Source organism: Marilutibacter maris, assembly GCF_003233695.1.
GTDB classification, from domain to species: Bacteria; Pseudomonadota; Gammaproteobacteria; order Xanthomonadales; family Xanthomonadaceae; genus Marilutibacter; species Marilutibacter maris.
In genome coordinates this window covers 1,477,314-1,589,487 of the sequence record NZ_CP029843.1, presented here as the reverse complement: position 1 = coordinate 1,589,487, position 112,174 = coordinate 1,477,314, and the positions used below count along the sequence as shown (strand labels likewise).

105 protein-coding genes, 13 tRNA genes and 1 other RNA gene are annotated in these 112,174 nt (G+C 69.2%); 45 read left to right on the top strand and 74 right to left on the bottom strand.

Going from position 1 to position 112,174, the window contains the following annotated elements; genetic code table 11:
- Window positions 1-17: 17 nt before the first annotated feature.
- The 7 genes from rnc to rpoE all read right to left on the bottom strand — a co-directional run bounded on the left by rnc (window position 18) and on the right by rpoE (window position 7,346).
- Entirely contained in the window at window positions 18-677 is a 660-nt protein-coding gene (rnc, locus tag C9I47_RS07040; protein WP_407067507.1) for a ribonuclease III, read from the bottom strand.
- Between the two features lie 5 nt (window positions 678-682).
- Entirely contained in the window at window positions 683-1,072 is a 390-nt protein-coding gene (locus C9I47_RS07035) for a DUF4845 domain-containing protein (protein ID WP_111266108.1), read from the bottom strand.
- Between the two features lie 99 nt (window positions 1,073-1,171).
- On the bottom strand, window positions 1,172-1,963 hold the full coding sequence (gene lepB / locus C9I47_RS07030) for a signal peptidase I (protein ID WP_111266107.1): 792 nt from the start codon (window positions 1,961-1,963) through the stop codon (window positions 1,172-1,174).
- Between the two features lie 134 nt (window positions 1,964-2,097).
- Entirely contained in the window at window positions 2,098-3,891 is a 1,794-nt protein-coding gene (gene lepA / locus C9I47_RS07025) for a translation elongation factor 4 (RefSeq protein WP_111266106.1), read from the bottom strand.
- Window positions 3,892-4,093: 202 nt separating this feature from the next.
- Window positions 4,094-5,629: a Do family serine endopeptidase gene (locus C9I47_RS07020; RefSeq protein WP_111266105.1), complete on the bottom strand. Its 1,536-nt coding sequence runs from the start codon at window positions 5,627-5,629 to the stop codon at window positions 4,094-4,096.
- A gap of 159 nt (window positions 5,630-5,788) precedes the next feature.
- A complete protein-coding gene (locus C9I47_RS07015; RefSeq protein WP_190238625.1) occupies window positions 5,789-6,670 on the bottom strand; it encodes a sigma-E factor negative regulatory protein in 882 nt (293 codons plus the stop codon).
- Window positions 6,671-6,707: 37 nt separating this feature from the next.
- Window positions 6,708-7,346, bottom strand: a complete 639-nt coding sequence (gene rpoE, locus C9I47_RS07010) for an RNA polymerase sigma factor RpoE (RefSeq protein ID WP_111266103.1) — start codon at window positions 7,344-7,346, stop codon at window positions 6,708-6,710.
- Between the two features lie 261 nt (window positions 7,347-7,607).
- Here rpoE and C9I47_RS07005 point away from each other — a divergent pair, with 261 nt between their 5' ends.
- A complete protein-coding gene (locus C9I47_RS07005) occupies window positions 7,608-9,671 on the top strand; it encodes a 3-hydroxyacyl-CoA dehydrogenase NAD-binding domain-containing protein (protein ID WP_111268012.1) in 2,064 nt (687 codons plus the stop codon).
- A 625-nt stretch (window positions 9,672-10,296) separates the two neighbouring features.
- Here the strand turns inward: C9I47_RS07005 and C9I47_RS07000 are convergent.
- From C9I47_RS07000 to C9I47_RS06930, 15 genes are all read right to left on the bottom strand, one after another.
- Window positions 10,297-10,992 carry a hypothetical protein gene (locus tag C9I47_RS07000; protein ID WP_145985443.1) on the bottom strand — a complete coding sequence of 232 codons (696 nt, stop codon included), beginning with the start codon at window positions 10,990-10,992 and terminating at the stop codon, window positions 10,297-10,299.
- An 8-nt stretch (window positions 10,993-11,000) separates the two neighbouring features.
- Window positions 11,001-11,354, bottom strand: a complete 354-nt coding sequence (locus C9I47_RS06995) for a PilZ domain-containing protein (protein ID WP_111266101.1) — start codon at window positions 11,352-11,354, stop codon at window positions 11,001-11,003.
- 82 nt (window positions 11,355-11,436) lie between these two features.
- Window positions 11,437-12,423, bottom strand: a complete 987-nt coding sequence (locus C9I47_RS06990) for a DNA polymerase III subunit delta' (protein ID WP_111266100.1) — start codon at window positions 12,421-12,423, stop codon at window positions 11,437-11,439.
- Complete coding sequence (gene tmk, locus C9I47_RS06985) at window positions 12,420-13,058, bottom strand: dTMP kinase (RefSeq protein ID WP_111266099.1); 639 nt, start codon at window positions 13,056-13,058, stop codon at window positions 12,420-12,422. The genes C9I47_RS06990 and tmk overlap by 4 nt, the downstream gene beginning before the upstream one ends.
- Entirely contained in the window at window positions 13,055-14,152 is a 1,098-nt protein-coding gene (mltG, locus tag C9I47_RS06980; protein ID WP_111266098.1) for an endolytic transglycosylase MltG, read from the bottom strand. Before mltG ends, tmk begins: the two co-directional genes overlap by 4 nt.
- On the bottom strand, window positions 14,149-14,985 hold the full coding sequence (gene pabC, locus C9I47_RS06975) for an aminodeoxychorismate lyase (protein WP_111266097.1): 837 nt from the start codon (window positions 14,983-14,985) through the stop codon (window positions 14,149-14,151). Before pabC ends, mltG begins: the two co-directional genes overlap by 4 nt.
- A gap of 107 nt (window positions 14,986-15,092) precedes the next feature.
- A complete protein-coding gene (locus tag C9I47_RS06970) occupies window positions 15,093-16,439 on the bottom strand; it encodes an aminodeoxychorismate synthase component I (RefSeq protein ID WP_111266096.1) in 1,347 nt (448 codons plus the stop codon).
- 118 nt (window positions 16,440-16,557) lie between these two features.
- A complete protein-coding gene (gene fabF / locus C9I47_RS06965; protein WP_111266095.1) occupies window positions 16,558-17,796 on the bottom strand; it encodes a beta-ketoacyl-ACP synthase II in 1,239 nt (412 codons plus the stop codon).
- 298 nt (window positions 17,797-18,094) lie between these two features.
- Window positions 18,095-18,334 carry an acyl carrier protein gene (acpP, locus tag C9I47_RS06960; protein WP_036135371.1) on the bottom strand — a complete coding sequence of 80 codons (240 nt, stop codon included), beginning with the start codon at window positions 18,332-18,334 and terminating at the stop codon, window positions 18,095-18,097.
- Between the two features lie 116 nt (window positions 18,335-18,450).
- The gene (gene fabG / locus C9I47_RS06955) at window positions 18,451-19,197 is read right to left on the bottom strand and encodes a 3-oxoacyl-ACP reductase FabG (RefSeq protein WP_111266094.1); all 747 of its coding nucleotides are present in this window, start codon (window positions 19,195-19,197) and stop codon (window positions 18,451-18,453) included.
- A gap of 135 nt (window positions 19,198-19,332) precedes the next feature.
- Window positions 19,333-20,292, bottom strand: a complete 960-nt coding sequence (gene fabD, locus C9I47_RS06950; protein ID WP_111268011.1) for an ACP S-malonyltransferase — start codon at window positions 20,290-20,292, stop codon at window positions 19,333-19,335.
- A 281-nt stretch (window positions 20,293-20,573) separates the two neighbouring features.
- Complete coding sequence (locus tag C9I47_RS06945; protein ID WP_223250312.1) at window positions 20,574-22,445, bottom strand: S8 family serine peptidase; 1,872 nt, start codon at window positions 22,443-22,445, stop codon at window positions 20,574-20,576.
- A 752-nt stretch (window positions 22,446-23,197) separates the two neighbouring features.
- Complete coding sequence (locus tag C9I47_RS06940) at window positions 23,198-24,217, bottom strand: beta-ketoacyl-ACP synthase III (RefSeq protein ID WP_111266093.1); 1,020 nt, start codon at window positions 24,215-24,217, stop codon at window positions 23,198-23,200.
- A gap of 246 nt (window positions 24,218-24,463) precedes the next feature.
- Window positions 24,464-24,658: a 50S ribosomal protein L32 gene (gene rpmF / locus C9I47_RS06935; protein WP_111266092.1), complete on the bottom strand. Its 195-nt coding sequence runs from the start codon at window positions 24,656-24,658 to the stop codon at window positions 24,464-24,466.
- Window positions 24,659-24,746: 88 nt separating this feature from the next.
- Window positions 24,747-25,271, bottom strand: coding sequence for a YceD family protein (locus C9I47_RS06930; RefSeq protein WP_111266091.1), 525 nt, complete (start codon window positions 25,269-25,271; stop codon window positions 24,747-24,749).
- 143 nt (window positions 25,272-25,414) lie between these two features.
- Between C9I47_RS06930 and C9I47_RS06925 the strand changes: the two genes are divergently transcribed.
- Complete coding sequence (locus C9I47_RS06925; RefSeq protein ID WP_111266090.1) at window positions 25,415-25,774, top strand: hypothetical protein; 360 nt, start codon at window positions 25,415-25,417, stop codon at window positions 25,772-25,774.
- 8 nt (window positions 25,775-25,782) lie between these two features.
- Entirely contained in the window at window positions 25,783-26,361 is a 579-nt protein-coding gene (locus tag C9I47_RS06920) for a Maf family protein (RefSeq protein WP_111266089.1), read from the top strand.
- 12 nt (window positions 26,362-26,373) lie between these two features.
- On the opposite strand, the gene C9I47_RS06915 is transcribed toward C9I47_RS06920, so the two are convergent.
- The gene (locus C9I47_RS06915) at window positions 26,374-28,278 is read right to left on the bottom strand and encodes an ArnT family glycosyltransferase (protein WP_111266088.1); all 1,905 of its coding nucleotides are present in this window, start codon (window positions 28,276-28,278) and stop codon (window positions 26,374-26,376) included.
- Between the two features lie 98 nt (window positions 28,279-28,376).
- Between C9I47_RS06915 and C9I47_RS06910 the strand changes: the two genes are divergently transcribed.
- From C9I47_RS06910 to C9I47_RS06890, 5 genes are all read left to right on the top strand, one after another.
- Window positions 28,377-29,330 carry an AAA family ATPase gene (locus tag C9I47_RS06910; RefSeq protein ID WP_170288185.1) on the top strand — a complete coding sequence of 318 codons (954 nt, stop codon included), beginning with the start codon at window positions 28,377-28,379 and terminating at the stop codon, window positions 29,328-29,330.
- Between the two features lie 140 nt (window positions 29,331-29,470).
- Entirely contained in the window at window positions 29,471-30,364 is an 894-nt protein-coding gene (locus C9I47_RS06905) for a DUF58 domain-containing protein (protein WP_223250350.1), read from the top strand.
- Complete coding sequence (locus C9I47_RS06900; protein ID WP_111266087.1) at window positions 30,357-32,384, top strand: transglutaminase TgpA family protein; 2,028 nt, start codon at window positions 30,357-30,359, stop codon at window positions 32,382-32,384. The genes C9I47_RS06905 and C9I47_RS06900 overlap by 8 nt, the downstream gene beginning before the upstream one ends.
- Window positions 32,381-32,872 (top strand): Slp family lipoprotein, encoded by a 492-nt coding sequence (locus C9I47_RS06895; RefSeq protein ID WP_111266086.1) that lies wholly within the window; start codon window positions 32,381-32,383, stop codon window positions 32,870-32,872. The genes C9I47_RS06900 and C9I47_RS06895 overlap by 4 nt, the downstream gene beginning before the upstream one ends.
- Window positions 32,873-33,240: 368 nt before the next feature.
- Window positions 33,241-33,858, top strand: coding sequence for an HAD family hydrolase (locus tag C9I47_RS06890; protein WP_111266085.1), 618 nt, complete (start codon window positions 33,241-33,243; stop codon window positions 33,856-33,858).
- A 9-nt stretch (window positions 33,859-33,867) separates the two neighbouring features.
- On the opposite strand, the gene C9I47_RS06885 is transcribed toward C9I47_RS06890, so the two are convergent.
- The 4 genes from C9I47_RS06885 to dnaX all read right to left on the bottom strand — a co-directional run bounded on the left by C9I47_RS06885 (window position 33,868) and on the right by dnaX (window position 37,420).
- On the bottom strand, window positions 33,868-34,215 hold the full coding sequence (locus C9I47_RS06885) for a histidine triad nucleotide-binding protein (RefSeq protein WP_111266084.1): 348 nt from the start codon (window positions 34,213-34,215) through the stop codon (window positions 33,868-33,870).
- 255 nt (window positions 34,216-34,470) lie between these two features.
- Window positions 34,471-35,067: a recombination mediator RecR gene (gene recR, locus C9I47_RS06880; protein WP_111266083.1), complete on the bottom strand. Its 597-nt coding sequence runs from the start codon at window positions 35,065-35,067 to the stop codon at window positions 34,471-34,473.
- Between the two features lie 121 nt (window positions 35,068-35,188).
- The gene (locus C9I47_RS06875; RefSeq protein WP_111266082.1) at window positions 35,189-35,515 is read right to left on the bottom strand and encodes a YbaB/EbfC family nucleoid-associated protein; all 327 of its coding nucleotides are present in this window, start codon (window positions 35,513-35,515) and stop codon (window positions 35,189-35,191) included.
- A 78-nt stretch (window positions 35,516-35,593) separates the two neighbouring features.
- A complete protein-coding gene (gene dnaX, locus C9I47_RS06870; RefSeq protein ID WP_111266081.1) occupies window positions 35,594-37,420 on the bottom strand; it encodes a DNA polymerase III subunit gamma/tau in 1,827 nt (608 codons plus the stop codon).
- Between the two features lie 384 nt (window positions 37,421-37,804).
- On the opposite strand from dnaX, the gene C9I47_RS06865 reads away from it, so the two are divergent.
- Window positions 37,805-37,897 (top strand) — tRNA-Ser (locus C9I47_RS06865).
- Between the two features lie 73 nt (window positions 37,898-37,970).
- Window positions 37,971-38,067: signal recognition particle sRNA small type (ffs, locus tag C9I47_RS06860), an RNA gene on the top strand.
- Window positions 38,068-38,148: 81 nt separating this feature from the next.
- On the opposite strand, the gene C9I47_RS06855 is transcribed toward ffs, so the two are convergent.
- The 7 genes from C9I47_RS06855 to C9I47_RS06825 all read right to left on the bottom strand — a co-directional run bounded on the left by C9I47_RS06855 (window position 38,149) and on the right by C9I47_RS06825 (window position 43,213).
- Entirely contained in the window at window positions 38,149-39,189 is a 1,041-nt protein-coding gene (locus tag C9I47_RS06855; protein WP_111266080.1) for a YncE family protein, read from the bottom strand.
- Window positions 39,190-39,209: 20 nt separating this feature from the next.
- Window positions 39,210-39,626 (bottom strand): molybdenum cofactor biosynthesis protein MoaE, encoded by a 417-nt coding sequence (locus tag C9I47_RS06850; protein ID WP_111266079.1) that lies wholly within the window; start codon window positions 39,624-39,626, stop codon window positions 39,210-39,212.
- Between the two features lie 146 nt (window positions 39,627-39,772).
- A complete protein-coding gene (locus C9I47_RS06845) occupies window positions 39,773-40,021 on the bottom strand; it encodes a MoaD/ThiS family protein (RefSeq protein ID WP_111266078.1) in 249 nt (82 codons plus the stop codon).
- Complete coding sequence (gene moaC, locus C9I47_RS06840) at window positions 40,021-40,509, bottom strand: cyclic pyranopterin monophosphate synthase MoaC (protein ID WP_407067506.1); 489 nt, start codon at window positions 40,507-40,509, stop codon at window positions 40,021-40,023. Before moaC ends, C9I47_RS06845 begins: the two co-directional genes overlap by 1 nt.
- A gap of 94 nt (window positions 40,510-40,603) precedes the next feature.
- Complete coding sequence (gene moaA, locus C9I47_RS06835; protein WP_111266076.1) at window positions 40,604-41,680, bottom strand: GTP 3',8-cyclase MoaA; 1,077 nt, start codon at window positions 41,678-41,680, stop codon at window positions 40,604-40,606.
- Window positions 41,677-42,435, bottom strand: a complete 759-nt coding sequence (locus C9I47_RS06830; RefSeq protein WP_111268007.1) for an MBL fold metallo-hydrolase — start codon at window positions 42,433-42,435, stop codon at window positions 41,677-41,679. The genes moaA and C9I47_RS06830 overlap by 4 nt, the downstream gene beginning before the upstream one ends.
- A 28-nt stretch (window positions 42,436-42,463) precedes the next feature.
- Window positions 42,464-43,213 (bottom strand): 3-deoxy-D-manno-octulosonic acid kinase, encoded by a 750-nt coding sequence (locus tag C9I47_RS06825; protein ID WP_111266075.1) that lies wholly within the window; start codon window positions 43,211-43,213, stop codon window positions 42,464-42,466.
- A 40-nt stretch (window positions 43,214-43,253) separates the two neighbouring features.
- Here C9I47_RS06825 and C9I47_RS06820 point away from each other — a divergent pair, with 40 nt between their 5' ends.
- Window positions 43,254-44,351 (top strand): glycosyltransferase family 9 protein, encoded by a 1,098-nt coding sequence (locus C9I47_RS06820; protein ID WP_170288337.1) that lies wholly within the window; start codon window positions 43,254-43,256, stop codon window positions 44,349-44,351.
- The gene (locus C9I47_RS06815) at window positions 44,351-44,701 is read left to right on the top strand and encodes a hypothetical protein (protein ID WP_111266074.1); all 351 of its coding nucleotides are present in this window, start codon (window positions 44,351-44,353) and stop codon (window positions 44,699-44,701) included. Before C9I47_RS06820 ends, C9I47_RS06815 begins: the two co-directional genes overlap by 1 nt.
- Window positions 44,702-44,764: 63 nt before the next feature.
- Here the strand turns inward: C9I47_RS06815 and C9I47_RS06810 are convergent, their stop codons facing one another.
- Window positions 44,765-45,724 (bottom strand): S41 family peptidase, encoded by a 960-nt coding sequence (locus C9I47_RS06810; protein ID WP_145985442.1) that lies wholly within the window; start codon window positions 45,722-45,724, stop codon window positions 44,765-44,767.
- A gap of 220 nt (window positions 45,725-45,944) precedes the next feature.
- Between C9I47_RS06810 and C9I47_RS06805 the strand changes: the two genes are divergently transcribed.
- Window positions 45,945-46,445 carry a DUF1203 domain-containing protein gene (locus C9I47_RS06805; protein ID WP_111266072.1) on the top strand — a complete coding sequence of 167 codons (501 nt, stop codon included), beginning with the start codon at window positions 45,945-45,947 and terminating at the stop codon, window positions 46,443-46,445.
- Between the two features lie 33 nt (window positions 46,446-46,478).
- Here the strand turns inward: C9I47_RS06805 and C9I47_RS06800 are convergent, their stop codons facing one another.
- The gene (locus C9I47_RS06800) at window positions 46,479-46,886 is read right to left on the bottom strand and encodes a DUF6165 family protein (protein WP_111266071.1); all 408 of its coding nucleotides are present in this window, start codon (window positions 46,884-46,886) and stop codon (window positions 46,479-46,481) included.
- 218 nt (window positions 46,887-47,104) lie between these two features.
- Between C9I47_RS06800 and C9I47_RS06795 the strand changes: the two genes are divergently transcribed.
- Window positions 47,105-47,195 (top strand) — tRNA-Ser (locus tag C9I47_RS06795).
- A gap of 774 nt (window positions 47,196-47,969) precedes the next feature.
- Entirely contained in the window at window positions 47,970-48,674 is a 705-nt protein-coding gene (locus C9I47_RS06790; protein ID WP_111266070.1) for a PP2C family protein-serine/threonine phosphatase, read from the top strand.
- Between the two features lie 36 nt (window positions 48,675-48,710).
- Here the strand turns inward: C9I47_RS06790 and dnaQ are convergent, their stop codons facing one another.
- The 3 genes from dnaQ to C9I47_RS06775 all read right to left on the bottom strand — a co-directional run bounded on the left by dnaQ (window position 48,711) and on the right by C9I47_RS06775 (window position 50,743).
- Window positions 48,711-49,436 carry a DNA polymerase III subunit epsilon gene (dnaQ, locus tag C9I47_RS06785; RefSeq protein ID WP_111266069.1) on the bottom strand — a complete coding sequence of 242 codons (726 nt, stop codon included), beginning with the start codon at window positions 49,434-49,436 and terminating at the stop codon, window positions 48,711-48,713.
- A gap of 97 nt (window positions 49,437-49,533) precedes the next feature.
- On the bottom strand, window positions 49,534-49,992 hold the full coding sequence (gene rnhA, locus C9I47_RS06780) for a ribonuclease HI (RefSeq protein WP_111266068.1): 459 nt from the start codon (window positions 49,990-49,992) through the stop codon (window positions 49,534-49,536).
- A 7-nt stretch (window positions 49,993-49,999) separates the two neighbouring features.
- On the bottom strand, window positions 50,000-50,743 hold the full coding sequence (locus C9I47_RS06775; RefSeq protein ID WP_111266067.1) for a class I SAM-dependent methyltransferase: 744 nt from the start codon (window positions 50,741-50,743) through the stop codon (window positions 50,000-50,002).
- Between the two features lie 126 nt (window positions 50,744-50,869).
- On the opposite strand from C9I47_RS06775, the gene gloB reads away from it, so the two are divergent.
- The 3 genes from gloB to C9I47_RS06760 all read left to right on the top strand — a co-directional run bounded on the left by gloB (window position 50,870) and on the right by C9I47_RS06760 (window position 53,796).
- Window positions 50,870-51,646 carry a hydroxyacylglutathione hydrolase gene (gloB, locus tag C9I47_RS06770; RefSeq protein WP_111266066.1) on the top strand — a complete coding sequence of 259 codons (777 nt, stop codon included), beginning with the start codon at window positions 50,870-50,872 and terminating at the stop codon, window positions 51,644-51,646.
- Entirely contained in the window at window positions 51,643-52,872 is a 1,230-nt protein-coding gene (locus C9I47_RS06765) for a lytic transglycosylase domain-containing protein (RefSeq protein WP_111266065.1), read from the top strand. Before gloB ends, C9I47_RS06765 begins: the two co-directional genes overlap by 4 nt.
- 126 nt (window positions 52,873-52,998) lie before the next feature.
- Window positions 52,999-53,796 (top strand): enoyl-ACP reductase FabI, encoded by a 798-nt coding sequence (locus tag C9I47_RS06760; RefSeq protein ID WP_111266064.1) that lies wholly within the window; start codon window positions 52,999-53,001, stop codon window positions 53,794-53,796.
- A 153-nt stretch (window positions 53,797-53,949) separates the two neighbouring features.
- On the opposite strand, the gene C9I47_RS06755 is transcribed toward C9I47_RS06760, so the two are convergent.
- The 16 genes from C9I47_RS06755 to C9I47_RS06680 all read right to left on the bottom strand — a co-directional run bounded on the left by C9I47_RS06755 (window position 53,950) and on the right by C9I47_RS06680 (window position 64,743).
- Window positions 53,950-55,929, bottom strand: coding sequence for a peptidyl-prolyl cis-trans isomerase (locus C9I47_RS06755; protein ID WP_111266063.1), 1,980 nt, complete (start codon window positions 55,927-55,929; stop codon window positions 53,950-53,952).
- 170 nt (window positions 55,930-56,099) lie between these two features.
- Window positions 56,100-56,176: transfer RNA gene (locus C9I47_RS06750), tRNA-Asp, on the bottom strand.
- Between the two features lie 123 nt (window positions 56,177-56,299).
- Window positions 56,300-56,376 (bottom strand) — tRNA-Asp (locus C9I47_RS06745).
- Between the two features lie 123 nt (window positions 56,377-56,499).
- A tRNA-Asp gene (locus C9I47_RS06740) sits at window positions 56,500-56,576 on the bottom strand.
- A 64-nt stretch (window positions 56,577-56,640) separates the two neighbouring features.
- Window positions 56,641-56,715: transfer RNA gene (locus C9I47_RS06735), tRNA-Val, on the bottom strand.
- A gap of 70 nt (window positions 56,716-56,785) precedes the next feature.
- A complete protein-coding gene (locus C9I47_RS06730) occupies window positions 56,786-57,058 on the bottom strand; it encodes an HU family DNA-binding protein (protein ID WP_111266062.1) in 273 nt (90 codons plus the stop codon).
- A 248-nt stretch (window positions 57,059-57,306) separates the two neighbouring features.
- Window positions 57,307-59,757, bottom strand: a complete 2,451-nt coding sequence (gene lon / locus C9I47_RS06725; RefSeq protein WP_111266061.1) for an endopeptidase La — start codon at window positions 59,755-59,757, stop codon at window positions 57,307-57,309.
- A gap of 208 nt (window positions 59,758-59,965) precedes the next feature.
- The gene (locus C9I47_RS17885) at window positions 59,966-60,304 is read right to left on the bottom strand and encodes a S8 family serine peptidase (protein WP_223250311.1); all 339 of its coding nucleotides are present in this window, start codon (window positions 60,302-60,304) and stop codon (window positions 59,966-59,968) included.
- Window positions 60,301-61,596: an ATP-dependent Clp protease ATP-binding subunit ClpX gene (gene clpX, locus C9I47_RS06715; RefSeq protein WP_111266059.1), complete on the bottom strand. Its 1,296-nt coding sequence runs from the start codon at window positions 61,594-61,596 to the stop codon at window positions 60,301-60,303. Before clpX ends, C9I47_RS17885 begins: the two co-directional genes overlap by 4 nt.
- 164 nt (window positions 61,597-61,760) lie before the next feature.
- Complete coding sequence (gene clpP, locus C9I47_RS06710; RefSeq protein ID WP_111266058.1) at window positions 61,761-62,387, bottom strand: ATP-dependent Clp endopeptidase proteolytic subunit ClpP; 627 nt, start codon at window positions 62,385-62,387, stop codon at window positions 61,761-61,763.
- Between the two features lie 218 nt (window positions 62,388-62,605).
- Entirely contained in the window at window positions 62,606-63,904 is a 1,299-nt protein-coding gene (gene tig, locus C9I47_RS06705) for a trigger factor (RefSeq protein ID WP_111266057.1), read from the bottom strand.
- A gap of 181 nt (window positions 63,905-64,085) precedes the next feature.
- A tRNA-Leu gene (locus C9I47_RS06700) sits at window positions 64,086-64,170 on the bottom strand.
- Window positions 64,171-64,296: 126 nt separating this feature from the next.
- Window positions 64,297-64,372: transfer RNA gene (locus C9I47_RS06695), tRNA-Lys, on the bottom strand.
- 81 nt (window positions 64,373-64,453) lie between these two features.
- Window positions 64,454-64,530 (bottom strand) — tRNA-His (locus C9I47_RS06690).
- Window positions 64,531-64,554: 24 nt separating this feature from the next.
- Window positions 64,555-64,631: transfer RNA gene (locus C9I47_RS06685), tRNA-Arg, on the bottom strand.
- Window positions 64,632-64,666: 35 nt separating this feature from the next.
- Window positions 64,667-64,743, bottom strand: a tRNA-Pro gene (locus C9I47_RS06680).
- 382 nt (window positions 64,744-65,125) lie between these two features.
- Here C9I47_RS06680 and C9I47_RS06675 point away from each other — a divergent pair.
- Complete coding sequence (locus C9I47_RS06675; RefSeq protein WP_111266056.1) at window positions 65,126-65,884, top strand: Bax inhibitor-1/YccA family protein; 759 nt, start codon at window positions 65,126-65,128, stop codon at window positions 65,882-65,884.
- A 74-nt stretch (window positions 65,885-65,958) separates the two neighbouring features.
- Here C9I47_RS06675 and C9I47_RS06670 read toward each other — a convergent pair whose 3' ends face one another.
- The 4 genes from C9I47_RS06670 to grxC form a co-directional block, all read right to left on the bottom strand.
- Window positions 65,959-67,329: a Na+/H+ antiporter NhaC family protein gene (locus C9I47_RS06670; protein ID WP_111268005.1), complete on the bottom strand. Its 1,371-nt coding sequence runs from the start codon at window positions 67,327-67,329 to the stop codon at window positions 65,959-65,961.
- Window positions 67,330-67,834: 505 nt separating this feature from the next.
- Window positions 67,835-68,842 (bottom strand): isocitrate dehydrogenase, encoded by a 1,008-nt coding sequence (locus C9I47_RS06665; RefSeq protein ID WP_111266055.1) that lies wholly within the window; start codon window positions 68,840-68,842, stop codon window positions 67,835-67,837.
- 237 nt (window positions 68,843-69,079) lie between these two features.
- Entirely contained in the window at window positions 69,080-69,475 is a 396-nt protein-coding gene (locus C9I47_RS06660) for a carboxymuconolactone decarboxylase family protein (protein WP_111266054.1), read from the bottom strand.
- Window positions 69,476-69,602: 127 nt separating this feature from the next.
- Window positions 69,603-69,881, bottom strand: coding sequence for a glutaredoxin 3 (grxC, locus tag C9I47_RS06655; RefSeq protein WP_170288219.1), 279 nt, complete (start codon window positions 69,879-69,881; stop codon window positions 69,603-69,605).
- Window positions 69,882-70,140: 259 nt separating this feature from the next.
- On the opposite strand from grxC, the gene C9I47_RS06650 reads away from it, so the two are divergent.
- The 7 genes from C9I47_RS06650 (at window position 70,141) to C9I47_RS06620 (ending at window position 80,086) form a co-directional block, all read left to right on the top strand.
- Window positions 70,141-71,805: a M48 family metalloprotease gene (locus tag C9I47_RS06650; RefSeq protein WP_111266052.1), complete on the top strand. Its 1,665-nt coding sequence runs from the start codon at window positions 70,141-70,143 to the stop codon at window positions 71,803-71,805.
- 540 nt (window positions 71,806-72,345) lie between these two features.
- Window positions 72,346-73,041 carry a phosphate regulon transcriptional regulator PhoB gene (phoB, locus tag C9I47_RS06645; RefSeq protein ID WP_111266051.1) on the top strand — a complete coding sequence of 232 codons (696 nt, stop codon included), beginning with the start codon at window positions 72,346-72,348 and terminating at the stop codon, window positions 73,039-73,041.
- A 118-nt stretch (window positions 73,042-73,159) separates the two neighbouring features.
- A complete protein-coding gene (gene phoR / locus C9I47_RS06640; protein ID WP_111266050.1) occupies window positions 73,160-74,509 on the top strand; it encodes a phosphate regulon sensor histidine kinase PhoR in 1,350 nt (449 codons plus the stop codon).
- Between the two features lie 32 nt (window positions 74,510-74,541).
- Window positions 74,542-76,641 carry a polyphosphate kinase 1 gene (gene ppk1 / locus C9I47_RS06635; RefSeq protein ID WP_111266049.1) on the top strand — a complete coding sequence of 700 codons (2,100 nt, stop codon included), beginning with the start codon at window positions 74,542-74,544 and terminating at the stop codon, window positions 76,639-76,641.
- Window positions 76,642-76,694: 53 nt separating this feature from the next.
- A complete protein-coding gene (gene ppx, locus C9I47_RS06630; protein WP_111268004.1) occupies window positions 76,695-78,224 on the top strand; it encodes an exopolyphosphatase in 1,530 nt (509 codons plus the stop codon).
- A 175-nt stretch (window positions 78,225-78,399) separates the two neighbouring features.
- The gene (locus tag C9I47_RS06625) at window positions 78,400-79,545 is read left to right on the top strand and encodes a glycosyltransferase family 4 protein (RefSeq protein WP_111266048.1); all 1,146 of its coding nucleotides are present in this window, start codon (window positions 78,400-78,402) and stop codon (window positions 79,543-79,545) included.
- A gap of 19 nt (window positions 79,546-79,564) precedes the next feature.
- Entirely contained in the window at window positions 79,565-80,086 is a 522-nt protein-coding gene (locus tag C9I47_RS06620) for a phosphatase PAP2 family protein (protein WP_111266047.1), read from the top strand.
- A 328-nt stretch (window positions 80,087-80,414) separates the two neighbouring features.
- Here the strand turns inward: C9I47_RS06620 and C9I47_RS06615 are convergent, their stop codons facing one another.
- The 5 genes from C9I47_RS06615 to creB form a co-directional block, all read right to left on the bottom strand.
- A complete protein-coding gene (locus tag C9I47_RS06615) occupies window positions 80,415-81,326 on the bottom strand; it encodes a nitrilase-related carbon-nitrogen hydrolase (RefSeq protein ID WP_111268003.1) in 912 nt (303 codons plus the stop codon).
- Between the two features lie 32 nt (window positions 81,327-81,358).
- Window positions 81,359-81,970, bottom strand: coding sequence for a GNAT family N-acetyltransferase (locus C9I47_RS06610; RefSeq protein ID WP_111266046.1), 612 nt, complete (start codon window positions 81,968-81,970; stop codon window positions 81,359-81,361).
- A 151-nt stretch (window positions 81,971-82,121) separates the two neighbouring features.
- Entirely contained in the window at window positions 82,122-83,486 is a 1,365-nt protein-coding gene (gene creD / locus C9I47_RS06605; RefSeq protein WP_111266045.1) for a cell envelope integrity protein CreD, read from the bottom strand.
- Between the two features lie 96 nt (window positions 83,487-83,582).
- On the bottom strand, window positions 83,583-85,055 hold the full coding sequence (gene creC, locus C9I47_RS06600) for a two-component system sensor histidine kinase CreC (RefSeq protein ID WP_111266044.1): 1,473 nt from the start codon (window positions 85,053-85,055) through the stop codon (window positions 83,583-83,585).
- Window positions 85,056-85,072: 17 nt separating this feature from the next.
- The gene (creB, locus tag C9I47_RS06595; RefSeq protein ID WP_111266043.1) at window positions 85,073-85,765 is read right to left on the bottom strand and encodes a two-component system response regulator CreB; all 693 of its coding nucleotides are present in this window, start codon (window positions 85,763-85,765) and stop codon (window positions 85,073-85,075) included.
- 132 nt (window positions 85,766-85,897) lie between these two features.
- Between creB and C9I47_RS06590 the strand changes: the two genes are divergently transcribed.
- On the top strand, window positions 85,898-86,755 hold the full coding sequence (locus C9I47_RS06590; protein WP_111266042.1) for a 23S rRNA (adenine(2030)-N(6))-methyltransferase RlmJ: 858 nt from the start codon (window positions 85,898-85,900) through the stop codon (window positions 86,753-86,755).
- A 22-nt stretch (window positions 86,756-86,777) separates the two neighbouring features.
- Here C9I47_RS06590 and C9I47_RS06585 read toward each other — a convergent pair whose 3' ends face one another.
- Complete coding sequence (locus tag C9I47_RS06585; protein ID WP_111266041.1) at window positions 86,778-87,692, bottom strand: cation diffusion facilitator family transporter; 915 nt, start codon at window positions 87,690-87,692, stop codon at window positions 86,778-86,780.
- Window positions 87,693-88,068: 376 nt separating this feature from the next.
- On the opposite strand from C9I47_RS06585, the gene C9I47_RS06580 reads away from it, so the two are divergent.
- The 17 genes from C9I47_RS06580 to C9I47_RS06520 all read left to right on the top strand — a co-directional run bounded on the left by C9I47_RS06580 (window position 88,069) and on the right by C9I47_RS06520 (window position 101,331).
- Entirely contained in the window at window positions 88,069-88,632 is a 564-nt protein-coding gene (locus C9I47_RS06580; protein WP_111266040.1) for a GNAT family N-acetyltransferase, read from the top strand.
- 138 nt (window positions 88,633-88,770) lie between these two features.
- Complete coding sequence (locus C9I47_RS06575; RefSeq protein ID WP_111266039.1) at window positions 88,771-89,817, top strand: class I SAM-dependent methyltransferase; 1,047 nt, start codon at window positions 88,771-88,773, stop codon at window positions 89,815-89,817.
- Between the two features lie 118 nt (window positions 89,818-89,935).
- The gene (mfd, locus tag C9I47_RS06570) at window positions 89,936-93,484 is read left to right on the top strand and encodes a transcription-repair coupling factor (RefSeq protein WP_111266038.1); all 3,549 of its coding nucleotides are present in this window, start codon (window positions 89,936-89,938) and stop codon (window positions 93,482-93,484) included.
- Between the two features lie 111 nt (window positions 93,485-93,595).
- A tRNA-OTHER gene (locus C9I47_RS06565) sits at window positions 93,596-93,688 on the top strand.
- Window positions 93,689-94,012: 324 nt separating this feature from the next.
- Entirely contained in the window at window positions 94,013-94,312 is a 300-nt protein-coding gene (locus tag C9I47_RS17480) for a hypothetical protein (RefSeq protein WP_145985441.1), read from the top strand.
- Window positions 94,312-94,701 carry a hypothetical protein gene (locus C9I47_RS06560; protein ID WP_111266037.1) on the top strand — a complete coding sequence of 130 codons (390 nt, stop codon included), beginning with the start codon at window positions 94,312-94,314 and terminating at the stop codon, window positions 94,699-94,701. The genes C9I47_RS17480 and C9I47_RS06560 overlap by 1 nt, the downstream gene beginning before the upstream one ends.
- 29 nt (window positions 94,702-94,730) lie before the next feature.
- Window positions 94,731-95,117, top strand: coding sequence for a hypothetical protein (locus C9I47_RS17475; RefSeq protein ID WP_145985440.1), 387 nt, complete (start codon window positions 94,731-94,733; stop codon window positions 95,115-95,117).
- Window positions 95,118-96,835: 1,718 nt separating this feature from the next.
- A complete protein-coding gene (locus C9I47_RS17470) occupies window positions 96,836-97,171 on the top strand; it encodes a hypothetical protein (RefSeq protein ID WP_145985439.1) in 336 nt (111 codons plus the stop codon).
- 48 nt (window positions 97,172-97,219) lie between these two features.
- On the top strand, window positions 97,220-97,534 hold the full coding sequence (locus tag C9I47_RS17465) for a hypothetical protein (RefSeq protein ID WP_145985438.1): 315 nt from the start codon (window positions 97,220-97,222) through the stop codon (window positions 97,532-97,534).
- 82 nt (window positions 97,535-97,616) lie between these two features.
- Window positions 97,617-97,985: a GFA family protein gene (locus C9I47_RS06555; RefSeq protein WP_111268002.1), complete on the top strand. Its 369-nt coding sequence runs from the start codon at window positions 97,617-97,619 to the stop codon at window positions 97,983-97,985.
- Between the two features lie 66 nt (window positions 97,986-98,051).
- A complete protein-coding gene (locus tag C9I47_RS06550; RefSeq protein ID WP_111266036.1) occupies window positions 98,052-98,441 on the top strand; it encodes a hypothetical protein in 390 nt (129 codons plus the stop codon).
- A gap of 98 nt (window positions 98,442-98,539) precedes the next feature.
- Window positions 98,540-98,812, top strand: a complete 273-nt coding sequence (locus C9I47_RS06545) for a hypothetical protein (protein WP_111266035.1) — start codon at window positions 98,540-98,542, stop codon at window positions 98,810-98,812.
- A gap of 71 nt (window positions 98,813-98,883) precedes the next feature.
- The gene (locus C9I47_RS06540; RefSeq protein ID WP_111266034.1) at window positions 98,884-99,270 is read left to right on the top strand and encodes a hypothetical protein; all 387 of its coding nucleotides are present in this window, start codon (window positions 98,884-98,886) and stop codon (window positions 99,268-99,270) included.
- A gap of 53 nt (window positions 99,271-99,323) precedes the next feature.
- Window positions 99,324-99,926: a class I SAM-dependent methyltransferase gene (locus tag C9I47_RS06535; RefSeq protein ID WP_111266033.1), complete on the top strand. Its 603-nt coding sequence runs from the start codon at window positions 99,324-99,326 to the stop codon at window positions 99,924-99,926.
- A gap of 61 nt (window positions 99,927-99,987) precedes the next feature.
- Window positions 99,988-100,371 (top strand): hypothetical protein, encoded by a 384-nt coding sequence (locus C9I47_RS06530; RefSeq protein WP_111266032.1) that lies wholly within the window; start codon window positions 99,988-99,990, stop codon window positions 100,369-100,371.
- A 73-nt stretch (window positions 100,372-100,444) separates the two neighbouring features.
- The gene (locus C9I47_RS06525) at window positions 100,445-100,765 is read left to right on the top strand and encodes a hypothetical protein (RefSeq protein WP_111266031.1); all 321 of its coding nucleotides are present in this window, start codon (window positions 100,445-100,447) and stop codon (window positions 100,763-100,765) included.
- A 230-nt stretch (window positions 100,766-100,995) separates the two neighbouring features.
- Complete coding sequence (locus C9I47_RS06520; protein WP_111266030.1) at window positions 100,996-101,331, top strand: antibiotic biosynthesis monooxygenase family protein; 336 nt, start codon at window positions 100,996-100,998, stop codon at window positions 101,329-101,331.
- 105 nt (window positions 101,332-101,436) lie between these two features.
- Here the strand turns inward: C9I47_RS06520 and C9I47_RS06515 are convergent.
- The 6 genes from C9I47_RS06515 to murJ all read right to left on the bottom strand — a co-directional run bounded on the left by C9I47_RS06515 (window position 101,437) and on the right by murJ (window position 108,824).
- Window positions 101,437-101,512, bottom strand: a tRNA-Thr gene (locus tag C9I47_RS06515).
- 130 nt (window positions 101,513-101,642) lie between these two features.
- Entirely contained in the window at window positions 101,643-102,593 is a 951-nt protein-coding gene (gene ispH / locus C9I47_RS06510) for a 4-hydroxy-3-methylbut-2-enyl diphosphate reductase (protein ID WP_111266029.1), read from the bottom strand.
- Window positions 102,594-102,631: 38 nt separating this feature from the next.
- Complete coding sequence (gene lspA, locus C9I47_RS06505; protein WP_111266028.1) at window positions 102,632-103,144, bottom strand: signal peptidase II; 513 nt, start codon at window positions 103,142-103,144, stop codon at window positions 102,632-102,634.
- A 13-nt stretch (window positions 103,145-103,157) separates the two neighbouring features.
- Entirely contained in the window at window positions 103,158-105,992 is a 2,835-nt protein-coding gene (gene ileS, locus C9I47_RS06500) for an isoleucine--tRNA ligase (protein WP_111266027.1), read from the bottom strand.
- Window positions 105,993-105,998: 6 nt separating this feature from the next.
- Window positions 105,999-107,012, bottom strand: coding sequence for a bifunctional riboflavin kinase/FAD synthetase (locus tag C9I47_RS06495; RefSeq protein ID WP_111266026.1), 1,014 nt, complete (start codon window positions 107,010-107,012; stop codon window positions 105,999-106,001).
- A gap of 162 nt (window positions 107,013-107,174) precedes the next feature.
- Window positions 107,175-108,824 carry a murein biosynthesis integral membrane protein MurJ gene (gene murJ / locus C9I47_RS06490; RefSeq protein ID WP_223250310.1) on the bottom strand — a complete coding sequence of 550 codons (1,650 nt, stop codon included), beginning with the start codon at window positions 108,822-108,824 and terminating at the stop codon, window positions 107,175-107,177.
- Window positions 108,825-109,002: 178 nt separating this feature from the next.
- On the opposite strand from murJ, the gene rpsT reads away from it, so the two are divergent.
- Entirely contained in the window at window positions 109,003-109,272 is a 270-nt protein-coding gene (gene rpsT, locus C9I47_RS06485) for a 30S ribosomal protein S20 (protein ID WP_111266024.1), read from the top strand.
- 469 nt (window positions 109,273-109,741) lie between these two features.
- On the opposite strand, the gene cgtA is transcribed toward rpsT, so the two are convergent.
- From cgtA to rplU, 3 genes are all read right to left on the bottom strand, one after another.
- Window positions 109,742-110,818: an Obg family GTPase CgtA gene (gene cgtA / locus C9I47_RS06480; protein ID WP_111266023.1), complete on the bottom strand. Its 1,077-nt coding sequence runs from the start codon at window positions 110,816-110,818 to the stop codon at window positions 109,742-109,744.
- Window positions 110,819-110,977: 159 nt separating this feature from the next.
- Complete coding sequence (gene rpmA / locus C9I47_RS06475; RefSeq protein WP_111266022.1) at window positions 110,978-111,238, bottom strand: 50S ribosomal protein L27; 261 nt, start codon at window positions 111,236-111,238, stop codon at window positions 110,978-110,980.
- Window positions 111,239-111,250: 12 nt separating this feature from the next.
- The gene (rplU, locus tag C9I47_RS06470) at window positions 111,251-111,562 is read right to left on the bottom strand and encodes a 50S ribosomal protein L21 (protein WP_111266021.1); all 312 of its coding nucleotides are present in this window, start codon (window positions 111,560-111,562) and stop codon (window positions 111,251-111,253) included.
- Window positions 111,563-112,174 lie beyond the last annotated feature (612 nt).

The window sequence follows — 112,174 nt, the reverse complement described above, 5'->3', positions numbered from 1 at the left end:
GCGCCGGCCCTCGGTTCTCAGCCGGCCTTCAAGCCTGCCAACGCCGCATCGGCGGCGGCCTGCTCGGCGCCGCGTCGCGAACTGCCCTCGCCCTCGGTCCGCAGCGGCGGATCGGCCAGGGTGCAACTGACGTGGAAATGCTTGGCGTGCTCCTCGCCGCTCTCGGCCAGCAGGGCATAGACGGGGAGCGGCTTCTGCCGACCCTGCAGCCACTCCTGCAGCCGGGTCTTGGCGTCCTTGCCGACCTTGTGCGGCGGCGGCATCGCCGCCATCGCCGGCTCGAACCAGGGCAGCACCGTCTCCCGGCAGGTCTCGAAGCCAGCGTCGAGGTAGATCGCCGCGACCACCGCCTCGACCGCATCGGCCAGGATCGAATCGCGTCGGTGGCCACCCGACTTCATTTCGCCCGGGCCCAGGGTCAGCTGCGCTCCGAGGTCGAGCTCGCGGGCGATCGCCGCCAGCGAGGACTCGCGCACCAGTTCGGCGCGGGCCCGGGTCAGCGCACCCTCGTCGACCTGCGGCCAGCGCAGGAACAGCGCCTCGGCCACGAACAGATTGACCAGCGCATCGCCCAGGAACTCCAGGCGCTCGTAGTGCGGAGCGCCGGCACTACGATGGGTCAGGGCCTGCCGAAGCAGGCCCGGGTCGGAGAACCGATGGGAGATCCGCCCACTCAAACCGGTCAGTCGAGACCGCCGCCGCGGCGCATTTCCTGGCTCGCCTCGAAGCGGCCCACGACGTCCAGATTGCCGATCAACTGCTTGCGGACTTCGTAATCGACCGAAAGCACGTAGCCGGCGTCGCGGCGCTCGATCTTCAGGTCTTCCTTCTTCACGTTGTCGGAGTAGCTGACGTACAGGCGCCGGAAGAACAGGTCGCGGATCTTGGCCGGCTCGGCATTGGCGGCGGCCGGATCGGTCGACAGTTCCGACAGCGCGCGCTTGACCGCGTAATACTCCGAATACATCGGGATCAGCTTCATGCCCATGTAGACGAATACGCCCACCACCGCCAGGACGATGATGAAGCTGATCAGGGTCATGCCACCTTGGGTACGTTTCGTGCGGTTCATGCGGTTCTCCCCATTGCTCTTTGGACGCGATCAATCCGTTCAGCGCCGTTGCCCGGACCGGCCAATCGGTCGGCTTCCAGTCCCCGGCCCGGTCGGGCCTCAGTCGATCCGCGACCCGATCCGCGACCAGTCGACCCCACCGTCGATGTTCATCCAGATCAGGAACGCCTTGCCGCGGAGGTTCTCCTCCGGCAGAAAGTGCGTCTGCCAGAAGCGACTGTCCTCGCTATTATCACGATTGTCGCCCATTACGAAATAGTGCCCGGGCGGAACCACCCACTCGCCCTCGCCCTGATCGGCGTACGGCAGGCTGATGCGCTCCAGGATCCGGTGCTCGCGACCGCCCAGATTCTCGCTCAGTTCCTCCGATCCGGTCATCTCGCGGCCGTTGCCCTTGCCCTCGTAGATGCCGATCGCCTGGTACTGCATCGGCTGGCCGTTGAGGTACACGGTGTTGTCGCGGTAGGCGACGGTGTCGCCGGGCAGGCCGACGATCCGCTTGATCCAGTCCTGATCGGGGTGATGCGGCGGACGGAACACGACCACGTCGCCGCGCGCCGGTTCGCCCAGCGCCACGACCTTCTGGTTGCTGATCGGCAGGCGCAGCCCGTAGGTGAACTTGTTGACCAGGATGAAGTCGCCGGTCAGCAGGGTCGGCATCATCGAGTTGGACGGAATCCGGAACGGCTCGGCGACGAAGCTGCGCAGGATCAGCACCACCAGCAGCACCGGGAAGAACGCCTTGGAGTAGTCGACGTACCAGGGATCGCCCTCGTCATCGAGCAGGGTGGCCTGGGCGACCCGGCGCTTGGCCAGGAACAGCTTGTCCAGCAGCCAGATGAAACCCGAGACGAATGTCAGCGCCACCAGGGCGATTTCGAACCAACGCATGCCTGCTCCTCAGGTCATATTCCGGAATCGGACCCGGTGAAGTGAAGGACGGACGCCAGCCCGCCACCAGTGCCGGAAGATCGCCGCCCCATCGTGACCGACCCGCCCCTTCGACCGGCGGGCCAACCCCTCGTCTACTTGTTGTCGGTCTGCAGCACCGCGAGGAAGGCCTCCTGCGGAATCTCGACCCGTCCCACCTGCTTCATCCGCTTCTTGCCTTCCTTCTGCTTTTCGAGAAGCTTCTTCTTGCGGGTGATGTCGCCACCGTAGCACTTGGCCAGCACGTTCTTGCGCATTGCCTTGACCGTGGTGCGGGCGATGATCTGGGAACCGATCGCCGCCTGGATCGCGACATCGAACATCTGCCGCGGAATCAGATCCTTCATCCGCTCGCAAAGTTCCCGGCCGCGGCGGTCGGCGTGGCTGCGGTGGCAGATGATGCTGAGCGCGTCGACCTTGTCGCCGTTGATCAGGATGTCGACGCGCACGAACGGGCCGGCGTCGAAGCGCAGGAAGTGGTAATCCAGCGAGGCGTAGCCGCGGCTGACCGACTTCAGCCGGTCGAAGAAGTCGAGCACCACCTCGCCCATCGGCAGCTCGTAGCTGATCTGCACCTGGCTGCCCATGTAGGTGATGCCGATCTGGCTGCCGCGCTTCTCTTCGCACAGGGTGATGATTCCGCCGATGTAGTCCGGCGGGGTCAGGATGTTGGCGCGGATGACCGGCTCGCGGACCTCCTCGACCTGGTTCACCGGCGGCAGCTTGGCCGGATTGTCCATCGGCACCACGGTGCCGTCGGTCTTGAGCACCTCGTAGACCACGGTCGGCGCGGTGGTGATCAGGTTGAGGTCGTACTCGCGCTCCAGGCGCTCCTGCACGATCTCCATGTGCAGCATGCCGAGGAAGCCGCAGCGGAAGCCGAAGCCCATCGCCTCCGAGCTTTCCGGCTCGAACCGCAGCGCGGCGTCGTTCAGGCGCAGCTTCTCCAGCGCCTCGCGCAGGTCCGGATAGTCCTCGGCATCGACCGGGAACAGGCCGGCGAACACGCGCGGCTGCATTTCCTGGAAGCCCGGCAACGGCTTGGGCGCCGGGTCCGCGCTCAGGGTCAGGGTGTCGCCCACCGGCGCACCGTGCACGTCCTTGATGCTGGCATTGACCCAGCCCACCTCGCCGGCGCCGAGCCGGGTCAGCTCCTTGCGCTTGGGGGTGAACACGCCGACGTTGTCGACCTGGTGGCTGCGACCGGTCGACATCACGGTCAGCTTGTCGCCGGGCTTGATCTCGCCCTGCATCACCCGCACCAGCATCACCACGCCCAGGTAGTTGTCGAACCAGGAGTCGATGATCAGCGCCTGCAGCTTGTCGGTGTCGCGCGGCTTCGGCGGCGGAATGCGGTGGACGATCGCCTCCAGCACCTCCTCGACATTGAGGCCGGTCTTGGCGCTGACCGCGACCGCGTCGGAAGCGTCGATGCCGATCACCGCCTCGATCTCGGCCTTGGCCCGCTCCGGATCGGCGGTCGGCAGGTCGATCTTGTTGAGGACCGGCACCACTTCCAGGCCCTGTTCGACCGCGGTGTAGCAGTTGGCGACCGACTGCGCCTCCACGCCCTGGGCGGCGTCGACGACCAGCAGCGCGCCCTCGCAGGCGGCCAGCGAACGGCTGACCTCGTAGCTGAAGTCGACGTGGCCGGGGGTGTCGATGAAGTTGAGGTAGTAGGTCTGGCCGTCGCGGGCGGTGTACGGCAGCGACACCGACTGCGACTTGATGGTGATGCCGCGTTCGCGCTCGATCGGGTTGTTGTCGAGCACCTGGGCTTCCATCTCGCGCGCGGTCAGGCCTCCGCACAACTGGATGATGCGGTCGGCCAGGGTCGACTTGCCGTGGTCGACGTGGGCGATGATGGAGAAGTTTCTGATCTGCTGCATGCGGGCGATTCGGATCCGCCCGGAGCTGCGCGTCCGGGCCTGCATTGGGCTCGAGGGGTCGCGCGAGGGGCCGCGCGCCGGGTTAACGGGAGATTATCGCACAGCGGCGACGCCCCACGGGCACGGCGGTCCTGGCCGACCGCGCCGCATGGGGCCGCTATTCATCGAGCCCGCCGGCCCGCTGGAACGGGCCGGCGCCCGCTCAGCGCGCCTCGTCCAGGGTGATGGCGACGAATTGGGTGCCGCCGCCGCGGCGCACCAGCAGCATCACGGTATCGCCGGCGCCGACACCGGCCAGCTCCCGGTCCAGGGCCGCCGGCGAACCGACCGCCTTGCGCCCCACCGCCATCACCACGTCGCCCTGGCGCAGCCCCGCCTCGCGGGCGGCGCCGTCGCCGACGGCGGTGACCAGCACGCCCTCGCCGGCCTCCAGGCCGAGCTGGCGGCGCTGGGCGGCGCTGGGCGCCTGCACGGTCAGGCCCAGCGGGTTGCCGGAGGAGGCCTGCGCACCGCCGTCCTCGTCCGGGCCGGTCGGCGCGGCACTGGCGACCTCGCCTTCCAGCGCGCCGAGCACGACCTCGACATCGCGCTTGTTGCCATCCCGCACGACGCCCAGGCGCACCCGGGTGCCCGGGGCCTTGGCGCCGATCAGCGGCGGCAGGTCGGCCGAGGTATTGACCGGACGGCCATCGACGCTGCGGATCACGTCACCGACCTCCATGCCCGCCTTGTCGGCGGCGCTGCCGGGGCTGACCACCGACACCAGCGCGCCGCTGGTGTTCTGCAGCCCGAAGCCGCGCGCGGTCTCGGCATCGATCGCCTGCACCTGCACGCCGAGCAGGCCGCGCCGCACCGAGCCGGTCTCCTTCAGCTGTTCGGCCGCGTTCATCGCCAGGTCGATCGGGATCGCGAAGCTCACGCCCATGTAGCCGCCGGAATTGGAGAAGATCTGCGAATTGATGCCGATCACTTCGCCGCTGGTGTTCAGCAGCGGGCCGCCGGAGTTGCCGCGGTTGATCGCCACGTCGCTCTGGATGAACGGCACGTACTGCTGGCCGGAATACGGATTGCTGCGACCGACCGCGCTGACGATGCCGGCGGTGACCGAATGGTCGAGCCCGAACGGCGAACCGATCGCGACCACCCACTGGCCGGGCTTGGTCAGGCCGGCATTGGCCGCGCGCAGGAACGGCAGCCCCTTGGCATCGATCTTGAGCAGGGCGACGTCGTACTGCTCGTCGCTGCCGACCACCTCGGCCTCCATCTCGCGCCGGTCGGACAGCCGCACGGTGACCTTGTCGGCGCCATCGACGACGTGGTGGTTGGTCAGCAGATAACCGTCGTCCGAGATCAGGAAGCCGGTCCCCAGCGAGGTGCCGCCGCCGCGCGGGCCGCCCGGCCCCGGCTGGCCCGGACCACCGGGAGTCGGAAACTGGTCGCCGAAGAAGCGGCGGAAGAACTCGGGAATCTGGTCCTGGCCGGGCGCCTGCCCGCGGGCGACGCGGCGCGGGGCGATCTCGGCACTGACATTGACCACCGCCGGTCCGACCCGCTGCACCAGCGCGGTGAAGTCGGGCAGCCCGGTCACCAGCGGTTGCGCCGGCGCGCTCGCCGGCGGCGGCGCGATGGTCGAGGTCTGCGCCGAGCCGGTATCGGCCGGCGGCTGGGCGGTGCAGGCCACGGGCAGCGCCGCGGCGATCAGTCCGGACAAAGCGAGAGCACGAAGCGGTCGGCTCATGGAATCGGCCTCCTCAGGGGGATGGGTGTCGGGTTCGTGAATCGATGCTGCGGTCCGGACGCGGCGCCCGGGTGCGACCGCAAGGCGCTGGCCGGGAGACCACTCCGCCCCGCCGGGGCCGGAATCGTCGCAATCGCGGTCGCGGCGTGTCGCCGGCGCTCAGCCGCCGGGCGGCGACTCCACGCTCGGCGCTGCGTCCTGCTCCTCGGGCAGACGCGGTTCGAACGGATAGAACGATGGGGTGACCGGTATCGGCTCGCCGTATCCGACCGTATAGCCGCTCGGGGCGCCGTAGCCCGGAAGCACCGCGCGCGGCCAGGGCTTGGCGGCGCCATCGTCGGCGCCCCCCCCGGGCTGGAACGGGTCGCGCGCCGGCGCGCGACCGTCCAACTCGCCGGCCGCCGCGTAAGCGGGCGCGCTCATCGCGGTCGCGGTCTCGTTCGCCAGGGCGGTGGTGGCAGGCGCCTCGCGACGCGTCGCCCGTACAGCCGCCCGTTGGCTCTGGCCGCGCGAAGGACGCTCACCGCTGCGTCGCGGCACTTCGGCCACCGCCACCGCGGCGGCGGCCACAGCAGCGCCGGCCGCGGCGGAGCTCTCGACCCCGTCGCCGGTGTCGTCGACCGTCGCCGGCACCGCCGCGGCGACCTGCGACGGCGCCGCGGGTTGGGCGTCGGGCGCGTCGGGATTGCTCAATGGACGGGCGACGAACAGCGCGGCGACCGCGACCGATGCCGCCAGCGCGGCGCCCGGGACCCAGCGACGCCGGGAACGCCGCGACGCCGGGGCGGCGGACGAAGCCACCGCCTGGCCGGCAGCGGCCTCGTCGGCCAGCGCACGGGCGACGCGGTCGGCAAAACGGATCGGCGCCACCGCGTCGGCACGCCGACGCAGCACGTCGCCGGCAAGCTGCCAGCGCCCGCAGGCATCGCGCCACTGGCCGTCGTGGAGCAGCCGGCGCTGCGCGAAGCGGGCGGCATCGGACTCCAGTTCGCCGTCGAACAGGGCCGACAGGGCTTCCCGGTCTTCGCCACCGGGTGTCATCGGGGGATCGGTCGGAGCGTTGTGCATGCGGGCCATGTCAGTGGGTGGGTTCGCGTTCGGGGCGGTTGTCCAGCAGCGGACGCAACTGCGCGTCGATCGCTTCGCGGGCGCGGAAGATCCGCGAACGCACGGTGCCGATCGGACACTCCATCTGCCGGGCGATCTCCTCGTAGCTCAGCCCCTCGACCTCGCGCAGCGTGATCGCGGTCCTGAGCTCCTCGGGCAGGGCGTCGACCGTCTGCATCACGGTGCGTTCGATCTCCTGCCGCATCAGTTCGTGTTCGGGGGTGTCGGTGTCGCGCAGGCGGATACCGCCGTCGAACTGCTCGGCATCGGCCGCGTCGACGTCGTCGGTCGGCGGGCGGCGGTTCTGTGCGACGAGATGGTTCTTGGCAGTATTCACGGCGATCCGGTGCAACCAGGTATAGAACTGGGCGTCGCCCCGGAAATTCGGCAGCGCGCGATAGGCGCGCATGAACGCTTCCTGGGCCACGTCCTGGCACTCGCTCCAGTCGGGGATGTAGCGCCCGATCAGCCCGACGATCCGGTGCTGGTACTTGCGCACCAGGGCATCGAAGGCCGTGCTGTCGCCCTGCTGGACACGCCTGACCAGCTCCTGGTCGAGCACCGTGTCCTGCCCTTGGGCAGTGTCTTGAGCAAGTTTGTTTTCGGCCATGCCGCGCCGGCACTCCTGTCAGCTCGGCAACATGCATCGATACGCATCGGCCGAACAATGGGACACCCCTGTCGGGGAAAAGTTCAATCTTCCGATTAATGGGGACTGTGCCCACCGCCACAAGCGCCAGCGGTCACGGTTGCGGCAGGCCGGCCCGGCCCCAGGGGCCGGAAAACCGGGGGCAACCGGGATACATTTGACGGCGACGAAACATCCTCGGGATGATATCGGCCTCCCATACGTTAACGGATGGTGCAGCACATGATCGCTGGCCTCGACGGTCTACGCTTCCAGCACTGGCAGACCTCGCTCCGCGAGGACGGCGTCCTCGTGCTTTCCTTCGACCGCGCCGACGCGGCGGTCAACACCTTTTCCCAGGACGTCCTGATCGAACTCGACAGCCTGCTCGAACGGCTGGCGATGGACCCGCCCAAGGGCCTGGTGCTGGCCTCGGCCAAGCCCAGCGGCTTCATCGCCGGCGCCGACATCAAGGAATTCGCCGAGTTCGACGTCAAGGGCACGGTCGGCGACGCGATCCGCCGCGGCCAGCAGGTGTTCCAGCGGCTGGCCGAGCTGCCCTGCCCGACCGTCGCCGCGATCCACGGCTTCTGCATGGGCGGCGGCACCGAGATTTCGCTGGCCTGCGACTACCGGATCGCCAGCAAGAGCCCGTCGACCCGGATCGGCCTGCCCGAGGTCAAGCTCGGCATCTACCCCGGCTGGGGCGGCAGCGTGCGGCTGCCGCGGCTGGTCGGCGCACCGTCCGCGTTCGACATGATGCTGACCGGCCGCAGCCTGTCGGCGTCGGCCGCGCGCGCGACCGGCCTGGTCGACAAGACCGCCGAGGAACCGGTGCTGGTCGACGAAGCGGCCAAGCTCGCCCTGCGCGGCGGCGCCCGTCCGTTCAAGCAGCGCTTCATGGCCTGGGCCAGCAACACCTGGGCGGCGCGCCAGGCGCTGGCGCCGATGCTGGTCAAGCAGGTCGCACGCAAGGCGCGCAAGGACCACTACCCCGCGCCCTACGCGCTGATCAACACCTGGAAGCGCGCCGGCGGCGGCATCCAGAGCCTGCTGTCGGCCGAGCGCAAGTCGGTGGTCAAGCTGTCCTCGACCCCGACCGCACGCAACCTGATCCGGGTGTTCTTCCTGCAGGAACGGCTCAAGAGCCAGGGCGGCAAGGATCACGGCATCGCCCGGGTGCACGTGGTCGGCGCCGGCGTGATGGGCGGCGACATCGCCGCCTGGTCGGCCTACAAGGGCTTCGAGGTGACCGTGCAGGACCGCGAGCAGCGCTTCATCGACGGCGCGCTCAGCCGCGGCCGCGCACTGTTCGAAAAGAAGGTCAAGGACGAGGGCAAGCGCGAACAGGTCAACGCGCGGCTGCGCGGCGACCTGGCCGGCGAGGCGGTCGCCGGGGCCGACCTGGTGATCGAGGCGATCATCGAGAATCCCGAGGCCAAGCGCGAGCTGTACGCGACGCTGGAGCCGAAGATGAAGGCCGACGCGCTGCTGACCACCAATACCTCGTCGATCCCGCTGACCGAGCTGCGCGAGCACATCCAGCGTCCGGCGCAGTTCGCCGGCCTGCACTACTTCAACCCGGTCGCGCTGATGCCGCTGGTGGAGATCATCGACCACGATCAGGTCGCCGAGGCGACCCGCAAGCGGCTGGCCTCGTTCTGCCGCGCGATCGACAAGCTGCCGGTCCCGGTCGCCGGCACGCCCGGCTTCCTGGTCAACCGGGTGCTGTTCCCGTACATGCTGGAGGCCGCGACCGCGTTCTCGGAGGGCATTCCGGGCGCGGCGATCGACAAGGCCGCGGTCAAGTTCGGGATGCCGATGGGACCGATCGAGCTGATCGACACCGTCGGCCTGGACGTCGCCGCCGGCGTCGGCGCCGAGCTGGCGCCGTTCCTCGGCCTGCAGGTGCCCGCGTCGCTGGGCAGCGTCGAGGCCGGAAAGCGCGGCAAGAAGGACGGCCAGGGCCTGTACAAGTGGGAGCAGACCGACAAGGGCAGCAGACCGGTCAAGCCGGAACTGGCGAAGGACTACAAGGCGCCGGCCGACCTGGAGGATCGCCTGATCCTGCCGCTGCTCAACGAAGCGGTGGCCTGCCTGCACGACGGCGTGGTCGCCGATGCCGACCTGCTCGACGCCGGGGTGATATTCGGCACCGGCTTCGCCCCGTTCCGCGGTGGCCCGATCCAGTACATCCGCGAGACCGGCGCGGCGAAGCTGGTCGAAAAGCTCAAGGCCCTGCAGGCCAGCCACGGCGAACGGTTCGCACCGCGGCCGGGCTGGGACAACCCCGCCCTGCACGACTGAGCTCCGCCGACGACCGTACCCACCACGCCGCTCCTGCGGCCCCGCAGCAGCGGCGCAAACCGCGATCGAACGGCCTCATGAAAGCCCCATCGCGGCTCACGCCGCTCCTACGAAATGCGGTACGGCATGGGCCCAGCCCCCTGAGTCAGGGGGCGATTCGTGCCGCAGGCACGAATGGGGGTGTGGAAGCGCAACGGCGGGGCCCAAGGTTTGCGAAGCAAACCTTGGGAGATATCCGCGCGCAGCCGGATATCGTCCCCCCCTGAGTCAGGGGGCGATTCGTGCCATGGGCACGAATGGGGGTGTGGAAGCGCAACGGCGGGGCCCAAGGTTTGCGCAGCAAACTTTGGGAGATATCCGGGCGCAGCCGGATATCGTTCCCCCCTGAGTCAGGGGGCGATTCGTGCCATGGGCACGAATGGGGGTGTGGAAGCGCAACGGCGGAGCCCGAGGTTTGTGCAGCAAACATTGGGAGATATCCGCGCGCAGCCGGATATCGCGGCTTGCGCCGCTCCTGCAAAAAGCCGACCGCTCGCGCGGAAGAGGATGCCTCGGAAACCCCGTAGGAGCGGCATAAGCCGCGATGAGGACCGCGGAGTGCCTTATCTGATCGCGTCGATGGCACTCAGCGGCACTGCGCCGGCGCGGTCCAGTCCAGCGTCGGCTCGACCCATTCCGGCAGCGGCGTGTACAGGAAGCCGTGGCCAAGCCCGTTGTCTAGCTCGAGCGAGCGGCTGGCGGTGATGCCCGGACTGGCGGCGAACACCTCCGCACAGCCGCCGGCGATGCTGTCGCTGCGTTCGTGGATATCGAGCAGGTACCCGCTCGGTCGCGGCGCCAGTTCGTCGCGGACCCAGTCGTTGCAGGCGCCCATCGCCACCACCCGCAACTGCGGGTCGGCCAGCCGATCGGCGGCGATCAGGGCGATGATCGCGCCCTGGGACGCACCGACCACACCGATGTTCTCGCTGACGACACCGGTGGCCTTGAGCGCGCGCACCTCGGCCACGACCGCATCGGCGGCCGCCTGCAACTGCGTGCCCGGCGCGCGCAGGTCGGCATGGACCACGGCGCCGCGCTGGCCCAGCGCCTCGACGATGTCGTCGAAGCGATAGGGACCGAACTCGGGGCTGACCGCGTGGCGGCCCGACTCCTGCACGATCCGGCCATGCAGGTAGATCAGATGACGGGGCGGGCACGCGTCCGCCTGATGCCGACCCGCGTCGCCTTCCCGCGCCGGCGGCACCGCTCCGGCGTCCGCCTCCATCGCGCACCCGGCCAGCGCCATCAGCGCCGGCAGGCACCACCCTGCGATGCGCATGCCGGGCCTCACATCGTCTGGGTCGGACGGTCCGAGTTGAGCTGGCCGGCGAGCAGGGCTTCGACCTTGCCCTTCACCGCCTCGCCCTCGGCGTTCTCGTTGAACTGCACGCCGATTCCCGCCGGGCGGTTGCCCTGGGCCCCGACCGGGGTCACCCAGACCACCTTGCCGGCGACCGGCATGCGCTCGTTGGACTCGGGCAGGGTCACCAGCAGGAACACCTCGTCGCCGATGAAGTAACGCTTGGGCGTCGCCACGAACAGGCCGCCGCCCCGGATGAACGGCATGTAGGCGCCGTAGAGCGCGGCCTTGTCCTTGATCGCCAGAGTCAGGATGCCCTGTCTTGCGCCTGCGCCGCTCATGCCCGGCTCCCTGTGTGTTGGATGTTCATTGTCGCGCTGTCCCCTATCCCAGATACCTTTATCGGCCATCCAGCTGCCGTCGCTAGCCTCGACGGCTGCCGCCCGCGGCCCCCGCGCCCAGGCGATTCGCGGCCCGCCACGCCAGCAGCAGCTCCACCACCGCGAGGTCGGCGCGCACGGTGGTGCACAGCAGGTCACGGGTGCGGTTGGCCTTGTCGAACCAGGTCGCCAGACTGCGCGTCCGCACCGGGTCGGTCAAGCGCGACGCCTCGAAAACGGCCAGGTCGGCGGCATGGCGCAGGCGCAGCGCCGCGTCCTCGTCGCCGGTCCAGCGCTGCGCGGTCTCCAGCGGCGAGGCCTGGCCCCGTTCGAGCCGCTGCAGGTCCTCGGCGACCTCGCGGCGCAGATCCAGCCCATTGCCCTCCAACCACTGGTGGGCGAGCCCCGGATGACCGCGCGCGGCCTCCAGCGCATCGCTCGCATCGGCCTCGTCGTGCCCCTGCGTCCGCAACCAGGCCAGTGCCTCGTCGTAGGGCGGCAGACGAAACTCGACCCGCTGGCAACGGCTGCGGATGGTCGCCGGCAGCCGGGCCGGCTGCGCACTGACCAGCCACAGATAGCGCCCCGGCACCGGCTCCTCCAGGGTCTTGAGCAGGGCGTTGCCGGCCGCGGTGTTGATCGCGTCGGCCGGGTCGAGGATCGCGATCTGGGCGCCGCCGTACTGCGGCGTCAACGCCAGTTGCGCGGACAACTCGCGGATCTGGTCGATCACGATCTCGGTGCGTAATTTGCTGCCGTCGCGGGTCGGGATGAACGACACGTTGCGGAAGTCGGGATGCGAACCGGCCGCGAGCAGCAGGCAGCCGCGGCATTCGCCGCAAGGCTCGCCGCCGTCGGCCCGCCCGCTGCACAGCAGGCGCCGGGCCAGGTACTCGGCCACCGCATGCTTGCCGAGCAGGGCCGGACCGCAGAACAGCAGGCCGTGGCCGAGGCGGCCCGCGTCCAGTGCGGCAACGGTGCGTTCGCATGCCCGTGCCTGCCACGGGGCGAAGTCCGCGCGCGCGATCATGCCGCCGCCTCGATCTGCCGCTGCAGGTGCCGCAGCGCCTCGGCGGCGACCTCGGCCGGCGGCCGGCTCGCGTCGACGACACGGAAACGCTCGGGGATGGCGGCAGCGCGGGCGCGATAGCCGGCGCGGACGCGCTCGAAGAAGACCTCCTGCTCGGATTCGATGCGGTCGGCGCCACCGCGTCGGCGTGCGCGCTCCAGACCGACCGTCACCGGCACGTCGAGCAACAGCGTCAGCCCCGGCTCGATGCCGACGACCCGCCGCTCGAGCTCGGCGATGAAGTCGATGTCGCCACCGCGCGCGGCGCCCTGGTAGGCGTAGCTGGCATCGGTGAAGCGATCGCTGACCACCCAGGCGCCGCGCTGCAGGGCCGGCAGCACGACCTCGCGGACGTGCTGGGCACGGGCGGCGAACACCAGCAGCAATTCGGTCTCCGGCGCCGGCGGCTCGTGGCGCGGATCCAGCAACAACTCGCGGATCTGCTCGGCCAGTGGCGTGCCACCGGGCTCGCGGGTCGCCACCACCTCGGCGCCGCTCGCCCGCAGGTGCGCGACCAGGGCGTCGAGCACGGTCGACTTGCCGGCGCCCTCGCCGCCTTCCAGGCTCACCAGACGCGGACAGGCACGCAGGCTCATGGCGCGTCCGGCCCGGTGCCGGTCGCCTGCGCGGCCGTCGCGGCGCGCTCGGCCGCGCGTGCCTGACGGTAGCGCTGCAGGTAGCGTGCGACCGCGGCATTGTGCTCGGCGAGCGTGCGCGAGAACGCATGCCGGCCACTGCCGTCGCCAAGGGCGACGAAGTACAGTGCGTCGCCGTCGTCGGGACGGGCCACCGCCTGCAGAGCATCGACACCGGGCATCGCGATCGGCGTCGGCGGCAGGCCGGCCCGGGTGTAGGTGTTGTACGGCGTATCGGTTTCCAGGTCGCGGCGACGGATGTTGCCGTCGTAGGCTGCGCCCAGGCCATAGATCACGGTCGGATCGGTCTGCAGCTTCATCCCGATCTTCAGCCGCCGCTCGAACACCCCGGCGATCCGTGCGCGCTCCTCGGCGATGCCGGTTTCCTTCTCGACGATCGAGGCCAGGGTCAGCATCTGGTCCGGCGTCTCGAGCACGCTGTCGGGATTGCGCGCGACCCAGGCCTCGTCCAGTGCCCGGCCCATCGCCGCATGGGCGCGCCGCAGCAGGTCCAGATCGCTGTCGCCGCGGGTGTAGTGGTAGGTCTCCGGCAGGAACCGCCCTTCCGGGTGCTGGCCGGCCTGGCCCAGCGCGGCCATCAATGCCGCATCGTCGAGCCCGGCGATCTCCTGCTCCAGCGGTTCGGCCCTGGCCAGCGCGGCGCGCAGCTCGCGGATGTTGCGTCCGGGCAGGATCGTGAACGCGTAACGCACGACCCGGCCGTCCCGCATCGCCAACAACACGTCGCGCGGGCTCATGCCCGGGCTCAGCGCGTACTCGCCGACCTGCAGACGGCCGGCCGCGCCCAGCTCGCGGGCCAGCACCCGCCACTCGGCCTGATGCCCTTCGCTCACCCCCAGCCCGCGCAGTTTGCGCAGCACCGTCGGCAGCGAATCGCCACGTTCGACGAGCAGCTGCGAATCGGGCCGCAGACTGGACAGCGGGCGATCGGCGAAGCCCTGGTAGCGTTGCCAGGCCCAGAAACCGGCGGCCGCGGCGACCGCGACCAGCAGCAGGACGACCGCACCCAGGCGGCGCAGGACTTTGCGACTCACAGGTTCTCCATCACGAAAGCGGGATGTGCAGCGGCGAGCCGCGCCTGCAGCGCGGCCACCTCCCGGTACTCAGGCGCGGGCAATGTCCATTGCCGTGCCCCGAGTCGGACCACCGGCAGGATACCGCGCACGGCGTTGCACAGGAAAACCGCGTCCGCGGTTTCGACATCGGTCACATCCAGGCGCGTCTCCAGCGCATCGAGCGCACCCAGCAGCCAGCCACGACAGATGCCGGCCACACCGCAGCGATCGACCGCCGGCGTCCGCCACCGCCCCTCGCGCAGCACGAACAGATTGGCGGCGGTGGCGCAGACCGCGTCGCCCTCGGTGCTGCGCATCAGGCCCTCGTGGATCCGCGGATCGTCCCACTCCGCACGCGCCAGCACCTGCTCGAGCCGGTTGCAGTGCTTGAGCCCGGCCAGGCGCGGCTGCAACGCCAGCCGGGTCTCGCACCAGCGCACGGCCAGCCCCTGGGCCGGGGCCCGGGGCGGCAACGGATGCCGCGACAGCATCACGGTCGGCTCGGCCGGCACCGGCGGCGCGTAACCGCGCCCACCGACACCGCGTGTGAGCAGCAGCTTGAGCACGCCGTCGTCGCCGGCGAGCAGTGCCCGCGCCTCGCCAAGGAGCATGGCCGGGTCCGGCAGCGGCAGGTCCAGACGCGCCGCCGCCAGCGTCAGCCGCGCCCAGTGCGCATCCCACCACGGCAGCTCGCCGCGATGCGCACGCATGGTCTCGAACAGGCCGTCGCCGTAGGCCAGGCCGCGATCGGCCGGATCGACCGTCGCGATCCTGCGATTCCCCTGGAAAATGACCGAAACGCTGGCGTTCATCGTCCCTCATCCGGGCCCGGGCGGCCGATGACGGCCCTTCATGGCGATGTTATATCGACGCCGGGCCTGCCGGCCCGGACCTTCATGCGGCGCGTCTTTCCGCCGGTTCAGCCCAGCGCGCGCAGGGTGCCGCGGGCCTTGGCCCGGCTCTCCTCCAGCTCGCGCTGCGGATCGGAATCGGCGACGATGCCGGCGCCGGTGCGGAACCGCAGCATCGCACCGTCGACCTCGGCACTGCGGATCAGGATATTCAGGTCCAGATCGCCGTCGCGGTTCAGCCAGCCCATCGCACCGGTATAGGCGCCGCGCCCCACGCCCTCGAGCTCGGCGATGATCTGCATGCAGCGGACCTTGGGACAGCCGGTGATCGTGCCGCCGGGAAACACCGCGCGGATCACCTCGCCCGGCGTCGCGTCGTCGCGCAGGCGGCCGCGCACATTGCTGACGATGTGGTGCACGTGGGCATAGCTCTCCACGGTCATCAGCTCGTCGACCTCGACACTGCCCGGCGCGCATACGCGCCCCAGATCGTTGCGCTCCAGGTCGATCAGCATCACGTGCTCGGCGCGTTCCTTCGGGTGTCCGACCAGTTCGCGGATGCGCTCGACATCGTCCTCGCCGGCAGCGCGCGGCCGGGTGCCGGCGATCGGCCGGGTCTCGACCACATCGCCGCGCACCGACACCAGCCGCTCCGGCGAAGCGCTGACCACACTGCCCCGGCCAGTCGCGAACACGCCCGCGAACGGTGCGGGATTGTGTTCGCGCAACCGCTGGAACAGCGCCGCCGGATCGACCGCCGCATCGAAATGCGCATGCCAGGCGCGCGACAGGTTGACCTGGAACACGTCGCCGGCGCGCAGATACTCCAGCACCCGGGCGATACCGTCGAGATAGCGCTGCGGCGGTTCCTCCTCGATCCGGCTCGGAGCGCGCCAGGGCGGCAGCGCGGCCAGTCGCGCGGCCTGGCCGCAGTCGGCGTGGATGCTCTCGAGCAGGTCGTCATGACCGGGCTCGGCGATCGCCACGCATTCGCCGCTGACGTGGTCGCGCAGGACCGCGGCCGGACAGCGCAGCGCCATCGCCACCGGCATCCGTCCCGGCGCCGGCGGCAGTGCCAGCACCGGTTCGACCTGGGCGGCCAGCTCGTAGCCCAGCAACAGGGCCCAACCACCGCGGAACGGCCAGCGCGGCTCGTCGCGCGGGCTGCGTTCGGCCGCCCATACCCGGTCCAGCGCCTGCAGGAAGTCGCGTCCGAAACCGCGGCCTTCGCGGTCGCGGGTGATGCCGTCGGCGTCCAGCCGCAGTCCTTCGCCGCGCCCGACCAGCAACATGTCCCAGCGTCCCTGGGCGGTACCGTGGGCGCTGGATTCCAGCAGCAGCGGATAACGGGCCGGATCGGTCCGGTGCAGCGCCAACAGGTCGAGGTCGGCGGGAAGCTGGCGGGTCAGGAGCATCCGGACATTGTCCGCTATTCCGGACGCTTCCGGCGGCACCGCCCGGTCGCCGCAGCGGGCCACGGAAACGACGATCCCCGCCGCGGCGGGGATCGTTGCGGCACATCGATGGCCGGACTCAGGCGCGCTTGAACACCAGGGTGCCGTTGGTGCCGCCGAATCCGAAGCCATTGGAGACGGTCACGTCGACCTTCGCCTCGCGCGCGGTGTTGGGCACGTAGTCGAGGTCGCAGCCCTCGCCCGCCTCGTCGAGGTTGACGGTCGGCGGGATGATGCCGTGGTGCAGCGCCAGCACCGAGAAGATCGCCTCGGCGCCGCCCGCGGCACCGAGCAGGTGGCCGGTCATCGACTTGGTCGAACTGACCATGGTCTTGTAGGCGTGATCGCCGAGCGCGCGCTTGATCGCCAGGGTCTCGGCGAGGTCGCCCAGCGGCGTCGAGGTGCCGTGCGCATTGAGGTAGCCGACCTGATCGGCACTGATGCCCGCGTCCTTGAACGCCGCCGCCATGCAGCGCGCCGGGCCCTCGCCGTTCTCGCTCGGCGCGGTCATGTGGAAGGCATCGGAGCTGGCGCCGAAACCGGCCAGCTCGCAGTAGATGCGCGCGCCGCGGGCCTTGGCGTGCTCGTACTCCTCCAGCACCAGGATGCCGGCGCCGTCGCCGAGCACGAAGCCGTCGCGCTCCTTGTCCCACGGCCGCGAAGCGCGGGTCGGATCGTCGTTGCGGGTCGACATCGCCTTCATCGAACAGAAGCCGCCGACCGAGGTCGGCGAGGAGCCGCGCTCGGCGCCGCCGGCCACCATCACGTCGGCGTCGCCGTACTGGATCATGCGCATCGCCATGCCGATCGAATGGTTCGACGTGGCGCAGGCCGAGACCGCCGAGAAGTTCGGCCCCTTGATGCCGGTCAGCAGGGAAACCTGGCCCGGCAGCATGTTGATGATCGTGCTGGGCACGTAGAACGGGGAGATCTTGCGCGGACCGCCCTCGTGATATTTGACGGTCTGCTCCTCGATGCCGAGGATGCCGCCGATCCCGGAGCCGATCAGCGCGCCGATGCGCTCTGCATTGGAGTCGTCGACCACCAGACCGGCATCCTCCATCGCCATCAGCGAGGCGGCGACGCCGTAATGGATGAAGGAGTCCATCTTCTTCGCGTCCTTGACGCCGACCCAGCGGGTCACGTCGAAGTCGCGCACCTCGCCGGCGATGCGGGTGGTGAAACCCGAGGCGTCGAAGTGACTGATCGGGCCGATGCCCGAGCGGCCGTTGACGATGCCGTCCCAGCTGCTGGCCACATCGTTGCCCAACGGGGACACGAGGCCGAGTCCGGTAACCACTACGCGACGTTTCGACATTGATGACTCCGAATGCGGGGCATTGCCGGGTACGGCCGGCCAGCCACCGGAAAACTGTTGGAATGGGCCGGCGGAAGCTGCGCCGGGCGCCCGGATGGTCGGCGATCCGCGTTACAGGAAAGCCTTCGGGAAAGCCCGTCCGGCTCCGGCACGGCCGCGGCGTTTGCGCCGGGCGCGGGGGCGCATCGCCTCCCGGAACAACACGGGGCCGCAATGCGGCCCCGGGGTGGCGCGCGGTCGCGCCCGCGTTGTCGCCGGGTCGCAACCGCCCTGGCGGGGCCTGCCCGCCAGGTCTGGATCAGGCCTTGACGTGCGCCTTGACGTAGTCGATGGCCTGCTGCACCGAGGTGATCTTCTCGGCCTCTTCGTCCGGAATCTCGCACTCGAACTCTTCTTCGAGGGCCATCACCAGCTCGACGGTGTCGAGCGAGTCCGCGCCGAGGTCGTCGACGAACGAAGCGTTGTTGGTGACTTCCTCTTCCTTAACGCCGAGTTGTTCGACGACGATCTTCTTGACGCGCTCTTCGATGCTGCTCATGGGTTCTCACTCCTCCCGGACGGGATGTTCGACGGAATAGTCTAATGGAATCGGGGCTCGGGTGCGCCCCCTGGAAAATACTTTGCAATCAGCCGCTTATATGTGAGACCCGGGTCTCAGGGCATGTACATGCCGCCGTTGACATGAAGGGTCTCGCCGGTGATGTAGGCCGCCGACGGGCCGGCCAGGAACGCGACCGCGCGGGCGATGTCGGCCGGCTCGCCGAAACGGCCCAGCGCGATCTGCCCGAGCATCGCGCCCTTCGCGTCTTCCGGCAGGGCGCGGGTCATGTCGGTGTCGATGAAGCCCGGCGCGACCACGTTGACGGTGACCCCGCGCGAACCGATCTCCTTCGCCAGCGACTTGCTGAAGGCGATGATGCCGGCCTTGGCCGCGGCGTAGTTGGCCTGGCCGGCGTTGCCGGTCACCCCGATCACCGAGGCGATATTGATGATGCGGCCGCGGCGCGCCTTCATCATCGAACGCATCACCGCCTTGCTGGTGCGATAGACGCTGGACAGGTTGGTGTCGAGGATCGCCTGCCAGTCCTCGTCCTTCATCCGCATCAGCAGATTGTCGCGGGTGATGCCGGCATTGTTGACCAGGATCGAGACCGGGCCGATCTCCTTGCCGATGCCGTCGATCAGCGCGTCGATCGACGCCGCATCGGCGACGTCGACGACACGGCCGTGGCCGCCGTGCGCGGACAGCCGCGCGGCGATCGCCTGGGCACCGGCTTCGGAGGTCGCGGTGCCGATGACGGTCGCGCCCTGGGCTGCGAGTTCGTCGGCGATCGCGGCGCCGATGCCTCGGCTGGCGCCGGTGACCAGGGCGATCTCGCCGGCAAGGGGTGCGTTGCTCATCTCAATCCTCTCAATGGGGTTCGGACAGACACGAAGGGTTCGGACAGGCACGGATCGCACCGATGATACCGATGGCGTGCGCCATCGCGAATCCGTGCGGAGTGTGTCCTGCGTTGCAGAAGCGCCGTGTCTCGATCAGCGCCAGTCTTCGGTCGCCTTGGCGAAGTCCGCCGGGGCGCCGATCGCACGCGCGTCCAGCGCCTTGTCGATGCGCTTGGCCAGGCCGGCAAGCACCTTGCCCGGACCGCACTCGGCGATCCGGGTCGCCCCGGACGCGGCCAGCGCCTGCACGCAACCGGTCCATCGCACCGGCAGATACAGTTGCCGGACCAGGGCGTCGCGGATCGCGTCGACACCGTCATGAATCCGCGCGTCGACGTTCTGCACCACCGGCAGCGTCGGCACCGACCAGGCGAGTTCGTCCATCGCGACCGCGAGCCGGTCGGCGGCATCGCGCATCAACGGCGTGTGCGAGGGCACGCTGACGGCCAACTTGACCGCCTTGCGCACGCCGCGCTCGGCGAGTCGCACCAGGGCCGAATCGACCGCGGCCGCATGTCCGCCGATCACGACCTGGCCGGGCGAATTGAAATTGGCCGGCACCACCACCGCGGCATCGCTCGACACCGCCGCGCAGACCTCCTCGACCAGCGCGTCCTCGGCACCGAGAACCGCCGCCATCGCACCGGTACCCGCCGGAGCGGCGGCCTGCATCAGTTGTCCGCGCAGCCGCACCAGGCGCGCGGCGTCGACCAGCGACAGCGCATCGGCCGCGACCAGGGCGCTGTACTCGCCCAGGCTGTGGCCGGCCAGGCGTGCCGGACGCGCGCCACCGCGCGCATTCCACAGACGCCACACCGCGACCCCGGCCGCCAACAGGGCCGGCTGGGTGAACTCGGTGCGGTTGAGCTCGTCCTCCGGCCCCTGCTGGCTCAATGCCCACAGGTCGACGCCGGCACCCTCGCTGGCCTCGGCGAAGGTCTCCTCGATGCCCGGGGCCTCGGCGGCCAGCTCGGCGAGCATGCCAAGCGACTGCGAACCCTGCCCGGGAAACACGAACGCCAGCGAAGGATCGGAAGCGGCTGCGGTGGTCATGGTTTCGGTCACGCACGAACCCTGTGAAGCGGGGCGTGCATGATACGGGCGAAAGCCCCGTGGCGTCTGTACCCCTGCGTACTGTTGCAGCCCTTGGCGTATGGTCGAAACGGCGATAGTCGGGCGAGATCATCGTGACCGGACGCGGTCCGACCGGACTCGTGGCGTCCGCATGCCGTGCGGCGATCGAAAAAAGTGCCCCGGCGCGCAAGGCACCGGGGCACAGGGACGGCACACCACCCGACCGCAACGGCCGGGCGATCAGTTCATGGACAGGACGATCAGAAGGTCAGGCTCCACTCGTTGATGTAACCGATGTCGCCGCCCGCCCTGTCGCGGACACGAAGCTTCCAGGTGCCGTTCAGGGTCTCCGACGACAGGTTCAGGGTCGCGCTGCCGATGATGTTGTCGGCCGAGCCGCCGGAGTAGTTCGCCAGCAGATAGGTCGAACCGTCGGGCGCGACCAGGTCGACCCGCAGGTCGCCGCGATAGGTGTGGCGGATATCCACCGCGATGACCGCATCGGTCGGGGCGTTGCCGCTGCGACCGCTGACGCTGATCGGGCTCTCGACCGTGGTGTAGTCGCGGATCTGATAGTCGCCGGTGTTGCTGTAGGTCTGGGGACCGGCCGGCGGATCGACCGGATCGGGATCGGGGTCCGGCACGTTGCCGCCAGCGGCCGCCGCGACCGCCGCCGCGGCATCGATCAGGCCCGGACCGCAACCGCCGGGGCACTTCGCCGCGGAGATCGGGCGGGCGGTATCGGCCAGGATCTGGCGCACCTGGTCGGGTGTCTTCGGCGTGGCGGCCGCGGCCTGCATCAGGGCGACGACGCCGGCCACGTGCGGGCTCGCCATCGAAGTGCCCTGATAGAAGTCGTAGCCGTTGCCCTCCACGGTCGACAACACGCCTTGGCTCTTGTGGCTGCGCGTGCACTTGCCACTGGGCGACTCGCCCAGCGCCAGGAACTCGGAGTTCGGCGAGCAGGTCTCGCCACCGGGGGCGGTGATGTCGATGCTCGCGCCATAGCTGGAATACCAGGCACGATTGCCGCTGATGTCGCTGGCGGCCACCGAGATCACGTTGGCGCAGCTTGCGGGGGTGGCGCCGGAGACGTCGATGTTGCTGTTGCCGGCCGCGGCGACCACGACGCTGCCCCGGGCGATCGCGGCATTCACCGCGTCCTGGTAGGCCGGGGTGTCCGAACAGGGACGATCACCGCCCAGGGACAGGTTGATGACCTCGGCCGGATTGGCGTTTGCCGGCAATCCGGCGACGTTGCCGCCCGACGCCCAGACGATGCCGTCGGCGATGTCGGCGGTGTCGCCCAGTCCGTCATTGCCCAGCACGCGCACCGGAACGACCTTCGCCCGATAGGCGACGCCGGCGACGCCGGAACCGTTGTTGGTCACCGCCGCGACCGTGCCCGCGACATGGGTACCGTGCACGATATCGGACGAGTCGGTCGCATCCGCATCGCGACCGTCGCCATCGCCGGAGCCGCCGCAACCGGCCGAGGCGCCGATCGAGGCGCACTGGAACGCGCTGTAGCCGTTCACGCTGGTGATCATGTCGTAGCCCGGCAGGATGTTCGCGTCCAGATCCGGGTGCGCAAGGATGCCCGAATCGACCACCGCGACCACCACGCCATCGCCCTGGGACTGGTCCCAGGCGGTCGGCAGACGCGCGCCGACGGCGCTGTTGGCGTAGTGCCACTGCTCGGCGTATCGGGTGTCGTTCGGGGTCGCCAGCGCACGCATCAGGTAGTTCGGCTGCACGTACTCGACATTCGGGTCCTGGGCGATCTGGCGCATCAACGCCTCGGCCTCGACCCGGTCCAGCTTGCGGTTGGCACGCACCAGGTCGGCGCCGGTCGCCAGCTTGCGGCCGTGGGCAAACGCCAGCGCCTGCCCCTTGGCGCTGCGGATCGCGCCCAGGCCACGCCCGTTCTGGTTGAAGGCGCGCATCAACGCGCCGCTGTCGTTGCGCTCGGCCGATCCGTTGCGGTACTTGACGATAAACGAGTCGTACCCGCCCGTATCGTCCATCGACGCGGTAACGCCCTGCGCCGAAGCGGTCCCGGCGAACAAGGCCACGGCGGTCGCGGCCGCCAGCAGGGTCTTCCTGCCGTTTCCAACACGAAATGCATTCATCTGGCTAAAGCTCCTTAGGATGGAAGTCGATCTTCGAAGTGCTTCAATATCCGGCCCGGCAATCGCACGGCCCCGCCAGGGGCTCGACAACAGCAATCCCGGAGGCCGGAACCGCCCTCGCCTCTTCTGCCTGCTTCTCTCGCTCCCCGTCGGCGCCCCCAGTGCCAGCGGGCGCCTGCTCTTGCCGGAGGCAAGGCACGACATCGCGGTGTCATGTTCCCGACACGTCTCGGATCGATTCTTGGACCGAGGAACGCCCGCTGGCGTCCGACAGCGATCGTTGGCCGTGTGAATTCAGAGCACCTGCTCCATCGTGCGTCCGACGGTATAGATCGCAGCGATCACGCCAGCATCTTCGCCGGCATCATTTCTGCGTCTTGAAAGCATCTCGATCGGATCAAGAGATCGCGTTCGCCATGCGATCCACATCCATTCCGTGAACTGACGCACACGGATGGTGCCCGCGCGCCGGATGTTGACGAGCCTTCACCTGTTGGAATCAGGCGATGCAGGATTCGCGGATCCACGGCGCGATACGCGCGTGAACGGGGCCACCTCCGGAGCGGGGTGACGGCTGTCGACTGCCCTGGCGCCACGCTCGGACATGCGCCGCGACGACGGGTAACAGGGCCGGGAGCCGCCGCCACCGTGGAACGGACGTGGGCGCCCGGCCCGATATCGCAGGACCCAAAGAAAACGCCCCGCACAGGCGGGGCGTTCGGATTGCGACGCGCGGACGGGCGCGGCCCGGGTCAGTAGCGCAGCAGCGCCGAACCCCAGGTGAAACCGCCGCCGAAGGCCTCCAGCAACACCAGCTGGCCGCGCTGGACCCGGCCGGAGCGCACCGCCTCGTCCAGCGCCAGCGGCACCGAACCCGAGGAAGTGTTGCCGTGCCTGTCGACGGTCACCACCACCCGCTCCATCGGCATGTCCAGGCGCTTGGCGGTGGCCTCGATGATGCGCAGGTTGGCCTGATGCGGGATCAGCCAGTCGATGTCGTGACGGTCCAGGCCGTTGGCCTCCAGCGCCTCCTCGACCACCGAGTCGAGCGCCTTGACCGCATGCTTGAAGACCTCGTTGCCGGTCATCAGCACCTTGACGCCGGCATTGTGCTCGCCGGGCTTGAAGCCCACCGAAACGCCGACCGGGTTCCACAGCAGCTCCTTCTTGCCGCCATCGGCATGCATGTGGGTGCTGAGGATGCCGGTCTCGCTGTCGGCCTTGAGCACGACCGCGCCGGCACCGTCGCCGAACAGCACGCAGGTCGAACGGTCGTCCCAGTCGAGCATGCGGGTCAGGGTCTCGGCACCGACCACCAGCACGGTGCGGGCCGCGCCGGAGCGGATGAACTTGTCGGCGACGGTCAACGCGTAGACGAAGCCCGAGCAGGCGGCATTGACGTCGAAGGCCGGGCAGCCATTGGCGCCGAGGCGATGCTGCAGCAGGCAGGCGGTCGACGGGAAGATCAGGTCGGGCGTGGTGGTGCCGAGCACGATGAGGTCGAGCTCGGAGGCATCGACGCCGGCCGCCTCCAGCGCGCGGGTCGCGGCATGGAACGCCAGATCGCAGGTGGTCTCGCCCTCGGCGGCAACATGACGCTCGCGGATGCCGGTACGGGCGGCGATCCACTCGTCGCTGGTGTCGACGATCTTGGCCAGATCGTCGTTGGTCAGCACTTTCTCCGGCAGATAGCTGCCCGTGCCCGCAATGCGCGAGAAAATCCTTCCCGCCTGCGCATCCGCGCCCTGCTCCACCTGTTGCCGCTCACTCATCAAGCCACTCCCGGCCGGCATCACGCCCGGCGATTGCAATAGCCGCCAGCCTAGCTGGCAATGGACACGCTGATACTGGAGCCGCCTGGCAACCGGCGGGACCGGATCGCACGCGACGCCCGCGCAATGCGGTATCGGGCGGGACGGCTCCGCATCCGGCTGGAAACGGCGACCGCCTTCGCGGCATCGCGGCCGCAAAGGACGAAGCCGCCGCACCTTGGCCCGGCGCGGCGGCCTGCGAGGAGATTACTCCTCGTCGGCGACCCGGCTCTTGGTGTCGATCACCTTCTTGCCGCGGTAGTAGCCGTCGGCGGTGACGTGGTGACGCAGGTGGGTCTCGCCGGTGGTCGGATCGGTGGCCAGCTGCTTGCTGGTCAGCGAATCGTGCGAACGGCGCATGCCGCGCTTGGACGGGGAAACTTTCGACTTCTGGACAGCCATGGTCTTGCTCCGGAAAAACTAGGTCGTAAGAACTAGGTAGATGTTGACGAGTATGTCGGTTACAGCGGATGTCGTTTACAGCCGGACGTCACTTGGACTTCTTCAACGCCGACAACGCAGCGAACGGGTTGGCGCGCTCGACTTCGCCCTCGGGGGCCGGCCAGTCACGCTCCATCGCTTCCGTGCCGGGCATCGTCGGCACGACCGGGACGGCCAGGATCAATTCATCCTCGACCAGCCCGGCGCCCTGCAACATGCCGTCGGCGGGCATCAGCAGCGGTTCGTAGTCCGGCGGCAGCGCGGCCTCGTCCGCCTCGGAGCGGATCAGGCCGAGCCGCTGCACGATCTTTACCGGCAACAGGAAACGCTGCAGGCTGCGCTGGCAAAGCAGCGGCAGCTCGGCGTCGATACGCAGCTCGACATAAGGCACCTGCAACGCGTCCCTGTCGAAATCCAGCGAATACGAAACCTCGCCTTCGGTATCGACCAGACTGCCGGCCAGACGGGTCAGCGAGGACAGCGGCAGCCGACCCTCGACACCGCGCCGCGCGGACACCATGCGCCAGGCATCCAGCAACTCGGGCACCTGAACTCGTGGCACATCAGCGGACATAAGCCGCTGAATGTTAAGGATGCCCCACCCCTGTGTCAAACCCGTTCAGCGGCCGCCTTCAGCCGGCGGCCGGCCGGGTCGGCGATTTGCCCCGCCCCGGCGCTCACGGCAGACTTGGAGGCTCATCCGCGCCCGCAGTCGCCGTGATCCTGACCCTCATCCTGTTTGCCATCGCGGCGGCCGCCGTCGTCGCCCTGATCATGCTGGTCCGGCACCTGCGCCGGCGTCGTGCGGTCCGCGAGATCCTGGATGCCGCCGATGCGCTCGAAGACCGTCTCAGAATCGCCCGAGACGAGATCGAGGCGGTCGCCGGCGACCAGCCCGAGGACCCGGTCCAGGACGCGCTGCGCGAAATGCTGCGCCAGCGCCTGTGGCTGCGCGATCACGGCAATGCCGCCAGCCTCGACGATCTGCAGGAGGTGCGCAGCGGCATCGACAACGCCCGCGAGCGGATCGAGCGCCAGCTCGACCGGATCGAAGAAGCGCGCGCGCCGCAGACCTGAGCCGGCCGATGACCGCACCGCTGATCCTGGCCTCCACGTCGGTCTACCGCCGCGAGCTGCTGACGCGGCTGCGGCTGCCGTTCGAGACCGCGCGACCGCGGGTCGACGAGTCGCCGCATGCGAACGAGCCGCCGGATGCGCTGGCCGCCCGACTGGCGGCATCCAAGGCCGAAGCGGTGGCCGCGAGCCGCCCCGACGCCTGGGTGATCGGCTCCGACCAGGTCGCCGAGCTCGACGGCCGGCCGCTGGGCAAACCCGGCCACCGCGACGCCGCGATCGCGCAACTGTCGGCGATGTCGGGCCGATCGGTCCGTTTCCACACCAGCGTCTGCGTGACCCGTGCCGGCCATGCGCCGGCGCTGGCGACCGACCTGACCGAGGTCGTGTTGCGGCCGCTGCAGGACGAGGAGATCGCGCGCTACGTCGATGCCGAACAGCCCTACGACTGCACCGGCAGTTTCAAGTGCGAGGGACTGGGCATCTGCCTGTTCGAGGCGATCCGCACACACGACCCCACCGCCCTGGTCGGCCTGCCGCTGATCCGGACCGCGCGCCTGCTGCGCGCGGCCGGTTACCGCCTGCCCTGACGGCGCGACGCCTCAGGGCGCCACCATCACCGGCTGCTCCGACCAGTCCTCGACACTGCCGTCGCGACCGCGCAGGCGCAGGCCGATCCAGTGGCGTCCGGGCGTCAGGGTGCCGGTGTCGAGCTCGCCCCTGAATCCGACCCGCGGATGCTGCGGGTCGTTGGATATCCGCCAGTAGGCCGCGACCCCGGGGTCGTCCAGGCCGTACTCCAGCTCGCCGACCGGATGCCCGTCCACCATCAGTTCGACCGCGGCCAGGCCGACGCCCTCCTTGAAGGCCCAGCCGGTCACCTCGACCGTGCCGTCGATGCGCTGGCCGGTTTCCGGCGTCGTCATCCATGCCATTGCCGGCGCGACGCAGGTTGCCGAAGCCGGCTCGCGGCGGCTCGAAGCCTCGCCGTCGCCGGCCGCCTGCGCAGCGGTCGCGCCCGGCATGCGGAACAGCAGGAAGCGTTGCCGGCCATGATCGACGTTCAGCACCCGCGGCGGCGGCAGCGGGCCGACCATCGCGCACAGGGCGTGGTAGCGCTCCAGCAGTTCGCGATATCGGACCTCGCTGGCGGCGACCACCAGCAGGACCGGTCGCCCGTCCCAGTCCTCGCGTCCGGCGCTGGCCAGGCCCCACAGGCGAAGCTGCGGCGCGCGGCCGTGGAAATGGTTGAGCGGGTGGTCGAGCACCGGGATCTCGGCATCGCCCAGCGCGAACCCCAGCTCGGCGCCGACCTTGAAATTGTCCGCCACCAGCAGGGTGTCGGCCGGCATCGCCGCGCGCTCCTCGCGCACCGCGGCCGCCAGCGCGTCCCAGCCGGCGAAGTTGGACGGGTACCACTTCTCGGCCGCGGCCCGCGCACGCACGTCGGGCACCGACACCGCGACGTAGTAGCCCAGCACCGCGACCAGGCCGATGCCGGCGGTGCTCCACAACGCGATGCGACCCGGCCTGGGCCAGCGCAGGATCACCGCCGGCAGCAGCGGCAACAACGCCAGATATCCCGGCAACGGCCAATGGAAGCTGACCCGCTCGGTATCGGCGAAGAAACCCAGCACGAAGAAGCCGGCCACCACCAGCACCCCGAGCCAGGCGAAGTAGCGCGACTGCGTGCGCTCGGCCGACAACGCGCGCTTGCCGGCGATCGCCATGGCGGCGAACAGCAGCGGCGTCACCAGCAGCGCCTGGATCGCCAGGAACAGGATGCCGTCGACATGGAATGCCCATGGATGACGATCGACCAGTTGGAACCTCAGGCCGGCGTCGGCGTTGTCGAAGTTCCAGGCCACCAGCGGCATCCACGCCGCCGCGCCGAATGCGATCGCGGTCCACACCCGCACATCGCGCAGCACCCGCCGCCCGTCCGGCAGCAACAGCAGGGCCACGAACCCGACCCCGATCACGGCGATGAAGCGATAGTGGCTCAGGGCGCCGATCGCCAATCCGCCCGCGAGCTCCAGCACGGTGGCGGCATCGACCCGGCGCAACAGCTGCGCGCCTGCGTCCACGCACAGCAGGGTCGCGACCGCCATCGCCGCGTCCGGCAATGCCAGCAGTCCCAACGACCCCGACAACGGCAGCAACAACGCCAGGCTGCCGGCGAGCCAGCCCTCGCGCGCGCCGAACTCGCGCGCGGCGATCCTGACCGCCAGCCAGGGCACGCAGGCCGACAGCAACAGGAACGGCAGTCGCAGTGCCAGCGTGCTGTCGCCGGCCACCGCGACGCCGAGCCGGGTCAGCCAGGCGGTCAGTCCGGGCAGGTCCGAATAGGCCGGGGCCAGGTGCTGGCCTTCCTGCCAGTAGAACGCCTCGTCGACGAACAGCGGCAGCCGCATGGCGACCAGCAGCTTGAGCAGCATCACCGCGAAGAACAGTGCCAGGAATGCGAAACGCGTCCGCTCGACGCCGCGCGCGTCCAATTCGCGCATGCCCGGATCACGCATGCCACTCGACCTCGCTACACTCTGAAGGATTGGGGTCCGAGCAGCGACGCTGGGCCCGGTTCGAAATCGCAGAGGAGAAGCGAATGGCCTCGACCCCCGCAAGGGCCGTCATGCTAACCGATGACCTGCGCACGTCACTTGACCGTGCGATAACCCAGGTCAACACCCTGGTGCTGGGCAAACCGCTCGAAGTCCGTCTCGCCTTCGTCGCCCTGCTCTCCGACGGCCACCTGCTGATCGAGGATCTGCCCGGACTCGGCAAGACCACCCTCGCTCACGCGCTCGCCGCGACCCTCGGGCTGGAGTTCCAGCGCGTGCAGTTCACCTCCGACCTGCTGCCGGCCGACGTGGTCGGCGTGTCGGTGTTCGACGCCCAGGCGCGGCAGTTCGAGTTCCACCCGGGCCCGGTGTTCACCCAGGTGCTGCTCGCCGACGAAATCAACCGCGCGCCGCCGCGGACGCAGAGCGCCCTGCTCGAGGCCATGGCCGAGCATCAGGTCACCGTCGACGGCACCACCCACAGGTTGCAGGAACCGTTCTTCGTCATCGCCACCCAGAACCCGGTCGACCTGTCGGGCACCTACCCGCTGCCCGACTCGCAGCTGGACCGCTTCCTGCTGCGCCTGAGCCTGGGCTACCCGGACGACCAGACCGAGCGCGACCTGCTCGCCGGCGCCGACCGCCGTGTACTGATCGCGCGGACCCAGCCGCTGCTGGGCGGCGAAGAGGTGCTGGCGGCACGCGAGGCGGCGGCCTCGGTGCATGCCAGCGAAGCGCTGATCCAGTACGTGCAGGCCCTGCTCGCGCAGAGCCGCAAGCACCCGGGCGTGCGGGTCGGCCTGTCGCCACGGGCGGGACTGGCACTGCTGCGCGCCGCCCGCGCCCACGCCCTGTTGCTGGGTCGCCAGCATGTGCTGCCGGAAGACGTGCAGAACCTGTTCATTCCGGTCGCGGCGCACCGCCTGGTGGCCGACGCCGACGCCGGCAGCGACGCCACGCTGGCCAAGTCGATCCTGCACGCGGTACCGGTGGACTGATGCCGATGGCTGCGCCAACCGGCGCGCCCGCGACCGGCACGCCCGCCTCCCTGCCCGACCGCATCCGCATCCGCGCCAACCGCTGGCGGCTGCGGGCGCTGCGGTGGACGCGCCCGCGCGATCCGGAGCCGCTGCCGGCGATGTTCGATCGCCGCCGCATCTATGTCCTGCCGACCCGTTTCGGGTTGTTCTTCGCGACCCTGCTCGCGGTCATGGGCATGGGCGCGTTGAACTACAACAACAACCCCGCCCTGCTGCTGTCGCTGCTGCTGGGCGGCGTCGCGCTGGCCAGCCTGATCGCCGCGCAACTGCAGCTCAGCGGGCTGGAGATCATCGCGGTCGACGCCGAGTCGGTTCCGGCCGGCACCCCGCTGCGCCTGCGCGTGCATGCGCGCGCCAGGCCCGGTCGGGTCCGGCGCGGCCTGCAGGTGGACTGGGAGCTGCCGCAGGGCCCCGCCGCGCCCGGCGAGGTGCTGAACCTGACCGCCCAGCGCGGCGAGGCCGATATCGAACTGCCGACCCTTCGTCGCGGTTGGCTGGACCTGCCGCGCCTGCGCATCTCGACCACCCGGCCGCTGGGGCTGGCGCGGGCCTGGGCCTACGTATGGCCGGTCGCCCCGCTGCTGGTCTACCCGGCCCCGGAGAGCAGCGGCCCGGCCCTGCCCGACGGCCGTGGCGAGGCGACCCGCTCGCGCATGAAGGCCAGCGGCGAGGACGTCCATCAACTGCGCGACTATCGGACCGGCGACGCCCGCCGGGCGATCGCCTGGAAGGCATCCGCCCGGCGCGGACGGCTGATCGTGCGCGAATACGAACAGCCGCTGGGTGCCGAGGTCGTGCTGGACTGGCCCAGCACTTCCGGGCTGGGCTACGAACAGCGGATCGCGCGACTGGCGCGCTGGGTCGACCTGGCCGAGCGGGAAGGCCGCCGCTACCGCCTGGTGGTGCCGGGCCAGGCCGCGCTCGGCCCCGACCACGGCGTGCAGCACCGGCACGCCTGTCTGCGCACCCTGGCGTTGATGCCGCATGGCTAGCGCGCACGCCATCGCCGCCGCGCCCGGCCGCCATCGCGAGCGCGGCAGGATCGACGATGCCTCCCGCGTCGCGGTACTGGCCACCGCGGCGCTGTGCCTGCTGCCGCTGTTGCTGCAGATGCCCGCCGGCCTCGCCGTCCTGGTCGCGGTCACCGCGATCGTCATGGCCGCGGTGTCGTGGCGGCGCCCGATGCCGGGGCCGTTGCGACTGCTGCTGGTGCTGGCGCTGATCGGCACGGTGATGACGATGACGAGCTTCAGCTTCGGCCGCGACACCGGCTGCGCGTTGCTGGCGGCGATGATCGCGGCCAAGCCATCGGAAACCTACACCCTGCGCGACGCCCGCAGCCTGCTGGGATTCGCGTTGTTCGCGCCCTTCGCGACCTTCCTGCTCGACCAGGGCCCGCTGAGCCTGCTGCTCGCCATGGGCGCCTCGCTGGCGGTGCTGGTGACCCTGCAACGGCTGGCCGACGTCGAAGCCGGCGACCCCGGCGGAGCGCCGCTGTCCTGGCGGCGGCTGGTCGCGGTCGGGCGCCTGTGCGCGATCGGCCTGCCATTGGCGCTGGCGGCGTTCTGGCTGTTCCCGCGCCTGGGCAGCCCGTTGTGGGGCATTCCCGACCGGGTGCTGGCGCGTCCGGGGCTGTCGGACAGCATGCGTCCGGGCGAATGGGTCGACCTGATGGCCGACGACACTCCGACGCTGCGGGTGAAGTTCTTCGGCGCCACCCCACCGACCTCGCAGATGTACTGGCGTGGACCGGTGCTGTGGGACTTCGACGGCCGCGAATGGACCCAGCCGCGCTGGCTGCGCGGCCTGCCGCCGGCGACGGTGGAACCGGCCACGCGCGGCTGGGACTACGAGATCGAGGTCGAGCCGACCGACAACCGTCTGCTGGTGTCGCTCGACCTGCTGCGCGCGGCGCCCGACGGCAGCCGGCTGGCGGTCGACCACAGCCTGTTCTCGCCACGCTCGCTGACCTCGCTGACCCGTTGGCGGATGCAGTCGGCGCCCCCTGCCCGCTACGACGCCGACCTCGGAGCCGTGCTGCGCGGGCGCGCCCTGGCCCTGCCGGAAGGCTTCAACCCGCGCACCCGCGCCCTGGCCGAACAATGGCGCCGGGACGCCGGCGCCGACGACGCCGCGATCGTCCGCCGCGCCCTGGACTGGATCCAGCGCGAGTTCGCCTACACCCTGACCACGCCGCTGCTGGGCCGGCACTCGACCGACGAGTTCCTGTTCGACTACAAGGCCGGGTTCTGCGAGCACTTCAGCGGTTCGTTCGTGGTGCTGATGCGCTCGGCCGGCATTCCCGCCCGCGTGGTCACCGGCTATACCGGTGGCTACTACAACCGGATCGGCGACTACTGGCTGGTCCGGCGCTCCGATGCCCATGCCTGGGCCGAGGTCTGGCTGCAGGGCCGCGGCTGGGTCCGGGTCGACCCGACCGCCGCGGTCGCGCCCGAACGCATCTACGACACCCTCGCCGACCGCGCGCCCGGCGCCGGTGGCCTGCTCGGCGGCCTCGCCAACGTGACGCCCGCGCTGGAACTGGGCGACTGGCTGCGCCGCGGCTGGAACGACTTCGTGCTCGGCTTCGACGCCGACCGCCAGCGTCGCCTGCTCAAGCCGATGGGCATCGAGCGCCTGGAGCCGCGGCAGATGATCCTGCTGTTCGCGCTGGCGGCCTCGATCGCGGTGCTGTGGATGGCCTGGCTGAGCCACCGCGGCGAACGCGAGCGCGATCCGCTGCTGCGTGCCTGGCACCGGCTCGATCGACGCTACACGCGGCTGGGTCTGGGCCGCGCCGCCTCCGAGACCGTCGGCGACTGGAACCGGCGCGTCGCCGCCGCACGACCGGATCTGGCACCGGAGCTGAACGAACTCAGCCAACGTTTCGTCGAATGGCGCTACGCTGGCACTCAGGCCGGGCCGGGTGGGCCGCAACGCCTGAGGGACCTGATCCGGGCCTTGCGCCGCCATCGCCCACGCCCCCAACGTATTCCGGGAGAACACCGATGAAGCTTCGTCCAAGACTGTCCATCGCCGTCCTGGCCGCCGCGCTGGTCGCCGGTTGCGCTACCCAGCCACAGCCGCTGCAGGGCGACTACAGTCCGATCACGCCGCGCATGGCGGTCGACAGCGAAATGAGCGGCGCCACCGTGCGCTGGGGCGGCCGGGTGATCCAGGTCGAGCCCAAGGAGAACCGCACCTGCTTCGAGGTGCTGTCGACCCGGCTCAATGCCAACGCGCGCCCGTACTGGGCCTCGGACGACACCGGTGGCCGCTTCATCGCGTGCCGCAACGGCTTCTACGACCCGGCGGTGTTCGAGGCCGGTCGCGAGGTCACCTTCACCGGCCGCATCGCCGGCTACGAGGACCGCCAGATCGGCGGCTACAGCTATCGCTTCCCGATGGTCGAAGCCGACGTCGTCTACCTGTGGCCGGTCCGCGAACAGGTCGACGTGATCACCCACCCGGCGCCCTGGCCGTGGTGGGGCTGGTGGTGACGCGCTTCAGCAGACGCCGCCACGGCTGCCCATGACCTAGGAACGGCGTGAGCGACGATCCCCGGGCTGCGCCCGGGAATCCCCAAAGTCTGCCACGCAAACCTTGAGCCCCGCCGTTGCGCCTCCACACCCCCATTCGCATCTGCGATGCGAATCGCCCCCTCACTCAGGGGGATGGGGCATGGGGCAGGCAAACGCTCTTCGTAGGAGCGGCGTAAGCCGCGATGGGGCTTTCATGGAAAAACCCGGTCGCAGCTCACGCAGCTCCTGAAGCGGTGGCCTTCTCACGTCGCTCCTACGCCGGTTGCGCTTGCGCGACACGTTCCCCGTGATACCCCGACAACCCCCTCCACTTTCCGAAACCGCGCATGGACCTGGCGCTGTTCGATTTCGATAACACCATCACCGATCGCGACAGTCTGTCGGCCTTCATCAAGGCGCATCTGCCGCGGCGACGGCTGCGCTGGGGCGGGCTGCTGCTGGTGCCGCTGGCATTGGGCTACTACCGCCTGAAGATCGTGCCGGCGCACGTGTTGCGGGCGGCGGTGATGCGGATCGGCCTGACCGGACTGGCGCGCCAGCCCCTGGTCGAAGCGGGCCGACGCTACGCCCGCGACACCCTGCCCGGCTTCGTGCGTCCGCACGCGCTGGAGCGCATCCGCTGGCACCAGGCCCGCGGCGATACCGTGGTGGTCGTATCCGCGTCGATCGATCTGTACCTGCGCCCCTGGTGCCGACAACAGGGCGTGGCGCTGATCTGCTCGCAGCTCGGCCATCGCCGCGGGCGCTTCACCGGCCGCTACCGGGGCCGCGACTGCTGCGGCGAACACAAGGCGCGACAGATACTCAAGCGCTACCGGCTACGGGACTACGCTGCCGTGCATGCCTACGGCGACAGCGCCGAGGACCACGCGATGCTGGCCCTGGCCGAGCATCGCAGTTACCGCTGGCAGCCGGTGCGCGACGACGTGCCGCGCGAAGGCTGAGCGCCCGGCCTAGGGTGTGCCGAAGCGCCCCAGCGGCGCACCGGCCAACAGGTGCAGATGGACCTGGAACACGGTCTGTCCACCGTCGCCGTTGCAGTTCATCACGATCCGGTAGCCGTTCTCGTCGAAGCCCTGGGCCTTGGCGTAATCGGCGGCGGCGACGGCGAGCCGGCCGATCACCTGGGCCTGGTCCGGCTGCACGTCGTTGAGCGTGGCGATGTCGGTCTTGGGCACGAACAGCACGTGCACCGGCGCCTGCGGGGCGATGTCGCGGAACGCGATCAGGTGCGCGTCCTCGTAGACGACATCGGCCGGGATCTCGCGGCGGATGATCTTGTGGAAGATGGTGTCGGTCATGAGATTGGGGACTTGGGAGCTGGGAACCCGAGGGCTTTCGTAGGAGCGGCGCAAACCGCGATGGCCGTCCCGCGAAAATCCGATCGCGGCTTACGCCGCTGGTACAGACGGAGCCGCGATGTGTCGCAGGCGGACGATTGAGGAAACGATTGAGGATCAGCATAGCCCCGGCGCCGCGGACGTGGCGAGCCGTTCCTCCGTCGCGGCGACGGCTCCCCGCGCAGGCCCCGCTTTCCCGGGGCCCGAACCGTACGCCTAGTCGCGGATCTCGGCGCGGCTGCCGAACGCATGCGACAAGGTGCCGCGATCGACATACTCCAGTTCGCCGCCCAGCGGCAGGCCGTGGGCCAGACGACTGGGCTTGACCCCGTGTCCGCGCGCCAGCTGCGACAGATAGTGCGCGGTCGCCTCGCCCTCGACGGTCGGATTGGTCGCGATGATCAGCTCCTGCACCTCGCCCTCGGCCAGGCGCGCGCCGAGGATGTCCAGACCCAGCTCGCGCGGACCGATCCCGTCCAGCGGCGACAACCGCCCCTGCAGCACGAAGTACAGACCGCGGTAGCCGGTCGCCTGCTCGATCGCCAGGCGGTCGGCCGGCGACTCGACCGCGCACAGCAGGTGCGCGTCGCGCGAGGCGCTGGCGCAGGTCGCACAGACCTCGGTCTCGCTGAAGTCGCGACAGCGCACGCAGTGGCCGACCTTCTCGACCGCTTCGGCCAGCGCCTGCGACAGCCGCAGGCCGCCTTCGCGCTCGCGTTCGAGCACGTGATAGGCCATGCGCTGGGCCGACTTCTGGCCCACCCCGGGCAGGACCCGGAACGCGTCGATCAGTTGTTCGAGCAGGGAACTCATTGCCGAAATGCTCCCGTCGCGCACGAGCAGGCGCGCGCGCGCCGCGCCAACGGCGTGGTGCGGTCGCAGATGAGAGCCGCGCCTGTCATCGGCGACGGGACCGGAGACCGGGCCGCCGGAATCAGAACATCCCCGGCATCTTCATGCCCGGCGGCAGCGGCATGCCGGCGGTGGCCGCCCCCATCTTCGACTGCGACTCGGTGTTGGCCTTGTTGACCGCATCGTTGATCGCCGCGGCGATCAGGTCCTCGGCCATCTCCGGATCCGACAGCACGCTGGGATCGATGCGCACCTTGCGGCACTCCATCCGGCCGGTCAGGGTCACGCTGACCATGCCGCCGCCGGCATTGCCGGTGACCTCGATCTTGGCCAGTTCTTCCTGCGCCTTCTGCAGGTTCTCCTGCATCTTCTGCGCCTGTTGCATGAGTTGGGCGATGTTTCCGCGCATGTGCTTGCTCGCTTGTATGAAGGTGGGAGATGCCGCGACCGCCGCACTGGACGGTCACGGCCGGGGTAACACGACGATTCAGGCCTCGTCGAAGGGCCGGATCGAGTCGGGCACGACCCGCGCGCCGTGCTGGCTGATCAGCCGCTGCACCTCGGGGTCGTTCATGAAGGTTTCCTCGGCCGCGGCCTGGCGCTCGTCGCGCGCGCGCGCCTTGCGCGCGTGCAGCGAGTCGTCGAGCCGTTGCGCGGCCTCGAAGCGGATCTGCAAACCCTCGCCCAGGGCCGGCGCCAGCGCCGCCGCCAGGCGCTCGACGGTCATCGGGATCTGCAGATGCTCGTCCTGTTCGGACAGCGCCAGCCGCAGCACGCCGTCGGCATGGCCAACGAAGACCGCATGCTCGGCCAACAACCGCGGCGGCCCCTTCAGCGTCTGCAGGCCATCGACCAGGACGTGCCAGTCGTCGGCATCCTCGAGGCGGCTGGAGGTCGCCGGGGCCATGGCCCGCTCTTCCATGACCCGCTCTTCATCGGCCGGCTCGCGGAGCGGGTTCGCGGCAGCTGCCGCCGGCGCGGGAGCCGGGTCGGCGGGCGGCCTGGCTTCGACGACCGGCCGGGCCTCCCGCTCGATGCGCGGCGCGGGGATGTCGGCCGCGGCCGGCGCCGGTGCGGGCGCACGCGGCCGCTCGGGCGCGGCGACCTCGGGCATCGCCGCGGTGCGCGCGCCGTCGTCCGTCGTTCGTGGCGACGCCGCCTCGGCCGCCGCCGCGCTGTCGCCGCGACGACCGGCGCCGCCCTGGCGACCCGTCGCTTCGCCGGTGGCGTCCTCACCCGCCGGCCGGAAGGCCAGCATCCGCAGCACCGCCATCTCGAAACCGGCGCGCGGACTGGGCGCGTAGCCCAGGTCGCGACGGCCGTTGATCGCCATCTGGTACCAGAGCTGGACAACCTCGGCGCGGACCGCGGCGGCAATGGCATCGACATCGACGCCGTCGCCCTCGACCTCCGAGCCCGCGACCAGCTGCCGCACCTGCACCTTGTGCAGCGCTTCGGACAGCGCGTCCAGCACACTGCCCCAGTCGGGCGAGAACTCCGAAAGCGCCGCGACCTCGGCCAGCAGGCGCTCGCCGTCGCCGTCCGCCAGCGCCGCCAGCAGCGCCCCGACCCGGGTCCGGTCGACCGTGCCGAGCATCGCCGCGACCGCGGCATCGTCGAGCTTGCCGCCGGTATAGGCGATCGCCTGGTCGAGCAGCGACAGGCCATCGCGCAGGCTGCCATCGGCACCGTGCGCGATCTGGCGGATCGCACCGGGCTCGGCCTCGATGCCCTCGGCGGCCAGGATCTTCTCGATCTGGCCGCTGATCTGGGCCTCGTCCAGACGCTTGAGGTTGAACTGCAGGCAGCGCGACAGCACCGTCACCGGCAGCTTCTGCGGGTCGGTGGTCGCGAGCAGGAACTTCACGTGCCCCGGCGGCTCCTCCAGCGTCTTCAGCAGCGCGTTGAACGCGCTCTTGGAGAGCATGTGCACCTCGTCGATCAGGTACACCTTGACCCGCCCGCGGCTGGGCATGTACTGGGCGTTGTCGATCACCTCGCGGACGTCGTCGACACCGGTATTGCTGGCCGCATCGATCTCCAGCAGGTCGATGAAGCGGCCGGCGTCGATGTCCTTGCAGGCCGCGCACTCGCCGCAGGGGTCGGCCGAGGTGCCCTGCTCGCAATTCAGCGACTTGGCGAAGATCCGCGCGATCGTGGTCTTGCCGACGCCGCGGGTGCCGGTGAACAGGAAGGCATGGTGGATGCGGCCGGAATCCAGCGCGTTGGTCAGCGCCTTGACCACATGCTCCTGCCCGACCAGTTCGGCGAAGCGCCGGGGGCGCCACTTGCGTGCGAGGACCAGGTAGGACATGGGCGTGAATCGGATCTCGAATGGCGCCGAAGGCGACCGGCAGGTCGCCGCTGCCGGCTGACCGTCATAGTGTGCCATGCCCGTCCAGTCCCACCGAGCACATGCGCAAACGACGGTGCCGGCCCGGCGCCCGATCGCGCGGCGAGACCGCGGCGAGACCGCGACGATTCGGGCCCGACATCGCGACCGCGGCGGTTCGGCGCGCCGCAGGCCTTCGCAAGTGCTTGATCCGCCAAGACCGCCGTCGGCAGGCGCGCGCCCCGGGCCGCGGCCGCGACCGGACTTGATGAACCGCCGCTTCGTCTCGCTTGTGGCAAGCTCCCGCCAGCGTTAGACTTTGCGCCCCCTGCGGAGCGGCCCAGCGCCACACCGTTCGGGTCCAGCGGAGAGGTGTCCGAGTGGTTGAAGGAGCACGCCTGGAAAGTGTGTAAGCGTCTAAACCGCGCTTCGGGGGTTCGAATCCCCCTCTCTCCGCCATATTCAAAGCGCCCCATCCTGCCGCCGCGCGTCGCGCGATCCGGCCGGAGGGGGACGCGTCTCCATGGTGGCCCCGTCGGCCCCTCGCGACGCTAGGTCGAAAACTCCGCCAGGGCCGGAAGGCAGCAACGGTATCGATCGACGCGGGCGCCGAGGATCGTTGGCGGGGCCGCCGCCTTTCCGGCTCCCGGAAGCGTGCCGCCCGTCCGCCTGCGGGGATGGTCTCGATGGGCGCCCTGCTCGACGGGCGCCTACTCAACGACCCCCAGCGCATCCGGCTCGCGACCGGTGCGCCAGCGCTCGATCACCTGCCAGGTGCCGGTGTCGACCACCGCGATCTCGTCGGCGCCGCTGATCGCGACATAGACGCGCGGACGCGTCGGGTCGGCGATCACGCCGATCGGCAGCGCAGCGCGCCCCAGCAGGGTCTCCTGGTAGCGCTCGTCGTCGCCCGACAGTCCGATCGTCGCCACCCGCTTCCTGCTGTCGGCGTCGAACACCGCCAGTTCGGCGGCGCGCGCATTGGTCACCAGCGCGTGGCGCGCATCGGCGGTGAACACGACCCGGATCGGGAAGCCCTTGCTCTGCAGCGTGTGCGTGACTTCCAGGGTATCGGGATCGTGGACGGTCACCGTGTCCGCGGCGCGATTGCTGACCCACAGTTCGCCATGGCCGCGCCGGTACGCGATCCCCTCGGCGCCCTCGCCGCTGGCCCGCTCGCCGGTCTTGCGCGCCCGCTTCAGGTCGATCCGGCTGACCGTGCCGGCGGCGATCTTGCTGACATAGGCGACTTCGCCGTCGTCCGACAGCGCGACCATGTGGCCCATGCCGTCGCCGACGTCGATCGCGGCCTCGACCGGGTCGTCGCCGCTTCCGGCATCCAGATCGACGACGAGCAGCGAGCCGGAGTCCTCGGTGGTCACCGCCACCCGCCGGTTGCCGGGCAGGAAACGCAGGCCATGCGGTCTACCGTGGTCGCCCAGCTCGATGGTCCGCGCAGCGGCGCCGTCGACCAGGTCGAGCACGGTCAAGGTGTGTCCCGGCGTACGGCCACCGTAGTTGGTGACCACCGCGCGGCGGCGGTCGGGACTGACCGCGATCTCGTGCGGACCGGCACCGGTTTCCGCCACCGCGGTGCGCCGCCCGTCCTCGCGCGACAGGAACCAGACCGTGTCGGCCGACTTGTTGCCGACCAGCAACTCGCCGGCCGCCGCAGGCGCCAGTGCGGCGACGGACAGCGCCAGGGCGAGTACCGGGAACCGGCGAGGCAGGATTCGGGAATGCGTCCGCATGATCGACTCCTTGGTCGGCTTCAGGGGTGCAGCCAGCCCACCCCACCGTCGAGGTAGCGCTCGTGCTTCCAGATCGGCACCCGCGCCTTCACCTCGTCGATGATATAGCGGCAGGCGCCGAACGCGGCGTCGCGGTGGGCGGCGCTGACCCCGACCCAGACCGCCAGCTCGCCGACCCTCAACTCGCCGTACCGGTGCACACAGCAGGCATCGACGATCTCGAACCGTTCCAGCGCCTCCGCGATCACCGCCTCGCCCTCGCGTTCGGCCAGCGCCGGGTAGGCCTCGTAGAACAGGCCACTCACCGCGCGCCCCTGATGGTGGTCGCGCACCCAGCCTTCGAAGCTGGCATAACCGCCGGCGCGCTCGTCCAGCAGCGCCCCGCGCAGCGGCGCGATGTCGAAGTCTTCTGCGGCGAGTCGAAAGCGCCGGGGCATGTCACTGTGCATCGTTGCTCACTTTCACGGATCCGGAGTCGGGGGCGTTGCCGACAGCAGCAACGGTGCCGGCCCTGTTCTTGGCGCCGCCCTCCATGGCCGGGCGTTCGCGGCGACGCGAGCCAGTGGCTCGCCGGCGTCTTCGCTCAGCCACCGCTGACCGGCGGAATGAAGGCGACCTCGCTGCCGGTCTGGGGCGCATCCTCCCAGCGCGCAAACGCGCCATCGACCGCGACCCGCAGGCGCTCGACCGGAAACGGCAAGCCGTGGCAGGCCTGCAGGTGCTCGTAGACCTCGCGCAGGCTGGCGGCGTCGGTCTGCACGGTTTCCTCGGCGCGGCCGGCGGCCTCCCGCAGGCTGGCGAAATACAGCACGGTCAGACGCACGCTCTGCATCACACCGTCCCCACGTCGCGATGTCCGCCGCGCTTGCCCAGCAGCCTGGCCGGGCCGAGCACGATGCGGTGCGACAACGCCTTGCACATGTCGTAGACGGTCAGCGCGGCGACGGTGGCGCCGGTCAACGCCTCCATCTCGACCCCGGTGCGCCCGGTCGTGCGCACGCTGCACTCGATCCGCAGCACCCGCTCGCCGTCCCAGTCGATGGCGATCCTGCATCCGTCGATCGGCAACGGATGGCAGAACGGGATCAGCTCGGCGGTGCGCTTGACCGCCATCGTGCCGGCGATCACCGCGGTATCGACGATCCCGCCCTTGGCGCTGCGCAGGCCGCTGGCGCGCAACTGGGCCGCGACCTCGGCCGGAAACCTGACCCGGCACTCGGCCCGCGCCTCGCGCGCGCCGACCGCCTTGTCGGAAACATCGACCATCGCCGGACGGCCGTCGCTGTCTATATGACTGAGTTTGCGCGGTGATCGGGGCATGGCGTCCATTATGGGCCAACTTCGATCCGGTTCGATCGGACCCGGGATGCGATGGTCGGCGGCGTTGGATTCCCCGCCCTGCGGCACGGAGGCCTCAGCCGCCGATCAGGTACATCTCGACGTGCTTGCGCGATGCGCCGCGGCTGCCGCGCAGTTCGCTGTAACGATCCTCGCGTCCGCTCCAGATCGCCGTCGCGGCCGCGACCAGCGCATCCTCGCCGGCCGCCAGCGCCGGACGCAGGTCGTGGCCGGTACCGGCGAACAGACAGGTGTACAGCTGCCCATCGGCGGAGATCCGGGCGCGATGGCAGTCGCCGCAGAACGGCGCGCTGACCGAGCTGACGAAGCCGACTTCGCCGCCACCGTCCTCGAACGCGTATCGCGACGCCACCTCGCCCACGTAATGGGGATCCAGCGGGCGCAGCGGCCAGCGCGCATGGATGCGGTCGCGCAGTTCGGCCGACGCCACCACCTGCTCGTGGCGCCACTGGTTGCAGGTGCCCACGTCCATGTACTCGATGAAGCGCACCACGATGCCGCTGCCACGGAAGCGTTCCAGCAGCGGCAGCACCTGGTCGTCGTTGACGCCGCGCTGGACCACGCAGTTGATCTTGATGGTGTCGAACCCGGCCGCGCGCGCGGCGTCGATCCCGGCCAGCACGTCGGCGACCTCGCCGCGCCCACCGGACATCGCCCGGAACACCGACGGATCGATCGCATCGAGACTGACCGTGACCCGCCCCAGACCGGCCTCGCGCAGGGGCCGTGCCTGCGCCGCCAGCAACGCGCCGTTGGTGGTCAGCGCGATGTCATCCAGTCCCTCGATCGTGGCCAGCCGCGCGACCAGCGCCGGCAGGCGCTTGCGCAGCAGCGGCTCGCCGCCGGTCAGGCGCAACTTGCGCACGCCGAGACGGACGAAGCCGCGCACCAGGGTCTCGATCTGGTCGAAGTCCAGGCGCCCGGCCGCGTCCAGCCCGTGATCGTCGGCAATGCGATCGGCCGGCATGCAGTAGGGGCAGCGGAAGTTGCAGGCCTCGATCAGCGACAGGCGCAGGTCGCGGATCGGACGACCGCGGCGGTCGAGCACGGCATCGCCCCGCGGGCGGGCGATGCCGGAGGATCCGAAGGCTTCCCTGCCGTCAGCCGCAGCGGACGGACGCTGGACGCTCATACATGCTCCACCGGCAGGGCGCTCGGCGACCTCAACGGAATCGTCGCGCCGGGCCGGGCGATCCGGTAGCCCCGACGTTCCAGCAGCTCGCCATCGGCGCGGCTGGCGTAGTGGTAGAACACGCAGCGCGCCAGCAGTCCGGCCGAATACTCGCGCTCGAGATCGTCGATGCCGCTGTGCGAGGGATTGCCCTCGACCGCGCAGTCGTGCGCGATCAGCTCGTCCTGGTCGGCCCAGCGCGCGAGCTGCTCCGGGATCGGACGGGTGTCGCCGGTCCACACCAGGCTGCCGCGCAGGCGCAGGCCGAACGAGGTGTCGGGCCAGTGATGGCGGGTCGCGAACACCTCCAGGCGTTCGCCCTCGTGCCAGAACGCGGCACCGACCGGCACCACCTGGAACGCATCCCAGAAGTTCACCCCGCCCTCCGCCAGGGCGTTGGGATAGTCGCCGACCCGCTGGTGCAGCAGTGGCACCAGCGGCGCCGGCACATAGACGCGGGTGCGCCCGCGCCACTGCGGGTCGAACCAGCTGTCGACGAACAGGCGCTCGAAGCCGGCGACGTGGTCGAGATGGACATGGGTGATGAACAAGGCGCGCGGCGGATGGCCGTAGTGATCGAGAAACGCGGTCAGGCCCTCGGCACCGCAATCGATGGTCAGCCACGGCGCGCCGTCGCGCTCGATCGTCGCCATCGCCGAGCCCAGCTCGACGGCGGCGGCATTGCCGACGCCCTGCAAACGCAACCGCCACGCCATCCCGTCGTCCCTGTCGTCCATGCCTGCCTCAATAGCCACGAGCCCACACCGCATCGTACGCGCTTCGCAGACGTCCATAGTCGTGCTCGACCTCGGCGATCGGGCGCTCGCCGCGCAGCTTGAGCAACGACCGTCGCAGGCGCTTGAGGTTGCGCTCCCGCCACCCGGTCGCCGGAATCCGCAGCGCGCCGCGATCGAGGTCGATCACCCAGCCCTTGCCGGCGCCGTTGAACAGCAGGTTGTGGGCGTTGAGGTCGGCATGGTCGAGACCGACCCGATGGCTCCTGGCGACCAGTCGACCGGCCTCTTCCCAGGGCGCCTGCGCGGCGGCCTCGCTGGCGCGGTCGGCGAGCGAGGCCACGCCCTCGATCCGGTCGAGCAGGATCGCGGCTTCGTAGTACATGCCGACGCGCCGGTAGTAGGCGGCGATCGGCCGCGGCACCGGCAGGCCGCGCCGCGCGACCGCACGGGTCAGGCGGAACTCGGCGAAGCTGCGGGTGCGGCGCGCGCCGTGCCACAGGTAGCGGTCGCGGCTGAGCCTGGCCGCCATCCCGCCACGCAGGTAACGTCGCAGCAGGGCCGGACCCAACGGCATGTCGATGAACCAGGCGCCGCCACGACCGCCGCTGGCGACCGGACGCGCGGCCTCGCCCCAGTGATCGGGCGAGAACCATTCGGGTCTGACTTGTCGGGTTCGCTCCAGGTCGAACAGAATCGCGCCGTAGCCGCTGTCGTCGCGGAAAGGCGTCAGGCCTTCGGTGGCGTCGTATCCGGTCATCGTCTGGAGTCTAACAATTCAAACGTCACCTTCATCCGACATCCGCCCACCCGAGTCGATCTGCCTGTTGAGGCTGTCGGCACTGGGAGATGTCACCCACGTGCTGCCGCTGGTCCACACCCTGCGCGACGCCTGGCCGCAGGTCCGGCTGGCCTGGGTCATCGGCCGCGGCGAACGCCGCCTGCTGGACGGCCTGGCGGGGGTGGACTTCTTCGAGTACGACAAGAAGACCGGGGTCGCCGGCATGCGCGCCCTGCGTCGGGCGCTGCGCCAGTCCCTGGGCACGGCCGGGCGTTTCGATGCCCTGCTGCACATGCAGCTGGCGGCGCGCGCGAACCTGCTCTCGGGCTTCGTGCCCGCGCGCCGCCGGGTCGGCTACGACCGCCTGCGCTCGAAGGAACTGCACGGCCTGTTCGTCAACGAGCGCATCGCCGCCACGACCGGTCCGCAGGCGTCGGGGCCCCACGTGCTGGATGTGCTGGGCAGCTTCTGCGAGCCGCTGGGACTGCGCCGGGAGCGGGTGCGCTGGGACCTGCCGGTGCCCGCCGACGCCCGCGAGTGGGCCGCCGCGCAATGGCCGGCCGACGGCACTCCGACCCTGCTGATCTCGCCGTGCTCCAGCCACGCGCTGCGCAACTGGCGCGCCGAGCGCTATGCCGCGGTCGCCGACCATGCCGCCTCGCAAGGCTGGCGGATCGTGCTGTGCGGTGGCCGCAGCGCGCTGGAACGGGAGACCGCCGACGCGATCGCCGCGACGATGACGCAGCCGGTGCTCGACCTGGTCGGCAAGGACACCCTCAAGCAGTTGCCGGCCCTGCTCGAACGCGCCGACCTGGTGATGTCGCCGGACTCGGGGCCGATGCACATCGCCAACGCGATGGGCACCCGGGTGCTGGGCCTGCACGCGGCCACCGACCCCAACCGCAGCGGCCCCTACAGCGAGCGCCGCTACTGCGTCGACCGCTACGACGCCGCCGCGCGCCGCTACCGGGGCCGTCCGGCCGCCGAATTGCGATGGGGCAGCAAGATCGAACACGAGGGCGTGATGGACCTGATCACGGTCGAGGACGCGATCGCCGCGTTCGAGCGCTTCCGCGACGACCATCCGCAGATCGCCGGCACCGCAGGAGGACACTGATGGCTTCATGGTTCACGGTGATGGCGCCACTGCTGCCGGAATTGATCCGCGCGGCGCGGCCCATCTTCACCCGCAATGCGGAACCCTCCCAGGTCCCCAAGCAGATCGCCGAGCTGCAGGACGCGGTGCTGCACAACGATCATTCGATCAAGACCGTCGCACGGGAGATGGAGCAGACCCTGTCGGCCCTGACCCAGGCGTCGCAGGAGCTGGAAACGACCCTGCACGGCCTGCGCCACAGCCAGGTGCAGCTGGAACGGCGCCTGCGCCGGGCCAACACCGTGGCCGTGGTGGCGGTCACCGCCGCGCTGCTGGCGTTCGCGGTCACCGCCTACGCGCTGGCCCGCTGAGCCTGCCGGCGGGCGGCTCCGGGCCGGAACGCGGGCGCCGCCGATGCGGCGCCCCGGCACCGCTCACTGCGCGAGCACGTACTCCAGCGTTTCCGCCAACCAATCGTCGGATCGCAGGACCACGTCCGGCACCACGCCCTGGCGCTCGATCGACGCACCGTCGCGGGTCTGGATCTGGCAGATCGGCACGTAGGCGAAGTATTCGTCGTTGCTGACCATGGTCACCGGGTTGCCGGCCCCGGCGGTGGTGCTCCCCAGCACGGTCGCGCGCTTCATCTGCTGCACGATGAAGGCGAAATACTCGGCCGCCGACCCGGTGTCCTCCGACACCATGACGTAGACCGGCGTCTGCGGGAACTTCGGCCCCGGCGCATGGTTGTACGGCACCTCGCTGCGCTTCCACTCCGTCTCGCCGGTGCACTTCTTGACCAGCAGGTCCTGGTAGTCGTCGTCCTCGAACAGGTGCCGGTTGACGAAACCGCTGGCGCGCCCATCTCCGCCCGGATTGCCGGTGAGGTCGAAGATCAGCGCGTCGACGCCCTCCAGCAGCTCGAGCGCGCTGATGATCCTGGCAAACGCGACATCGTCGGCGAGGTGGCGGTCCCAGCGGATGTAGCCGACATTGGGCGGCAACACCCGCACCTGGGTGATGCCACCGTTCCAGTTCGTCTCGGGCTCGGCCTTGTCGTCGGCATCGGGCGTATCCGCCTTCGCCGCCTTCACCACCGGGCCGGCGTAGAAATGGACGTCGCCGGAGGTCTCGCGCAGCAATGCGGTCACCCGCTTGAGCCGGTCGCGCGCGGGCAGCGCGGCCAGTTCGCCCGAGCGCTGCGCGGCACGCAGCCGGCGGCACAGCCGCCTGCCCATCGCCGGGTCGTAGTAGACCCGCTCGATCGCCTCGCACTGGAACTGGACCAGTGCCTTCGTGTCCCGCTCGGCCGTTCCGGAATCGGCGGCCCCGGCCGAGACCCCGGCGCATCCCAGGAACACCCCCAAAATCATCGCCCACCGCAAGTACCGCATACCCCCTCCAATGTTCGTGCGCCGCCGGACAGCGGCCACGTTTGGATGCAGGGTGGAGCGAGGCGTTTAAGGCGACAGGCGGACGGGAGCGACATTGCCTACCAGAGGTGCCGTAGCTACCGGTAACACGAGCCCAGATCGATGTCCGAAAGCGGCCAGACCCGACATCCGGGCGGGACCATCATCCTCGCACCGCCCCCGTTGAGACCGAGGTACCGCAATGTCAGTCACCCAATCCGCCTTCAAGATCGTCGCCCTGCCGGCCGAGCCGTTCGCGCCGCTGTTCGAGCTGGACGACGCCAGCCTGACCGCGCGCGGCATGCGCCGCTGCATCGCCGACGACCCCACGGCCTATCCCTGCCGGGTCAGCCTGGACAACGCCGCGGTCGGCGAAGAAGTCCTGCTATTGCCGTTCGACCATCACGTGACCGCATCGCCGTATCGCGCCTCGGGCGCGATCTTCGTCAGCCGCGACGCGGTCCGGGCCGAGCCGGCGGTCAACGAGGTGCCGCCGCAGTTCCGCCGCAAGCGCTTGTCGGTGCGCGCCTACAACCGCGACGGCGACCTGATCGGCGCCGACGTCACCACCGGCGACGCGCTGGAAGCCTGCATGTCCGCCCTGCTGGAGGTCGCCGAGGTCGCGTGCCTGCATCTGCACCATGCCGCCCATGGCTGCTATCTGTGCCGGGTCGAACGTGCCGATGCGGCTCCGGGTGCCTGAACCCGCGGAGGCGTCAGCCTGTCGCAGCGGCGCTCAGGCGCCGCTGCCGCTGCCGTAGTCCTGGTAGGACTTCTCCTCGACGTAGGACGAGCCCAGCGCGAGGTTGATCTCCTTCTTGATCCGGGCGCGGGTGTCGTTCTCGAAATAGACGCTGCGCGCCAGCTTCACGAACTCCTGGTCGAAGGCCTGCGCCTTCTCCTTGAGCCGGATGTCGTCCTCGATCTCCCACAAGCGCTCGTTGACCGCCTTCAGGTCGGCCCGCAGGCGGACGATGTCCTTGCCGGCGGCCGGGTGCGCCATCCAGGTCTTCTCCAGCGCCGAAAGCTCGTTGCGGACGTTGGCGAGCTTGGCTTCGTCGCTCATGCGCTCGGACTTGATCTGCAGGATCGCGATCTTGTCGAGCAGCTCACCGAAGGAAACGGGGACGAGGATTTCGGACATGCGCAGGGCCGGTCTGTGGGAGACGCTGCAGTGTAACGCGACAGCCCCGTGCCGCCGCCGCACGAGCTGAACGCGACCCGCATCGGGGCCGCTTCCGGGCCGCGGCCGCACCGGTTCCGCGGGCGGATTCGATTCCGATGACGGAACCGCTTGCCGGCCCCGGTTCCGCCCCGTATCATGGCGCCCCCGCGCCTGCTGGAAGTTGCCGGCAGGACACCGGAGAGGTGGCAGAGCGGTTGAATGTACCTGACTCGAAATCAGGCAGGCGTTAATAGCGCCTCGGGGGTTCGAATCCCCCCCTCTCCGCCAGATATGAAAAACGCCCCCTCGTGGGGCGTTTTTCGTATCTGACTGAGTGCGGGGATCTGGATGAGAACCCGTGCCGCAGGCACGGTTCGACAGATCGGCACGACCGCCGATCTGGACGGCCGCAGGCCGCCCCGCAGGGGCGAGGGCCACGGATGGCCCGAGTCCATCCCCCTCGATCCGTTCGCCGCCCCCCTCAAGGTGCGCGCTGCTCCTCAAACACAACGCCCCCTCGTGGGGCGTTTTTCGTATCTGACTGAGTGCGGGAACTGGATGAGAGCCCGTGCCGCAGGCACGGTTCGACAGATCGGCACGACCGCCGATCTGGACGGCCGCAGGCCGCCCCGAAGGGGCGAGGGCCACGGATGGCCCGAGTCCATCCCCCCGATCCGTTCGCCGCCGCCCCTCAAGGCGCGCGCTTCCCCGCAAAAAGAACCGAGCCCCCTCGTGGGGCGTTTTTCATATCTGACTGAGTGCGTGGCCTTGGATGAGCACACCTGCTCGGAAAGCCCGCGCGCAGCGCGGTTCGACAGATCGGCACGACCGCCGATCTGGACGGCCGCAGGCCGCCCCAAAGGGGCGAGGGCCACGAATGGCCCGAGTCCATCCCCCGACCTGCTCGCCGCCCCCTTTCAAGGCGCGCGCTGCTTTCCCCGCAAGAACCCCACCCTCCAGGCCCCACCGCCGCCTGCCGCACGCCTTGCCACGCGGCCGCTGGGCACCGATGATTCCGTTGACTGAATCCAGAGGCTCTGACGCGAGCGGCATGTTCCCCCAATGATCGAATTCGGACACCTGACGCACGCCGGCCTGCGCCGAGACCTGAACGAAGACACCTACTACGGCGACACCGAGATGGGGCTCTGGCTGGTCGCCGACGGCATGGGCGGGCACGAGTACGGCGAGGTCGCCAGCGCCCTGGCCCGCGAGACCATCGTCCGCGAAGTCCGCGACGGCACCCCGTTGATCCAGGCGATCCGCATCGCCGACGAGGAGATCATCCGCAACTCGCGGCGGCGCCACGACGCCCTGCCGATGGGCACGACCGTGGTCGCGGCGCGGGTCAGCGGCAGTCTGTTCGAGGTCGCCTGGGTCGGCGACAGCCGGGTCTACCTGTGGCGCGACGGTCACCTCGCGCAGTTGTCGCAAGACCACAGCTACGTCCAGGAGCTGATCGCCAACGGCGCGATCACCCACGAGCAGGCCCGCAGCCACCCGCACCGCAACGTGGTGACCCAGGCGCTGGGGGTGACCGATCCGCGCAACCTCAACGTCGAGACCATGACCGGCGAGCTCCGCCCCGGCATGCAGCTGCTGCTGTGCAGCGATGGGCTGACCGAAGAGGTCGACGACAGCGTCATCTCCCGGGTCCTGGCCCAGCAGGACTGCAGTGCCCAGGAATGCGTCGACTCGCTGGTCGCCGCCGCCCTCGACGGCGGCGGTTCGGACAACATCACCGTGATCCTGGTGCGCAGCCACTAGCGCACCGCCGGGCGGCCCGTGGGCCGCGCACCGCTCTCAGTCCTCGCCGTCGGCCTCGGCCCGGTCCCAGACCGCATGCCCGGCCTTCTTGCGCAGCACCGCCAGCCGGGCCTCGTGCGCGGCCAGCTCGACCTCGGCGACGCTCACCCGCGGGCGCGGGCGGTCGATCCGCTTCTGGAACATCGCCGCCGTCGACGGATCGGCGGCGCCCGCCCCCGACGCGTCGGCGAAGCCGATCTCCTCCTGCCCGGAGGTCAGCCCGATGTAGACCTCGGCGAGCAGCTGCGCATCGAGCAGCGCGCCGTGCAGCTGGCGATGCGCATTGTCGACGCCGAGCCGCTTGCACAGCGCATCCAGCGAGTTGCGCTGGCCCGGAAACTTCTGCCGCGCCAGCAGCAGCGAATCCTCGATCGCGCAACGGTCGGCCAGCTTTCCGTACTGCGGTCCGGCCAGGCGCAGCTCGTTGTCGAGGAAGCCGACGTCGAATGCGGCGTTGTGGATGACCAGCTCGGCGCCATCGATGAACTCGACGAACTCGTCGACGATGTCCTCGAAGAACGGCTTGTCGGCGAGGAACTCCAGGGTCAGTCCGGTCACTTCCTGGGCGCCGGCCTCGAACTGGCAGCGCGGATTGAGGTAGCGGTGGAAGGTACGGCCGCTGGGGCGCCGCTCGACGAACTCCACGCAGCCGATCTCGACCACGCGGTTGCCCCGCTCCCAGCTCAGGCCGGTGGTTTCGGTGTCGAGGATGACTTGGCGCATGAACGGATCGGAAGCTCGCTGTGGAAAACACTGTGCCCGGCCGCCGCCGCCGTGTCACCCCGCCGTCGGAGCGATCGCGGCGCCGGCCGGCGCCGACTCAGCCGCCCGCCTTGAAGCGGACGGCCTCATTGCGCGCCAGGGTGTCGACGCGCTCGTTGTCCGGATCGCCGGAGTGGCCCTTGACCCAGTGCCAGTCGACCCGGTGGCGCCCGGCCGCGGCGTGCAGGCGCTCCCACAGGTCGCGGTTCTTGACCGGATCGCCGCCGGCGGTCTTCCAGCCGCGCCGGACCCAGTTGGCCATCCACTGGGTGATGCCCTGGCGGACATACTGGGAGTCGGTGGTCAACGCGACCCGGCACGGCTCCTTCAGCGACTCCAGGCCCATGATCGCGGCCATCAGTTCCATCCGGTTGTTGGTGGTGTCGGCCTCGCCGCCGCTGAGCTCGCGCTCGCGTCCCTGGTAGCGCAGCAATGCGGCCCAGCCGCCGGGGCCGGGATTGCCCAGACAGGCGCCGTCGGTATGGATCTCGACGGACTTGCTCGATTCAGATGTCATCGCCGGATTATGGCTTCGGCCCCGGGTCTTGCCGCAAGACGCCCGCATGTGTTCGCACCGAGCCCAGGCCGGTCTGCAGCCGCAGCTTGCGCAGCGCCGCCGGCGGGATCGCCGCATGCACGCGCTTGCTGACGGTCAGTGCGATGCCCGCGCGCAGGCGGTCGGCGGCGCCGACGCCGGCCTCGCCGTCGTCCGGACGCCAGCGCGGCCCCAGCCATTGCAGGCTGACCGCATCGGCCGGAAACCCGGCCCGGGCCAGGGTCGCCTGCCAGTAACCCGGTCCGTGCGCGCTGAGCCCGGCGCGCCACCAGCGCGCCCGGTACGGACTCCACGGATTGAGCGCGGCCAGCCACAGCACGCCGCCGGGCGCGAGGATCCGCATGCACTCGCCGAGCACCGCCTCGGTATCGCCGAAACCGTCGTCCAGCGCGTGCTGCAGCAGTACCGCTCCGAACGTCTCGCTGGCCAGCGGCCATGGCAGGGCGCAACGCAGGGCGCCGTCGAAACCGCCCGCGCCGCGGCGCAGGTGCAGGCCCCGGCCACTCTCGCTGTGCGGGCACTCGGCGCCCTCGGCCCCGACGCAGACCCAGGGCAGCGCCGGAATGCCGGCGAGCACCCGCTCCATCGCCCGCGTCTCGGCCCGCAGCAGGCTGCGCGCGCGCGGCCCGGCAAACCACAGCGGTCCGGCCGCGCCGCTTTGCGGACCGGCGTTCGGCTGTTCAGGTTGACGTGACGGGTGCAGCGCGGGCATGGTCGCCTGATCGTGTCCGGCCGGCGGGCGACGCCGGCGAAGGAGCCGGTCTGGATGGAAGGTCTGGCGGTCGCAACCGGGTTCGATTCTGCGCGATTTGCCGGCAGGATTCCAAGGAGTATCAGCATGCGTCTGCAGGCCCTGCCCTCGCGCCAAGACAACTACATCTGGACCCTGTCCGGCGAGGACGGCGGCGCGATCGTCGTCGACCCGGGCGAGTCCGCACCGGTGTTCGCCGCCGCCGCGGACGGTCTGCGTCCGGCCGCGGTGCTGCTGACCCATCACCACTACGACCACATCGACGGCACCGCCGAGCTGCTGCAGCGCTGGCCTGGACTGCCGGTCTACGCGCCGCACGACCCGCGCATCGCCTTCGCCTGCCAACGGGTCGGCGACGGCGACCGCTTCGCCCTGCTGGGGACCCGGGTCGCGGTGATCGAGGTCCCGGGACATACCTCCAGCCATATCGCCTTCCACCTCACCCGCGGCCAGGACGGCTGGCTGTTCTGCGGCGACACCCTGTTCAGCCTGGGCTGTGGGCGCCTGTTCGAAGGTACCCCGGCGCAGATGCACGCATCGCTGCAACGCCTGGCCGCCCTGCCCGGCGACACCCGGGTCTGCTGCGGGCACGAGTACACGCTTTCCAATGCCGCCTTCGCACACGCGGTGGAACCCGACAATCCGGCGCTGCAGCGTCGCATCGAGGAGGCCAAGGCCATGCGCCGGTCCGGACATCCCAGCCTGCCCAGCACGCTCGCCGACGAGCGCGCCTGCAACCCGTTCCTGCGCTGCACCGAACCTGCGGTCATCGCCGCGGTGACCGGCCAGTCGGGACGGCCGCCGCACGATGCGGTGGAGACGCTCGCCGCACTGCGGCGCTGGAAAGACGGGTTCGCCGCATGAGCGGCCGCCACGGACACCCGGCCGGCCCCGGGTTCGCGACCGTCGCCGGGCTGTTGCTGGCCTGTCTTGCCGCCCCGCTCCACGCCGCGGACGACGCCCCCGGGACGACGACCGCGGACAGCACCGCCGCGCCTGTCGCCGCCCCCGTGGCCGCCGAGGCGACCGTCCCGGCCCCGCTCCCGGCCGGTACCCGCAACGGCCGCGAGATCTTCGAGAACTTCCGCGAGGGGCTGTCCGACCCGCAGTGCGATGCCGATACCAGTGCCCGCTGGAGCCGGCACTTCGCGCATGCGCCGGACCGCCTGGCCACCCAGGACGACGGCCTGCTGCCGCTGTTCGGTTACGTGGTCGACGCCCTGCGCCAATCGCACCTGCCGACCGAGTACGCGCTGATCCCGTTCATCGAAAGCGGCTACAAGCCCGCCGCTCGCAGCCCGTCCGGCCCGGTCGGGATGTGGCAGATGGTCCAGGTCACCGCGCGCAACCACAAGGTACCGGTGGGTTCGCGTTACGACGGACGCCTGTCGCCGGTCGACTCGACCCGCGCCGCGGTGCGCTACCTCAAGACCCTGCACGGGATGTTCGCCGGCGACTGGCGGCTGGCGGTGATGGCCTACAACGCCGGCGAGTACCGCGTGCTGGGAGCGCTGCGCCGCGGCGGCCTGGCCGCGCGCGACGCCGAGCCCGAGCAGCTGCCCGGCATGCCCGGCATCACCCAGGCCTATGTGCGCAAGATCCACGCACTGTCCTGCCTGATGCTGGAGGCCGCCGACGACGAGGCCTGGCTGCAGGCGCTGGACCGGCCGGTGCCGCGGCTGGAAGCGGTTCCCCTGCCCGATGGCGTGCGCACGGTCGCCCAGTACGCCGACCTTGCCGGCCAGGACCCGGCGCGCCTGAAGCGCCTGAACCCGGTCTACGCCAACGGCCGCATCCATCGTCCGGGCGGGCGCCCGGCCTACCTGCTGGCACCGGCGACCGCGATCCCGGTCGCGGCCGTGGCGGCCGATGCACCGACCGCCACGGCCGCGACGACGGTCGCCGACGCATCCGACATCGTCGCCGCTTCGGCGCGCCTGCACGTGGTGGCCCGCGGCGACAATGCCTGGACGATCGCCCGCCGCTACGGCCTGCGCGTCGCCGAACTGCTCTCGCTCAACGGCCTGACCACCAACAGCGTGCTGCAACCGGGCCAGCGCCTGCGCCTGGACCCGGCGCAGGCCGACTGAGCCGGACGGGCCATCGCGCAGCGGCATCGACGCTGCCCGGGGCATACGCCGGGCGCCCGCAGGCCCTAAACTAGAGTCTTTGCTCGGCCGCATCCGCGGCCATGTCCCACCAGCGAGGGAGTTTCCATGGGTTTTCTGCAAGGCAAGCGCGCCCTGATCACCGGTATCGCCAGCCAGCGTTCGATCGCCAGCGGCATCGCCGAGGCCATGCACCGCGAGGGTGCCGAACTGGCCTTCACCTACCAGAACGACAAGCTCAAGTCGCGCGTCGAAGCCGCCGCCGCCGAAGCCGGCAGCGACATCGTGCTGCCGCTGGACGTGACCGACGATGCGCAGATCCAGAGCTGCTTCGACGCGCTGGGCGAGCGCTGGGACAGCCTGGACATCGTCGTCCACGCGATCGCGTTCGCGCCGCGCGAGGCGATCGCCGGCCAGTACCTGGACGGCCTGACCCGCGAGAACTTCGCCCTCGCCCACGACATCTCGGCCTATTCGCTGTCGGCGCTGGCCAAGGCCGCGCGCCCGCTGATGCAGGACCGCAACAGCGCCATCCTGACCCTCAGCTACCTCGGCGCGGAGCGCGCCCTGGCCGGCTACAACCTGATGGGCGTGGCCAAGGCCAGCCTCGAGGCCAGCGTGCGCTACCTGGCCTACAACCTCGGCCCCGAGGGCACCCGCGTCAACGCGATCTCCGCCGGCCCGATCAAGACCCTGGCCGCCTCCGGCATCGCCGGCTTCCGCAAGATCCTCGGCCACGTCGAGGAGAACGCGCCGCTGCGCCGCACCGTCACCATCGAGGACGTCGGCAACGCCGCCGCGTTCCTGTGCTCGGATCTGGCGTCGGGCATCACCGGCGAGATCACCTACGTCGATGCCGGCTACAACATCCTCGGCATGACCGGAATCGGCGAAAGCGGCGAGTGAGCCGTCTGCGCCCCGCACCTTGCGGGGCGTGGGGATCGCGCGCAAACCAGAAGGCCCGGCAGATGCCGGGCCTTCTCGCATTCGGGACGAAGCGGTGGCGGCGTCGCGGCCATGGTCGGGCCCGAGCCGCCGCCGCGGACGGCAATCGTCCGGTTACAGGTTTTCCTCGAACACCGACACCTGCATCTGCTGGCGGAGCCTGGCGGTGTAGGCCTTGAGGTCGTCGACACCGGCAACCTGGCGCAGTTGCTCGCGCAGCATCTCGCGCTCGCCCTCGCCGATCGTCTCGCCGTCGCCCGGAGTGACCTTGTCGACCGTGAACAGGACCGCGCCGCCGCTGGGCAACATCGCCATCCCCGGCGTCGGGCTGCCTTCCTTCGGCGCCTGGACGGCGAACATCGCCTCGTTGACCGCGGCGTCGGGCAAGGGCATGCCGCGCATGATGCCCGGCATCGCCTGCGGCTCCGGCAACGACTTCGACTCGGCGATCGCCTGCAGCGTCTCGCCCTTCTTCAACCGCTCCAGCAGCGCCTCGGCATCGGCCTTGGTCGCCTGCATCACCTGGTCGGCGCGCACCGCCGCGATCACCTCGTCGCGGACCTCGTCCAGCGGACGGGCGCGCTCGGGCTGGTGGGCGGCGACCCGGATCAGCACATGGTGCCCGGGCTCCATCTCGATCGGATCGCTGATGGTGCCGTCCTGGATGCGGGCCTCGTCGAACGCGGCCCGCTTCACCGCCGGATTGGCCATGATGCCGTCGCCGCTGTCGCGCGAAACCGGGCCGAGCTTCTGCACCTGCAACTGCGCCTCGGTGGCGACGCCATCGAGGTTGTTCGGATTCTTGTAGACCTGATCGACGACACCGGTCATCAGGTCGTTGATCGCGCGCTCGCGATCGGCCTCGGCCTGTTCGCGGGCCAGCGCGTCGCGCACCTGCTCGAACGGCTCCACTTCGCCGCTCTTGATCTCGCGCAGCTGGATCACGTGCCAGCCGAACTCGGTCTTGACCGGGTCGCTGACGCCGGGAGTGGTCATCGCGAACAGCGCCTCCTCGAACGGCCCGACCATCATGCCCTTGCTGACCCAGCCCAGGTCGCCACCGCTGTCCTTCGAACCGATGTCGTCGCTGTTCCCGGAAGCCAGCGCGGCGAAGTCCGCGTCCGCCGCTTTCGCCTGCGCGGCCACCTGCGCGGCCTTGTCCTGCGCCGCCTTCTGCGCCGCCTCGTCGGCATCCGGCGCCAACTCGATCAGGATGTGCGATGCCAGACGCTCTTCGGGCGTCACGAACTTGGCCATCTCGTTCTTATAGCGGGTACGCAGGACTTCCTCGTCGGCCGGTGCCGGCGCCGGCAGCTCCGACGCCTGGATCTCGACGTACTCCAGGGTGACCGTCTCCGGCGCGCGGAAATCCGCGGCATGGGACTCGTACCAGCTCTTGATGGTCTGCTCGCCGACTTCCGTCTCGTCCTGCTCCTGCGGCGGCAGGAACAGCATCTGCGCGTCGCGGCGCTCGCCGATCAAGCGGATCAGCCGCTGCATCTCGGAAGCGGTGACGAAGTTGCTGCCGCTCAGCGAGACCGGCACCAGGCTCTGCTGCAATCCCTCGCGCACGGTCTGCTCGAACGCCTTCGGCGACTGCGTCGGCACCTGCGAAGCCAGTGCGAGCTGGTAGCGCTCGGCATTGAACTCGCCATCGATCTGGAACGCGGGAATGTCGCGGATGGTCTTTCGCACCAACGCGTCGCTGACCGCGATTCCGGCGCTGCGGGAGGCCAGTGCCTGCACCCGCTGGTCGATCAGCGCCTCCAGGACCTCGCGCTTGTTCTCCAGGCTTTCGAACTCGCGCGGATCGAAGGCCTCGCCCTGCTGCGCGCGCGCCTGCTGGCGGGCCAGGTCGAAGCGGGTACGGAAATCGTCCCGGCTGACCTCCTCCTGCTGCCACAGCATCGATGCGGGCCACCAGGTGGGGGCGGACGGCCACCAGCTCGGCGGCGCCTCGACCCGCGCCACGGTGTCGTTGGTGTTCTGCACCAGGTACTGATCGATGCCGAACAGGCCCAGCGGCACGATCAGGATGGCGAGAACGATGGTGCCCAGCAGGCCGGAAGACTTTTCGCGGAGTTTCTGCAGCATGTTCGGGGTGCGTCAATGCGGAAGCCGCACAGTCTACCGCGCTTCGGCGCCCGCGGCGGCGATCCGCACGACCGGCGGCGCCGGACGGGCGACGGAGCCGTGCGCCGCCGCGGTGGGGGCGGCGGCCCCCGCAAAAAAAGAAGGCGCCCGAGGGCGCCTTCCGGTACGACTGGCGGAGCGGACGGGACTCGAACCCGCGACCTCCGGCGTGACAGGCCAGCATTCTAACCAGCTGAACTACCGCTCCACGTTGTTGACCGATCGCGTGCCGGCCGTTGGGCCGGCGGTCCGCGCCCCGCAGGATGGTGCGGGAGCGGCAGGACCGTGCCGCTAAAAAAGAAGGCGCCCGTGGGGCGCCCTCCGGTACGACTGGCGGAGCGGACGGGACTCGAACCCGCGACCTCCGGCGTGACAGGCCAGCATTCTAACCAGCTGAACTACCGCTCCGCGCATTTGACCGATTGCGCCGGCCCGCTGGGGCCGACTTCCCGGGGCCTGCCTGGCTGACGACAGGATCCGGGACTCTCACTTTATGACGAAGGCGCCCAGCGGGCGCCTTCCGGGTATTGCTGGCGGAGCGGACGGGACTCGAACCCGCGACCTCCGGCGTGACAGGCCAGCATTCTAACCAGCTGAACTACCGCTCCGCGCTATTGCAAACACTTCATCACACCCTGGTGCGTGTCTGCAGCCATGGACCGCAGCGATCAGTGGTGGGTGCTGAGGGTTTCGAACCCCCGACCCTCTCCTTGTAAGGGAGACGCTCTACCACTGAGCTAAGCACCCGGTGTGTCCTTCGGCGCCGATCGGGATGCGGCCTGGACCGCGACCCGACCAGTGCCGCCGGCCGAGCTCGTTAGTTTACTGCATCCTTCAGCGCCTTGCCAGCCTTGAATGCAGGATTCTTCGAGGCCTTGATCTTGATGGTCTCGCCGGTCTTCGGGTTGCGACCCTGGCGAGCGGCGCGCTTACGGACCTGGAAGGTGCCGAAGCCGACCAGGGTCACGGTGTCGCCCTTCTTGAGCGCCTTGGTGATCACGCTGACAAACGCATCGACGGCACCGGCAGCATCGGTCTTGGACAGATCAGCCGCTTCGGCGACGGACTCGATAAGCTCAGCCTTGTTCATTCGTTTTGACTCCCTTTGCGGACTTCGCCGCCTTGTTCTGAAAACCGGAGAAGCTCGACTCCCGACCTCACTGCCGGAATCGACACCGGTCGATTTGACCACGCACCGCAGCTTACTTACGACGAGCAGGCTTGCGACAGCGCGAGGTTGCGCTCGTTATACCAGCGGGTGCCCGACCCAGCAAGCCTGAAAGCTAGCTCTGGCGCGGCTTTCAGGCTTCATCACGCGATCCTGACGAACGGCTGATGTCAATGCTTGACACCCGCCCGAGATACCTCCTCGTCCTTGCCGCGCACCGGCAGCTCACCCGGCCCGGACACCGGCGACGGCGACACCGGCCGCTCCAGCGCGATCTCCAGCACCTCATCGATCCACTTGACCGGCTTGATGTCCAGGCCCTGGGTCACACTCTTGGGCAGATCCACCAGGTCCTTGCGGTTCTCCTCCGGGATCACCACCGTGCTGACGCCACCACGCAGCGCCGCGAGCAGTTTCTCCTTCAGTCCGCCGATCGGCAGCACCCGTCCGCGCAGGGTGATCTCGCCGGTCATCGCCACCTCGGCCTTGACCGGATTGCGGGTCAGCATCGACACCAGCGAGGTCGCCATCGCAATGCCGGCACTGGGACCGTCCTTGGGCGTCGCGCCCTCGGGAACGTGCACGTGCACGTCGTGCTTCTGCAGGAAGTCCAGGTCGATGCCCAGGCTCTCGGTGCGCGCGCGCACCACCGACAGCGCCGCCGACGCCGACTCCTTCATCACGTCGCCCAGGTGGCCGGTCAGCAGCAGCTGGCCCTTGCCCGGCACCAGGGTCGACTCGATCTGCAACAGATCGCCGCCGACCTCGGTCCAGGCCAGCCCGGTCACCAGGCCGATCTCGTTCTGCTCCTCGGCGCGGCCGAAATCGAAACGGCGCACCCCGAGGTACTTGTCGAGGTTCTTCGGGGTCACGCTGACCGCGCCCTTCTTCGCCTTGGGCCCGGCCAGCGCGATCTCCTTGACCACCTTTCGGCAGATCTTGGCGATCTCGCGCTCCAGGCTGCGCACGCCCGACTCGCGCGTGTAGTAGCGCACGATGTCGCGCACCGCGGCCTCGGACACCTTGATCTCGTCCTCCTTCAACCCGTTGCCCTTGATCTGCTTCGGCAGCAGATAGCGCATCGCGATGTTGAGCTTCTCCTCCTCGGTGTAGCCGGGGATGCGGATCACCTCCATGCGATCGAGCAGCGGACCGGGGATGTTCAGCGAATTGGAGGTCGCGATGAACATCACCTCGGACAGGTCGAGGTCGACCTCCAGGTAGTGATCGTTGAAGGCGTTGTTCTGCTCCGGATCGAGCACCTCCAGCAGCGCCGAGGACGGATCGCCGCGGAAGTCCATCGACATCTTGTCGATCTCATCGAGCATGAACAGCGGATTCTTGGTGCCTGCCTTGTTGAGGTTCTGCACGATCCGGCCCGGCATCGAACCGACGTAGGTACGGCGGTGACCGCGGATCTCGGCCTCGTCGCGCACGCCGCCCAGCGACATGCGCACGAACTTGCGGTTGGTCGCCTTGGCGATGCTCTGCCCAAGCGAGGTCTTGCCCACGCCCGGCGGGCCGACCAGGCACAGGATCGGGCCCTTCATCTGCTTCACCCGGGTCTGCACGGCGAGGTACTCGAGGATGCGCTCCTTGACCTTCTCCAGACCGAAGTGGTCGGCGTCGAGCACGTCCTGGGCGGACTTGAGGTCCTTGCGCACCTTGCTGCGCTTCTTCCACGGCACGCCCAGCACCCAGTCCAGGTAATTGCGCACGACCGCCGCCTCGGCCGACATCGGCGACATCTGCTTGAGCTTGTTGAGCTCGCTCTTGGCCTTGGCCTCGACCGGCTTGGGCATGCCGGCCTCGGCGATCTTGCGGGTCAGCTCCTCGACGTCGTTGGGCGCGTCGTCGATCTCGCCGAGCTCCTTCTGGATCGCCTTCATCTGCTCGTTGAGGTAGTACTCGCGCTGGCTCTTCTCCATCTGCGACTTGACCCGGCCGCGGATGCGCTTCTCCAGCTGCTGCACGTCGATCTCGCCGTCGACCAGGCCGACCAGCTGTTCCAGCCGCTCGCCGATGCCGTGGGTCTCCAGCAGCTTCTGCTTGTCGCTCAGACGCACGCCCAGGTGCGCGGCGATGGTGTCGGCCAGCCGCCCCGGTTCGTCGATCCCGGACAGGGTCTGGATCAGCTCCGGCGGCAGCTTGCGGTTGGTCTTCACGTACTGCTCGAACAACCCCATCAGCGAACGGCTGATCGCCTCCAGCTCGCGCGGGTCGCGGTCCGGCACCGGGGCGACGACCTCGGCGTGGCCGGCCAGCAGGCCGTCGCGCTCCTCGACGTCGTCGACCTTGACCCGGGACACGCCCTCCACCAGCACCTTGATCGTGCCGTCGGGCAGCTTCAGCAACTGCAGGACCTGCGCCAGGGTGCCGGTCGCGTACAGGTCGTCGGCACCCGGATCGTCGATGTCGGCGGACTTCTGCGCGACCAGCAGGATGCGCTTGTCGGCCTCCATCGCCACGTCCAGCGCGCGGATCGACTTGTCGCGGCCGACGAACAGCGGGATGACCATGTGCGGAAAGACGACGACGTCGCGCAACGGCAACACCGGCAGGTCCAGCGTCTCGCGACCGGTCTCGGGGTCGGAAGCGGCACTGTGGGGGGAATCGGTCATGGGCTCTCCAGGAACTCAGGGCGAACGGCCCTTGGCCACGGTTATGGGGGCCTGCGCGGACAGATGCAAGCGGCGCTTCGGAGCGTGCCGGACGCGGCGCGGGCAAACCAAGCCAAATCAGTCGCTTGCAAACGAAAACGCCGCCTGTTTCCAGGCGGCGCCAATAACCGGTGCCAGCGCCACTGCGGCGCCCCACCGGTCACGGATGCTATTTGTTGAGCTCCTCGATCGCATCGGCGGCCTGGACCGGCCCCCAGCCGGTCCTGGTGTCGTCGCCGGGCGCCCCGATGCCGCGGGCGGTGGTCAGCAAGGCGTCCAGGACCTGGGTGTTGGTGGTCGAGGGATTGGAGCTCCACACCAGCGCGACGGCGCCGGCGACATGCGGACTCGCCATCGAGGTCCCGCCGAGTTCCTGACGGCCGCGTGGCAACGGCAACAGAGAGCCTCGAGTCTGGCAAGAACCCGCGCAGGAAAACAAAGACGCCGCGCGATGCGCGGCGTCCGGATGGCGACGATGGGTCGGCGCGGGCCGGCCCTGGCGGATCACTCCGCCGAGGCGACCTTGGCCGACGCCGTGCCCGGCGGGTTCTGGTAGATCAGGTAGGGCTCGGACTTGTGCTCGATGACCGACTCGTCGACCACGACCTTGCTGACGTTCTCCAGCGACGGCAGGTCGTACATCGTGTCCAGCAGCACCGACTCGACGATGGTGCGCAGGCCGCGCGCGCCGGTCTTGCGCTTGAGCGCCTTGCGCGCGATCGCGGTCAGCGCGTCGGGACGGAACTCCAGCTCCACGCCCTCCATATCGAACAGCTTGCGGAACTGCTTGGTGATCGCGTTCTTGGGCTCGGTCAGGATCTGCACCAGGGCCGCCTCGTCGAGCTCCTCCAGGGTCGCGACCACCGGCAGGCGGCCGACGAACTCCGGAATCAGGCCGAACTTGATCAGGTCCTCGGGCTCGACCTCGGCGAGGATCTTGCCGATCTCGATCTTGCGCTCGGCGCTCTTGACCTTGGCCCCGAAACCGATGCCGCCGGCCTCGGTGCTGCGCTGGCGGATGATCTTGTCCAGCCCGGCGAACGCGCCGCCGACGATGAACAGGATGTTGCGGGTATCGACCTGCAGGAACTCCTGCTGCGGGTGCTTGCGCCCGCCCTGCGGCGGCACGCTGGCGACGGTGCCCTCGATCAGCTTCAGCAGCGCCTGCTGCACGCCCTCGCCCGACACGTCGCGGGTGATCGACGGGTTGTCGCTCTTGCGCGAGATCTTGTCGATCTCGTCGATGTAGACGATGCCCTGCTGCGCCTTGTCGACGTCGTAGTCGCACTTCTGCAGCAGCTTCTGGATGATGTTCTCGACGTCCTCGCCGACGTAGCCGGCCTCGGTCAGGGTGGTCGCGTCGGCCATCGTGAACGGGACGTTGAGCATCCGCGCCAGGGTCTCGGCCAACAGGGTCTTGCCCGAACCGGTCGGGCCGACCAGCAGGATGTTGGACTTGGCCAGCTCGACGTCGTCGTTGCGCTGGCGGCTCTCGATCCGCTTGTAGTGGTTGTAGACCGCGACGGCGAGGGTCTTCTTCGCCCGCTGCTGGCCGATCACGTACTGGTCGAGGACCTCGAGGATCTCCTTGGGCTTGGGCAGATGGCTGCGTGCCGACTGCGCCTTCTCCTCGAGCTCCTCGCGGATGATGTCGTTGCACAGCTCCACGCATTCGTCGCAGATGAACACGCTGGGGCCCGCGATCAGCTTGCGGACCTCGTGCTGGCTCTTCCCGCAGAACGAACAGTAGAGGATCTTGTTGCTGTCGGTAGGGGGTCGGCCTTGTCGGTCGTCGCTCATGCTCTTGCCCAAATGTTGCGTGTGCCGTGCACCGGCTCCGGCCCTGCCGGAGCCACCGATGCGATTCGAGAATAGCACAGCGATCCGGCCCGGCAGCCGGGTCGGATCGCTTGCTTAAAGTCGTTACAAATCAAAAACTTGCAAACCAGATTCCGAGCGCCCGCTCAGGCCGCCTGGACCGAGTCGTCCGGACGGCGCTCCAGCACCTGGTCGACCAGTCCGTACTCGCGGGCCGCCTCGGCGCCCTTGAAGTTGTCGCGCTCGGTGTCGTGGGCGATCGTCTCCAGAGCCTGCCCGGTGTGCTTGGACAGGATCTCGTTCAGACGCTGGCGCATGCCCAGGATCTCGCGGGCATGGATGTCGATGTCGGTCGCCTGGCCCTGGAAGCCGCCCAGCGGCTGATGGATCATCACCCGCGAGTTCGGCAGCGCGTAGCGCTTGCCCTTGGCGCCGGCGGCCAGCAACAGCGCGCCCATCGACGCGGCCTGGCCGACGCAGATCGTGCTCACGTCCGGCTTGATGTACTGCATGGTGTCGTAGATCGCCATGCCGGCGGTGACGATGCCGCCCGGCGAGTTGATGTAGAAGCTGATGTCCTTCTCGGGGTTCTCCGCTTCCAGGAACAGCATCTGCGCGACGATCACGTTGGCCACGTGGTCATCGACACCGCCGACCAGGAAGATCACCCGCTCCTTCAGCAGCCGCGAGTAGATGTCGTACGCGCGCTCGCCGCGGCTGGTCTGTTCGACCACCATCGGCACCAGGTTAAGGGCTTGGGTTCGGTTGTCCATATCGGTACGGCACCTGCGGTACGTGTGGGGTGATGCTTGCAAAGTTGGGGCCAATCGCGGTCGGACGCAAGTCCGGGATGGCCCGGGTTGCCGGCTCCGGTCACGGCCTGTCGCCGACGCGGTGCCCACAACGGCGATGGCCGGCCCGGCGCGTGCGCCAAACCGGCCATGCCCGTCGCCGGAACCCCGCGGGCCCGGCCGACCCTCCGTCGCCGGTGTTACTGGCGGATGGCCTCGGCGAAGCTCAGCGCCTGCTCGGTGTGCTGGGCGCGCTCGGCGATCCAGTCGATCACCTGCTCCTCCATCACCCGCGCCTGCAGGCTGTTCATCAGCTGCGCGTCGTTGCGGTACAGCTCGATCACCTGCTGCGGCTCCTCGTAGGTCGAGGCGATCAGGCGCAGGGTCTCGTTGACCCGCGCCGGATCCAGCTTCAGTTCGTTGCGACGGGCGACCTCGCCGACGATCAGGCCGACCAGCACGCGCTTGCGCGCCTGCTCGGTGAAGCCCAGGTGCGCGTCGGCCGGGACCTCGCCGATCTGGCGGCCCTGGCGGCGCGCCTGCTCGATGGTCTGGCGGGCCATGTCGCGGGCCTCGTTCTCGACCAGCTTCGGCGGCATCTCGACCTCGGCATAGGCGGCGATCAGCTGCTCGCCGACCTCGCGACGCAGCCGGGTCATCAGCGCGCCCTTGAGCTCGCGCTCCAGGTTGGTGCGGATGTCGGCGCGGAACTGCTCCGCGTCGCCGCTCTTGACCCCGAAGCTCTTGATGAACTCGGCGTCGACCTCCGGCAGCACCGGCTCGGACACCTTCACCGCCTTCAGATGCACGTCGACCTTCTTGCCGGCGAACGCGGGCATGCGCCAGTCGGCCGGGAACTCGACCTCGACCTGCTTTTCCTCGCCGGCCTTGAGCCCGGCCAGGGCGGTCTCGATCGCCGGGAACATCGCGCCGGAACCGAGCACGGTGGTGCCGCGCTCGACGCCCTCGGCCGGAACCCGCTCCTCGCCCGCCTGCGACCAGGTCTCGACCTCGACCGCATCGCCCTCGGCGGCGGCACGCTCGACCGGGTTCCAGCTGCGACGCTGCTGGCGCAGGTTCTCGATCATGGTGTCGATGTCGGCGTCGGCGACCTCGGCGGTATGGCGGATGACGTTGAGCTTCTCGACGTCGATGTCGCCGAAGTCCGGGACCACTTCGAAGGTGGCCACGTAGGCCAGGTCCTCGGCACCCTCGACCGGCTCGATGCTCGGATTGCCGGCGATCTGCAGCGACTGATCGCGCACGGCGTCGCGGAAGCCTTCGCGCAACATGCCGTCGAGGATCTCGGCGCGCACCTGCTGGCCGAAGCGCTGCTCGATCACCTTGGCCGGCACCTTGCCGGGGCGGAAGCCCTTGATCTTGGCGCCGCGCGCGATCTCGCGCAGACGGCCGCCCACCTGGGCCTCCAGCCGCTCGGCCGGGAGGCTGAAGGTCATGCGGCGTTCGAGGTTACCGACGGATTCAACCGAAACTTGCATATCCACTCCTGCTACCGGGGCACGCCGCCGCGGCACGATGTTGTTTGAGCTGTCCAGATGCCACCTGCACCCGTGCAGGCGGCGGAACGGGGTATTTTCGCCGATCGGGCGGCCGGTTGCCAGCACCGCCGCCGCAATGCCCTGCGGGGAGCGCCGGGCGCGGGCCTGGCCACCCCGAGGATGGTGCGAAAGGGGGGACTCGAACCCCCACGCCTTGCGGCACTGGAACCTAAATCCAGGGCGTCTACCAATTCCGCCACTTTCGCGATACACGCCGCCCGGAGGCGGCCCCGGCATTCTAGAGGCAGGCGCCGCCGGCGACGAGCCTTGCCGCCCGCCGCCGCCCCGCCGGCAAAAAAAAACACCCGGCGCGGGCCGGGTGTCTTTCGATTTGGTGGGCCGTCAAGGATTCGAACCTTGGACCTATTGATTAAGAGTCAACTGCTCTACCAACTGAGCTAACGGCCCAAATCTGGGAGCGGGATAATAGCAGACCCGCTCGCTTTGGCAAACACCCGGCATCGAAAAAATTTCGCCTGCCGAGATGGGTGGGGTGGCTGAGGGGATTCGAACCCCCGACCACTGGAATCACAATCCAGTACTCTAACCAACTGAGCTACAGCCACCACAAAAGCTTTACCGCAAACAACTGGCGCGCCCGGCAGGACTCGAACCTGCAACCACCGGCTTAGAAGGCCGGTGCTCTATCCGGTTGAGCTACGGGCGCGTGGTCCGCAATCTTAACCGGCATTGGCAGGCGGTTGGTCGGGGCAGAGGGATTCGAACCCCCGACCCTCTGCTCCCAAAGCAGATGCGCTACCAGACTGCGCTATGCCCCGAAGCCGGGCCCTTTCGATGCGCGCCAACGCCGCGAAAGGTCGGACATTTTGGGCATGGCCCGTGCTGCTGTCAACGCGCACGTGCAGGCGGCATGGGCCGGCGCGGTTTCCGCCCCCGCCCCCGCAGGCGCGTCGGCAATCGCGTTCCCGCGCCGGACGGGCCTGAACGGACGGCGGCGGGCGGCGGGTACGGCCCGATCCGGCAAGCTGACTGCCAGCTGAGCCATGGTCCGGGCGGTGTATGCTCGCGGCCTGGAACGATCGCCCGCCGCTGCCGCCAGCCGCGGCGGGCCGGGTCTTCGACCTGGTCCCGGACCCAGGTCGCGAATCCAAGCCTCCAACCCAATTCCCGAACCCAAGCGAGTCATCCAAAGGAGCACGCATGCGCAGCGGCAACCCGGCTTTGAAGGAATCCACTTTTCTCGACCTCGCCAGCGGCACCGTCGTCCGCAACCCCGGCGACGCGATGACCCTCAACGGCACCGTCAACAAGACCGGTGTGCTGTTGCTGCTGTGCGTGATCACCGCCGCATTCGCCTGGAACCAGGTCGAGTTCACCCTCGACGGTCCGGTCGGTGCCGCTCCGTACATGTGGGGCGGCGCGATCGGCGGCCTGGTGCTGGCCCTGATCACCGTGTTCAAGAAGGAGTGGTCGCCGGTGACCGCGCCGCTGTACGCGATCGTCGAAGGCTTCTTCCTCGGCGCGATCTCGGCGATGTACAACCACCTGTACGAAGGCATCGTGATGCAGGCGGTACTGCTGACCTTCGGCACCCTGTTCGCGCTGCTGTTCGCCTACCGTTCCGGCCTGATCAAGGCGACCGAGAACTTCAAGCTCGGCATCGTCGCCGCCACCGGCGGCATCTTCCTGGTCTACATGGCGAGCATGGTGCTGGGCATGTTCGGCATCCAGATTCCGCTGATCCACGAATCCGGCATCATCGGCATCGGCTTCAGCCTGTTCGTGGTGGTGATCGCGGCGCTGAACCTGGTGCTGGACTTCGACTTCATCGAGACCGGCGTCGAGCACGGCGCACCCAAGTACATGGAGTGGTACGGCGCGTTCGGCCTGCTGGTCACCCTGGTCTGGCTGTACATCGAGTTCCTGCGCCTGCTGTCCAAGCTGCAATCGCGCAACTGAGCGTCGCCCGTCGATGCGAACAAAAAGGGCGCCCGCGGGCGCCCTTTTTCGTGGCGGTCCCGCATGGCCAGCCGCTACTCGATACGCGACCCCGCGCGCCCCAGCCCGGCAGCCGCATCGCGTCGCCGCGTCGGCCACAGCATGAACGCGATCGCGGCCACCGCCAGCAGCCAGCAGTAGTAGACCCGGCCGGCGATCAGCAGCGGCGACAGCCCGGCCAGCGAACCGGCCAGCAGGATCTGCGCGCCATACGGCAGCACGCCCTGCATCACGCAGGAAAACACGTCGAGCAGGCTGGCGCTGCGCCTGCCGCTGATGCCGTGGTGGTCGGCGATGTCCTTGGCCAGGCTGCCGCTGATCAGGATCGCGACGGTGTTGTTCGCGGTCAGCGCGTCGCTGCCGGCGGCCAGCGCGGCGATGCTGGCCTCGCCGGCACGGCGGCCCTTGTGGCCGCGGGCGAAGCGCGCGATCGTCTGCGCCAGCCAGTCGAGCCCGCCGCAGGCCTTGATCAGCGCGGCCAGTCCGCCGATCAACAGCGCCAGCAGGGTGATCTCGACCATGCCCTCGAAGCCGAGATAGATATCGCCGGCGAAGCTGACCGCGTCGTAGCCGGCGCCGGCGACCGCGCCCAGCACGCCGGCCACGACCAGGCCGATGGCCAACACCAGCACCACGTTGACGCCGGCCAGTGCCAATCCCAGCACCAGCAGGTACGGCAGCACCAACCAGCGGCTGACCGGGTCGTCCGGCGCCTGCACCGGGGCGACATCGCCCATCACCGCCAGCATTGCCAGGGTGACCGCCGCCGCCGGCAGCGCCATCTTCAGATTCTCGCGGAACTTGTCGTGCATCCGGCAGCCCTGGCTGCGGGTCGCGGCGATCGTGGTGTCTGAGATCACCGACAGGTTGTCGCCGAACATCGCCCCGCCGACCACCGCGCCCAGCACCAGGCCGGCGTCCAGCCCGGCGGCGTCGGACACGCCCAGCGCGACCGGCACCACCGCCGCGATCGTGCCCATCGAGGTACCGATCGCCAGCGAGATGAAGCCGGCGACCAGGAACAGGCCCGGCAGGATCAGCGCCGCCGGCAACGCGCCCAGGCCCAGCGCGACTACCGCATCGACCGCGCCCACCGCCTTGGTCACGGTCGCGAACGCGCCGGCCAGCAGGAACACCAGGCACATCAGCATGACGTTCGGATGCCCCATGCCGGCCAGCATCGTGTCCAGCGGCGCGACCCCGCGCCGCCACGCCAGCCATGCCCCCAGCGCCAGCGCCGGCAGCACCGCGACCGGCGCCCGCAGCTGATAGAAGCCCATCGCCTCGCCGTGACTGGTGAAGTAGACGCCGGCGCCGAAGAACAACAGCAGGAACAGCAGCAGCGGCGTCAAGGCGACCGCGCTGGGGCGAACCGGCGACACGGCAGCAGCGCCGCTCTTTTTCATCTTTTCATCCGAATGAAGGAATATAGCCGCGCCATTCTGCGGCAGCGCGGTGGCGCTGTCGAGATCATGACGCATGGGGACGCCACCCGGTTGCGACGATGGCAGCGGGAACCCTGCCCCACGGTCGCGCCGCCATTCGCGCTGCGCGCGAACCGCCCCCCTGACTCGGGGGATGCGCCCATGCGGCACCTCATCTCGCAGGAGCGGCCTTCACACCGAAGCCTCATCGCGGCTCACGCCGCTCCTACGGCAGGGTCGCGGTGACCCAGCCCCCTGAGTCAGGGGGCGATTCGCATCGCAGATGCGAATGGGGGTGTGGAAGCGCAACGGCGGGGCCCAAGGTTTGCGCAGCAAACTTTGGGGATTCCCGGGCACAGCCCGAGGATCGCTGCTTGCGCCACTCCTACGGTCCTCTGTCGCCCGAGTGGTCCCGGGGGTTGCCCGCCGCAAAAACGAACGGGGCGCCCGAAGGCGCCCCGTTCTCTATCCGGATCGGCCGGCCCGCTCAGACCCGGCTGGCGATCGCGCGGGCGAACGACATGGTGTCGCCGCTGCCGCCCAGGTCGGGGGTCAACGAGTCCTTGGCCTCGAGCGTGGCGATGATCGCCTCGCGCAGCTTCGCCGCCTTCTCCGGCAGGCCGAGATGGTCGAGCATCTGCGCCGCGCCCAGCAGCAGCGCGCAGGGGTTGGCCTTGCCCTGACCGGCGATGTCCGGCGCGGTGCCGTGCACGGCCTCGAAGATCGCCGCATCCGAGCCGATATTGGCGCCCGGCGCCAGGCCGAGACCGCCGACCAGGCCGGCGCACAGATCGGAAATGATGTCGCCGAACAGGTTGGTGGTGACGATCACGTCGAACTTCTCGGGCTGCATCACCAGCTTCATGCAGCAGGCGTCGACGATCATCTCGTCGCACTCGATCTCCGGATACTCCTCGGCGACCTTGCGCGCGGTCTTCAGGAACAGGCCCGAGGTCGACTTCAGGATGTTGGCCTTGTGCACCACCGTGACCTTCTTGCGGCCGGTCTTGCGGGCCAGGTCGAAGGCGTAGCGGACGATGCGTTCGGAGCCGCGACGGGTGACCTTCTGGGTCAGCACCGCGGTCTCGCCGTCGGCCGACAGCTCCTGGCCCTCGCCGATGTAGGCGCCCTCGGTGTTCTCGCGGACGGTGATCAGGTCGACACCGCTGGGAAAGCGCGACTGGGTGTTGGGGAAGCTCTTGGCCGGCCGCACGTTGGCGTACAGGTCGAAGCGCTTGCGCAGCTCGACATTGATCGAGGAGAAGCCCTCGCCGACCGGGGTGGTCAGCGGGCTCTTCAGCGCCACGCGGTTCTTGCGGATCGAGTCCATGGTCGCCTGCGGCAACAGCTCGCCGTGCTTCTCCAGCGCGGCCAGGCCGGCATCGGCCTCTTCGTACTGCAGGCCAAGCTGCATCGCGTCGAGCACGTGCAGGGTGGCGTCCATGATCTCCGGGCCGATGCCATCGCCACGGATGACCGTAATCGTCTGCGTCATAGGGGATCTTCCAGCTTTGGGGCGCCTGGGGGGAGAGGTACGGCGCCGAATGGTTAACCGTTCAATTATGCCTGAGACGCGGTTTCTTTTCAGATGCAACCATCGTCCACTGCCGCTGCGCCGGCCTTGACGCGGGCCGCCAGCGGCGTCGGCCGCAACGACGAAAGCCCCGCATGGCGGGGCTGCGGGGCGGGCATCGGCACCCGGGAATCGAGCCGGGCCCGAGCCCGGCCGTGCTCAGGCGTGGTCGTGCGCGGGAGCGGTCGCGGTGACGTCGTCGCCGCGCTCCAGCCGGTCCAGAAAGTCCACCGCGCGGCGCATGTGCGGGATCACGATCGAGCCGCCGACCACCAGCCCGACCGAGAACGCCTCGAACATCTCCTCCCGGCTCACTCCCGCCTCGCGGCACTGGGCGACGTGGTAGCTGATGCAGTCGTCGCAGCGCAGCACCATCGACGCGACCAGGCCGAGCAGCTCCTTGGTCTTCACGTCCAGCGCACCGCCCTGGTAGGTCTGGGTATCGAGCGCGAAGAAGCGCCGCACCACCTGGTTGGGCTCGGCGAGGATGCGTTCGTTCATGCGCTTGCGGAACGCGGTGAACTCGGCGATACGGTCGTTGCTGTCGTTGCTCATGGGGTGTCCGGTCGAGAAAGGGGTGGCCGCTTCGCCAGTCCCTCCGGCGAAGCGGTCCGGGTTGCGGATCGTGCGGTCCGGCCAGCCGTGGCCGGAAATCCGGTCGGCGCCGCGCGGGCGGCCCGCCTCAACCCGCCAGCAGCGGATCGAGACCGCCGGCGCGGTGCAGCGCGATCATGTCGTCGTAGCCGCCGACATGGGTATCGCCGATGAAGATCTGCGGCACGCTGGTGCGCCTCGCCCGCTCGATCATGCGCGCGCGCTCGGCCGGATCGAGGTCGATCCGCACTTCCTTCCATTGCTGCCCACGGCTCTTGAGGAAGTTCTTGGCCGCCACGCAATACGGGCAGATGGCCGAGGTGTAGAGGGTGATCTCGGGGCCGGTACGGTCGGTCGGGGCGTTCAAGTGCGGACTCCTGTGGAAACTCGTGGCGCATGCCGTGGTCCAAGCATGCCGACGGAGGGAATATGGGCCCCGCGGGCGCGCTTTTCCAGCCGATCGGATACCACCACCGGCGGAACGCAGCGTGGCAGACTGGCAACGGCTCCCGACCCGGTTACCGGAGATTCACGCCATCGACGGCGAGCCGGCCCATGCTCGGGGCCACCTGCCCGCACCTGTCCGCCGACGATCCGTTCCCTCGCAGAGGTTCCATCGCAGCGCCATGTCCCCGCAACGCATACGCCCCCTCGCCGCCGCCGTCACCCTGGGCCTGGCCATCGTCTGTACGCCGGCGCGCAGCCCGCACGCCCAGGACGCCAAGCTGCCGGATATCGGTTCGTCCGCCGGTGAGCTGCTCAGTCCCGTGCAGCAGGAGCAGTACGGCGCGATGATGCTGGCGCAACTGCGCCACTACGAATACGTGCTCGAGGACCCGCTGATCGACAGCTGGCTGGAGAGCATGGGCAACCGCCTGGCCGCGCACAGCGACCGGCCGGCCCAACCGTTCACCTTCTTCATGATGCGCGACCGGCAGATCAACGCCTTTGCCACCCTCGGCGGCTACATCGGCGTCAATGCCGGCCTGGTGCTGGCCAGCGAACGCGAGGACGAGGTCGCCGGCGTGCTCGCCCACGAGATCGCCCACGTCACCCAGTACCACGTGCTGCGCGGCGTCGAACGGGCCCAGCGCGACCAGGTTCCGATCCTGCTGGCGATGCTCGGCGCGCTGGTCGCGGCCCAGGCCGCCGGCGGCAACTCCGCCGACGACGCAGCCCAGGCGGCGATAGCCAGCGCGATGGGGTTGATGCAGCAGCGGCAGATCGACTACACCCGCTCGAACGAGCAGGAAGCCGACCGCATCGGCATCCAGACGCTGGCCCGAAGCGACTACGACCCGGTCGCGATGGCCGATTTTTTCGCGACGATGCAGGCAAAATCACGGACGAACGCCGCGGGTTACTACGACTTCCCCGACTATCTGCGCACCCACCCGGTGACCACGATGCGGATCACCGAGGCCAAGCAGCGCGCCGAGCAGCTGGCGGGCCCCGGCGGCGGCTCGGTCTGCGTGCGCGCGCCCGACGGCAGCGACGCGTGCCGCGACGAGCCGGCCGGCCAGCCCCGCTACGACACCGGCGGCAGCCTCAACCCCCTGCTGCCGCAGAATCTCAAGCCGAACCTGCTCGCCACTTCCGCCGCCGGCGGCACCGGCCTCTACGATCTGGCCCGCGAGCGCCTGCGTGTGTTCAGCGCCAGCACCCCCAGCGTGGCCCTGCGCGAGTACGACGGCATCGCCGGCAGCCGCGGGCTGAGCGAGGCGCAGCAATACGGACGCGCGATCGCGCTGCTGCGCGCCAGCCGCCCCGGCGAAGCCGCACGGGCATTGTCGGACCTGCTCGCCAAGCGCCCCGGCGACACCTGGGTGACCCTGGCATTGGCCGAAGCCGAGGCGCGCAGCGGCAAGCACGCATCCGCCGACAGCCGCTTCGAATCGCTGTTGCGACGTGCGCCGGGCGACCGCGCGATCGCCCTCACCTATGCCCGCACCCTGGCCGAGCGCGACACCCGCGAGGCCGGCCAGCGCGCCCAGGCGGTGCTGCGCCCCCTGCTGGCGCGCTCGGGCGAGGATCCGGAGTTCCAGCAGGTCTTCGCACGCGCCTGCGAGATTGCCGGCGACCCGGTCCGCGCCGGCGAGGCCTATGCCGAGGCGGCCTACCTGAACGGGCGTCCGGAACTGGCCCTGGTCCGCCTGGAAAACCTGAAGAAGCGCGACGACCTGGATTACTACGCCCGCGCCCGGATCGACTCGCGGATCGCCGCGATCACCCCGACCGTGCTCGAACTGCGCCGCCAGGGCATCCGCGACGAGGACCTGCGCAAGCGCTGAGGGGGGAACGATATCCGGCTGCGCCCGGATATCTCCCAAGGTTTGCTGCGCAAACCTCGGGCCCCACCGTTGCGCTGCCACACCCCCATTCGCGCTACGCGCGAATCGCCCCCTGACTCAGGGGGCTGGGTTACGCGCCTTGGTGTCGTAGGAGCGGCGTGAGCCGCGATGGGCCTTCATGGGAAAGCCATGTCGCAAGCCATGTCGCGGCTTGCGCCGCGCTCCCAAGGCCCTATCCGGAACAAAGGCCGCGCCGGAGGGGGATTTCCGTACCCCGCAAGGGCCTCTGGTACGGACAACCGCCGCTTGGCGGCTGACGATGTCACGCGACAGTCACAAAACCGTAGTCTACTGATGCCGCTTCGGAGGGCGGACCCGGCGCTGGAGATCGGAGGCACCGCAGCCGTGAACGCGCCGCGGACCCGGTCCGCATGCGCCCCACGAAGCCGGAACCGGCCGCGGCCGGACTCCGTCGGCTCGGAAAGCCGCCAGGCCGGCGCGCCTCCGAGATGGCTCGCATCAACCCCCACTGGTGACCGCGTGCAGAAGCGCATCCTGATCGTAGAAGACGAACCCGCCATCCGTGACATGGTCTCCTTCGCCCTGCGCAAGGGCGAGTACGAACCGGTCCATGCCGGCGACGCCCGTGAAGCGCAGTCCGCCATCGCCGATCGCGTGCCCGACCTGATCCTGCTCGACTGGATGCTGCCGGGCACCAGCGGACTGGAGCTGGCCCGGCGCTGGCGCAAGGAGTCGCTGACCCGCGAGATTCCGATCATCATGCTCACCGCCCGCGGCGAGGAAAACGACCGTGTCGGCGGCCTGGAGGCCGGCGTCGACGACTACGTGGTCAAGCCGTTCTCCGCGCGCGAACTGCTGGCGCGGATCCGCGCGGTGCTGCGGCGCTCGCGCGAGGACGACGAGGACGGCAGCGTCGCGGTCGGCAATCTGCGCATCGACGGCGCCGCCCACCGGGTGTTCGCCAGCGACCAGCCGGTCCAGATCGGCCCCACCGAATACCGCCTGCTGCACTTCTTCATGACCCACCCCGAGCGCGTGTACTCGCGCACCCAGCTGCTCGATCACGTATGGGGCGGCAGCGTCTACGTCGAGGAGCGCACCGTCGACGTGCACATCCGGCGCCTGCGCAAGACCCTGGAACCGCACGGCCTGGACGGCATGGTGCAGACCGTGCGCGGTTCCGGCTACCGGTTCTCGGCCTCGGTCGAGGCCTGAACGGGGACACCGCGGGAGCGGCGCGAGCCGCGACCAAGCCCTACCCGCGCCTGCGATCGCAGCCCGTGCCACCCCCACCGAAGCCACGCGCCGGACCGACAACAACTAGACTTGCCCCATGCCTCCCCGCGCTCGCTCCGCCTGGTTACGTACCCTCGGCCTGCTGGTCCTGATCCTGGCCGCCGCCACCGCGGCCGGCCTGCTGGTGGGCCAGTTGTTCCCGGTGCTGGCCGCGACCGCGCTGGGCGTCGTCGCCTGGCACTACTGGCGCCTGCGCAAGGTGCTGACCCGGCTGACCGCGCGCCAGCGCCTGGCCCCCTCGAACGGCAAGGGGGTGTGGAACGAACTCGACCGCCTGCTGTACCGCAGCCAGGCCGAGATGCGCGGCCGCAAACGGCGGCTGATGGAGATGCTGCGCGCCTACCGGGCCGCCGCCACCGCCCTGCCCGACGCGATCGTGGTGGTGGAACGCAACAGCCAGCGCATCCAGTGGTTCAACGAGTCCGGCACCCGCCTGCTGGGCCTGCGCTATCCCGACGACATCGGCACCTCGCTGGTGCAGCGCCTGCAGCCGCTGCCGCTGGCGCACTGGATGGCCGCCGGACGCAATGCCGAGGCGCTGGAGACGATGTCGCCGCTGAACCCGGCGATCACCCTCAGCCTGCGCCTGATACCGTACTCGGAGAACCTGTGGCTGCTGGTCGCGCGCGATGTCAGCCGCCTGCTGCAACTGGAGCAGATGCGCCGCGACTTCGTCGCCAACGTGTCCCATGAGCTGCGCACGCCGCTGACCGTGATCCACGGCTATCTCGACATGCTCGACCCCGAGGAGCAGCCGGACTGGGCGCCGATGCTGGCGGAGATGCAACGGCAGTCGCAGCGCATGACCCAACTGGTCGAGGACCTGCTGACCCTGTCGCGGCTGGAATCGCAGGACCGGCTGCAGAGCGAGGAGGTCGTGTCGATGGCCTCGATGCTCAACACCCTGCGCCGCGAGGCGCTGGCGCTGAGCCAGGGCCGCCACGACATCGAGGTCGACGACGCGGTCGACCTCGACCTGTACGGCTCCGGCAAGGAACTGCACAGCGCGTTCTCCAACCTGGTCAGCAACGCGGTGCGCTACACCCCCGCCGGCGGCCGCATCCAGATCGCGCTGCGCGCCGACGACCATGGCGGCGCGGTGCTGCAGGTCGCCGACAGCGGCTACGGCATCCCCGCCAACCACCTGCCGCGCATCACCGAACGCTTCTATCGCGTGTCCACCAGCCGCTCGCGCGAAAGCGGCGGCACCGGCCTGGGCCTGGCGATCGTCAAGCACGTGCTGAACCTGCACGAGGCCACCCTGGAGATCGCCAGCGAGGTCGGCCGCGGCAGCGTCTTCTCCTGCCGCTTCGGGCCGTCGCACGTGCGCCGGCGCGACGACGCCGCGGACCCGGCCCGGGACGATCGCACCACCTCCACCTGCTGACCGCCCGCGGCCCCGCCCTGCCAGGAAAGCCAATGAACGACGCCACCGAACCCTCACTGCCCAGCGACACGCCGCCCGTGGCCTCGTTGTACGACGGCTCCCTGTACTTCAACCGCGAACTGTCGCAGCTGGACTTCAATTTCCGGGTGCTGGCGCAGGCCCAGGACGAGCGGGTGCCGCTGCTGGAGCGGCTCAAGTACCTGTGCATCTCCTGCACCAATCTCGACGAGTTCTTCGAGATCCGCGCCGGATCGCTGCGCCACGCCCAGGACCTGGGCCTGCTGCCCGGTTCCGACGGGCTGGCGCCGGCGACCGTGCTGTCGCGCATCCACGACCGCGCCGCCGATCTGGTGAGCGCCCAGTACGAGTGCTGGAACGGGGTGCTGCGTCCGGCGCTGGCCGAGGCCGGCGTGCGCGTGCTCAGCCGCGACTCCTGGAACACCCGTCAGAAGCGCTGGCTGCTGTCGTACTTCCGCGACGAGATCATGCCGGTGCTGTCGCCGCTGGGACTGGACCCGGCGCACCCGTTTCCGAAGATCCTCAACAAATCGCTGAACATCGTCGTCGTGCTCGAGGGCCGCGACGCCTTCGGCCGCGCCGGCAACCTCGCCGTGGTGCGCGCGCCGCGCTCGCTGCCGCGCATCATCCAACTGCCCGAAAGCGTGTCCGGCGGTCCCAACGACTTCGTATTCCTGTCCTCGGTGCTGTCGACCTTCGTCGACGAGCTGTTCCCCGGCATGGAGGTCAAGGGCGCCTACCAGTTCCGGGTCACCCGCAACTCCGAACTGCTGGTCGACGAGGAGGAGGTCGACAACATCGCGCTGGCATTGCGCGATGAGCTGGTCGGCCGCGGTTACCTGCGCGCGGTGCGGCTGGAGATCGCCGAGCAGTGCCCCGACGACATCGTCCGCACCCTGCTGGAGAACTTCGACCTCAACGAGAACGCGGTCTACCGGATCAACGGTCCGGTCAACCTCAACCGGGTGACCCAGGTCTACGACCTGGTCGCGCGCCCGGAGCTGAAGTTCCCGCCGTTCCACTCGCGACAGCTGAGCGGCAGCGAGGCGATGTTCGAGCTGATCGGCCGTGGCGACGTGCTGCTGCACCACCCGTTCGACGCCTTCACCCCGGTGCTCGAACTGCTGCGGCAGGCGGCCGAGGACCCGCACGTGCTGGCGATCAAGCAGACCCTGTACCGCTCGGGCAAGGACTCGCCGATCGTCGAACAGCTGATCCAGGCCGCGCGCAACGGCAAGGACGTGACCGCGGTGGTCGAGCTTCGCGCGCGCTTCGACGAGGAGGCCAACCTCGGTTTCGCCGATCGGCTGCAGGAGGCCGGCGTGCAGGTCGTCTACGGCGTGGTCGGCTACAAGACCCACGCCAAGATGCTGCTGATCGTGCGTCGAGAGGACGGCCGCTTGCGCCGCTACGTGCACCTGGGCACCGGCAACTACCACTCCGGAACCGCGCGCCTGTACACCGACCTGGGCCTGTTCACCGCCCATCCGGAGATCGGCAACGACGTCCACCTGGTGTTCCAGCAGCTGTCCGGACTGGCGCCGGCGATCAAGCTCAAGCGCCTGCTGCAATCGCCGTTCACCCTGCACGACGGCGTGCTCAAGCGGATCGAGCGCGAGACCCAGCATGCCCGCAACGGACGCCCGGCCCGGATCGTCGCCAAGATGAACGCCCTCAACGAACCGCAGGTGGTGCGCGCGCTTTACCGCGCCTCGCAGGCGGGCGTGAAGATCGACCTGATCGTGCGCGGCGCCTGCACCCTGCGACCGGGCGTGGCCGGCGTCTCGGAGAACATCCGCGTGCGCTCGATCATCGGCCGCTTCCTCGAACACCACCGCGTGTACTGGTTCGGCAACGACGGCGAGCCCGACCTGCTGTGCTCCAGTGCCGACTGGCTGGAGCGCAACCTGCTGCGCCGGGTCGAGACCTGCTTCCCGGTCCTCGACCCCGAGATCGCCGCGCGCGTGCACGCCGAGACCATCACCAACTATCTCGAAGACAACCTCAACGCCTGGGAACTGCAGGCCGACGGCAGCTACGCCCGCCTCGAGCCCGACCCGGGACATCCGCCGCACTCGGCGCAGTCGGCCCTGCTCGCGTCGATCTGCGGATGAGCCACTGGCCTGCCGGGCTGTTCTTCAACAGCCCGGTAGGCGATCATTTCCGCATGAACGGACTGCTCCACGCGGCACGACTCCCCCTGAAGGATGGCGACCTGGTCGCCGCGGTGGACCTGGGGTCCAACAGCTTCCACATGATGGTGTCCCGCTACACGCTGGGACAGTTGCGCATCGTCGATCGCCTGCGCGAGACGGTGCGCCTGGCCGAGGGCCTCGACGGCAAGGGCGGACTGGCGCCGGAGGTGAAGGCGCGCGCGCTCGACTGCCTGGCCCGCTTCGGCCAGCGCTTGCGCGACATCCCGCCGCAGCGGGTACGCGCGATCGCCACCAACACGGTGCGCCGGCTGGCCCAGCCGCAGGCTTTCCTGGTCCCGGCCGAGACCGCCCTCGGGCATGCGATCGAAGTGGTGTCCGGCCGCGAGGAGGCACGCCTGATCTACCTGGGCGTCGCCCATGCGCAGCCGCCCAAGCCCGACCAGTTACGCCTGGTCATCGACATCGGCGGCGGCTCCACCGAGTGCATCATCGGCTCGGGCTTCGAGGCCATCGAACGCGAGAGCCTGCAGGTCGGCTGCGTCGCCAGCACCCGCCGCTTCTTCGGCAACGGCAAGCTGTCGAAGAAGAAATGGAACGCCGCGCTGGCCGAGGTCAGCGCCGAATTCCAGCAATTCACCGGCGCCTACCGGGCCCTGGGCTGGAACGAAGTGCTGGGCGCCTCCGGCACCTGCAAGGCGATCGGCGAGATCTGCCGGTCGATGAAGCTGACCAAGGGTGCGGTCACCGCCGAGGCGCTGCCGCAGGTGCGCGAACGCCTGCTGCAGGCCTCGACCATCGCCGACATCGACCTGCCGGGCCTGTCGAACGAACGCCGACCGGTGATCGCCGGCGGCGTGCTGGTGCTGGAAGCCGCGTTCGATGCGCTGGGCCTGCAACGGATGATGGTCAGCAAGGCGGCGATGCGCGAGGGCGTGCTGTACGACATGGTCGGCCGCGGCGGCGCCCACGATCCGCGCGAGACCGCGGTCGCCGCGCTGATGCAGCGCTACGACATCGACGCCGGCCAGGCGCGCCGGGTCGAGGCCACCGCGCTGCGGCTGTTCGACCAGGCCGCCGAGGCCTGGGCGCTGGACGACGACGACCGGGTGATGCTGGTCCACGCCGCGCGCCTGCACGAGATCGGCCTGGCGATCGCCCACAGCCAGTACCACGTGCACGGCGCCTACCTGGCCGAGAACTCCGACATTTCCGGCTTCTCGCGCCAGCAACAGCAGTTTCTCGCCGCCCTGATCCGTACCCATCGCCGCCGGATTCCCAAATCCGCGTTCGACTCCCTGCCCGACCGCCTGCTCGACCCGGCCCGGCGCAGCGCCGCGCTGCTGCGGCTGTCGGTGCTGATGCACCGCTCGCACGAACCCGACCCGATGCCCCGGCTGGACCTGATCGTCGACGGCAACCATCTGGCGCTGACCCTGTCGCGGCGCTGGCTGGAGGCGCGTCCGCTGCTGCAGGCCGACCTCGAGGGCGAGACCGGCGACATCGCGGGACTGGGCGTGTCGTTCGAGTTCGTCACCGACTGACGACCGCCGCGCACCGGCGCCCGCCCCGGCTTTCGCGCCCGCTTCATGAGCGCCGGCTGACCGCCCGGGCCCGGCCGGCGCCTGCGTCATCCGCGCGTCACCTGACTGCAACGACGACTACACCTGTCCGCCTCAGGATGCTCGCAACCCTGCCGAGGGGCCGGGGGAGGCGTGCATGCGCTACACCATCGTCACCGAGACCTACCCGCCGGAGATCAACGGCGTCGCACTGACCGTCAGCGGCCTGGAGCGTGGTCTTCGCGCCCGCGGTCACGAGGTCGGCGTGGTTCGTCCGCGCCAGGGCGGCGATGACCGCGCGGACGCGCACGAGCAACTGGTGCCGGGTCTGCCGCTGCCGCGCTATCCGGGGCTGCGCTTCGGCCTGCCCGCCGGCCGCCGGCTCGCCGCGCACTGGCGGCGGCAGCGTCCCGACGCGATCTACATCGCCACCGAGGGCCCGCTGGGCTGGTCGGCGCTGCGCACCGCCCGGCGCCTGCGCATTCCGGTCGCGGCCGGGTTCCACACCCGCTTCGACGAGTACATGCGCGACTATGGCCTGGCGTTCATGACCGGCCCCGCACTGGCGTGGATGCGCCGCTTCCACAACCGCGCCGATGCGACCCTGGTACCGACCCACGAACTGGCCCGCTTCCTGCGCGACAACCGCTTCGACAACGTGGTGCGGCTGCCGCGCGCGGTCGACACCCGTGCCTTCGACGCCGGCCATCGCGATGCCGGGCTGCGCCGCAGCTGGGGCGTCGACGACGACGGTCTGGCCGTGCTCTACCTGGGCCGGATCGCCGCCGAGAAGAACCTCGAACTGGCGGTACGCAGCTTCCGCGAGATCCAGCGGGTGCGCCCGGAGGCCCGCTTCGTCTGGATCGGCGACGGTCCCGAGCGGGCCCGACTGCAGCAACAGCATCCGGACTTCGTGTTCTGCGGCATGCAGCGCGGCGAGTCGCTGTCGCGCCACTGCGCCAGCGCCGACCTGTTCCCGTTCCCCAGCCGCAGCGAGACCTTCGGCAACGTGACCCTGGAAGCGATGGCCAGCGGGGTGCCGACGGTCGCCTTCGACTACGGCGCCGCGCGCGAACACCTGCGCGACGGCCGCGACGGCGCCGCGATCGCCGATGGCGACGACGATGCCTTCGTCGCCGCCGCGGTCCGCATCGCCGGCGACGAACCACTGCGGCAGGCGATGTCCCGCGCCTGCCGCGAAGCCGTCAGCGCGCTGCGACCCGAACAGGTCGCCGCCGATCTCGATGCCGTACTCGAAGGGCTCGCCAGGAGAAGCCGCGATGCAACGGTTGCCACTGCATAAACGACTGATCGACGGGGCGATGCACGGCGACTCGGGCTGGTGCCTGCGCGCCAACCGCTGGGGCGAACGGCGCAGCTCGTCGTGCAGCTACTTCGCCGCGATCAGCCGACTCGGCGACGGGGTGTTCTGGTACGCCTTGATGGCGGTACTGGTGCTTGCCGACGGCATGGCCGGCCTGGCCGCGTCCGCGCACATGGCCGCGACCGGACTGATCGCGCTGACCCTGTACAAGCTGCTCAAGCGCTGGACCCGGCGCCCGCGGCCGTTCGCCTCCGACCGCCGCATCCACGCGCTGATCGCGCCGCTGGACGAGTTCAGCTTCCCGTCGGGGCACACCCTGCACGCGGTCGCCTTCAGCCTGGTCGCCTGCGCCCACTACCCGCTGCTGGCGTGGCTGCTGGTGCCGTTCACCGCCAGCGTGGCGCTGTCGCGGGTGGTGCTGGGCCTGCACTATCCCAGCGACGTGCTTGCCGCCACCGGCATCGGCACCGCGCTGGCCGCGTTGTCCCTGTGGCTGGTGCCCGGGGTCAGCCTGTTCTGAGCGCTGCTGAAGGGCGCGACCGGTCGAACGGCGTGAGTCGCGATTCCCGGGCCTTGCCCGGATACCTGTCAAAGTTTGCCGCGCAAGCATCGGGCCCCGCCGGTGCGCCTCCACGCCCCATTCGCGCTGCGCGCGAATCGCGCCCGCACCAAGGGGCAGGAGCAAACGTCTCGATGCCGTAGGAGCGGCGTAAGCCGCGATGGGACTTCCCATGAATGCCTCATCGCGGCTCACGCCGCTCCTACAGGGGGGCGGCATCCGGGCCTTGCCCGGATACCTGCCAAAGTTTGCCGCGCAAGCCTCGGGCCTCCGCCGATGTGCGCTGCGGCTACGGTCTGGTGCCCACCAGCTTCGCCCTGACGATCGCCGGTGCGTGCTGGCCGGGCCAGTCGCGGTCGTTGGCGACCTGGGCCTGGGCGCGAGTGGCGTCCAATGCGGCGAAATCCAGCGCCGCCACCGCCCAGCGCGCGTCGCCGCGGGTCGTCGCCAGCACGCCGTCGGCGGGCAGGCCCACGTCCATCGGCGCGTACACCGCCGCCTCGCCGGTATTGCGGTCCAGCGCCGGACTCCAGGGCGCCTCGCCGGCGGTGACCGACTGCACGACGAAACAGCGGTTCTCCAGCGCGCGCGCCAGGCAGCCGATCCGGACCCGGGTCGCGCCGGCCTCGGTATCGGTGCAACTGGGCACGACCAGGACCCGCATGCCGGCCTCACGCTGGGCCCGCACCGGCAACGGGAACTCGCTGTCGTAGCAGACCGCGGTGCCGGCGCGCACGCCATCGACCGGATAGACGCCGAGCGCATCGCCCGGCTCGATCAGACCAATCCCGTCGCCAACGAGCTGCTTCTCGAATCCGGTCAGCTGCAACTTGTCCTGCCAATCGTGTCCGCCATCCGGCGCGAAGCGGTAGCTGCGGTTGCGATAGCGGCCATCGCCGGTCGCGAGCAGGAAGCTGCCGGCGACGACATGCATGTCCAGCTCGCCGGCCAGACGCGTGAACAACCGCATCCACGGCGCGTGCAGGGACTGGATCGCCTCCAGCGACGCGCCCAGGTCGGCGTGGACCGCCGGCGCAAAGGCCGCCGCCAACTCCAGCGACAGGTACTCCGGCAACACCGCCAGGCGCGCGCCGAGCCGGCGCGCCTCGCCCAGCCAGTCGGCCTGCTTGCGGGCGAAGCCGTCGAAATCGAAGCCGGCCGGCCGTGGCTCGATCCGGTACCTGGCGGCGGCGACCTGCAGTGGGGACGGCGCCGTGTCCGTCGCGGATGCGATCAAACCGAACGCTCCAGCGGACGCAGCCAGTAGCGCAGGGTGTGCCCGACCTCGCCGCTGCCGACTTCGCGCCAGGGCATCGTCACCGCCAGGCGCGAATGCGGGGTGTAACGGCGCCGGCGCCAGAAGGCGTCGTTGTCGCGGTGGAACGGCGGTCGGCGCGGATCGTCGGCGGCGCGCTCGACCGCGCAGAACCCGGTCCAGGCAAAACCGCCGACCGATCGCGCGTGCGCCTCGCGCTCCTCGAAGAAACGGTGACCGAAGCCACGGCCGCGATAGCGCGGCAGCAACACCGATTCGCCGCAGTAGAACACCTCCGCCGGGTCGATCGAGGCCTCGGCAAAGGGTGCGCGGAAGGCCGCTTCGGCGTCGACCAGCGGCAGGCCGGTCGAAGCGCCGACCACCGTGTCGCCGTCGAGCACCAGCACCACGACGCTGAACGGCGAGTCGAGATAGACCTGCAGGTACTTCGCCTCGTAGGCGGCATCGCCGTCGTACAGGTAGGGCCACTGACGGAAGACCTCGCTGCGCAGGCGCGCCAGGTCGTCGACGTAGGGGGCGATTGCCGGACCGGACACCACACGGATGGCGGGGGAGATATGCGCGTCCATCTCGCGATTCTAGGGGCAGCGGACCGGCCGCGGAGACCGCCCATGCGGCAAAATCCGCCGTAGCGCCGCCGGATGGCCCTTCCATGGGCCTTGGACCACTCCTTCGTTCACCCGGGGGACAGCTTGAGCGCCCTGCCGCCAGCGGCGCGCATCAGCCGGCGCGGCGCCCGGCCAGTTGGTACCAGTCGACCTTGCGGGTCACCGTCATCAGCGCCGCCAGGATCACGAACAACAGGCCCGAACCCAGCACCAGGGCGTTGTCCTCGGACACCAGCAGGCCGTACAGCGCCGCGTACAGCAGGCCCAGCATGGTCGCGAAGCCCAGACCGCGGCCGACGCTGCGCAGCACCGCGCTGAGGTAGAAGCCCAACAGGCCGATGCAGGCGGCGGCGGCGATCAGGTAGGCCCAGCCGAATGCGATGTGCTCGCTCAGGCTCACCAGCAGCAGGAAGAAGATCGCCAGCGCCAGTCCGACCAGGCCGTACTGGATCGGGTGGATCGGCAGGTGCTTGACCAGCTCGAAGATGAAGAAGCCGACGAAGGTCAGCAGCACGAACAGCAGGCCGTACTTGGTCGCGCGGTCGGCCTGCGAGTAGACATTGACCGGCTCGACCAGGGTGACCCTGACCGCATCGAGCGAGCCGGAGGTGTCGAACATGTAGCGCTCGCCGCTGACCGGATCGAGCCCGACCTCGGGCAGGTGCCGGCCGTCCAGGTACTGACGCTGGGCGTTGGTCGCCACCGAGGCCACCTGCCAGTCGGCGCTGAAGCCGTTGTCGTCGATCTCGCGGCTGCGCGGCAGGAAGCTGCCGGAGAAGCGCGGGTGCTGCCAGGTCGAGTCGATCGCGAAGTCGTTGTTCTTGCCCAGCGGCACCAACGACAGCGACTCGGTGCCGCCGAGGGTGAACTCCAGGCGGGTATCGAGCACCAGTTGTTCGCCCTGCTCCGGCGCCGCCAGCTTCACGTGCACGCCGGCACCGCTGCCATCGCCGAGGCCGTCCTCGATCTCGACGCTGTTGCCGTTGAGCCGCATCTGCGGCGGCGCCAGCAGGCCGCGCACGTCGGCGATTCCATAGCCCAGCCGCGCCTCGCCGACCCTCAGATTGCGGCTGCCGTCCTCATCGCGCGGGATCGCGGCGCGGAATGTCGCCTGCGCGACCGCCTCCCACTCGTAGACCCGGACCTCGTGCAGGCCCAGCCTGCGGGTTTCGGGACGCAGCGGTCCGCCCACCTCCAGGGTCTGCGGGAAGAACACCCATTGCCCGTCGCGGTCGCGTTCGACCAGGCGCGGCTTGCCGTCCTCGTCCTCCTCCTCGACCAGCACGGTCTCGGTATACGGCACCACCAGCACCGGCCCGGCGAACGCCTGCGCCCCGGCGTAGCTGCGCGCGACCTCGGCCACCGCCTCGGCCCGATACTGCTGACGCTCGCCGATCACGCCGCGCACCATCAGCAGCGGCACCAGGATGGCCAGGGTCATCCCCGCCACCATCAACACCTTCAACCACAGTCGCATGTCCCTCTCCTGTCGAACATCGTTGCGAGGCCGACAGGATCGGCGGCGGTTGCGGAGCGACGATGGCGCGACGGTGAAGCGAGGGTGAAGTGATGTTCAGGACGGCGGTGGCACCGGCAGCCACAGACTGGCGACCGCCCCCCCGCCGTCGCGGTTGCGCAGCGCCGCGCGGCCGCCGTGCAGGGCCGCGACCTCGGCGACGAAGCTCAGGCCCAGCCCGCTGCTGCGGCTGCCGCCGTCCGGCCGGGCCAGCGAGTAGAAGCGCTCGAACACCCGCTCCAGCGCATATCCCGGGATGCCGGCGCCGCGATCGCGCACATCGATGCGCAGCCCGTCGCCATCGACATCGACCGCGATCTCGACCCGGCCACCGCGGGCGGAGAAGTCGGCGGCATTCTCGATCAGGTTGACCAGCGCCTGGCGCATCAGGAACGCATCGCCGAGCACCCGCGGCGCGACATCGCCGGGCATCACCCGGCACGACACCCCGGCCCGCTCCAGCCCCGGCCTTGCGGCGTCGGCGGCCTCGGCGATCAACACGTCCAGCGCCAGCGGCTGCGGGTTCTCCAGGCGCTGCCGGTGCTCGACCGAGGCCAGCGCCAGCAGTTTGTCGATCATCTGCGCCAGCCGCTCGCTCTGGTGGCGGATGCTGGCCGCGAAGCGGGCGCGATCGGCTTCGGCCATCGCCGGCGCGGTCCCGCCCTCGCCGCCCTCGTGCGCGCCCTCCAGCAGCTCGGCACTGCCGCGGATCGCCGCCAGCGGGCTCTTCATCTCATGGGTCAGCGTGTGCACGTACTGTTCGACGTACTGCTTGCCCTCCAGCCGCGTGCGCATGGTCTCCAGCGCCTCGCCGAGCGCCTTGAACTCGCCGCTGGACTTCGGCGGCAGGGTGCGCTCGCCGGCGGTGACCTCGCCGGCATAACGCTGCAACCCCTGCAGTTGCCGCGACAGCCACCATGCGGCGACCACTCCGACCGCCAATGCCACCCCCAGCAGCAGCAGGCCCCACGACAGCACCACCCGTTGGCTGCGGGCGATGAACGGCTCGATGGCGCGGTTGGGCTTGGCCACCGTCAGCGAGCCGACGATGCGGCCGTCGACATCGCGGATCGGCGCGGCGACGTGCATCACCGTCGCATTCGGGGCGTCGGGGCTCTCCGGGCTGGAACGGGCACCGTAGCGGCCGCGCAGGGTCAGGTAGACATCGTTCCAGCGCGAATAGTCCTTGCCCAGGTCGCGACCGCTGCTGTCGAACACCACGATGCCGCGGGCGTCGGTGATGTAGACGCGGTACTGGGCGGCGCGCTTGCCGAAGCCCCAGATCTCGGCGCCGAGATCGCGCCGTTGCAGCGCGCGGATGCGGCCGGCGAAGGCGCCGTCGTCGATGCGCCCGGCGAGGAAGTCGTCGGTCGCCAGTTCGGCCAGCACGTTGGCGCTGTCAACCAGGGTGTCCTCCATCGCCTGGCGCACGCCGGGCTTGACCTCGGCCAGGAACACCCGCGCCAGCAGCATCGCCGCCAACGCCACGATCAGGAAGTAACCGAGAAAAATCCGCAGTCCGATCTTCATGGCCGTGCCGTCGTCGCTCAGACCATGCCGGCGTCGCCGCCGCCGACGTCGATCGAATAGCCCAGGCCGCGATGGGTCCGGATCGGATCGGCATCGCCATCGAGTTCGCGCAGCTTGGCGCGCACCGTCTTGACGTGGGTGTCGACGGTACGGTCGCCGCTCTCCAGCGCATCGCCCCAGACCCGGTCCATCAACTGGGCCCGCGACAGCACCGCGCCGGGACGCTGCAGCAGCGCGGCCAACAGACCGTATTCGTAGCGGGTCAGGTCCAGCAGCTGGCCGCGGTAGCGGATCCGGCGGCCGTCGCAATCGTGTTCGAAATCGCCGGCGGCCTGCACCGGCCCCGCCTGGCGCTGGCCGCGGCGCAGCACCACCCGCACCCGCGCGACCAGCTCGCGCGGCGAGAACGGCTTGGTCACGTAATCGTCGGCGCCCAGTTCCAGGCCGAGGATGCGGTCGATCTCGCCGTCCTGTGCGGTCAGGAAGATCACCGGCAGGTCGCGGTGCCGGCGCAGCTCGCGGCACAGGTCGAGCCCGCTGACGTCGGGCAGGCCGATGTCGAGGATCGCCAGATCGTGCTGGACGGCGCCGGCCAGCCGCCGCGCCTCGTCGCCGGTCAGGCAATGGTCGACGCCGAATCCCGCCGCCTGCAGGGCGTACTGCACGGTGGCGGCGATCGCGGTTTCGTCTTCGACCAGGAGAATGCGCATGGGGTTGGAGCCGGGCAGCGGGGGCCGGCTAATCTTATGCAATTCACGGCCGGCCGCCCCGATCGCGTACCCACGCACACCGCTGCGCGCGCAACAGGCAGAATGGACGTACGTCCCTGCCCCCGGCACCCCATGAACTATCGCCATGCCTTCCATGCCGGCAACCACGCCGACGTCCTCAAGCACGTGGTGCTGCTGGCGGTCTGCGACGCGCTGACCGCGAAGCCGGCGCCGCTGTTCGCGCTGGACACCCATGCCGGCCGCGGCCTGTACCGGCTCGACGCCGACGCCGCCCGGCGCACCGGCGAGGCCGCCGACGGGATCGGCCGCCTGCTCGAACTGCCGCGCCAGTGCGCGCCGCTGGAGCGCTACCTGCGGGCGGTGCAGGCCTGCCGGATGGCGCACGGCGCCGAAGCCTACCCGGGCTCGCCCTGGCTGCTCGCGCACGCATTGCGCGAACACGACCGCGTCGCCGCCTGCGAACTGCAACCGGAGGAAGCCGAGGCCCTGCGCACGGTCTTTTCCCGCGACCCGCGCGTCGCCGTCCATCAGCGCGACGGCTATGCCGCGCTCAAGGCGCTGCTGCCGCCGCGGATCGGCGACACCCGTTTCGCCCGCGGCCTGGTCCTGATCGACCCGCCCTACGAGGCCCAGCTGGAGGAGTTCGACCACGCGCTGGCGGCGCTGCGGCAGTCGCTGGAGCGCTGGCCGCAGGCGGTATACGCGCTGTGGTACCCGATCAAGCGGCGGCGCTCGCTGCAACCGTTCCTGCGCCGCGCGGCCACGCTGCCGGCGAAATCGTCCTTCGTCGCCGAACTGATGGTGCATCCGGACGACTCGCCGCTGCGGATGAACGGCAGCGGCCTGCTCCTGCTCAATCCGCCCTGGCGGCTCGATACCGCCCTGGCCGCGGCCCTGCCCGAACTGGTCGCCGGACTCGGCCAGGCCGGCGCCTGCTGGCGCCTGGACTGGCTCAAGGCCGCGACCTGAGGCTCAGAGCCGGCTCACGCGCTCAGATCCCGGCCTTCACGTCCGGCTCGAAGAAGCTCCAGCGCACGTCCGGGAAGGTCTGCTTCAGCGCGCGCTCGACGCCGTTGATCCGTTCCACCAGGGAACGGCTGTCGCCGCTGTCGCGCATCTGCGCCTGCACCGAGACCATCATGTCGTTGCCCAACTGCAGGGTGATCAGGCTGATGACCCGCTCGATCTCCGGACGGGTGTCGAGGAAGGCGCGGATCTGGCGCTGGCGTTCCGGGTCCACGCTCTGGCCGATCAGCATCGCCTTGACCTCGACCGCGACCAGCACCGCGATCACGATCAACAGCACGCCGATGCCGATCGTGCCGACCGCATCCCAGATCGGATTGCCGGTGACCACCGCCAGCACCACCGCGACCAGGGCGAACATCAGGCCCAGCAGGGCCGCGAGGTCCTCGCCGAAGATCACCACCAGCTCGCTCTGGCGGCTCTCGCGGAACCACTGCCAGATCCCGCGGTCGCCACGCGACTTGTTCACTTCCTGCATGCAGGCGCGCATCGAGATGCCCTCCACCACGATGCCGAAGATCAGCACGCCGACCGCCCACCACCACTGCTTCAGCGGCTCGGGGTGCTGCAACTTGTGGATGCCCTCGTACAGCGAGAACATGCCGCCGACCGAGAACAGCATCACCGCGACCAGGAACGACCAGAAATACACCGCCTTGCCGAAGCCCAGCGGGTGATCGGGCGAGGCCGGGCGCTTGGCCTGCTTCATTCCCAGCAGCAGCAGCCCCTGATTGCCGCAGTCGGCCAGCGAGTGGACGGTCTCGGCCAGCATCGCGCCTGAGCCGGTGAAGAACGCTGCCACGCCCTTCGCGCAGGCAATCGCGAAATTGGCGCCCAGCGCGAAGAAAATCGCTCGGGTCGAATCACCACCACCGGCCATCGGGTCACTCCATCGGTTTTTTGGGGGACGAATCGGAGCGCATCCATCCTGGACACGCCCGGACAGCGTCCGCGCGCTGCACCGCGCGCGGAGTCGCGTGGATCGCGGCCATGCCGGCCCGATCACGCACCTGCCTTCCTGGCTCGCGGACCGGCATCGCGTCGGCGCGACGCGCCGGTTGCGCAGGCGGCGCGAGTCTAGCATCGGCCGGCGACCGCCGGTGATGGCGGCGCGCCCCGGGCACGGGCCGGCGCGACCGCTCCCGCCGTCGGTTGCCGTTACTGATGGCAGACGCCGGCCATCGGCCACTGGCGTAGAAGAGGACGTGACAGCCGCATGAAGAAGTCGCCCCCACCCCCTGTGCGATCATTTGCCCATGGCCTTGCGTGAACGGCTCCCGCCCTGGCACGAATACCAGCGCCTGCCCAACGGGCGCGAGGTGCTGATACGCCCGATCCGGCCCGAGGACGCGGTTCCATTGCGCGAGGGCTTCAGCCTGTTGCAGCCCGACGAGGTCCGCCAGCGCTTCCTGCACGCGGTCAAGGAGCTGACTCCGGAAGCGGCCGACCGCTTCTCCCGGGTCAACCCCAAGACCGAGTTCGCCCTGGTCGCCGCCGAGCCGCTGCCGCCCGGCGAGGCCCTGGTCGGAGCGGTCGCCCGGATCGCGATCGACGATGCCAGCAACGACGCCGAGTTCGCGATCCTGGTCAGCCATTACATCGCCGGCATGGGCCTGGGCCGCTACCTGATGACCCGGTTGGTCAAGTGGGCGCGCGGCAAGAAGGTGCATCGCGTCTACGGCGACGTGTTCGAGCACAACCAGCCGATGCTGCAACTGGCGCAGTCGCTGGGCTTCGTCCGCGAGCACATGCAGGAAGCCCCGGGACTGGTGCGGGTGGTGCTCGACCTCGAGCCGCCGCCGCTGCAGGCCGCCTCCTGAGTCCGCGTCCGACCGCTGCCGCCCGCGCCTTCGCGGGCGCGTCCGTTTCTGCCTCCGCATTCCGTTGACAGCAGGACAGGGGAGCCTGCGGCGGGCCGCGCCGCGTCCCCACGGATGGGCCCGACTCCAGGAGCCCACATGATCGACCAGGACCGCCTCAACCAGTTCCTTGGCCGCGCACTCGGCGACCTGGGCGGCGCGATGAGCGCCACCCTGGTCCTGATCGGCGACCAGCTCGGCCTGTACAAGGCCCTCGCCAAGGGACCGACCAGCTCGGCCGGGCTGGCGGCGAGCACCGGCACCCACGAGCGCTACGTGCGCGAATGGCTGGCCAACCAGGCCGCCGGCGGCTACGTCGAGTACGACCCGGCCAGCGACACCTATTCGATGACCGAAGAGCAGGTCCTGTGCATGGCCGACCCGGACAGCCCGGTCGACGTGCCCGGCGCCTACAGCATCATCGAGGCGGTGTTCCACGCGCTGGAACGCACCCGCGACAACTTCCGCAGCGGCGACGGCATGGAATGGGGCGAGCATCACGCCTGCCTGTTCCACGGCACCGAACGCTTCTTCCGCGCCGGCTACAACGCCCACCTGCTCGGCGAATGGCTGCCCGCGCTCGACGGCACGGTCGACCGGCTCGGTGCCGGCGGCAGGGTCGCCGACGTCGGCTGCGGCCATGGCGCCAGCACCCTGCTGATGGCGCGGGCATTTCCCGCCAGCCAGTTCGTCGGCTACGACTACCACCCGCCGTCGATCGATGTCGCCCGCCAGCGCGCCCGCGACGCCGGCATCGACAACGCCAGCTTCGAAGTCGCCGACGCGACCGGTTACGACGGCAAGGGCTTCGACCTCATCGCCTTCTTCGACTGCCTGCATGACATGGCCGATCCGATCGGGGCCGCGCGCCATGCGCGCCGCGCGCTCAGCGACGACGGCTGCTGCATGCTGGTCGAACCCTTCGCCGGCGACAGCGTGGAAAGCAACCTCAATCCGGTCGGCCGGCTCTACTACGGCGCCTCCTCGCAGATCTGCGTACCGGTGTCGCTGGCCCGCAATGGTCCCGCGCTCGGCGCCCAGGCCGGCGAGGCACGGCTGCGCGAGCTGATGGACGAGGCCGGCTTCGGACACTTCCGCCGCGCCACCGAGACCCCGTTCAACCTGGTCCTGGAAGCGCGACCGTAGCTCGCGGCGGCACCGGCTCTGCTGTCAGGGTCTGTCAGCAGGGCCGCGTTAGAATGCGCGACCCGATCGCGCTGGGCACTGCGGTGTCCGGCGCCGCCGTCGTTTTGCGCCAGGCCCGATGACCCGATCCAAGTCCGCCCCGACCCTTCCGCCCTCCCCTCCACTGCCCCGCAGCGGCCAGCCGCGCGCCTGGTGGCGCGCGCCGGCCTCGGCCTCGGCGCTGGCCTGGCATGTGCTGCAGGCCGCGCGGACGCATGACGGGCCGTTGCTGGCGATCACCCGCGACAACCACGCCGCCCACCAGCTGGAAGCCGATCTGCGCACCCTGGTTGGCAGTGGTGCTGGCAGTGGTGCTGACGGGGGCGATGACGCGACGACGCTGCCGGTGCTCGCGTTCCCGGACTGGGAGACCCTGCCCTACGACGTCTTCAGCCCGCATCCGGACATCGTCAGCCAGCGCCTGGCGGTGCTGCACCGCCTGCCGGACCTGAGCCGCGCCAGCATCGTGATCGTGCCGGTGCAGACCCTGTTGCAACGGTTGGCGCCCAAGCGACACGTGATCGGATCCAGCTTCGACATCGCGGTCGGCCAGCGCCTGGACCTGGATGCCGAGAAGAGGAGGCTGGAGTCGGCCGGCTACCGCCATGTCCCGCAGGTGCTCGACCCGGGCGACTTCGCGGTCCGTGGCGGCCTGCTCGACGTGTTCCCGATGGGCGCCGAGCAACCGTTCCGGGTCGAACTGCTGGACGACGAGATCGACACCATCCGCGGCTTCGACCCCGAGTCGCAGCGCTCGCTGGAGAAGATCGACGCGGTGCGCATGCTGCCCGGTCGCGAGCTGCCGCTGGACGAGGCCTCGATCAAGGAGGTGCTCGACGCGCTGCGCGAACGCTTCGACCTGGATACCCGCAACAGCGCGCTGTACCAGGACCTCAAGGCCGGCGTCGCCCCCGGCGGCATCGAGTACTACCTGCCGCTGTTCTTCGAAAAGCCCGGCAGCGCCCGCCGCGAGGCCGCCGAGGCGACCGCGACCCTGTTCGACTACCTCGGCGAGCGTGCGCTGCCGGTGCTCGGCGACGGCATCCACGAGGCCGCCGACGCGTTCTGGAAGCAGACCGGTGAGCGCTACGAGCAGCGCCGCCACGACATCGAACGACCGGTGCTGACCCCGGCCGAGCTGTACCTGTCGCCCGACGCCATGCGCGAGCGCCTCAACAAGGCGCCGCGCATCGAGGTCTGCGGCGAGTCGCATCCGCAGCGCGAACGCGCGCAGGCGCTGGGCGAGCAGCCCGCGCCCAGCCTGCCGGTGGCCGCGCGCGACCACGCCCCGGGCGAGGCGCTGACCTCGTTCCTGTCCAGCTACCCGGGCCGGGTACTGATCGCCGCCGACTCGCCGGGACGGCGCGAGGCGCTGCTGGAGGTGCTGGAACCCGCGCAGCTGCGTCCGGCGACGCTGCCGGGCTGGCGCGACTTCCTCGACGGCGACGCCCGCTTCGCGATCGCGGTGGCACCGCTGGAGGACGGCTTCGCCCTGGATGCGCCGCAGATCGCGGTGCTCACCGAACGCCAGCTGTTCCCCGAGCGCGCCAGCCAGCCGCGCCGGCGCCGCCGGGTCGGCCGCGAGCCGGAGACCATCATCCGCGACCTCGGCGAGCTGCGCGAAGGCGCGCCGATCGTCCACGAGGACCACGGCGTCGGCCGCTATCGCGGGCTGATCGTGCTGGAGGCCGGCGGCGAGCCCGGCGAATACCTGGAGATCGAGTACGCCAAGGGCGACCGCCTGTACGTGCCGGTCGCCCAGTTGCACCTGATCAACCGCTACTCCGGCGCCTCCGAGGAGACCGCGCCACTGCATTCGCTCGGTGGCGAGCAGTGGAGCAAGGCCAAGCGCAAGGCGGCCGAGAAGGTCCGCGACGTCGCCGCCGAACTGCTGGAGATCCAGGCCAAGCGCCAGGCCCGCGCCGGACTGGCGATCGACGTCGACCGGGCGATGTACGAGCCGTTCGCGGCCACGTTCCCGTTCGAGGAGACGCCCGACCAGCACGCCGCGATCGAAGCGGTGATCCGCGACCTGCAGTCGAGCCAGCCGATGGACCGGGTGGTCTGCGGCGATGTCGGCTTCGGCAAGACCGAGGTTGCGGTGCGCGCGGCCTTCGTCGCCGCCAGCGGCGGCCGCCAGGTCGCCCTGCTGGTGCCGACCACCCTGCTGGCCGAGCAGCACTACCGCAACTTCCGCGACCGCTTCGCCGACTGGCCGCTGCGGGTCGAGGTACTGTCGCGCTTCAAGAGCAGCAAGGAGATCAAGGCCGAGCTCGACAAGCTCGCCGAGGGCCAGCTCGACGTGATCGTCGGCACCCACCGGCTGCTGCAGAAGGACGTGCGCTTCAAGGACCTGGGCCTGGTGATCGTCGACGAGGAGCAGCGCTTCGGTGTGCGCCAGAAGGAGGCGCTGAAGGCGTTGCGCGCCAACGTGCACCTGCTGACCCTGACCGCGACGCCGATCCCGCGCACCCTGAACATGGCGATGGCCGGCCTGCGCGACCTGAGCATCATCGCCACCCCGCCCGCGCACCGGCTGGCGGTGCAGACCTTCGTCGTGCCCTGGGACGACGCCCAGCTGCGCGAGGCGTTCCAGCGCGAGCTCTCGCGCGGCGGCCAGGTCTACTTCCTGCACAACGACGTGGAAAGCATCGGCCGCATGCAGCGGCAGTTGCAGGAACTGGTGCCGGAGGCGCGCATCGGCATCGCCCACGGCCAGATGCCCGAGCGCGAGCTGGAAAAGGTCATGCTCGACTTCCACAAGCAGCGCTTCAACGTGCTGCTGTGCTCGACCATCATCGAGTCGGGCATCGACATCCCCAACGCCAACACCATCATCATCAACCGCGCCGACAAGTTCGGCCTCGCCCAGCTGCACCAGTTGCGCGGACGGGTCGGCCGCTCGCACCACCGCGCCTACGCCTACCTGGTCACCCCCGACCGCCGCTCGATCACCCCCGACGCGCAGAAGCGCCTGGACGCGATCGCCTCGATGGACGAGCTCGGCGCCGGCTTCACCCTCGCCACCCACGACCTGGAGATCCGCGGCGCCGGCGAGCTGCTGGGCGAGGACCAGAGCGGGCAGATGGCCGAGGTCGGCTTCAGCCTGTACACCGAGCTGCTCGAACGCGCGGTGCGCTCGATCCGCCAGGGCAAGCTGCCCGACGCCGACGAGACCGAGGCCCGCGGCGCCGAGGTCGAACTGCACATCCCGGCGCTGATCCCCGACGACTACCTGCCGGACGTGCACACCCGTCTGACCCTGTACAAGCGGATCAGCGGCGCCCGCGACAAGGACGCGCTGCGCGAGATGCAGGTGGAGATGATCGACCGTTTCGGCCTGCTGCCCGACCCGGCCAAGCACCTGTTCGCGGTCGCCGAACTCAAGCTCGACGCCACCGCACTGGGCATCCGCAAGCTCGACCTGGGCGAAAACGGCGGCCGCGTGCAGTTCGTCGAGAAACCCAACGTCGACCCGATGGCGATCATCAAACTGATCCAGGGCCAACCCAAGCTCTACCGCATGGACGGCCCCGACAAACTGCGGGTCACCCTGGAACTGCCCGACGCCATCGCCCGCCTGGCCGCGGCCAAGGGGTTGCTGGTGATGCTGTCCAAGGGGGGGTGACCGGGCTGTTGGGGGCGGTGGTTCGGTCGGCGGACCCATCTCATTCTGCTCGCCCGTCGGCCTCGCCCACATCTGGGGGCCGATCTGAAAGCCGCTGCCACACAGTTCATAGCCGACGTGACGGAATTGGTAAACGTACCGCCACAGCGGTCCCAGGAGACTCAGGTCTCCCGGGTGCAGGTTCAATCCCTGCTGTCGGCTCCAGACTCAGAGCCTTGTCGCACCTGCTCGTCCACTGCCCGGCACTTGATCTGGCTCATTGGATCCCGCCCCCCTCAACATGCCGTTCACTGCGGTACAGTGCGCTCTAGCGGTTCATTCAGGCCGACGCTACTTCGTGGCACGGCTTAGTTCAGGCGCCAGGCGGCTATGGAAGCAATCGATGTCTTTGGGCCAAGGCTGAGTGCAATACTCGTTGCCCTCGCTGTCGTCTACTTCCTAATCTCGTTCGCGCCGGTGTGGTGGCCTGCGCTCAGAGCATTTCGGGCCAAGCCCCGATTGCCTCGCCCACTCTTGTTCGTTGCCACCGTGGCCGCCCTGGTCTATGGCGTGTTCTCGTTCTTGGGCTTTGCAGTGCTGCTTCCCATCGAGGCGTACAGCATCTTCATTGCGCCGTCGCTGGAGGCCGCCAATGTGACTCATGGCGCTGGCCTCCTCCGTATCTCAGGATTCCTCGCAAATTACTGGTGGGTTCTGGTTCCTCCGGCCCAGCTCCTGCTTACCTGGTACATGACCGCTCAAGTCGGTAGGTGCTGGGCACACATCTGTACGGCGCCGTCTAACAGTTCATTCAAGCCGAAATGGAAAGATCCTCACAAACTTGGCTGATGATCCGCCTCATCCTTGTCGCGTTTTCTGTGCCGGCGTGGCTTGTCATTCGGGCTGCAATGCCTGACGACTTCTCGCAGGCACCACAGTGGCACTTCCCCTTCATCGTTGTCGGCTTCACCGCGTTCGGAGTTGTCGCTTGGCGCATGTTCCACAGCGACATGGAGTGGAAACGTCCTCGCTGGAGTGCCAGCCCCTTCAATTGGTCTACGCCGCTCGAGGGGATTCATCTATCTGGGTGGTCGTTCATCGCCGGTGGGTTGGGATTGCTCGTGGCAAACCTGTTTGCTCAAGCGGCTGATTGGGCATGGGTGCTTCCGGGCAGCGTTGGATTGGGATTTCTCGTGGGAGCACATGTCGTTGCTACCGGCGATGCCCCCGACAGCTGACTCAAGCCGAAGCCGCATCGTGACTCGACTTGATTCAAGCTCTGGATGGCATGCCAATCACTCTTGCAGGCGTTAAATCGCTTCTCGATACTGAAATTGCTCGAATTACCCAGCCGGATCTCGCCATGCGGATCAGAGAGCTGCTCGTGCCCATACGCTGCGAGCAAGTTGGCTGGGACTATGGCGCCTCCGGTCAAACGTATCCTTGCTGGATCGTCGCCCATGATCCAGAGACAAATCTTACGTTTTCATATTCAGAGCATGGCTTTGGCCCCTCTTATCCCTGGGGCATGTTCTGGCCGGGCCCTGAGCAATCCATGGGCATGGACAACTGTTGGTATCTTTCGCTTGAGGACGTCGTCCGCGAGTCTGTTGCATGGCACGGTGAGAGTCCACCGGGCTACGAGTTTGGATAATGCCGAATAACTCATTCAATCCGAAGCCGCTTCGCGAAGCGGTATAAGTCCAGCGCCAAGCCCCCGGGGACGCCACATGAGATGGATGCGGATCGCGAAGCTGTCGGCAGCCTTGGCAGTACTGGCAACTGTTGCCATAGGTGCTCTTCCGGCTTTGCATTGGGTCAAGACGGAACTCCGCAGCAGGGCCGAGAGACCCGATCCCGTCATTGCTACGCCTGACGAAACGCGCGCCATACTGGGCGTCGTACTCGAACGCATGAAGTTCGTTGGAGTGCCTCCACCACCGCCCGGGCCAGGTAGATCTCCCCACCCCCAGCCAGAGCGCATCCTCATCCTCGCAGATCAGTCCCTCTGCTTTGGCGAAGCCCGAAGACCGGACTGCGTGTCACAGTCAGCGGAGCGCTTGCTGAGCCCCGAGCTCGATACGTTTGCCCGGCGAAAGCTCCACGCAGAGCTGGTAGCGGCCAACCAAGCCCGCCGTCAACTTGATCTGTCAGGCATTCCTGGCACACAGGTGGTGCGTTCCAGCGAGATCCAACGGATACTTGCGGATGGGTGGTGGGACGACTTCTACGAAAGACATCCCGGCACCTCCGGCTTTGCCCAGATCAGTCAACCTGTCCTTACCAGAGACCGAAAGCGAGCCTTGATCTATGTGGCACACCACTGCGACGGCCTGTGTGGTACTGGCACAATCCACTTGCTCGTTCGCGCAGGTTCCAGCTGGCGGGTTGCCAAAGAGAAAATACTGTGGATCAGTTGAGGCCAGGCAGTTCATTCAAGCCGAGCCTGCTTCGCGGCCAGGTTTAACTCAGTCGTCAGGCAGCACAATGATGCATCCCACCCTCTGCCCAAATTGCGGCAACCACTGCATGAACTTCTGGTCCAAGGTTGCACTCGGTCCCGCTCGCAAGAGGAAGTGCCAGTCCTGCGGGAGCATGGTGGGCGTCCCATGGCTGCAAAGCTCCCTTCATCTGCTGACGATGGGGCTCATCCCTCTCTTCATCTGCCTGCTAGCCATTACCGTCCTTGATTCATCAGGCTGGCTATCGTGGGCGCTACCTGTAGGCGGCATACTCGCTGGCAGCACATTGGAGCTGTGGTTGTACTATCGCTTTGTCCCGTTGGTGGCGCGTGCCGCCTGACACTTCATTCAAACCGGCGCTGCTTCGCGTATCGGATCAGTTCTGACATCAGGCCCGCACATGGATCGTCGTTATCGAAGAAGGTTGCAGGTCTACTGGGCTCGCGCAGAAGCTTGTGAACGTCGAAAAATCGACCGTCTCGATCTGACGAGTTGGTTCGACCACTGGCATACTCATGTGGATTGGTGGGGCCGGGGTAACACCCATCCAGAGAACGTCCCAGAGATTGCAGCCGCTACGGTTCGACTGCTTCAGTACTTGGAGATGCTCGCCAAGTATCGTTCGGAGCCTATCCAGCTTTGGGCAACCCTATGCGGCAACACCATGGACAATGCGGTGTAAGCTCATTCACAGAACCCCAATGGGTCCACCTACCCATATGATTTCCCTATGGTTACCTGGGACCCACCTGTTCCGGATTGGGTGGCAACTTCTGTCCAAAGTGACACCCACCAAATTGGCGTGGCCAGATACGATGACACGGTTGTTTACGTTGTTCGGAAGCGGGCCTAACAGTTCATTCAGGCCGAGCCCGTTCCGCAGATCGGATCAGTTAAGACGTCAGGCATTATGAACAGCGCTTTTGATAGCATTCAGTGGAAAGAGCCTTGGCGAACCATCCAGTTCGCAGTTGAGGCCCAGCACATCCAGAATCAGCAGGAAAGTGAAATTTCCAGCCAGCACCCACTTTTCAGAATGGAGGCGAGAGCTGTTGGCCGGAGAGTTGACAACGATGATGTGGCAGCCGTCTTGAAGGATGGAACGTATGTCAACGTGCACTTGATCTGGGGCTCTGCACCGGAAGCATTTCCTGCAGAGTACCCGCACTGGTTTCCTTATGGCAGTTTGGAACAGTTCATTCGCGCAATGAAAGCTGACTCTGCAGACTATCGCGATGGCCCCTAGCAGCTCACTCAAGCCAACGTCGCTTGTCGGCTCGGCTTAGGGCTGCACATGAGCAATCCGTATCAGCCAGCAAAGGCAGCACTCCCCACAACACGGCGATCCTGGCGTCTTGCTCATTCGCTGACAGCCTTTGTTTCAGGCCTTGCGGTTCCGCCATTAACCATCTTTCTGACAGCTCGCCTGCTCGCTCCCGACGTTCCGTTGGCCAGGGGCAACTCAACATTTTGGGGTTCAGCGATCTTAGGCAGCATGCTGGCCGCTGCTGCCGTCTATAAACATAAGCGTATTCCGCTGTGGCTAGCTGCCATTACAGGTCCTGCCATCGTGCTTATGCTCATCTTGGCGCACGCGCTGTGGGCATAGGCATTGAGGGCAGCCCAATAGATCATTCAAGCCGAACCTGCTTCGCGGGTCGGCTCAAGCGTTGAGGCGCGACATAAAGATCATGCAGACCGTCAAAGGCACCTGTCATTGCAAAGCCGTTGAATTCGAGGTTGACCTGATCAACGGCCACGAGAACATTCGCCGTTGCAACTGCTCCATCTGCAGCCGCAAGGGCGCGATCATGGCAGGGGTAACGCTCGACCGGCTTCGCGTCACCCGTGGCCAGGACAAGCTCAGCCTCTATCAGTGGAACACCCGGATCGCCAAACACTACTTCTGCAGTGTCTGCGGGATCTACACGCATCACCAACGTCGCAGCGTGCCTACCGAGTACGGCTACAATCTGGCCTGCATCGAGGGGATCGACCTTGCGGAGATCGGCCCAATCGGTGCCAGCAACGGCGCGAACCAGACGCTGGTTGCGCCATAGCTGCTCATTCAAGCCGTGAGGCAGCTTCCCGGTCAGGCTTAGCTCACGCGTCAGGCGATTGTATCCGTGACCATGCTCAAAGCCCGAATCATCGTGCTCCTCTCGGGACTTGTTCTCCCGTATGCCGCGCGTCTCCCGCGGGGTTCCGAGTGGCTCCACCAATACACCGACCAGGCTCCCATGGCATGGCTCTTCCTTGGCGCCTGTAACGCTGTCGCATGGAGTGCCATCCTGGCGGTCAGCTTTCTGTACCGGCGACCGTCATCGCTCCTCGCACCGTCCTTGCCGGGATTCGGCTTCCTTGCTTGGGCGCACTACTCGCTGGATCTGGCAGCAGATGCACAAGCTGCTATCGCCCTCATCTTCATCCCGGTCTTCGCGCTTGCCCCCATCCTGGTTGGAGCGGCAATCGGTTACTTGATTGATCGCCGGGCGGGCTCCCAGGGCGTCGCCTGACAGTTCGTTCAATGCGACTCCGCTTCGCCGACCCGCCCACTCAGGTTTCCAGGCAAACCCGGGCTGTACTGACTCGAACATAGGACTCCCTGCCCCCCATGAAGGCCAAATTCCTGCCGGTTGCTGCGTTCGCCCTGGCCGTGACCTTGTTCTTCTACCCGATCAGGTTTGCCATCGCTTTCGAGCTTCTTGGAAGTCCGGTCCGCTCGTCCGAGGACGGCTGGCTGGGCCCAACGCCTCGCGATGCGGGCGCCTGCGTTGTGGATATCGGCAAGATCAACGCATGGGAGTGCGAGGACACGTCCCTGTTTTTCCGGCACCAGCATGGTTGCGAGCTCTGGCTCTGGTTCTTCGGCTACAGTGACGGCTGACGGTTCTTTCATGCCGACGCCGCTGTTCGGCGCGGCCCGACTACCGCGTTGAGGATCATCGGAACACAGCTATGAGCCCGGAGATAACCGCAGGCCTGTTCGGCATCATCGGCGTACTGGTTGGAGGCCTGGTCGCCTGGTGGCTTCAGAAGGACCGGTCTTCGACCGACTTCAGGATCGCGCTGGAGGCGATCAAGACCGAGCACATGGCCGAGACGACCGCCAGGCATTTCCTCAGCCACCAGGGCTACACCGACCGCTCATTCGAGCTGCTGAGCGAGCGCCTCGGCGGTTTCGAGGAAGACGAGCTGAGAAGGATCCTGGTCCGCGCCGGTGCCATCCGCTATATCCGCAAGGACGGCAGCGAGTTCTGGCGCCTGCTCTCCAGGGAGCCCGAGGCCATCGCCAGGGCCCGGGCCCGAAGCGAGTCGTCCGAGCCTTTCGATGACGACATCTGACGATCCATTCGAGCCGACGCCGCTCCGCTGCGCGACCTGACCCGGACGCCCCCATGACGCCATCGCAAACCGCCGCCACCTACGACAGGATCGCCCAGCATTGGGACCACGCCGGCTTCGATCACTCCAATGGCATGGCCCAGCATGAACGCGCGCTTGCGTTCGTATCAGCGCGCGGCTCGGCGCTGGACGTGGGTTGCGGCAGCAGCGGGCGCATCGTGTCCCTGCTGTTGCAGAAAGGCTTCCGGGTCGAGGCGCTCGACCTGTCCCCCGAGATGCTGCGTCGCGCGAAGCGGCATCACCCCGATGTCACCTTCCATCGCGCCGACATCTGCACGTGGGAGATCGACGAGCCCTTCGACTTCATCTCCGCCTGGGACAGCATCTGGCACGTGCCGCTGGGACACCAGGCCGCGGTGGTCGACAAGCTGTGCCGCGGGCTTTCCAGCGGCGGTGTCCTGATCTTCTCGTCCGGCGGCGTGTACGCTCCGGATGAAGTCACTGGAACCTGCTTCGGGCAAGCGCTCTATCACGCTTCGCCCGGGATTCCCGCACTGCTGCGGACAATCGAGGACGCCGGCTGCCATTGCCGTCACCTCGAGTTCGATGCGGGACCCGACGACAAGCATGTCTACTTCATTGTGCAGCGGCCCTGATGTTCGACCGGGCACAGGCACGGCGCGATACATGGCGAGATGACCGGGTACTGGACACCAAGTGGAGACATGCTTTCGCATCCTCGGCGCGCTGCATCTGATGTACGGCGCAGTCCTCTTCGGCATCCTCGTCGATGCCTTGAAGGAGGACTCCGGCATTGAACTCCCACGCGCCCAATGGGGCATCAAGGCGGTCCTGCTGCTGGCGGAAGTGTCGTTGCTGCTCATCTGCGGCTGCGCTGCACTCCTCTTGGAACCGAGCGCCTTCGCCTATGCGCTCCTTGCGCTCGTAGCCTGCTTCCTGATCGCGTGCTCCGACACCGTTGCCCTTCGCGGACCACGCGCCCTTGTCGACCTCCCGCCCGGGTTCTATCTTCATGTGACGATCCGGGGCGTCGCCGCGTCGGCCTTGTTTGTTCTCGCTCCCGCTGCGACGGGAACCTAGGTGCCCGCGCGCGCCCCAGGCCGCTTCACCGTTTTTCGGACCCCGCAGGCACGATTCGGGCATTGGAACCCGTATGAAACGTCATCGAACCCCTCAAGAGAAGAAGGCCCTGAGTCTCGAACGCGATCGGCGCAACGTCGTCGCCGAGAGCCAATGGGGAGGCCGCGACGCGATCGCCAGACGCAAGCAATGGGTCAACCAGTCCCATCGCAAGGCCGTGCACCAGGAGCTTTCGGCGCTCTCCGGCCACCTGCCGGCCGATCCCGAGGCCGTGGAATCCGCGGTGGCGTCCTCCAAGCGCCATCACTGGCGCAAGACGCCGGACATCCCGCTTGGCGAGGCGCTTCTGCTGCGACGCTCCCGGAGCGCCACGGGCGACGGCAGCGATGCCTGAAAGGTCCTCAAGTCGCGCCCTTCGAACACGCTGACCCAACAGACAGCGGGAACGCATCACCGGCCATCCGGGCCGTGGCCTTTGAGTGCCCAGGCGACGGGCCAACACGTGCATCACCTGTTGGCGCATTACCCGTTGGCCCAGGCGGTTCTCGCCTTGCGGTCCCAAACCCGTCCGATTCCGGCACCATGCACCTCCACCAGAACGCATCTGCACCGGACCCATCGCATATGACCAACCCGCAACTCGCCTTCTGCGCCCTCTACCGGTGGCGCCTGCATCCCGGCACCGAGGCGTCCTTCGTCCGCGCATGGTCTCGCGTCACCCAGTTGCTGAAGGCCGAGCGCGGCTCGCTGGGGTCGCGCCTGCATCGAGGCCCGGACGACATCTGGTACAGCTACACCCAATGGCCCTCCGCCGAGGCGAAGGCCGAGGGGCTGGCGCAGCCGTCGGTGGACCCGGAGGCCTGGCAGCAGATGCGGGACGCCATCGCCGAGCGCCTGCCGGAGATCATCCTCGAACCGGTGGCGGACTACCTGGCGCCATTGCCCAACGACGGCGATTGAGCGCCCATTCGCGCGAGCTGCCACCACCCGCCCAACAAAAAACCCCGCGAGCGCGGGGTCTTCTGCGAGGCGCCGCTCCGTGCGGGCACGGGCGGAACCGTCGATTGGTGCCGGAGATAGGAATCGAACCTACGACCCCATCATTACGAATGACGTGCTCTACCAACTGAGCTACTCCGGCGGGAGCCTTGGCCGCCACCGCGTCGGGGACGCGACAGGCGAGCACAGGGAGGTGGATTCTAGGGCGCCGGGGAGTGGCGGTCAATTCGCGGCCCCGGCCAGGTCGGCCGGCACCGCAATCGACCGGCCATTCAGTCGACCAGCTGCAGGCGCAGCTCCTTCGGCAGCGCGAACACCATGCTTTCCGGCTCGCCGTCCAGCTCGTTGACGTGGCCCGCGCCCAGTTCGCGCAGCCGCTCGATCACACCGCGCACCAGCACTTCCGGCGCCGAGGCACCGGCAGTCACTCCGATCCGCTCGCACCCGCGCACCCATTCCGGGTCGATCTCGATCGCGCCGTCGATCAGGTAGGCGCGGGTGCCCTCGCGTTCGGCCAGCTCGCGCAGGCGGTTGGAATTGGAGCTGTTGACCGAGCCCACGACCAGGACCAGGTCGCAGCGGGCCGCCAGCTCGCGCACCGCGTCCTGGCGGTTCTGGGTCGCGTAGCAGATGTCGTCGTTCTTCGGGCCCTGGATCGCCGGGAAGCGCCGCCGCAGGGCCTCGATCACGACCTTGGTGTCGTCGACCGACAGCGTGGTCTGGGTGGTGTAGGCCAGGTTCTCCGGCTGCCCCACCTGCAGTGCCGCGACATCCTCGATGTCCTCGACCAGGTAGATGCGTCCCTCGCCCGCCTCGCGCTGCCACTGGCCCATCGTGCCTTCGACCTCGGGATGGCCGGCGTGGCCGATCAGGACCACGTCGCGGCCGGCGCGGCAATGGCGGGCGACCTCGAAGTGGACCTTGGTCACCAGCGGACAGGTCGCGTCGAACACCTTCAGGTCGCGTCGTTCGGCCTCGGTGCGCACCGCCTGGGAGACGCCGTGGGCGCTGAAGATCACGGTCGCGCCGTCGGGCACCTCGTCCAGCTCCTCGACGAAGATCGCGCCGCGGTGACGCAGGTCGTCGACCACGAAGCGGTTGTGGACCACCTCGTGACGGACGTAGATCGGCGCGCCCAGCGTCTCCAGCGCACGCTTGACGATCTCGATCGCGCGGTCGACACCGGCACAGAAACCACGGGGATTGGCGAGCAGGACATCCATGGGGCGATTCTACTCCTCGGCGGGCCGGCGGGGTGGCCTCAGCCCTCCCCGGCCGCCTCCCGCGCCTTGTGCCCGAACACGCCCATCAGGGCGATGCCGACCGCGCCGGCGACGATCGCCGAATCGGCAATGTTGAACGCGGGCCAGTACCAGTCGCGCCAGTACCACTGGATGAAGTCGACCACGTGCCCGTGCATCAGGCGGTCGATCACGTTGCCGATCGCACCGCCGATCACCAGCGCATACGGCAGCGCGGTGCGCCAGTCGCGGCGCGGCGTATGCGACAGCCACCAGCCGAGCAGGCCGCTGATCGCGACCGCCAGGACCAGGAAGAAATACTTCTGCCAGCCTCCGGCGTCGCTGAGGAAGCTGAAGGCGGCGCCGGTGTTGTAGGTGCGGTACCAGTTCCAGAAGCCGTCGATCACCGGGATCGCGGTGTACTCCGGCAACGAGGTCAACACCCACCACTTGGTCAGCTGGTCGAGCGCGATCACCAGCACCGAAACCAGCAGCCAGGCAAGCGCATTGGGGGACGGACGGGAAGCGGTCATCGGCATCGTGTCCTCAGAACCACTGCCGCTGTTCGCCGCTGCCGTCAATGTTGCTGACGCAGCGCCCGCACAGCTGCGGATGCGCCGGATCGCTGCCGACGTCGGCGCGATGGTGCCAGCAACGCACGCACTTGGGCTTGTCGGTCGCCGCCGCCTTCACCCCGTTGCCACCGGCAACCACGCTGACGTCGCCGCTGATGAACAGGAACCGCAGCTCGTCGGCCAGCGGCGCCAGCCAGGCCTGCTCGTCGTCGCCGACCGCGAGGGTGACCTCGGCATCCAGCGCCGCGCCGATCTCGCCGGCCGCGCGCATCGGCTCCAGCACCGCGCTGACCTGCTCGCGCAACTCCAGCAGGCGGTCGAAGCGGGCCGCCGACAGCGGCGCGTCGGCCGGCATCGGCGCCAGCCCCTCGTACCAGGTCGCGAACAGCACATTGTCCAGGCGCGCACCGTCGGCCGGCGTCGGCAGGTAGCCCCACAACTCGTCGGCGGTGAAGCTCAGCACCGGCGCGATCCAGCGCACGAAGGCTTCGATGATGCGGAACATCGCGCTCTGCGCCGAACGGCGGCCGCGCGAATCCTCCTGCATGGTGTACAGGCGGTCCTTGGTGATGTCGAGATAGACCGAGCCCAGGTCGACGCTGCAGAAGTTCAGCAGCGCCTGCACGATCTCGGCGAAGTCGTAGCGCGCGTAGGCGGCCTTGATCTTCTCCTGCACCTCCCAGGCGCGATGCACGATCCAGCGGTCCAGCGCGACCATGTCGTCCAGCGCGCGCAGGTCGCGGGCCGGCTCGAAGCCGTGCAGGTTGGACAGCAGGAAGCGCGCGGTGTTGCGGATGCGGCGGTAGGCGTCGGCGTTGCGCTTGAGGATCTCCTGCGACAGCGACATCTCGTTGCTGTAGTCGGCCGAGGCGATCCACAGGCGCAGGATGTCCGCGCCCAGGGTCTTCATGATGTCCTGCGGCTCGATGCCGTTGCCGAGCGACTTGGACATCTTGCGGCCCTTCTCGTCGACGGTGAAGCCGTGGGTCAGGCACTGGCGGTACGGCGCCGCCTTGTCCATCGCCACGCCGGTCAGCAGCGAGGACTGGAACCAGCCGCGGTGCTGGTCGGAGCCTTCCAGGTACAGGTCGGCCGGCTTGCCGAAGCCGCGCTCGACCAGCACCGCCTCGTGGGTAACGCCGGAGTCGAACCAGACGTCGAGGATGTCGGTGATCTTCTCGTAGTCGGCCGCCTCCTCGCCCAGCAGCTCGGCCGCGTCCAGGGTGTACCAGACGTCGACGCCGCCCTGCTCGACCCGCTCGGCGACCGCGCGCATCAGCTCGCTGCTGCGCGGATGCGGCTCGCCGCTTTGCCGGTGCACGAACAGCGCGATCGGCACGCCCCAGGTGCGCTGGCGCGAGATCGTCCAGTCCGGACGCCCCTCGACCATGCCGGCGATGCGCGCCTCGCCCCACTTCGGGAACCAGCCGACGTTCTTGATCGCCGCCAGCGCGTCGTCGCGCAGATTGGCCTGCTCCATCGAGATGAACCACTGCGGGGTCGCGCGGAACGCGATCGGCGTCTTGTGGCGCCAGCAATGCGGATAGCTGTGCTCCAGCCTGGCGAACGCCAGCAGCGCGCCGCTCGCGCGCAGCGCCTCGACGATGGCGTCGTTGGCCTTCCAGATGTGCTGGCCGGCCAGCTCGGTGTCGCCGGCCGGCGGGGTGCCGGGCAGATAGACGCCGCGCCCGTCGACCGGGTTCAGCACGGCCGCGTCGTACTTCTCGATCAGACCGTAGCGACGGGCGGCGGCATAGTCCTCCTGGCCGTGGCCGGGCGCGGTATGGACCGCGCCGGTGCCGTCCTCGGCGGACACGTGGTCGCCGAGGATCAGCGGGATGTCGCGGGTCGCGTAGAACGGATGCGCGAGGACCAGGTTCTCCAGCGCGGCGCCGGCGACGCGGCCGTGCACGACCGGCGCATCGACGCCGTAGCGCGCCAGCGCGGCCGCGGCCAGCGCGTCGGCCAGCACCAGCCAGCGGCGGCGGCCGTCGTGGGCCGGGCCTTCGACCAGGGCGTATTCCAGTTCGGGACCGACCGAGACCGCCAGCGAGGCCGGCAGCGTCCACGGAGTGGTGGTCCAGATCGGCACCGCGACCTCGACCCCCTCCGGCAGCGCGACGCCGAACGCCCGCGCGATCGCCTGCGGATCGCGCGCCGCATAGGCGACGTCGATCGCCGGCGAGACCTTGTCCTGGTATTCGATCTCGGCCTCGGCCAGCGCCGAGCCGCAGTCGAAGCACCAGTGCACCGGCTTGACGCCGCGGGTCAGGTGGCCGTTGTCGATGATCCGCGCCAGCGCGCGCATCTCGTTGGCCTCGAAATGGAAGTCGAGGGTCAGGTAGGGGTTGTCCCAGTCGCCGATCACGCCCAGACGCTTGAAATCGCGGCGCTGGACGTCGATCTGCGACCGCGCGTACTCGCGGCACTTCTGGCGGAACTCGACCGCGTCGAGCTTGACCCCGACCTTGCCATGCTTCTTCTCGATCGCGATCTCGATCGGCAGGCCGTGGCAGTCCCAGCCCGGCACGTACGGCGCATCGAAGCCGGCCATGCACTTCGACTTGACGATGATGTCCTTGAGGATCTTGTTGACCGCGTGGCCGAGGTGGATCGCGCCGTTGGCGTACGGCGGACCGTCGTGCAGCACGAACCGCGGGCGTCCGGCCGCGTGCTCGCGCAGACGCGCGTACAGGCCTTCGGATTCCCAGCGCTCCAGGGTCCCGGGCTCGCGCCGGGGCAGGTCGCCGCGCATCGGGAAGTCGGTGGCGGGCAGATTCAGGGTGGCTTTGTAGTCCTGGCTCACGGCGGTCTATTCGAAGGAAGGCTCTGTGTGGGAGGTCCGCTCGGGCACGCGCGGGGGGTCGTTGCGGGGCGAGCGGTCAAGCACCGCGCGCGCCTGTTCGGCGTCGCGGTCCATCTGCGCGACCAGGGCCGGCAGGTCGTCGAACTTTTCCTCGTCGCGCAGCTTGGCGACGAACTCGACCTCGATCCGGCGCCCGTACAGGTCGCCCTCGAAATCGAACAGATGGGCTTCCAGCAGCGGCTCCACGCCGTCGACGGTCGGGCGGGTGCCGAGACTGGAAACCGAGGGCATCGGCGCATCGCCGACGCCGTGCACCCAGGTCGCGTGGATGCCCGACAGCGCCGGGGTCCGGCCGCCGAAGCGGATGTTGGCGGTCGGATAGCCGAGCGTGCGGCCCAGCTGCCGTCCGCGCACCACCCGCCCGCCGATCGCGTACGGGCGACCGAGCATCCGCGCGGCGGCGTCGAACGCACCGTCCTGCAGGGCGGCGCGGATGCGGGTGCTGGAGACCCGTTCGCCGTCCAGCATCACCGGCTCGATCTCGCCGGCGACGAAGCCGTGGCGGCGGCCCAGTCGGTGCAGCAGGTCGATGTCTCCGGCACGGGCCTTGCCGAAACGGAAGCCGGGGCCGACCCAGACCTCGCATGCGCGCAGGTGCTCGACCAGCACGCGTTCGACGAAGCTTTCCGCATCCAGGCCGCTCAGGCGCGCGTTGAAACGCAGCAGGCCGACCTGGTCGGCGCCCAGCCCGAGCAGGCCCTCGACCTTGGCCCGCGGCGACAGCAGCCGTGGCGGCGGCGCCTGCGGCGCAAAGAACTCGCGGGGCAGCGGCTCGAAGCTCAACGCCACCGCCTGCAACCCGACGGTGGTGCCGACGCCGGCAATCGCCCGCGAACGCGCGACAGCGTGGCGCACCAGAGCCCGATGGCCCAGGTGAAGGCCATCGAAGGCGCCGATGCAGACCACACTGCCGTGCGGACACCGGGGCCCGCCATCGACGTCACGGAACAGCCTGCTCATAGAACCGGGCAGTATATAGGTCGCCCGGAAAAACTGCCTTCCTGGACATCCCGGCACCGGCGGCTGCGCCCCGCGTCCGGACTGGCCTACCCGCGTCAGGCGCCTGCGGGCCCGACCGGGACTCCGCCGGCCCGCGCCGGACCGCCCGCCCGCGCCCGACGCTCAGTGGCGCAGATGGCGCGGCCGCAGCCCGAGCAGCAACAGTGTCGCCCCATAGGCGCCGCCGCCGGCGGCCACCGTCGCCAGCAGCCACAACCATCGCGACCCCATCGGCAACGCGCCCCAGGCGCCGACGTGCTCGCGGATCGCCACCACCACGACCGTCATCGCCAGCAGCGCCGCCGCGATCCGCCCCAGCCAGCGGCCCCAGCCCGGCTCGGGCGTGTACAGGCCCTGCCGGCGCAGGTAACGCCACAGCAGGGCCGCGTTCAGGATTCCGGCCAGCGCGGTCGCCGCGGCAATGCCGACATGGGCCTCGGCCACGCCCAGCATCCACAACGGGGTCACCAGCAGCACCGTCAGCAGGACGTTCGCCACCACCGTGATCAGCGCCGCGCGCATCGGCGTGCGGGTGTCCTGGCGGGCATAGAAGGCCGGCAGCAGCACCTTGCTGAGCATGAAGGTCGGGATGCCCACGCTCATCGCGGTCAGGGCGATGCCGACCATCCGCGAATCTTCGGCGGTGAACGCACGGCGCTGGAACAACGAGGCGGTCAGCGGTTCGGCCAGCAGGGCCAGCCCCAGCGCCGCCGGGATGCCGATCAGCAGCACGATGCGCAGCCCCCAGTCCAGCGACTTCGAATAGCCGGCCTCGTCCTTGGCGGCGTGGTGGCGCGACAGCTGCGGCAGGATCACGGTGCCGATCGCCACCCCGAACAGCCCCAGCGGCAGCTCGGTCAGGCGGTCGGAGTAGTACAGCCAGGACTGCGCGGCAGGCACCAGCAGCGCCGCGAACATCGTGCCGACCAGCACGTTGATCTGGGCGACCGAGGAGGAGAACACCGTCGGCAGCATCAGCCGGCCGACCCGGCGCACGCCCTCGTGGCGGAAGTCGAAACGCAGCCGCGGGCGCAGCCCCAGCCGCCCCATCGCCGGCCACAGCACCAGCACCTGCAGGATGCCGGCGGCCAGCACACCCCAGGCCATCGACGCTTCCGGCACCTCCAGGCGTCCGGCCAGCAGCAGCATGGCCGCGATCATCGCCAGGTTGTGCAGGACCGGAGTCAGCGCCGGCAGGCCGAAGTGGCGGAAGCTGTTCAGCACCCCACCGGCCAGCGCGGTCATCGAGATGAACACCAGGTACGGGAAGGTGATCCGCAGCATCTGCGCGGCCAGCGGCACGGTCTCGGTGCCCGGCGGCGCCAGCGCCAGGAACAGCTGCGCCACCCACGGCGCCGCCAGCATGCCCAGACCGCTGACCACCACCACCGCCGCGAACAGCGCGCCGGCGACGTGATCGAGCACCTCCTGCAGCGCCTTCTGGTCGCCCTTTTCCTTCAGCTCCGACAACACCGGGACGAAGGCGGAGGAGAACGAGCCCTCGGCGAAGATACGCCGCAGGTAGTTCGGGATCCGGTAGGCGACGACGAAGGCGCTCATTCCCGGCCCGGCGCCGAACAGGCTCGCGGTCACCGCGTCGCGCACGTAGCCGGCGATACGGGAGACGAAGGTCATCAGGCTGAATACGGCGGTCGAGCGCAGCATCCCGCGCCCACCCCGGCCCTTGCCCGGCCCCGGCGCCGCGCCGGAAGGCATCCCGGGCTGGCCCGGCGCGGCCGGCGCATGCGCCCGCTGAACGGTGTTGTCAGACAAACAAATTCCTCCGGCTGCCGCTGTTGACGCAAGCCACTGAATTGACCATAATTTCCTGTCTACTTGCCTGGATCAAGTCCTACCCGCTTCGGAACCGCCCGGTTCCCGATGCAGGGGCAGCGAACCAGCCAAGTTCCTCTTTACCAGTTCCGACCTCAAAATATTCCAGGATTCCGCCGTGGCTAACATCAAGTCCGCCAAGAAGCGCGCCAAGCAGACCGTCGTGCGCAATGCCCGTAACGCCAGCCAGCGTTCGATGCTGCGCACCTACGTCAAGAAGGTGCTCAAGGCCCTGGGCGAGAACGACGCCGCCGGCGCCGAGACCGCCTTCAAGGCCGCCCAACCGATCCTCGACCGCTACAGCTCGCGCGGTCTGATCCACAAGAACAAGGCCGCCCGCCACAAGAGCCGCCTGAACGCCCGCATCAAGGCGCTCAAGGCCGCCTGAGGCAGCCCACCCTGCGTCCGGGGCACCCGCCCCGGCCCGCAAGCGAAAAAGCCGGCACCCGCCGGCTTTTTTGTTGCCCGGGCCGCAGCGCCCACGGTCGAACAGGAGCGGCGTAAGCCGCGATGGGCTCCCACCAAGGCCTTCGCAGCTTACGCCGCTCCTACAAAACACAGGACGCAGCCCACCGAATCGCGCAACGGCGGGGCCCAAGGCTTGCGCGGCAAACCTTGGGGATTCCCGGGCGCAGCCCGGGGATCGCGGCTCACGCCGCTCCTACAGGACGGGGATCGCTTTCGTAGGAGCTGCGCAAGCTGCGACCGGGCCTTCCCATGAAGGCCGCCGCTCCTACAGGGGAAGGCCTCCGCATCTGTAGGAGCTGCGTAAGCTGCGACGGGCTTTCCCATGAAGGCCATCGCGGCCACGCCGCTCCTGCGGATACCGCCCGGCGCCGGCCAGCAACGCCAAGAACTCAGTCGGCGCGCGCGCCCTGAGCCGCCGCCTCGGCCGCGGCTTCGGCCGCCTCCTCGGCCTGACGGTCGAAGAACGCCATCACGTCGAGCATCACCGGCCAGGTGCCTTCGCGGCTGATCGCCGACACCTTGTACCAGCGGCCCTTCCAGCCCAGCTCGTCGATGATCGCCTGGGCGGCCTCCGCCTGCTCCTCCTCCAGCAGCAGGTCGGCCTTGTTGAGGATCAACCAGCGCGGCTTGTTCAGCAGCTCCGGGTCGTGCTTGCCGAGTTCGTGCTCGATCGCCCGCACCTGCTCGGCCGGGCTGACGCCCTCCACACCGCCTTCCATCGGCGCCATGTCGACCAGGTGCAGCAGCAGGCGGGTGCGCTGCAGGTGGCGCAGGAACTGCGCGCCGAGGCCGGCGCCATCGGCCGCACCCTCGATCAGACCCGGGATGTCGGCGATCACGAAGCTGCGGTGCGCCTCGACGCTGACCACGCCCAGATTCGGGTACAGGGTGGTGAACGGATAGTCGGCGACCTTGGGCGTCGCCGCCGAGACCGCGCGGATCAGGGTGCTCTTGCCGGCATTCGGGAAGCCCAGCAGACCGACGTCGGCCAGCAGCTTCAACTCCAGCTTCAGCACCCGCTCCTCGCCCGGCAGGCCCGGCAGCGCCTTGCGAGGCGCACGATTGACCGAGCTCTTGAAGTGCATGTTGCCCAGCCCGCCCTTGCCGCCCTTGGCGACCAGCAGGCGGTCGCCGTGACGGGTCATGTCGCCGATGACCTCATCGGTCTCGACGTTGGTGATCACGGTACCGACCGGCACGGTGATGACGGTGTCCTCGCCGGCCTTGCCGTACATCTGCCGGCCCATGCCGTTCTCGCCGCGCTGGGCGCGGAAGCTCTTCTGGTGGCGGAAGTCGACCAGGGTATTGAGGTTCTCGGAGGCCTCCAGCCAGACGCTGCCGCCGTCGCCGCCATCGCCGCCATCGGGGCCGCCGAGCGGGATGAACTTCTCGCGGCGGAAACCGACGCAGCCATTGCCGCCGTTGCCTGCGATGACCTGGATTTCAGCTTCGTCGACGAGTTTCATGGTGGGGAACCGGTTGGGGGCACGTGATTCCTGGCGGGGCGCCCGGCGATTCTAGCCGGCGCCACGACAGCGGCCGCGCGATTTTCGCGGCCTGTAAACGAAAGGCCCCGCCGGAGCGGGGCCTTGGTGGCATCGGCGCGTGGCGCCGGCTGCCGGCGCTTACTCGGCAGCGACGACGCTGACGGTACGGCGCTTCTTCGGGCCCTTGGTCGAGAACTCGACCTTGCCGTCGACCAGCGCGAACAGCGTGTGGTCGCGACCCAGGCCAACGCCGCTGCCCGGATGGAACTGGGTGCCGCGCTGACGGACGATGATGTTGCCGGCCTCAATCGCCTGGCCGCCGTAGATCTTGACGCCCAGGTACTTCGGGTTGGAGTCGCGGCCGTTGCGGGTGGAGCCTACGCCCTTTTTATGTGCCATGACTGCTTCTCCTTACTTGCCGGCGATGCCGGTGATTTCGATTTCGGTGTAATGCTGACGGTGGCCCATCTGCTTGCGGTGGTGCTTGCGGCGACGGAACTTCACGATGCGCACCTTGTCGGCGCGGCCGTGGCCGACGACCTTGGCGGTGACGGTGGCGCCCTTGACCTCGTCGCCGACCTTCACGCCCTCGCCATCGCCCAGCATCAGGACGTTGTCCAGCTTGATCTCGCTGCCGGCTTCGGCTTCGAGCAGCTCGACGCGCAGGGTCTCGCCCTGCATCACGCGGTACTGCTTACCGCCGGTGACTACTACTGCGTACATGACCAGATTCCTCTGTAGTTATTTTGGTCGCTGTTGTCCGGATCGGACAGACAGGAGCGGAATTGTAACCGCCCGCCGTTGCCCACGCAAACACGCCCCCGGACGGGCGCCGCGACGCCGGACCCGAACCAGGACTTTGCCGAGTCTGGCGCCAAGCATGGGCTCGCGAAAAAGCGGGATGGATTGTCAAAAATCGGACACACCCCCCTTGTAAGCGACAACGATTTTCATTTAGGTTCGAGTCATCTGCGGCGACAGGGACCGCGGAAACCGGCAAGGAATGCCGCGCCAGCCCGGTGCCGGCACGCCCCAAACAAGGCACCCCGATTGAGCCAGGACGCTCTCCCCCACCCGATCCGCGTCTGCTCCCGTGTCCGTGAACGCCACGGCCGCGCCCGCGCGTGCTCGTCGATCCCGGCCGTCCCTTGCCCCGCCACCGCGCCGACCGGCGCGCGGCGCCACTGCTCCCGTCACCCCGCACCCGCGGCCCGGCCCACCATGCCGGAGTCCGCGGAACGAAGTTGCGCCTGCGTGCCATGACGGCAGGGGCGCGACCGGACCCGACGTGACCAAGGGGATACGTCGGGAAGATGGACTGCAATCGAAGGACTG

Excerpts from the sequence above, each read along its gene's own strand:
- C9I47_RS07035 (WP_111266108.1), bottom strand. The coding sequence starts at position 1,072 with ATGAACCGCACGAAACGTACCCAAGGTGGCATGACCCTGATCAGCTTC.
- lepB (WP_111266107.1), bottom strand. The coding sequence starts at position 1,963 with ATGCGTTGGTTCGAAATCGCCCTGGTGGCGCTGACATTCGTCTCGGGT.
- lepA (WP_111266106.1), bottom strand. The coding sequence starts at position 3,891 with ATGCAGCAGATCAGAAACTTCTCCATCATCGCCCACGTCGACCACGGC.
- C9I47_RS07020 (WP_111266105.1), bottom strand. The coding sequence starts at position 5,629 with ATGAGCCGACCGCTTCGTGCTCTCGCTTTGTCCGGACTGATCGCCGCG.
- C9I47_RS07015 (WP_190238625.1), bottom strand. The coding sequence starts at position 6,670 with ATGACACCCGGTGGCGAAGACCGGGAAGCCCTGTCGGCCCTGTTCGAC.
- rpoE (WP_111266103.1), bottom strand. The coding sequence starts at position 7,346 with ATGGCCGAAAACAAACTTGCTCAAGACACTGCCCAAGGGCAGGACACG.
- C9I47_RS07005 (WP_111268012.1), top strand. The coding sequence starts at position 7,608 with ATGATCGCTGGCCTCGACGGTCTACGCTTCCAGCACTGGCAGACCTCG.
- C9I47_RS07000 (WP_145985443.1), bottom strand. The coding sequence starts at position 10,992 with ATGCGCATCGCAGGGTGGTGCCTGCCGGCGCTGATGGCGCTGGCCGGG.
- C9I47_RS06995 (WP_111266101.1), bottom strand. The coding sequence starts at position 11,354 with ATGAGCGGCGCAGGCGCAAGACAGGGCATCCTGACTCTGGCGATCAAG.
- C9I47_RS06990 (WP_111266100.1), bottom strand. The coding sequence starts at position 12,423 with ATGATCGCGCGCGCGGACTTCGCCCCGTGGCAGGCACGGGCATGCGAA.
- tmk (WP_111266099.1), bottom strand. The coding sequence starts at position 13,058 with ATGAGCCTGCGTGCCTGTCCGCGTCTGGTGAGCCTGGAAGGCGGCGAG.
- pabC (WP_111266097.1), bottom strand. The coding sequence starts at position 14,985 with ATGAACGCCAGCGTTTCGGTCATTTTCCAGGGGAATCGCAGGATCGCG.
- C9I47_RS06970 (WP_111266096.1), bottom strand. The coding sequence starts at position 16,439 with ATGCTCCTGACCCGCCAGCTTCCCGCCGACCTCGACCTGTTGGCGCTG.
- fabF (WP_111266095.1), bottom strand. The coding sequence starts at position 17,796 with ATGTCGAAACGTCGCGTAGTGGTTACCGGACTCGGCCTCGTGTCCCCG.
- acpP (WP_036135371.1), bottom strand. The coding sequence starts at position 18,334 with ATGAGCAGCATCGAAGAGCGCGTCAAGAAGATCGTCGTCGAACAACTC.
- fabG (WP_111266094.1), bottom strand. The coding sequence starts at position 19,197 with ATGAGCAACGCACCCCTTGCCGGCGAGATCGCCCTGGTCACCGGCGCC.
- fabD (WP_111268011.1), bottom strand. The coding sequence starts at position 20,292 with ATGACCACCGCAGCCGCTTCCGATCCTTCGCTGGCGTTCGTGTTTCCC.
- C9I47_RS06945 (WP_223250312.1), bottom strand. The coding sequence starts at position 22,445 with ATGAATGCATTTCGTGTTGGAAACGGCAGGAAGACCCTGCTGGCGGCC.
- C9I47_RS06940 (WP_111266093.1), bottom strand. The coding sequence starts at position 24,217 with ATGAGTGAGCGGCAACAGGTGGAGCAGGGCGCGGATGCGCAGGCGGGA.
- rpmF (WP_111266092.1), bottom strand. The coding sequence starts at position 24,658 with ATGGCTGTCCAGAAGTCGAAAGTTTCCCCGTCCAAGCGCGGCATGCGC.
- C9I47_RS06930 (WP_111266091.1), bottom strand. The coding sequence starts at position 25,271 with ATGTCCGCTGATGTGCCACGAGTTCAGGTGCCCGAGTTGCTGGATGCC.
- C9I47_RS06920 (WP_111266089.1), top strand. The coding sequence starts at position 25,783 with ATGACCGCACCGCTGATCCTGGCCTCCACGTCGGTCTACCGCCGCGAG.
- C9I47_RS06915 (WP_111266088.1), bottom strand. The coding sequence starts at position 28,278 with ATGCGCGAATTGGACGCGCGCGGCGTCGAGCGGACGCGTTTCGCATTC.
- C9I47_RS06910 (WP_170288185.1), top strand. The coding sequence starts at position 28,377 with ATGGCCTCGACCCCCGCAAGGGCCGTCATGCTAACCGATGACCTGCGC.
- C9I47_RS06905 (WP_223250350.1), top strand. The coding sequence starts at position 29,471 with ATGTTCGATCGCCGCCGCATCTATGTCCTGCCGACCCGTTTCGGGTTG.
- C9I47_RS06900 (WP_111266087.1), top strand. The coding sequence starts at position 30,357 with ATGGCTAGCGCGCACGCCATCGCCGCCGCGCCCGGCCGCCATCGCGAG.
- C9I47_RS06895 (WP_111266086.1), top strand. The coding sequence starts at position 32,381 with ATGAAGCTTCGTCCAAGACTGTCCATCGCCGTCCTGGCCGCCGCGCTG.
- C9I47_RS06890 (WP_111266085.1), top strand. The coding sequence starts at position 33,241 with ATGGACCTGGCGCTGTTCGATTTCGATAACACCATCACCGATCGCGAC.
- C9I47_RS06885 (WP_111266084.1), bottom strand. The coding sequence starts at position 34,215 with ATGACCGACACCATCTTCCACAAGATCATCCGCCGCGAGATCCCGGCC.
- recR (WP_111266083.1), bottom strand. The coding sequence starts at position 35,067 with ATGAGTTCCCTGCTCGAACAACTGATCGACGCGTTCCGGGTCCTGCCC.
- C9I47_RS06875 (WP_111266082.1), bottom strand. The coding sequence starts at position 35,515 with ATGCGCGGAAACATCGCCCAACTCATGCAACAGGCGCAGAAGATGCAG.
- dnaX (WP_111266081.1), bottom strand. The coding sequence starts at position 37,420 with ATGTCCTACCTGGTCCTCGCACGCAAGTGGCGCCCCCGGCGCTTCGCC.
- C9I47_RS06855 (WP_111266080.1), bottom strand. The coding sequence starts at position 39,189 with ATGCGGACGCATTCCCGAATCCTGCCTCGCCGGTTCCCGGTACTCGCC.
- C9I47_RS06850 (WP_111266079.1), bottom strand. The coding sequence starts at position 39,626 with ATGCCCCGGCGCTTTCGACTCGCCGCAGAAGACTTCGACATCGCGCCG.
- C9I47_RS06845 (WP_111266078.1), bottom strand. The coding sequence starts at position 40,021 with ATGCAGAGCGTGCGTCTGACCGTGCTGTATTTCGCCAGCCTGCGGGAG.
- moaC (WP_407067506.1), bottom strand. The coding sequence starts at position 40,509 with ATGCCCCGATCACCGCGCAAACTCAGTCATATAGACAGCGACGGCCGT.
- moaA (WP_111266076.1), bottom strand. The coding sequence starts at position 41,680 with ATGAGCGTCCAGCGTCCGTCCGCTGCGGCTGACGGCAGGGAAGCCTTC.
- C9I47_RS06830 (WP_111268007.1), bottom strand. The coding sequence starts at position 42,435 with ATGGCGTGGCGGTTGCGTTTGCAGGGCGTCGGCAATGCCGCCGCCGTC.
- C9I47_RS06825 (WP_111266075.1), bottom strand. The coding sequence starts at position 43,213 with ATGACCGGATACGACGCCACCGAAGGCCTGACGCCTTTCCGCGACGAC.
- C9I47_RS06815 (WP_111266074.1), top strand. The coding sequence starts at position 44,351 with ATGGCTTCATGGTTCACGGTGATGGCGCCACTGCTGCCGGAATTGATC.
- C9I47_RS06810 (WP_145985442.1), bottom strand. The coding sequence starts at position 45,724 with ATGCGGTACTTGCGGTGGGCGATGATTTTGGGGGTGTTCCTGGGATGC.
- C9I47_RS06805 (WP_111266072.1), top strand. The coding sequence starts at position 45,945 with ATGTCAGTCACCCAATCCGCCTTCAAGATCGTCGCCCTGCCGGCCGAG.
- C9I47_RS06800 (WP_111266071.1), bottom strand. The coding sequence starts at position 46,886 with ATGTCCGAAATCCTCGTCCCCGTTTCCTTCGGTGAGCTGCTCGACAAG.
- C9I47_RS06790 (WP_111266070.1), top strand. The coding sequence starts at position 47,970 with ATGATCGAATTCGGACACCTGACGCACGCCGGCCTGCGCCGAGACCTG.
- dnaQ (WP_111266069.1), bottom strand. The coding sequence starts at position 49,436 with ATGCGCCAAGTCATCCTCGACACCGAAACCACCGGCCTGAGCTGGGAG.
- rnhA (WP_111266068.1), bottom strand. The coding sequence starts at position 49,992 with ATGACATCTGAATCGAGCAAGTCCGTCGAGATCCATACCGACGGCGCC.
- C9I47_RS06775 (WP_111266067.1), bottom strand. The coding sequence starts at position 50,743 with ATGCCCGCGCTGCACCCGTCACGTCAACCTGAACAGCCGAACGCCGGT.
- gloB (WP_111266066.1), top strand. The coding sequence starts at position 50,870 with ATGCGTCTGCAGGCCCTGCCCTCGCGCCAAGACAACTACATCTGGACC.
- C9I47_RS06765 (WP_111266065.1), top strand. The coding sequence starts at position 51,643 with ATGAGCGGCCGCCACGGACACCCGGCCGGCCCCGGGTTCGCGACCGTC.
- C9I47_RS06760 (WP_111266064.1), top strand. The coding sequence starts at position 52,999 with ATGGGTTTTCTGCAAGGCAAGCGCGCCCTGATCACCGGTATCGCCAGC.
- C9I47_RS06755 (WP_111266063.1), bottom strand. The coding sequence starts at position 55,929 with ATGCTGCAGAAACTCCGCGAAAAGTCTTCCGGCCTGCTGGGCACCATC.
- C9I47_RS06730 (WP_111266062.1), bottom strand. The coding sequence starts at position 57,058 with ATGAACAAGGCTGAGCTTATCGAGTCCGTCGCCGAAGCGGCTGATCTG.
- lon (WP_111266061.1), bottom strand. The coding sequence starts at position 59,757 with ATGACCGATTCCCCCCACAGTGCCGCTTCCGACCCCGAGACCGGTCGC.
- clpX (WP_111266059.1), bottom strand. The coding sequence starts at position 61,596 with ATGAGCGACGACCGACAAGGCCGACCCCCTACCGACAGCAACAAGATC.
- clpP (WP_111266058.1), bottom strand. The coding sequence starts at position 62,387 with ATGGACAACCGAACCCAAGCCCTTAACCTGGTGCCGATGGTGGTCGAA.
- tig (WP_111266057.1), bottom strand. The coding sequence starts at position 63,904 with ATGCAAGTTTCGGTTGAATCCGTCGGTAACCTCGAACGCCGCATGACC.
- C9I47_RS06675 (WP_111266056.1), top strand. The coding sequence starts at position 65,126 with ATGCGCAGCGGCAACCCGGCTTTGAAGGAATCCACTTTTCTCGACCTC.
- C9I47_RS06670 (WP_111268005.1), bottom strand. The coding sequence starts at position 67,329 with ATGAAAAAGAGCGGCGCTGCTGCCGTGTCGCCGGTTCGCCCCAGCGCG.
- C9I47_RS06665 (WP_111266055.1), bottom strand. The coding sequence starts at position 68,842 with ATGACGCAGACGATTACGGTCATCCGTGGCGATGGCATCGGCCCGGAG.
- C9I47_RS06660 (WP_111266054.1), bottom strand. The coding sequence starts at position 69,475 with ATGAGCAACGACAGCAACGACCGTATCGCCGAGTTCACCGCGTTCCGC.
- C9I47_RS06650 (WP_111266052.1), top strand. The coding sequence starts at position 70,141 with ATGTCCCCGCAACGCATACGCCCCCTCGCCGCCGCCGTCACCCTGGGC.
- phoR (WP_111266050.1), top strand. The coding sequence starts at position 73,160 with ATGCCTCCCCGCGCTCGCTCCGCCTGGTTACGTACCCTCGGCCTGCTG.
- ppk1 (WP_111266049.1), top strand. The coding sequence starts at position 74,542 with ATGAACGACGCCACCGAACCCTCACTGCCCAGCGACACGCCGCCCGTG.
- ppx (WP_111268004.1), top strand. The coding sequence starts at position 76,695 with ATGAACGGACTGCTCCACGCGGCACGACTCCCCCTGAAGGATGGCGAC.
- C9I47_RS06625 (WP_111266048.1), top strand. The coding sequence starts at position 78,400 with ATGCGCTACACCATCGTCACCGAGACCTACCCGCCGGAGATCAACGGC.
- C9I47_RS06620 (WP_111266047.1), top strand. The coding sequence starts at position 79,565 with ATGCACGGCGACTCGGGCTGGTGCCTGCGCGCCAACCGCTGGGGCGAA.
- C9I47_RS06610 (WP_111266046.1), bottom strand. The coding sequence starts at position 81,970 with ATGGACGCGCATATCTCCCCCGCCATCCGTGTGGTGTCCGGTCCGGCA.
- creD (WP_111266045.1), bottom strand. The coding sequence starts at position 83,486 with ATGCGACTGTGGTTGAAGGTGTTGATGGTGGCGGGGATGACCCTGGCC.
- creC (WP_111266044.1), bottom strand. The coding sequence starts at position 85,055 with ATGAAGATCGGACTGCGGATTTTTCTCGGTTACTTCCTGATCGTGGCG.
- creB (WP_111266043.1), bottom strand. The coding sequence starts at position 85,765 with ATGCGCATTCTCCTGGTCGAAGACGAAACCGCGATCGCCGCCACCGTG.
- C9I47_RS06590 (WP_111266042.1), top strand. The coding sequence starts at position 85,898 with ATGAACTATCGCCATGCCTTCCATGCCGGCAACCACGCCGACGTCCTC.
- C9I47_RS06585 (WP_111266041.1), bottom strand. The coding sequence starts at position 87,692 with ATGGCCGGTGGTGGTGATTCGACCCGAGCGATTTTCTTCGCGCTGGGC.
- C9I47_RS06580 (WP_111266040.1), top strand. The coding sequence starts at position 88,069 with ATGGCCTTGCGTGAACGGCTCCCGCCCTGGCACGAATACCAGCGCCTG.
- C9I47_RS06575 (WP_111266039.1), top strand. The coding sequence starts at position 88,771 with ATGATCGACCAGGACCGCCTCAACCAGTTCCTTGGCCGCGCACTCGGC.
- mfd (WP_111266038.1), top strand. The coding sequence starts at position 89,936 with ATGACCCGATCCAAGTCCGCCCCGACCCTTCCGCCCTCCCCTCCACTG.
- C9I47_RS06560 (WP_111266037.1), top strand. The coding sequence starts at position 94,312 with ATGATCCGCCTCATCCTTGTCGCGTTTTCTGTGCCGGCGTGGCTTGTC.
- C9I47_RS17470 (WP_145985439.1), top strand. The coding sequence starts at position 96,836 with ATGAACAGCGCTTTTGATAGCATTCAGTGGAAAGAGCCTTGGCGAACC.
- C9I47_RS17465 (WP_145985438.1), top strand. The coding sequence starts at position 97,220 with ATGAGCAATCCGTATCAGCCAGCAAAGGCAGCACTCCCCACAACACGG.
- C9I47_RS06555 (WP_111268002.1), top strand. The coding sequence starts at position 97,617 with ATGCAGACCGTCAAAGGCACCTGTCATTGCAAAGCCGTTGAATTCGAG.
- C9I47_RS06545 (WP_111266035.1), top strand. The coding sequence starts at position 98,540 with ATGAAGGCCAAATTCCTGCCGGTTGCTGCGTTCGCCCTGGCCGTGACC.
- C9I47_RS06540 (WP_111266034.1), top strand. The coding sequence starts at position 98,884 with ATGAGCCCGGAGATAACCGCAGGCCTGTTCGGCATCATCGGCGTACTG.
- C9I47_RS06535 (WP_111266033.1), top strand. The coding sequence starts at position 99,324 with ATGACGCCATCGCAAACCGCCGCCACCTACGACAGGATCGCCCAGCAT.
- C9I47_RS06525 (WP_111266031.1), top strand. The coding sequence starts at position 100,445 with ATGAAACGTCATCGAACCCCTCAAGAGAAGAAGGCCCTGAGTCTCGAA.
- C9I47_RS06520 (WP_111266030.1), top strand. The coding sequence starts at position 100,996 with ATGACCAACCCGCAACTCGCCTTCTGCGCCCTCTACCGGTGGCGCCTG.
- ispH (WP_111266029.1), bottom strand. The coding sequence starts at position 102,593 with ATGGATGTCCTGCTCGCCAATCCCCGTGGTTTCTGTGCCGGTGTCGAC.
- lspA (WP_111266028.1), bottom strand. The coding sequence starts at position 103,144 with ATGACCGCTTCCCGTCCGTCCCCCAATGCGCTTGCCTGGCTGCTGGTT.
- C9I47_RS06495 (WP_111266026.1), bottom strand. The coding sequence starts at position 107,012 with ATGAGCAGGCTGTTCCGTGACGTCGATGGCGGGCCCCGGTGTCCGCAC.
- cgtA (WP_111266023.1), bottom strand. The coding sequence starts at position 110,818 with ATGAAACTCGTCGACGAAGCTGAAATCCAGGTCATCGCAGGCAACGGC.
- rpmA (WP_111266022.1), bottom strand. The coding sequence starts at position 111,238 with ATGGCACATAAAAAGGGCGTAGGCTCCACCCGCAACGGCCGCGACTCC.
- rplU (WP_111266021.1), bottom strand. The coding sequence starts at position 111,562 with ATGTACGCAGTAGTAGTCACCGGCGGTAAGCAGTACCGCGTGATGCAG.